Source organism: Caproicibacterium sp. XB2, from assembly GCF_044880635.1.
GTDB classification, from domain to species: domain Bacteria; phylum Bacillota; class Clostridia; order Oscillospirales; family Acutalibacteraceae; genus Caproicibacterium; species Caproicibacterium lactatifermentans.
This window is the reverse complement of record NZ_CP173227.1, coordinates 1,154,893-1,268,235: the sequence shown is the minus strand read 5'-3', so window position 1 is coordinate 1,268,235 and position 113,343 is coordinate 1,154,893. Positions and strand designations below refer to the sequence as shown.

Here is a 113,343-nt window from a genome sequence, read left to right as displayed (position 1 = left end):
TTTTCATAATCTAGTTAAAAAATAGACGGAAATTTTCTTTTTACAGTGCGGATATTGCTTTTTGGTCAAACCACTTCCTTAATAGAGCTTTTTTGTATAGCCAGACGGGATTATGCTGGTTTTGGCGGCCTGCTCTGCTTGTCCTGCAAAAGGTTTTCTGCGCTGATTGGTGTGAGCAATTTTTACCGGTATTGGCCGGTAACTATCATCTGGGAGGGAAAAATTCATGCCAAAAACCACACATAAGGTCGTTGTCATCGGTCACAAAAATCCGGATACGGACTCCATCTGTTCAGCAATCGCTTATGCAGAACTGAAAAATAAAACCAGCAATCTGGTATATGAAGCGTGCCGAGCAGGCGAGTTGAATCAGGAAACCGCCTTTGTGCTGGACAAATTCGACGTACGGCCGCCACGCATGGTGACGGATATCAACCCGAAGGTCCGTGACGTGGATTACCGTGAAGTGCCCGGATTTTCCGGCAATACCAGCCTGCGGCGCGCGTGGCAGGTTATGCGTGACCAGAAAATTGATACCCTGCCCATTGTTGACTCGGACCGTGAACTGCTGGGACTGATTACGGTTAAGGATATTGCTACGGCCAATATGGATATTTTCGACCGTACTGTGTTGGCGAAAAGCCATACAACCTATCACAATATTTTGGAAACGCTGGACGGCACCATGTTGGTGGGGAATGAGAACGCGGTCGTGGACCGCGGCCGCATTCTGCTGGGTGCAGCCAACCCCGAAACGATGGAAAGCTTGATGGAACCGGGCGATATTGTTTTGCTTTCCAACCGGTACGAAAGTCAGCTGTGCGCGATTGAAATGCACGCAAGTTTGATTATTGTGTGTCAGGGGGCTAAGGTCGGCAAGACCATTGTCAAGCTCGCCGATGAAAACGACGTTGCCATTATGAGTGTGCCGATGGATACATATGCGGCGGCAAAACTGATTAGCCAGTGCGCGCCTATTTCCTATTATATGACAACGAAAGATATTAAAAAGTTTACGCTGGTCACGCCGGTAGACGACGTGACACGCGTAATGGCAAAAGTGCGTCACCGCTATTTCCCTATTCTGGACGAAGACGGAAAATACTGCGGCATGCTCAGCCGCCGCAATATTATCAATCTGCGCAAGCCGCGGGTTATTTTGGTAGACCATAATGAGGCAATGCAGGCAGTAGAAGGCTACGACAAAGCGGAGATTCTGGAAATTATTGACCACCACCGCATTGGCAGCATTGAAACCAGCGGACCGGTCTATTTCCGCAATCAGCCGGTCGGTTGCACGGCTACCATTGTTTCGCAGATGTATGACGAACAAAATGTAGAGATTACGCCGAAGACAGCGGGTATTCTGCTGGCGGCCATTCTTTCGGATACGCTCGTTTTCCGCAGTCCGACCTGCACACCGCAGGATAAAAAAGCGGCGGAGCGTTTGGCAAAAACGGCCGGTGTGGACGTGGAGTCCTTCTCAGAAGAGATGTTCGAGGCCGGCGAAAAGCTGGACGGAAAGACCACTGAAGAAGTGTTCCTGCAGGACTTCAAGGTATTTATGTGCGGCGATATTCGCTTCGGCGTGGCACAGGGTAACTACATGACAGACAGCAACCTGCGGGCGGCACAGGCGCTTTTGACACCGTATCTGCCGGAAGCCCTGCAAAAGCAGAGTTTAGAGGATTTGTACGTGCTGCTGACAGATGTGCCGGAAGAGGCCAGCACCGTTTTGTGTGCCGGACACCATGCGGCTGATATGCTGACAGCCGCCTTCGGTGTGAAGCCGGAAAAGGACGGCACTACCGTGTTGGCTGGCGTTGTCAGCCGTAAAAAACAGTTTATTCCTAAGATTATGGGGGCCTATCAGGAACTGTGATTTCTGCAAGCTGCCCTGCAGGAAAGGGACGAAAATGTGAACAGGCTGCTTTGCTTTGATTATGATATGACATTATTGGATCACGCGACCGGCGAGGTGCCGGACAGTACGCTGCGAGCGATTGACCTGCTGCGTCCACAGTGGAAAATTGTGATTGCGACAGGGCGCGACATGGCACAGCCCGAAAGCACCTACGGCCTTACGACGGTCCATCCGGACGCTGTTGTGGAGATGAACGGTGCCCGTATCCGTGCAGAAGGAAAGATTCTGTACCGCTATTATTTGCCGCAGGCACTGCTGCAGACGGTCATTCTGTTTGGCCGTCAGCAAAAAATGTGCATCAGCTGTGTAAAGGACGGCATCTATTATACAACAGATTCGTCACTGCTGGAAAGCTTTGTTCACACCTGTGTCCGGAAAGAAAAAATTCAGGTTCGTCCGGCGGAGCAGGTGTTTGGTCAGCCTGTCAGTGCACTGACACTGGTCGGCAGTGAACCGGAAGCTCGCCTGCTGGAACAGCGCTTCCCACAGGTGAGGGTGCCGCTCTTCGGAAAAAAGCGCGGTGCAGATATTATCCCGCGCACACTTTCCAAGGCGGAGGGCGTGCGGCGGCTGCTGGATTATTATGACTCGGACTTTAGCAGCGTTATGTTTTTTGGTGACAGCGGCAATGATTTGGAACTAATCAAAGCGGCCAGCATCGGTGTAGCCATGGGCAACGCAATAGAACCTGTCAAGCGATCGGCAGACTATGTGACAAGTGCGGTAGGGGACAACGGCATTTGGAACGCACTTCGGCATTTTCATCTTCTGCCGGCAGCCGAAAAACAGGATGAAAAAGCATGAGTAGCCGGGTGGTTTCATACAATGAGAAGCAGAGCTACCGCTGTGGATGGCATCACTTGTAAAAATAAAGTGAAAGACAGAAAAAATATGCCGATTTTGGCATCATTTCTGAAATAAAGAAAGTAAAGGCGGAAAAAATCGGCCGTTTTCCGCTTTTTCCCCATTTCTGCCGTTGACTTTTCCACAAGGCGGGCATATAATAACGGTAATGACAGTAAAGGCGCTGTGGGGCGTGTTCCCTATAGCGCTTTTTCTCTGTTTACAGGTTTTAAGAAAGATAAAACTGCATGGAGGGATTTGCATGAGTACGGTTCCAGAATTGTTCGGCAGCCTGGTCTTTAATGAAACGGTCATGAAAGAGCGCCTGCCGAAAGACACGTTTCGGGCGCTGATGAAGACCCGCAAGGAGGGCCAGCCCCTTGTTCCGGACGTGGCCAACGTAGTGGCAAACGCCATGAAGGACTGGGCAGTTGAAAACGGCTGCACCCACTTTACGCACTGGTTCCAGCCAATGACAGGCATCACTGCTGAAAAGCACGACAGTTTCATCTATCCGGTGGACGGCGAAAAGGTCATTATGGAGTTTTCCGGCAAAGAGCTTATCAAGGGCGAGCCGGATGCCAGCTCTTTTCCTTCCGGCGGTCTGCGCGCTACCTTTGAGGCACGCGGCTATACCGCATGGGACCCCACCAGCGATGCTTTTATTAAGGACAATACCCTGTGCATTCCCACTGCATTCTGTTCTTATACCGGCGAAGCATTGGACAAAAAAACACCACTGCTGCGTTCCATGAACGCTATCAACAAGCAGGCACTGCGCATCCTGCGCCTGTTCGGTGATACCACAACACAGCGTGTAAACACCAATGTAGGTCCGGAGCAGGAATATTTCCTGATTGACCGTGATATGTACTGCAAGCGCCGTGATTTGGTTTACACTGGCCGTACTTTGTTCGGCGCAAAGCCGCCGAAGGGGCAGGAGATGGAGGACCACTACTTTGGTGTTCTCAAGCCGCGTGTCAAGGCCTTTATGGATGACCTGGACAACGAATTGTGGAAGCTGGGTATTCTTGCGAAGACAGAGCATAACGAAGTAGCTCCTTCTCAGCACGAATTGGCACCTATTTACACCGATACCAATGTTGCTGCCGACCACAACCAGCTGACAATGGAAATCATGAAGAAAGTGGCCGCCCGCCACAACCTGGCCTGCCTGCTGCATGAAAAGCCCTTTGAGGGTGTCAACGGTTCCGGCAAACACAACAACTGGTCCCTTTCCACTGACGGCGGCAGCAACCTGCTGGACCCGGGCGATTCGCCGCGTGAAAATGCACAGTTCCTTTTGTTCCTTGTCTCTGTCATTCAGGCGGTAGATGAGCATCAGGACCTGCTCCGCCTGTCCGTTGCCAGCGCAGGCAATGACCACCGTTTGGGCGCCAACGAAGCGCCGCCGGCAATTATCTCCATTTTCTTGGGCGATGAGCTAACCACCGTTCTGGATTCTATCGATCAGAACAAGCCCTATGCACAGAAGGATAAAGAAGTACTGGAAATCGGTGTGGACGAACTGCCGCCGCTGCCGAAGGACACAACGGACCGCAACCGTACATCTCCGTTTGCCTTTACCGGCAATAAATTTGAATTCCGTATGCTCGGTTCTACCGTTTCCATTGCCTGCCCGAACATGATGCTGAACACCATTGTGGCCGACGTGCTGGAACAGTATGCTGACCGTCTGGAAAAGGCCAAGGACTTTAACAAAGAACTGAATCACATTATCCGTGAAGCATACCATGACCATAAGCATATTGTCTTTAACGGCGATGGCTATACCGATGAATGGATTGCCGAGGCGAAAAAGCGCGGCCTGCTGAACCTGTCCTCTACTGCGGAAGCACTGCCGTACTACACGCGTCCTGAAAATGTTGCTTTGTTTGAACACCACAGCGTGCTGACAAAGAATGAAGTGTATTCCCGCTGCGAGATTCAGATGGAGAACTACACAAAGCAGATACATATCGAGGCGGAAACCATGGTCGATATGATTTATAAGGACATTTTGCCGGCGGCTAACCGCTATGTCAGTGCACTGAGCAATACCGTCAACGCAAAGGCCACTGCCTGCAGCGATGCTTCTTCCACATTTGAGAAGGACACCATCCAGACACTTTCCAAACTGAGCGATTCCCTTTATGCGGAAACGCGTGCACTGGAAAAGAATGTGGCTGGCGAAGGCAAAGGGAATATTCAGGAGCAAGCCTCCTATTCCCGCGATACGCTGTTCATGCAGATGGAGAAAACACGCAGAATTGCAGACCAGATTGAGCCTTTGGTAGCGAAAGAGTACTGGCCGTATCCCACCTATGGCGAGATGCTGTTCAGTGTGGTATAAGTATCGGCTTTGTTTCAAAGAAAAGGCGGATTCCACAAATGGTGGGAACCTGCCTTTTTTGTTTAATTACAGAAGCTCCTTTCAAACAAATCTATGGCAATCCGCAAAAGAATGTGCTATTATGATAAATGCACAGGAAAGGTGCCGTTTTCCCCGCTTTGTGCGGGGAGCAGAAATGCTGTTAAGCCCTGCTTCCCAGAAAGGAAAATGCAATGAAAGAGCAAAAAACACCTAAGAAGCAAATAATTATTTTCTACGTTGTTGCCATTCTGGTGATTGTTTTGCTGAATATGGTGATATTCCCCACCATTACACAGCCGAAAACGATTTCAGTGGATTATGCGACGTTTCTGAAAATGGTTGACAGCAACCAGGTGGCAAAAGTGAATATTGACCGTTCTAACCAAAGAATCACTTTTACCGCCAAGGGAAAAGTCCCCACAATTACAGCTTCATCATCGTCGGCAGTATCTTCTCGTACGATATTGGCAGGCGGCAGTACACAGACCGTGCAGGAACAGCCAGCGGACCCCGGCCGTGAGAATACCTATGTAACCGGCCTGATGCCGGACGAAAAATTGACAGAGCGTTTGCTGGCGAAGGGTACCATTCAGTTTACAGCGGATATTCCTCAGCAAGCATCACCGCTGCTTGCCGTCTTTATTGAAGTCGTTCTGCCGTTTGGGCTGATTGTCCTTGCTGGCTGGCTGTTCCTGCATATGATGCAGAAACGGGTCGGCGGCGCTGGCTCCATGTCATTTGGAAAGAGCAACGCAAAAATTTATGTGGAAGCACAGACGGGGAAAACCTTTGATGATGTAGCCGGTGAGGATGAGGCGAAGGAAGCACTGGTCGAAATTGTAGACTTCCTGCACAATCCGAAAAAATATGCGGATATTGGCGCAACCCTGCCAAAGGGCGCTTTGCTGGTGGGCCCTCCCGGTACCGGTAAAACTTTGCTGGCACAGGCTGTCGCCGGTGAAGCGCATGTGCCATTCTTCTCTATTTCCGGTTCGGAATTTGTAGAGATGTTTGTTGGTATGGGCGCAGCAAAGGTGCGTGACTTGTTTAAACAGGCACAGGAAAAAGCACCTTGTATTGTCTTTATTGATGAAATCGATACCATTGGCAAGGCGCGTGACAACAGCATTTCCACCAACGATGAACGGGAACAGACACTGAACCAGCTGCTTACAGAAATGGACGGATTCGACGGACGCAAGGGTGTTGTTATTCTGGCGGCAACGAACCGGCCGGACAGCCTGGATAAGGCACTGCTGCGTCCAGGGCGGTTTGACCGCCGCATTCCGGTGGAGCTGCCAGACTTGAAGGGCCGTGAGGCCATTCTGAAAGTACACGCACGCGAAATTAAAATAGGGCCGGACGTAAATTATAATGCGATTGCCCGCGCAACCGCCGGCGCTTCCGGCGCTGAACTGGCCAATATTATTAACGAAGCGGCCCTGCGCGCCGTAAAATGTGGGCGCAAAGCGGTCATTCAGGAGGACCTGGAGGAAAGCGTTGAAACGGTCATTGCCGGTTATCAGCGCAAAGGCGCAGTCATTCCAATAAATGAAAAGAAAATCATTGCCTACCATGAAACGGGCCATGCGCTGGTTGCTGCCATGCAGAAAGGCAGCGCGCCGGTCACAAAAATTACAATTATCCCGCGTACCAGCGGTGCCCTCGGTTATACCATGCAGGTGGACGAAGGCGAAAAGTGCCTGATGAGCAAAAAGGAATGTCTGGAGAAAATTGCTACTCTGTGCGGCGGCCGTGCGTCCGAGGAACTGATTTTCGGCGACTGCACCAGCGGTGCCAGCAACGATATTGAACAAGCAACAAAAATTGCGCGCGCCATGGTTACACGTTTCGGCATGAGTGATGACTTCGGGATGGTAGCCATGGAAACCGTTCAGAATCAGTATTTGGGTGGAGACGCTTCGCTTTCCTGTTCTCCAGAAACGGCAACAAAAATTGATGCGGAAGTACAAAATATCATTAAAAAGCAGCATGCAAAAGCTTTGCAGATTTTAAAGGACAATACACCGAAACTGCATGAGATTTCTAAGTATCTGCTGGAAAAAGAAACGATTACCGGTGATGAATTCATGCGTATTCTGCGCGGAGAGGAAAAACCGGAATTGGACAATGAGGATGGGGGAACCCCTATGCTTTCAGGTGTGTCCTCGGAGGAGGTTAACAAAGAAGATGGAGAGCCGAATTCCTAAGGCACTGGAACGTCACCGTACGGGATATAATTGCTGTCAGGCTGTTGCCTGTACTTACTGTGACCTGGTGGGTGTTTCAGAGGACCAGATGTTCCGTCTGGCTGAAGCATTTGGCGCCGGTATGGGCGGTATGAAAGAGACCTGCGGTGCAGTCAGCGGTGCTATGCTGCTTGCCGGCATGAAAAGCAGCGGCGGTATGCGTCAGCGCACAAAGGGCGGCACCTATGCACTTTCCCGGGAAATAGTGAATGCTTTTCTGAAGAAAAACACCACTGCCATTTGCAAAGACTTGAAAGGCACAGAGTCAGGTATTCCGCTGCGCAGTTGTGACGGCTGTATTGAGGACGCCTGCACATTGGTGGAATCCGTTTTGTTTGCGAAAGGTTAAGCGCATATCAAAATAAAATGATAATAAAAAGGCTGACAGATACAGCAGAGTAGAATAAAACTCTGTCTATGCTGTCGGCCTTTTTTAGCGGTGTGAATTTAGACAAATTGGTTGTGGTCTGCGTCATATACATAATCAATTGCGGAGAGCTTTTGCTCCAATTCTTTTCGGTCAATGGACAGACTGCTGCACAGTTCGTCCAGACTGGAATATGTATCGCGCAGCCGCGTGTTGATAACACTGAGCAGCATGGAGGCATCTTTTGGCAGGCACATAGGGCGGCATCTCCTTTCCTTATGAAACCAAGTATAGCGTGTTTGTGGGAGGGAAGCAAGTGGCCAGCCGACATTCGCTTCCCTTGCAAAAAGGATGAAAATGTCATATAATAAAGAATATTGCCTAAGGAAAAATGATTTGATAGGGGGCCGTGCTTTGCTGTATTCTTATGAATTAGATACGGATAAAGAAGGATTCTACGATATAACAGCGGATGTACAGGACGCCATACAGAAAAGTGGTGTTCGTTCCGGCAGCTGTCTGGTTTACTGCGTACATACAACAGCCGGCATTACTATCAATGAAAACGCAGATCCGGATGTAGTGAAGGACCTTCTGTTTGCGTTGGACAAAACTTTTCCAGACCGTCCAGAGTTTTGCCACAAGGAGGGAAATTCAGCAGCACACCTGAAATCTACGATTGTTGGCTGCAGCGTTTCTATACCGGTGCAGGACAGCCGTTTGGTGCTAGGCACATGGCAGGGCGTCTATTTCTGTGAGTTTGACGGCCCACGTCACCGACATTTTGCAGTGGAGATTCATGTGGATCACTGAAAAGAACGAACAATCCACAGAGGTAGAAACGCGGTTTAGCTAGTGAAAATCGGAGCAGAAAAAAGATGCGAAAAGTAAAATGCTCTACATACAAGAGCCGGTTTTCTTTGCTGTTTCCCGGGAAATGATAGATGAGAGTGAAAATAATTACCGAATAAAGGAATGTAATATGCCGGAAAATTTGACCGTTTACAACTCATTCTTTACGCCGCTTGGTTCCAAGGACCGCGCGTTTGTCCATAAAAATGGTTTGTGGCATGCGGTGGCCCACTGCTGGGTGGTTTCACAGCTAACGGCCGCTTCCGGAGAAAAGGAAACATGGGTATGGCTGCAACAGCGTGCACATAATAAGGACAACGCACCGGACTATTACGATATTTCTGTGGGCGGCCATATCCGTGCAGGGGAAAGTCCCCTGCAGGCGGTGCTTCGGGAAACGGAAGAGGAGCTTGGACTTTTGTTGCATTTAGAAGATGTAGAGCTGCTGGGCGTCACTAAAGAAAACTGCGTCAGCTCGGCGTCACCGTTTCCGGACCGGGAGTTTGGCTACGTGTTTCTGCATCGAGATGCACACCCGCTGTTTCGTCCCGGGGAAGAGGTACAGGACATTGTGCGGGTACGGGCAGAGGACCTGTGCCGCAAAGACCTGCAGGATATCAAAACAGTTCCAGCTGTTTCGCTCAGCCGCGGCAGCCTGTCCCTGCGTGCTGACCAATTCTGTATTCATCCTAATGAATTTGTCCATCTAGTATTTCCTAAATTGGAGGTATAAAAATGAGACGGCTTTATTTTTGTGGGGAACATAAGTTCCGCGTGGCGGAGCTGTTTTTTGGCAGCCGTCCACGGTTTCGCGCGGAGGACTACACGCCCTATCAGAAGCTGGAAATCGTCTGGCATGACGACGGCCGCTATTCAGTATGGGGCGATTTGGAGGACGACGCCGACCTGCTGAGGGATACCTGCCCGGACCCGCATCATTTGGTAAAGCGTACACTGCCGCTGGCAGATGAAGTTCTTACAGAAGAAGAATAAAGCGTGAATGGACGAATTTCGCTTGCCTTTTTTCGGAGGGCAGAGTATAATCGTCTGTACATAATACTGTGTACTTTAGTAATCATTCCACTGCAAAGGAGGGAGCAGTATGGCACAGGAATCAAAGGAATCAAAGAAGAAGAGCGTGCTTGAACGGTATCGGGAATTTTCCGGTATGCTTGGGAAAATGGAAGATAATTTTAAGTTGGCGGACCTTTTAACAGATGATTTTTTACAGAAGAACACGCAGTTCCAGAACCTGCCTGCGTTTGAAACCGCCTGTGGGAAGAAACTGTCGGCCGTGGAGGACCTTTCCGCGCTGGGTGACAGCGATGTGTGGAAGCGCACAAATTTCAATGACGCAGAAGAAATGCTGAACAGCGCTGTGGAAGCGTATGTGGCATCCGTTTTTGAAGAGTAAAAAACAATACAGAAAAGCAGCAGCCGAAGAATTGTTTCAAATCTTTAGGCTGCTGCTTTTTTATGCGAAAGTTTATTTCTGCTGCGGTGCGGCTGCTTTTCCTGCACGGCAGGCAGTACGGTATTCGGTTGGACTAATGCCTTTCAGCCGGTGGAAGGCACGGGAAAACGCCAATGGGTCTGGGTAGCCACAGGAACAGGCAATGTGGCTGACCGGCAAATCAGAGTGGCGGAGCAGGTCGGCAGCGTGGGAAATGCGCAGATTCACCAGATATTCACGGGGAGAGGTATGCAGTTGCCGCCGGAACAGCGAGGTCAGATAGCTGCGGTTTAGACAGACGTAATCCGCCACTTTGGCAATGGTGATATCGTTTTGATAGTTTTTTTGTAAAAACTCAATGGCTTTTTTGACGTAAATGCTTTCGGATGCTTTTTTGCTGTGGTTGGGGGAAGCGACTGCGGAAGCCAGAATGCCGAACCACCGGTACAGGAGACTCTGCAGGAAGAACTCGTTACAGTCAGAAAGCTTCATATGCTGCATCATTTGAGTGACACAGTCCTGCAATGCCGCACTTTTGCCGCAGTGAAAGGTACGCTGCTGTCGGGAAAGGCCACAGCGCGTTAAGTACTGCTCCGCGTTGGAACCGCGGAATGCAACCCAAATGTAGTGCCATGGGTCCTGCAGGTCTGCTTCATGGAAAGTCACTTCCTGCGGAAAGATGAGAAATCCATCCTGCGGGCCGGGGGAGAAGCTGCAGTTTTTGGTTTGAAAAATGCCGTGGCCGGACAGGCAGTAGTACATCAGGTAGTATTCCCGTATGGCCGGGCCCGCCGCATGGCCGGGCGGGCAGGCCCGCTCGCCGCAGAAAAGCAGTGAAAATTCATTGGAAAGCGTGGTGGAAGGTTGCGTTTCAGTCGTGTCCTGCATCTGTTCTCTGCCTCTTTTTCTCATGTCTGTACAAAAAGTGTGATAACAAAAATTATAGCATAATTGCGGGTATGCGGCAAGCATTATGTATCTTTATTGATTTTTATACGGCGTGAGGTCTATAATAATAAGAAACAGGATTCCCGACGGAAGTCCGGCGGGTGTTGCAGCAGAAAGGGGATTATCAAAAATGGAAATTGCGGTGTATTCCTGCCGTCCGGATGAGATACAGGCTATGGATAAGTTCGAGAAAGAATATGGCGTTTCCCTGCGGAGAACGGAGGAACCATTAAACGAAAAGACAGTATCAATGGCACGTGGCTGTCAAGCCATCAGCATTATTACTACACAGGTAACGGCTCCGTTGCTGGATGTCCTGCATACAGCGGGTATTGCGTATATTTCTACCCGTACCATCGGCTATGACCATATTGATGTTTCTTATGCTAAAAAACTGGGTATGCATGTAGGAAATGTTTCTTATTCCCCAAACAGTGTTGCGGACTATGCGGTTATGCTGATATTGATGTCTACACGGCGGATGAAGTCCATTTGGCGCCATGCGCTGGTGCAGAACTACTCCCTAGATGGCGTGCAGGGACGGGAGCTGCCGAACTTGACTGTCGGTGTTGTCGGTACCGGACATATCGGGCGGGCAGTCATTCGGCGTCTTGTCGGCTTTGGCTGCCGTATTCTTGCCACTGACCTGTACGAAAATGACGAGGTAAAGAAAGCCGCACAGTATGTGCCGCTGGATACACTGCTGCACGAAAGCGATGTCATTACGCTGCATATGCCGGCGACCAAAAACGACTACCACATAATGAATCAAAAAAATCTGGCAAAAATGAAGAAAGACGCGGTTCTGGTCAATACCGGCCGCGGTTCCCTCATTGATTCCGATGCACTGATTGACGCACTGGAAGCGGGCAGTATCGGCGGTGCGGCACTGGACGTCATTGAAAACGAAGCGGGACTTTACTACAATGACCTGCAGGACCAGCCGCTGAAAAACCGCGACCTTGCTCTGCTCAAATCTTTCCCGAATGTGATTGTCACGCCGCATACGGCGTTTTATACGGACCAGGCAGTCAGTGACATGGTGGAAAATTCCATTAAAAGCTGCATTGCGTATGCAAAAGGCGAAAAGAATCCATGGCAGGTTGTGTAACACAGCTGTGCATAAAAGAAGCGGCAGGAAAGCATTTGGCGTTCCTGCCGCTTCTTAGTGGTTCTACTTTTTGGGCGGCAGAGCGGAAAGTGTCCGCTCTGCCTGCTGGCGAAGGTCTTCCTGGACGCTTTCGGGAGAAATAACGCGTACTTTCCCGGCAAACTGACACAGCCATCCCAGAAACGGCGGACTGATACGCACATTTTGAATGATGCGGAACCAGCCGGGTGTGTCAGCCTGATGCAGCGAGGTTTCCATGCCAAACCGGTCCAGCACTGCTCCCGCCAGTATATTTTGAAACTCCAGTGTTACATTTTCTTCCCGCCCATTATACATACTAAATGCCTGCCGGGTAAAATCAGTTGGATGGAAGGAGTCTGGCGCAGGCTTTGCCGGAACAGACAAAAGGGTAACGTTTTCCATGCGGTCTACTCGGAAATTTCGCATTTCATCAGTACGGTCGTACCACGCCAGCAGGTAGTAAAATTCATTGTCCCAACAGAGCGCATAGGGCGAAACCGTGTAGGGAGCACCGCCGTATTTGTATTGCTTCTGTTTTTTCTCATTGTAATGGAAATATTGAAATTTGACCTTTTTTCCCTCTGCAATCGCCTGATGCAGGCAGTCTACACTGTAGTAGGACTGCTCATTTTCGGAGCGTACCCGTCCCACAACATAAACCTGCCGCTGCAGCTGTTCTGCCTCATAACGGCTGGCCATGGATTCAATTTTCTGTATCAGCCGGCGGGATTTTCCTGCTGTCAAAAATTTTGCAGAAGCGACCGCATCTGCCAGAACTTTCAAGTCAGAGATTTCCAGGGAAAACGGGCGGTTCAGCAGCCGATAACCACCGTTCGGTCCGCGTGTAGTTTCGACCTCGATGCCGCAGTCATTTAGTTTTTGCAGGTCATCGTAAATACTGCGGCGTTCAGCCGGAATTCCTTTTTCGTCCATATCCTGCAGAATTTCTTTCATGGTCAGCTGGTGCTTTTCATCTGTACCGCGCTGTAGCAGGCGGTACAGCTCAATTATGCGTTCCTTCTGCTTTTCTGTTTTCGCCATGGCAGGTTATCTCCTTTTTCTCAGTATATCAGGTATTTTCCATAAATACAACGGAAAGAGTACCGGTAAACGTACAAATAGACTGCTATACTGATACTAACAAATCAAAAAGGAGATGGCAGTGATGAGTTACCAAATCAAAAATGTGGGCGGACATGTGGAAGTGTATGACCAGTACGGAAACTTTGCATTTTCGGCGGATACCGCGCAGGAAGCGTGGCAGGATTTGCGGGCCATGGCTGCCTGACTATAAGGTGTTTTCCAAATGTTCGGCTACCATTTGCAGTTCACCTGGGGTGGAAATCTCCACATCGGAACGCAGTAGAAAATCCTGTACTCTGGGTGGCAGGCTGTCAAAGTATGCGGCCATTTCCAGGTCCAGCTGTTCCTGCGGCAGCGGCGTCACGGATAAAATCGGGGTGGCCGGCAGCGACGCTGTGCGCTGCTGTCCTCTCCGTCCTCCGTGGGCTTGTCGGTTTGGTACGGAATGTCCGGTGTGTTTGTCGGCAGCGGCGGAAAATCACTGCCGTCAGTGGGAATCCGCGGCGGCGAAACAGCGCTGCGGCAGTCATGGTAGAAGAAATCAGGTTTGTTTTCTGTCAAAAAAATCACCTCCTGCAGTAGCTTGCCCGCTGCGGGAGGTGATTTTCATTTTCCGGACTGTCGGTTTTCGGGATTTTTTCCGCTATTTTCTTTGGAATCTTTGTGCTGCGGGTCCCAGCCACACACCCATATATACCGCCGTTTTTCGGAGAATTTGGTTATGTGTCGGTTTTTCATTTCTGTATTCATTTCCATGATTACCGCGTTGATTTCTGCGCCCAAAATCAAGACAAAGCCGCTGAAATACAGCCACAGCAGCAGTACAATGGCGGCACCCAGCGTGCCATATATCAGCGAATAGTTCCCAATGTTCTCCACATAAAAAGCATAAATCAAGGAAAAAATCATCCAGGAAAACATGGCAATTAGAGTGCCTGGCAGCACCTGCTGCGGGGTATATTTGCGGTCCGGCACTAAGTAATAGGTGCTGAACAAGATGGGAAACAGAATAGCCGCCAACAGGAAAAAACGCAGCAAATTCCAGATACTGATAGAGTTTGCGCTGATGTGCAGCGCCGGCGCCAGTACACGCAGCACATTTTGACCGATGTTGATAATGCCCAGAGAGACCAGAATGCCAAACAGCATGAATAGCGTTGCAACAAACAGGTTCAGTTGCTGCCGTACCGGTGATTTGGTGGAGCGGTAGCCATAGGCGGTGCTTACATACCGCAGGACACAGTTCATGGCGCGCATGATAAAATAAAAGAGCAGAAAAATACTGGTAATAAACAGGGAAACGTGTTTGGAATCATTTTTTACCGACAGCACATGCCGCATATATCCCCACAGAACGTCCAGCACATTTTTTGGGACAATGCCCTTTAAAATGCTCATAAAGTGAGGGGAGAGGTCCAGCCATGTCAAAATCAGGGATAACAAAATCATCGTTGGGAAAAGCGTAAATAGGAAATAATAGGCAAGCGCTGCGGCACAGCGCCCGATGTCGTGGGCAAGGTAGCGGTGAATCAACCGTACGTATATGGGTTGTTCCGTATAAGGCAGCGACAGTTTTTCCTTCATGCCGCAGACGCCTCCTTTCTCCGGCGCTTTTTCGACAGTATTTTTATGCAGAAAAAGATAAAATAGAAACGGTTTACGGGTGCAGGTGCTTTTTATGGCCGATTGGAACTGTTATATTTACCAGCAGAATGCCTGCGCTGACTAGTGCCAGTGCGGCGACAGTGCGGCCGCCCGCAAGGGATTCATGCAGTAGCAGGGCGGAAAGCAGTACACCGAATACCGGTGTCAAAAAAGAATAGATGGCAACCTGCCCGGCGGGGAATTTTTGCAGCAGCATGGTCCATATGGTGAAAGCCACACTGGACAGTGCCGCCAGATACAGGAGGACGCCCCATGCAGTGGCGCCCAAAAGGGTAAAGCGTCCGCCGCCCAGCAGACCAACTGCAACCAGCACTACGCCGCCGAAAAACAGCTGCCAGCCTGTTGTGCAGAAAGGTTCCACACGGTCTGTTAAACGTTTGCTCATCAGGGTACCGACGGAAAACATTGCCGCGGCGAGGAACATCAGCCCTTCACCCTGAAAAGTAAAGGCACCGCCGGTTCCACCGATGTTTACCAGCACGACGCCGGCAAAACCGACTAGGCAGCCAAGAATGCGCCCAGCGGTCAGCCGGTCAGCCCCGCGCAGAAAAAAGTGCGCCAGAATAACGGTCATAAATGTGCCGGTTCCCTGAATGATGGAGCCGCGTACGCCAGTGGTATGGGCAAGTCCCAAATAAAACAGGAGATATTGTCCGGCAGTCATCACCAGCCCCAACCGAAAAACGGCCATACGGCTGCCATGCGGCGGGACACACAGCTGTTTCAGCCGAACCGATTGGAATAGAAGCACCAGCAGCCCTGCCATTGCAAAGCGGAACCCCGCAAACAAAATCTGTGAAAACGGTCCCTCGACACGGCACACTTGGTAGCCGATTTTAATGAACGGAAAAGCACTGCCCCACAGCAGCGTACATAAAACGGCCGGCGGCAGCACCGCCAGCGCATTTTTTTGGATAGTTGTTTGTTCCTGCATTTTCAGCGTCCTTTGGACCGACTGCGGAAAGGCAGCCAGTAGTTTTTGTATCATTTCTATTATTATACAATATTTGTACGGCTATTTCCAGCCGTGATGAGGCGAAAATTGTTTTTGAGCGGCCGAAAAAGGCGGCACAGCAGGCGAACCGATATGTAGTACAACTGAAAATGGGGAAAATTTGTACAACATTTGTCCATAAAAATGGAACATTCCATTCTTACATCTGTACCAAAAGCAGACTAAGATAAAAAAGACGAGACAGTGAAAAATACGGCAGTATTTCGGTACGGCTGCAGAGATTTCACGGCAGGAGGAGTAAAATGATGGAACTGCAGGAAGCGAAAAAAGAATTTATGCTGGGCGGACTGCATGAGAAAATCAAGCAGGTATATGGCTGCGGCGATGAGGACTGTGAGACCATTGCACAGCGGTACGCAGACGCAATGGATTGTTTTGCGTCGTTGTACGGTACGGACCGGGATATTTCCATTTTCAGTGCGCCGGGCCGTACAGAAATCGGCGGCAACCACACGGACCACCAGCACGGCCATGTGCTGGCAGCCGCGGTCAATTTAGACACGATTGCTGTAGCGGCCCGCAGCAGCAGCAGCCTTATCCGTGTAAAGTCGCAGGGATATCCGGAAGATGTCATCGATTTAACAGACCTTGCGGTAAGGGAAGAGGAAAAGGACACCAGCCGTGCACTGATTCGCGGTGTGGCGGCACGCTTTGTGCGGATGGGCTATCCCATCAACGGATTCGACGCTTATACAACTTCACAGGTCAAAAGCGGCAGCGGCCTTTCCAGCAGTGCCGCTTTTGAGGTCCTGATTGGCACGATCCTCAATGCCCTGTTCTGTGACGGCAAAGAGAGCATGATGCAGATTGCGCAGGCAGGACAGTACGCGGAGAATGTTTATTTTGGAAAGCCGAGCGGCTTGATGGACCAGGCAGCCAGCAGTATCGGCGGCTTTGTCAGCATGGACTTCGGCGACATCAAAAAGCCAAAGGCCAAACAGGTTGTCTTCGACCTCAATTCCTATGGCTATGTGCTGTGCATTATTGACACACACGCAAGCCACGCGGACTTGACACCGGACTATGCCGCTATTCCTGCGGAAATGCATCAGGTGGCCGCTTATTTTGACAAGGACGTTTTGCGCGAAGTACCGGAACCGCTGTTTTACCAAAATATCCCGCAGGTGCGGGAAGCAGTGGGGGACCGACCGGTACTGCGTGCTATGCATTTTTACGCGGACGACCGTCGCGCGCAAGCGGAAGCGTCGGCTCTGCGGCGCGGCTATTTTGAGAAGTTTAAGCGCCTGATTCGGGAATCCGGTAATTCCTCTTTCATGTACCTGCAAAACATCTACAGCGCTTCCAGCTGGGACAAGCAGGCAGTGTCCGTCACACTGGGGCTGATTGACCACTTTGCTTCGCACCTTCCGGAAAAGGACGCCCTTGCTTGGCGGGTGCACGGCGGCGGCTTTGCCGGCACAGTACAGGCATTTGTGCCGCAGAAGTATATTGAAAGTTTTGTGACAGCGATGGATGCATGGCTGGGAGAAGGCTCCTGCCGTGTGCTGCGTGTGAGGCCGGCAGGCGGAACACAAATGCTGTAAACAGGTACAGTAATAAGATAAAGCGGGCAACCGGCAGAATCGCCCGCAGAGGCCGAAAGATTACTGCCCGGAAAAAACAGTGAAGAGCTGCGTAATGCCTATCGGAAATATCTGACCAATCACCCCCGGCAGGACCGGTGAATGCTTGACCAGCTGCATTTTGCGGTGTATGATGTACAGAAAAAAGGGCACCCCTTGCGGTGCGGCCGGTTTTTCCGGCAGAAAGGATGGAACCACCATGCAGACAATTTTAGTCACCGGCGGTGCTGGATTCATCGGCAGTCATACTTGTGTAGAGCTGCTGGAAAACGGCTTTTCGATTGTTGTGATGGATAACTTCGCAAATTCCAGCATGGATGCGGTCAAAGCAATCAGTACGATTACCGGGAAGCAGTTTCCGTTTTATCAGTGCGATATGCTGGATAAAGATGCTTTTGAAAAAGTATTTACAGAAAATAAAATTGATGCCGTTATCCATTTCGCCGCTTTAAAGGCAGTGGGGGAGAGCGTGCAGAAGCCGCTGGAGTATTACACCAATAACTTGACAGGCACGCTGAACCTGCTGCAGCTGATGCACAAGTACAGCGTAAAGAAGCTGGTTTTTAGTTCCTCCGCTACTGTGTACGGCAGTAAGAACACGGTACCTTTCAAGGAAGATATGCCGATTGGCGGCACGACCAATCCTTATGGGACCACAAAAGTGATGACCGAGCAGATTTTGCAGGACATCTGTGTGGCAGACAAAGAAATGAAAGTAGCGCTGCTGCGCTATTTTAACCCAATCGGTGCGCATCCCTCCGGTCTGATTGGTGAAAATCCAAACGGAATTCCAAACAATCTGATGCCGTATATCGCACAGGTGGCGGCGGGTGTCCTTCCGTGCCTGTCTGTGTATGGTGACGACTATGACACACCGGATGGGACCGGCGTGCGTGATTATATTCATGTGTGCGATTTGGCCCGCGGCCATATCTGTGCGCTGAAGAAGCTGGACTCTGTTTCTGGCTGTGAAATTTACAATCTTGGCACCGGCCATGGCAGCAGCGTGCTGGAAGTTGTCCATGCCTTTGAAAGAGCTTCCGGCAAAAAAGTAAACTATCAGATTGCACCGCGCCGTGCCGGCGATATTGCTACCTGCTACGCGGACGCTTCCAAGGCAAAGCGGGAGCTTGACTGGGAAGCAAAGTATACGCTGGATGATATGTGCCGCGATTCGTGGAACTTCATTCAGCACGTCAAAAAGTAATCTTTACAGATATTCAAAGGGCACCGCTGTTCAGGAAAGCTGAACGACGGTGCCCTTTTTTAATGCAGTCAGAGTTTTGGCAGAATGGCACTGATAAGACGCTGTAGGTCATGACCGCGTGCGTCGGCGGTGCGGATAACCTCCTCACTGCTCAGCGGCTGGTCCAGTATGCCGGCGCCCATGTTGGTAATCAGGGAGAAACCGAGTACCTGCAGCCCGCAGTGGGCGGCGGCAATCGCTTCCGGTACTGTGGACATTCCAACGGCATCTGCACCCAGCGTACGGAACATACGAATTTCAGCGGGCGTTTCGTAGCTTGGGCCTGTTGCCGCCAAATAAACACCCTGTTGAAGGGAAATGCCGCATTCATCGGCGGCCTGCAATGCCAGCTTTCGCAGGGCCGGCGTGTACACATGGCTCAGATCCGGAAAGCGTGGGCCGGTTTCCTCGTCATTCGGTCCAATCAGCGGGTTCGTCCCCAGAAGGTTGATGTGGTCCGTCAAGAGCATGAGGTCACCGGGACGGTACGACAGATTCACCCCGCCAGCGGCGTTGGTCAGAATCAGCACCTGTACCCCCAGCGCTTTCATCACACGTACTGGAAAGATGATGTCTTCCATGCGGTAACCCTCGTAGTAGTGCAGGCGGCCCTGCATACATACAACGGGGACGGTACCAATATGCCCCAGCAAAAGCTGACCAGCATGGCCCGGCGCGGTGGAAGGCACAAATCCCGGCAGGTCCCGGTATGGCAGGACGCATGGCTGCTCTATCTGGTCGGCGAGGCCGCCCAGTCCGGAACCGAGCACAATGCCGACCTTTGGAATCAGGTCCGTTTTTTCCCGAATGGCTGCTACGGCAGCCACTGCTTTTTTCTCCATTTTCTTTGCCTCCAGTCTAAAAATCAACTCATTTAGTATAAAAGACTTTATCGTGGGATGCAAGCTGACAGGCTGTTTTTAATTTATGCAAAAAAGTGTTACAAACCATTCACAACTCATTCAAGTATCAGTCACAACCTGCCGGTATACTGAATCTTGTTCGAAGGGCACAAAGCCGACCCGCAGTATGCCGGCTGCGGGGTGTCCGGGGAACTTTCAGTTTGTTTTCATAAAAGATTTCTCCTCTCTCTTAACAGGAAAGGCGCGAGTTCTTCGGAACCCGCGCCTTTCCTGCATTTTATGGACTTTTTAAGCTTTTTAATATCACCTATTTTTGAGGATTGACTACCTTTTGACTACCTTTTGATTTTTTGAAGTAGTCATTTAGTGCATCGGCGGTGCCGATTGAGTCAGCGGCGCCGATGTGAGTATAGATGTCTGCTGTTACGCTGATAGATTCGTGGCCAAGCAAATACTGCGCTGTACGCACGTCAACACCTGCATGATACAGACTTGTCGCATATGTGTGCCTAAGCATGTGCGGTGTAGTACGATGTGGAAGGCAGCGAAGCACATAACATAGATGATTATCCTCTTTTCGGGTGTATGAGCCGCCATTGGGCGCTGTGAGGATGTATAAACCGGTTCGCGGTGCTGCATCCAGCGCATCTTGCAAATCATCAACGATTGGAACGACACGGTGAGATGCCTTACTCTTCAAAGATTGGTCAGGGTCTGGACTTCCATCTTTTAAAAAGGTGACAGATCTGTTGACCGTTAGCTGGCCGTCCATAATATCGCCCCATTGTAGTCCATAAATTTCTTCACGCCGCAGGCCCGCGTAATTTCCGAGGGCACAAAATGTGTACACTTGTGTCCCAATATCAAAAGCGGTAAATAATTCGTCTTGCTGTTCCTGCGTTAGTGCTTTTTCAGCTTCGTTTTTATGTGCACTGTGTTTGGTTATTTTAATACCGTCCGTTGGGTCGTCAATAATCAAATGGTTTTGGCGGGCAGTCTGGAACATTTGTCGCAGTGTCAGAAGTACCTTGCTCTGCCAAGATTCTGACTTATCAGCCACGGCGGATAGAATTTTTTTAATGTGAATTTGTTTGACACTTTTGACTTCCATTCCGCCAATAAAATCCATAATGTTATTGTTATACACACGCCGGTACATTTCATAGGTTCCCTGCCTGAGACCAGACTTATAGATTTTGAGCCACTGCTTAGCCCATTCGCCGACCAGTGTATGGTCACTGACAGTCAGCCCTTGGCGGTCAGCGTCGCGCAGTGCATCCTCAGCGGCCTTTAACGCCGCAATTGATTTACCGTACACGATTTTTTTCGTGCCATCTGATAAAGTGATTTTACGCTGATACCGTCCGTCTGCGCGCTTTGTTAATTTCGCCATGCTGTCCTCCTAAAAAGATTGCCCTGCCAAAGCACAGGGCAAAAAATTATTTTGCAATTTTTAATTGTGCTTTTAAAGCACTTTGAAGGGTTTGGGAAAAATTAATACCTGCTTGCATAGCGGCTTCATTGAGCCACGACGGGATGGATAAAGTCTTTTTAACAGACTTTTCAAAGTGAGCGCGCGCATAGCTGTCCACGTCCACCATTACCATATTTACAAACGCGCCGTCCGGACAGTCAGAATATTCAGATCGTACATCAACTTTTTTGAGTTCAGTAGGTTGTGGAATCTCTTCTTTATCTTTTTTGCAGGAATATAGATATCCAGCAAGGCAATCAACAGCATTATCAAAAGCTTCATTAAGTGTGTCGCCACAAGTTGAAAGGTGGTTAAGGTCTGGAAATATAACAGAATATTGTCCGTTTTCTTCAGGATAAAAACATGCTGGATAGTTTGATAACATATAAAATACCTCCTTAGCACATGACAAGTAAGGCTTATTTCAGCCCCGCTTGTTTTAATATTGAATTTAGTGTTCCCTTTGGAATGTCGCCCTTATGCTTTGGGATGGTAACTTTTCCGGGCTTTGATGGGTGAATGTATTGATTATGAGAACCGGAAGTACTTTTGTAGGTCCACCCATCATTAAGAATAATTTTTTCGATTTCTTTGAATGTCATTTCCAATTCCCCTTTTGCTACTACTATTATATGCTATTATACGTATAATGTCAATATGTATAACTAAATTAATTTAAAAAATTCCCGGCCAGTTAAGGTCGGGAAAATTTGGAATTATCATGTTTGCGGAGTAGGTGGAGTAGTTGGATTGGATGGTGTGCTAGGTTTGCTGTAGTCCTGTTTGAAAATAGAAATCAAAAATACAACAGCGAAAATCAGGCTAAGTATTCCCCAAACAAGCAAGTCCTTGTACATTCCAGTGGACGCCCCGATTGCGGACAAACCAGCGATTGCATAAATGATAGTTGCTGCAATTGCACCGCCTTTAGAGCTGCGAGCCGCAATACCAACGATACCAGCGACGATCATTAGAATCGCCACAAGCGTTCCAACACTGCCACTTGTGTCGGTTCCTCCATTCAACGCAGAACCAACATTAGCAGCGCATGACTGAAACAGCATTACTAATGATAAAACAATAGATACAATGCCAATTACAAGTTTTGACGTTTTCACTTTTTGTTTTCCTCCAAAATTTGATTATTTTAAATTCAATGTAGTTGAAATTTTGTTATTTCCTAATGAAGCAATATCAGATACATCAACTTGAATTTTATTTTCTTTGCCCGTCAAGGCAAAAGCACCGCTAAATTCCAGTGATTTCCCTGGCTGAATACTTTTGCTTTCATTGTCTGCTAATGGATCACCATCCAAAGTAGCATTTTCAAGCTGAACTCCATCCTGATAGACAGTTATCATCAGTGAACTTATGGCAGAATCAGCTTTTTTACTGTTGTTAGTCCACTTCATCTTTACAGATGCAACTTTTTTACCGTCATAGTCTTTTCCAATTTTAACAGATTCAATTGAAACATCATAACTTCCAACAGTACCGCTTACTGGGCCGGTTTTACTTGAATTTGCTGTCTTACTTACTGCTTTACTTGCCGCGGAGCTGGACGCTGCTGTGGATTTGGCGGAAGCGCTGGTAGTTGTTGATTCTGAGCAACCAGCAACAGGAATAAGCAAAGCTACCGCTGCAAGTATTGCAAGAACACCATTTTTTTCATAATTTTTTCCTCCTGATACATTGTAGATATTTTAACTATAATCTTCCAGCGGTATTCTGTCAATACTACTTTTCGACAAAGTCAACTATTTTTTGAGCAAAGTCCCAATATTGGGACACTGCTCAAAATAAAAGAACATTTTTTCGACAAGCTCTTGATTTTCAAGAACAAGCGTTCTATCATATATATAGGAATTTCGTGAACGGCGTGCGGAGATTGGAGATAAAAATGAATGAAAACATTGATGCCGAACTAAAAAATCTGATTTCCAAGCTAGACATTGAATCACGTAAGAACTTGATATCAGCAATTAATTTTCGTCTTGCCCAGCAGCATACAACTTCGCGAGTTCGAGAATTTTCTTCTCTCTCTTACAGTATGGCGCGGGCCCAGTCAGGGACCCGCGCCATTACTGCGTTTCGAGGATTTTTGCATTTTGACTACCTTGTAAATTTTTATTTTATTTTAATTTTATTATTGCAGGGAAATTTCTAAAAATAGTTAAAAAATGCCCCGCAGCAGTCTATAAAGAACCGCCGCAGGGCATTCTGGCTCATTTGGAAAGATGTGCTTCGTCTGTTTCGGTTTTGGAGCAGCTGTCGCACAAGCCGCCGGTTGTCGGGTCATTGACGACACCCAAAACGGCCAGCACTGCAAACAAAGCGTCAATAACTGCCAGCAGCTGTGTGTCCAGTGTTCCCAAATCCAGATGTACGCCAAACAGAGCGGATGCTGTCTGCACCAAAAGCAGCAGAGCGGGAATGATAGTAATCCAAAACGCTTTGTTGCGGATACGGACTTTCCAGTTAAGTTTCATTTTTTATCATCTCCAGTTCTTCATGGACTTCATCAATACGGTGATGGGCAGATTTTGTGGAATCTTCCACTTTTGCAACCCGCTCGACCAAAAGATTATGCTGTTCCACTTCGTTTTCCAGTTTTTTTAAGCGGAAATTTACCATTTGATTTGCTTTTTGAATGCCTGCACAGCTGCCCACAGCGGTTCCAGCAAAGGCAATCAGTGCGACAATTACATCCGTTGGAAGCATTTCCTATCACCTGCACAGTGCTGCGAAGGTGTTTTTGCCAGCTAGCCCATCAGCAGATAGGCCCGCGCTGCGCTGAAAGCTGCGGATGGCGAACTCTGTGTGTTCTCCAAAAATGCCGTCAATATCTTGGCAGTTCCGTCCGTGTGCCAGTAGGGCGGCCTGCAGGGACAAGACGCTTTCGTTGTTGCTGCCGTGCCGCAGGGTATGGACAGCTGCCGCTGTTTTTGGTCCCCAAATGCCATCCACGGTAAGTCCCGCGCCATAGGCTTGATTACAGCCGCGCTGAACACTCATAATCAGTGCTCTACGGGTTGCCGGACCGTAAACGCCGTCCACCGTTAGGCCAGCACCGCGGGCATTGTACCATGCCTGCGCTTGCCGCACCAAAGAGTTGCCGGTGGTCTGGGTCAGAGCAGCCGCGGTATCAGCGCTTTTTGTCCAGCCATTTAGACCCTTACGACGTACTAGCTGCGGATAATCTATGTAGGCCACGTCCGTATCGCAGCCGCATGTGCCGATGTTGGCGCCGGGGCAGCTGCCGCCGGTTTCCGGAAAATTGTTTTGCCAAATGCCGCAGGGCTTGTCCGGCTTATTGACACCTGGTCGTGCATACCAGAAAACGTAATTTTCCAATTCATTTGGGTAAATCCTTGTTTCGTACCAGTCCTCATTGACATAATAACCCGGCAGATAGTTCTTCTGCCGGAGGCCGCTGCATACGTTTTTTGTAATATCCGTCAGCATGCGGCGGCTGGGCATGCCGTGCCGTTTCCGGTAACCGTCTGCGTCTTCCATATCGAGAATAACGGGGTACAGCGGTTTCTTGTCATGCAGCAACCGCAATAGGTGTGCCAGCTCGCTTTCCGCACTGCTGAACGTCAGTGCATAGCTGTACAGGTATGCACCCCACGGGATACCCAGCCGGTCACATTCGACGACATTGCGTGCAAATTGGGTGTCGTCCTGGTCTGTGCGGTCACTGCCGTAGCCCGCACGCAGCATGGCAAACTGAATGCCAGCAGCCTTTGCCTTTGCCCAGTCAACGGTGCCATTGTGAGAACTGACATCAATGCCATTTTTCATAAAAATCCTCCTCTGTTTGGCTGCTGCCACAGGCAGGACAGCCTGCTAATATGTGGTATGCCACGGTTTTGCAGAGCTGCCTGCCGCCGCTGCCGAAGAAGTGAGAAAAACACTTCTCTGCTATTCCTGAAAAACGGATGTGCAAATTCGCTGTTTTAGGCGAATCTTTAAAAATTTTTTCAAAACAGCCTGCCACTTTCGCTTCTTCTTCATAATATAAAAGGGTATAGAAACCTTTTTCTGAACGATATGGCAGATTTTCGATACCTGAAAATTTAGGGGTTCCCATTTACAAGGAGAAAAAGGCGTATTATAATATTATTTATTAAGAGGACCATGTCTTTTAATAGTGGATTATAGCGGAAGGAGGGAGAAACAGATGCTTCAGTCAATGAATTATTTAACTATGCTGGTGACCAATGTGCTGGTAATAGCAGTTTGGCACGGGACTACTTTGTTAATGTCTACACATTTGCCAAATTCCTATTTTCAGCCGACCTCCGCACAGTTCCAACCATGGAAGTGGGAAAAGGGAGGCCGCTGGTATCGGGACCACCTGCATATTAACGACTGGAAGGACCGTGTTCCACAGTTTATCAGCCAGGGTGGCTTTTCCAAACGGCACCTGACCAATCTTTCTCCGGAATATTTAGGCACCTTTATTGTGGAGACCTGCCGGGGTGAGTGGACACATACATGGAACCTTGGGTGTGTGTTTGTCGTTTTGCTGATGAATCAATCGATAGTGGGAATTACTTTTTCAATTTTGATTTTTATGGGGAACGGTCCGTGTGCGGTCATTCAGCGCTATAATCGTTTTCGTTTAGTAGCTTTGCGTGATCGTCTGCAGCGTGAAACTGCGCGTATTCCCGCTGCCACATGAAAATGATAAAATAAAAGGCCGCAGACAACAGGATGTGTCTGCGTCCTTTTGGGGGAGCAATGCTCTATGAAACGGAAAAAGCATGGACGATGGAAATGGGTTCTATTGGCTGCGACAGCCGCAGCAGTGGTATGCTGTATTTCGGTTTATGCCAATCTGCGCAGTGGGGACGGCCCGTCTTTCCAGCTACAGACCAGTTCTGCATGGTGCCGTTCAGGCGATAAAGTGCAGGTACAGTTATCTGCTTCTCCCGGACGCACGGCACCGGGTGCTTTTCGGGCACTTCTGCAGTATGATTCTGATGCGTTTGAGTACTGTTCCAAGGAAGGTGCACCGCAGACCTACGGAGCAGATATTTATGTATGGCAGTCCAATCCTCTGGTAACGGTCTATACCTGCAATACACAGCAGAGTGCAGCGCCCCAGCTTGCCGGAAATGTAATCACCTATACATTTCGGGTGCGGCAGGGTACATCTGCCGGCCGCTATTCATTTCGGCTGTCCACGGACGAAATCTGTGACTTTGCGGGCAAGTCCCTGCCGCCATGCGCACAGACGGAAACATCTGTTTCTGTGACAAGTGCGGAAAGTTCGGCGTCGTCCGCCGTGTCATCAAACATATCGTCTGCCAGTTCCAGTCTGCCTTCTTCTGCTTCCGTTATACAGCAGCCGCATTTGTCAGCGCTGGAGCTGGAAGACCATACATTAGGGCAGCTGCGGCCGACTTTTCAACCGGACATCACCTTTTATCAGGTAACGGTGCCGCAGAGCTGTACGGACCTGTGGCTGCGTACCCAGCAGTCGGCCGGCACAGCGGTCAGCGCTGACCGGCATTCCCTGAAAGCGGCCGGTTCCGACACTGTTATACAGGTGACTGCGCAAACGGCGGGCAGCCATACTAAAACCGTTTACACCATTTTGGTGCACCGGTCACATGATGCTTCTTCGGCCGGAACGGTGGGAGCACAGACAAAGAAAAGAAAAACGGAGCGGGCACCATCAGCTGTATCTTCCAAAAAGGAAAAGCGGACTTCTTCTGCTTCCAAACAAACAACGCATAAAAAGAAGACGTCCGCCTCTTCGTCCAAAGTTTCCAAGAAAACAAAACGTTCATCCTCTTCTGCGGCGTCTGATACGGAGGCATATGCGCCTTCCGGCATTTCGCAGAAGCCCGGTGCCCAGCAGACAGGCGGGCTGCAGGCCCGGCACTCTGACGGCTTCAGCGGCTTTCAGACGGGTGTTTTGGTGACATTGCTCATTGCCTGCGCCGCCACGGCAGTCGTCTTGGTGGTGCGCGCTGTTTGCCGAAAGCGAAAAGCGGAGGGTAAAGCGGAGCAAGAAGCTAATGATACCAACAAAACCGGACCGGACGAACAAGGAAAATAACAGCAATAAAAAGGGCAGACTGCTGCCACAATGCGCAGCAGCAGTCTGCTCTTTCTTTGTTATGTGTTTATTTAGTTGCGATGCTTTCGGCGGAGAATACAGGCGGCGACACCGGTAACAGCCGCTGTTTTAATGAGGATAGAAAGCATTTGCTCGGGGGTAGCCGGTGTCTTGTCCAGAAATAGGTCCCGCGCCGGGTGGGAAGGACCATGGCCGAATAGGTCAAGGTAGGATACCAGCTTTGTTTCATAATGGCGTGGGTTTGCTTCGTGCAGTGTAAACATACGCACGGCATGGTTGGCCCCCGGACCGTATGTGTTAAAGCCACAGCAGGGGGTATAGCCGGCATCTATGCCGTGCAGAGCACCCCAGAAGGAATTGCGGTGGTCATGTCCCACGAACAGTCCCAAAACATCTCCCTTTTCTGTCAGGGCGTTCAGTTCTCCAGAGTTAAATTCCGGCACACAGGGCGGTTCTCCCAGTTCACCGCTGTACACTTTGCTCTGGTCCAGAATATAGCGGTGGCCGCGGCGGCTGCCGAATGCCTGAATGGCATGCGGCGTGCCTTTTGGTACTTCCTGCAGAAATTCATAAAATTCCGGTACTGGAATATGCTGAAACACCAAAGAGGGAAGGCAGTTTCCCCCGTTTTTTAAGGCAAGGCGGTCTCGTTTTTCCCGGTACCAGTCCAGCTGCTTTGGCAGCACGGGGGCAAAACGGTTCGCGTTGCTGTCAATCAAGTATACGGCAAAGGCAGGCCTGCCATTTTGTCCGGAGATGGTTACGCAGCTGGTGCCGCAGTCCTCCGGGTTTTCTATTGGATTGATACATTCCGGATACTGTAAATAATAGTACATTTGCTGCTGCTTGGAAAGGCCGGCTTCCGTGTCGTGATTGCCGAATGTAACCAAAAACGGAATGTGGTGCTTTATAATGGGTTCCATCACTTTATGCAGGGTGGCAGCGGCTTTTCCTTCGCTGCCCGGCATATGAAAATAGACACTGTAGCCTTTCAGCTGGTCGCCGGTCAGGACAATGAGATCCGGATTTTCCCGGTCCAGCGCAGTGTCCAAAAATTCCAATGTATCCTCACATACCATAGGACTTTCCTGTATATCGGCAATCTGCATAATGCGGAATGTTCCATCTTCATGAAAGCAAAGCGGTACGTCTTTTCTGCTCATATAAGCATTTCCTCTTTTCCTTCTTGTCCTCTAAAGCACTGAAATTTTGCGGGAAACCTGTACATATATACTATGCCATAAATGGCGGCCTCCTGCAAGCCCTGCGGCGGCTAAAAACCGCAGCATCTTTTGTGGAAAACAGGGGAAAGCGTTCCTTTGTTTTTTCTTTCGGAAGATTTGTGCTATAATAACGGCAGCAAATATTGCAGAGAGGGGTATGCCGTATGGAGAAGCCGGAGGAAAAGAAGGCATTTGGTTCTGCCTTTGGAACGGTATGGCGTTTTGAAAGCCGACAGTCCGTTTTGCTGCCGCGGCAGCAGCCGGAACGTATGGAAAAGCAGCTTGCTGTCTTTTTTCCAGGCACTGGATACAGCTGTGACCAGCCGCTGCTTTACTACGCCCGTCGGGCAGCGGAGCAGGCCGGCTGTGACGTTTTGCCGCTGACTTATCAGGTTGTGCTGGACCGGAACTGCCGGAATATGACACAGGAAATTCAGCACTGCCTTTCACAGGCACTTCATGCGGCGGGTGAAGCGCTGCGGGCTGTTTTCCGCCGTCAGCCATACCGGGAACTTTTCTTTTTCAGCAAAAGTTTCGGCACAGTGGTGGCCGGCGGACTGGAACGCCGGCTGACCGGGAAAAAGGTTCATCAATTTTTCCTGACGCCGTTGGAAGCAACACTGCCCTATATGCAGGCACATCCCTGTTTTGCCGCTTCCGGTACGGCGGATTCATGGGTAACCACGGAAATACAGCAAAAAATGCAGCATACAGCGAGCGTACAGATGTACCTGTTCCCTGGTGCAAACCATTCGCTGGAGATACCCGGCAATGTAGCGGCCAGTGTGCAGAATATGCAGCTTCTGCTGGAAGCATATACTGCATTTTTATGTGGAAATCATCGGAATAACAGAAAGGATACAGGAAATATATGAATCAGGCTGTCGAAAAATTCGGCCGTATGGTGGACAATCAGCTGCCGGACCACCCCAAAACAGCGCGGAATCTGCTGACAACCGCCTATCGGCTGAATGGCTGGGCGGGGAAGCACCTTTTCAAAAAGACCACACCGGCGCGTCTTGCGCTGGCCGATGTGTGCAACAACGCCATTTTACAGCCTTTTGACCACCCGCAGCAGAGCGCAATGGTCAGCCTGTTCACGCCGTGTGAGCTGCTGCAGATGTTTGGGCTGGCACCCATGTTTCCGGAGGCACTGGCCTGCTATATTTCCGGTGCGGGCGCGGAACGCGGTTTTATTGAAGCGGCGGAAGCTTCCGGCATTCCGGAAACATTCTGTTCCTACCATAAAATTTTGCTGGGCACCGCACAGACCGGCATTCTGCCGAAGCCGCGCTTCATTTTTAACACAACGCTTGCCTGCGATGCCAACACGCTTACGTTTCGCAGATTGGCTGAGTTTTACGGCGTGCCGCATTTGGTTTTGGACATACCCCAGACACAGGATGAGGCGGCCGTCACTTATGTAGCGGAACAGCTGAAGGATTGTGCCCGCAGTATCAGCCGACTGCTGCACCGCCCGCTGGACGAAGCAAAACTGTGCGCCAGTGTTGCCCGCGGTCGGCAGACATTGGATACTTATCAGCAGTATCTGGAAGAACGCGCCCGAAAATCCATGCCGGATGAGATGACTTCGGAAATGTACGCGGTCTTTGCGCTGCACGTGCTGCTGGGAACACCGGCGGCGCTGCAGTTTGCGCAGGGTATTTTGAAGGAAGCAAAAGCAGCGCCGTCCCGCGGAAAGGAACTGCGTCTATTGTGGGTACACACTTTGCCAAATTTGGACAATGCCATGATAGACTTGCTGGACTTTAACCCATCCTGTCAAATCCTTGCGGCGGACCTTTGCTTTGATGTACCGGAACTGCCGGAAACAGATGACCCATGGCAGACGATGGCGCGGCGGCTGGTACAAAATCACTTAAATGGACCAGCACAGCGGCGCATTGACGCTGTTTTGCAGCAGGCAAAGCGGTTGCAGCCGGACGGCATTGTCTGGTTTTGCCACTGGGGCTGCCGCCAAACCAGCGGTGCCAGCCAAATGGGGCGGGCAGAACTGGAGAAGGCGGGATTTCCCACGTTGGTGCTGGACGGTGATGCCTGTGACCGTTCCAACTGCCCGCCTGGGCAGATGACCACTCGTATGCAGGCATTTTTGGAGATGCTGGAGGAAAAAGCATGATTGCGTACACCTGTAAATATACACCGATTGAACTTTTTGCGGGCTTTGGGGAAGCACCGAAACGGCTGAACCCGACCGTCCACGCGTTTTCCGAGGCTGACCGTCTCAGCCACCGCAACCTGTGCAGTTTTGCGCGGGCCCTGCTGCAGGCCTGCCGGGAGCACGGTATCAAAAATCTGGTGCTTACTTCCTGCTGTGATTCTCTCCGGCGGGTAGGGGACGTGCTTTCAGCCGCTGCTCCGGACAGCTTTGTCTTTATGTTGGACTTGCCGCGGGCTGACGGCCCCTGCGCCCGTCAGCGCTATGCGGCCGAGCTGCACCGCTTGATTGACGCCTGCAGTGTATGGTTTGGCGTGCCGTTTGACCTGCAAAAGTGTCTGGCAGCCTTTGCTCCGGCGGAACCGACCGGTCAGACGGACCATCTTACCCTATTGGGAGCGCGATCCAATCCGGCACTGCTGCAAATGCTTCGGCAGGAGCTGCCGCTGCCGGTGGAGGACCGCACCTGTGTGGGAAACCGCGGCCTGCAGGTTCCACCTGCGGGGCAGACTTTGGACCAATTTCTTTTGTGGTATGCTGGTGCATTGCTCCAGCAGATTCCCTGTATGCGCATGACCAACGCGGCACCGCGGCGGCAGCTGCTGGAGGACCCGTATGTAAAGGGAATTCTGTACCATACCATTCAGTTTTGTGATTATTACGGTTTTGAATACGCTGATTTGCAGAAACAAACGCACCTGCCGCTTTTGAAACTGTCAACCGACGGCACCGACGGCGCGGAAGAGCAGCTGCGCACCCGAGTGCAGGCGTTTGCCGAAAGCCTGCACGCTGTCGTGCCGAAAAAGCGGACGATGACTGCCAAAACATCCACTGGATACTATGCTGCCGGAATTGACAGCGGTTCTACCAGTACGAACGTGGTTATTCTGGACGAACACCGCAAAATGATAGGCAGCTCTATTGTGCCGACCGGTGCACACGCGGCCCGCAGTGCCGATGCAGCGCTGCAGCAGGCACTGCTGCGGGCGGGCATTTCTCGCGAACAGCTGGCGGATGTGGTCACGACCGGTTATGGCCGTGCCTATATTGGTGCGGGCGGGCATGATGTGACGGAAATCACCTGCCACGCGCGGGGTGCCCATTTTTTGAACCCATCTGTGCGTACAATTATTGATATTGGCGGACAGGACAGCAAGGCGATTCGGCTGGATGAAGACGGAAATGTGCGCAGCTTTGTGATGAACGACAAGTGTGCCGCAGGTACTGGCCGTTTTCTGGAGATGATGGCGCACGCGCTGGAGCTTTCTATGGACGAAATGAGCGTCTGCGGCCTGCACTGGAAAGAGAATATTGTCATTAGCAGTATGTGCACGGTTTTTGCAGAGAGCGAGGTTGTTTCCCTTGTTGCGCAGAACAAACAGACCGCCGACATTGTGCATGGGCTAAACGTGTCCGTGGCGGTGAAGGCGGCCGCTCTAGCTGCGCGGGTGGACCCACAGCCGCGCTTTATGATGACCGGCGGCGTTGCCTCCAACCGGGGCGTAGTGAAAGCGCTGGAGGAAAAGCTGGGCGCACCGCTGCTTGTGCTGCCGGAACACCAGCTGTGCGGCGCACTGGGGGCTGCATTGATTGCTTTTGACTAAAAAAGGCCGGGCCCTGCAGCACTTTTGCCGCAGGGCCCGGATGCTTTTTAATTAAATGTATGCTTTACAGCAGGGATGCCGTGTGTGCCAGCAAATCTACGCAGCGGTTAATTCCCCAGTAGGAGCTGTTTAAGGAAATATCGTAGTTTTCCTGGTTTCCCCATGCCTTTTCGGTGTAGCAGCTGTAGTATCTGCGGCGTTCCTGATCGCTTTTGCGAATCATCAGCTGGGCGTCCTGTGCGGAAAGATTGTGCAGGCGGCGAATGCGCTGAATACGGTCCTGCAGCGGAGCATGAATAAATACCCGCAGCAGACTGACATCATCGTCCAGCAGAATCACGTCGGAACAGCGGCCAATGATAATGCAGTCTTCCTGGTGCGCAATGCGGTGAATGATTTTTGCCTGTGCAACGAACAGTGTGTCACTGTTGGAAAGGCCAAAGTAGGTTTTACGCTCATCTTCCGGAACAGCACTGTCGTAGCGTTCATCGGAAGCTTTCAGCGTGTCCACACTCAGCCCGCTTTCTTGGGCGGCGCGGGTGATGAGCTCTTTGTCATAGAAAGGCAGGCCAAGTTTTTTGGCAAGCTTTTCGCTGATTTCATGGCCGCCGCTGCCAAATTGTCTGCTGATGGAAATAACATGATGTGACATCAAGAAAACCCCTTTCATGGTCCAACTCTGGAGATAGATTGATTATACAATAAATCTGACGAAAATGCACGCATTTTATGAAATTGATATACAAAAAGCAGCTGCCGGTTTTTTACAATCAGCAACTGCTTTGTTGGTATAGGAGTTTAAAAAAAGGAAGAAAATTATGAAAGAGTGTATGAAAAGTCCCCCACTGGGGAGCTTGTAATCTTTGCCGTGCGGAAAGGCACGGCGGGGAGAGGAAAAAAGTTATGAAAAGTCCCACGCTGGGGAGCTTGTAGTTTGTCTGTGCACCTGTCGGTTCGGTATTCCGTCCATTCCGAAGGTCTGCACAGTGTATATCAGTTGGAATCTTTTATTCCTGTTCTCTTGGAACAATTCTAGTATATTGAAATTTTATGTACAGAATTTTAATCACAGCCGAAGATTCGGTCAAGTTTACGTGAAGAAAATGTGAACCCTTTCCAGAAAAGATTCAAAAAACTGTGTGCCCGTGAAGTTGTCATTTTTCTGCCTATGCGCTATAATAAAAGAAATTATGCATTGCGGCATATGCCGCACAAGCAGGGCCTTCCGGAGGGTATCATGGGGAAGAAGGATTATTCTAAAATAGGACAGGAAATCAGCCACGCAGTACGGGAAGCCATGCGTGCGGCTGATTTTGAAAATATCGGACGTACCGTAGAAGATAATGTAAAGGGTTTTGCCGATGACATCAATGAAGTTTTCGGCGGGCCTGGCAGCGCCGGACATCGTCCGCCGCACCCGTATGCGCCGCCGACACCGCCGAAGGGGACACCGGACAACTGTCCGCCAAATGGGCAGAGACCACCGCAACAGCCTATTCGGCCCTCTTATTCTTCGCCCAATCTGCACAACAGCCGAATTCCGGGTGCAATATCCGGCATGACATGGGCGATAGCTGGTCTGGTCATGGGTGTGCCGCTTTTGATTGCGGATATCGCCATGGTGGCGGCCGCGGCTACGGGCATGGTGGCTTTTTCGGAGTTCATGGTTGCCGGGGCGGTTACGTTTTCTATGACAGCGGCGGCTTTTTTTGCTGTGGGGCACGGTATCCGCAAGCGCCGTCAGGTCCGCCGTTTCCGGCGCTATCGGGATGCACTGGACGGTGCCGCGTTTGGTATGGTGGACCAGCTGGCGGACTCTGCCGGCGAAACACATGAACGCGCCGTGAAAGATTTAAAGAAAATGATTATGGACGGCGTTTATCCGCAGGGACATCTGGATAAGGACCAAACCTGCTTTATGATTGATGATGAAACATATCAGGCATATCTGGACGCGGAGAAAAACTACAACGCCCGTGAAGAGGCTGCAAAAGAAAAAGAGGAAAAGAAAAAAGAGAACCCGCAGCAGGCACAACTGGAGGAAGTTCGGCAGGAGGGAAATCGATATTTGCAGGAAATTCAGGCTGCGAATGATGCGATTCCAGGAAAAGAAGTATCCGCCAAGCTGGACAAACTGGAACAGGTCACCGGCCGTATCTTTCAGTGTGTGGAACAGCACCCGGAGAAGCTGCCGGAAATTCGCCGGTTCATGCGCTACTATCTGCCCACGACCTTAAAACTGGTGAAATCTTATCAAGAATTTGATACACAGCCGGTGCAGGGTGAGAATATCACGAAGGCAAAACAGGAAATTGAACGCTCGCTGGATACCATCAATACTGCTTTTGCAAATCTGTTGGACAGCCTTTTTGCAAATGATGTACTGGATGTTTCAGCGGATATTTCCACATTGGAAACCATGCTGAAACAGGAGGGACTGACCGGCAGCGACTTTACCCCAAAGCAGCCGAAAATGGAGTCTACGGAAGAAAAATAAGAGTCTGGCCGAACACGTCGTGAACGATGTGATAGGAACAAGGAGGTCACAATATGGATATGGAACAAAATAAAATACCTACTCCAGAACTGATACTGGACCCAACGCCGTCACCGGCTGCACCCGACCTGCAGACAGCACCGCAGGTAAACATGGCGGCCCAGCAGGTACCAAAGCCGCAGCTGAGTCCAGAAGAGCAGAAAATGGTGGACGACTTTGCAACCAAAATAGATCTGACCAACAGCAACCAAGTGCTGCAGTACGGTTCCGGTGCGCAGAAAAAAATGGCCAATTTTTCCGAAAGTGCGCTGGAAAATGTGCGCACTAAGGATTTGGGCGAGGTCGGCAAGATGCTTTCCGGCGTGGTAACGGAACTGAAAAGCTTTGAAACGGACGATAAGGATAAAGGTCTGTTTGCCCGCTTTAAACGCAGCAGCAATAAGATTACTGCCCTGAAAGCACGCTATGCCAAAGCGGAAACCAATGTGGACCAAATCTGCGACGCACTGGAAGAGCATCAGGTGAAGCTGCTAAAGGACATTTCTGTACTGGATAAAATGTATGAGGTCAATAAGACTTACTTTAAGGAACTGTCCATGTACCTGATTGCAGGCAAGAAAAAGCTGGAGCAGGTGCGTACACAGGACCTTCCCCAAATGCAGGCAAAGGCACAGGTGTCCGGTCTGCCGGAGGATGCCCAGTCTGCCAATGACCTTTCCAACATGTGTACACGCTTTGAAAAGAAGCTGCACGATTTGGAGCTGACACGCATGGTCGCCATTCAAATGGCACCGCAGCTTCGCTTGGTGCAGAACAATGACCTGCTGATGAGCGAAAAGATACAGTCTACACTGGTGAACACAATTCCTCTGTGGAAAAGTCAGATGGTTTTGGCACTGGGCGTGGAACATTCCACCCAGGCTGCCAAAGCACAGCGGGAAGTAACGGATATGACCAATGAACTGCTGCGTAAGAATGCAGATACCCTGAAGATAGCTACGGTTGAAACGCAGAAAGAATCTGAGCGCGGTGTCGTTGATATGGAGACGCTGCAGCATACCAATGAAACGCTGATTTCTACACTGGATGAAGTCATGCAGATTCAACAGCAAGGCCGCGAAAAGCGCGCACAGGCAGAACAGCAACTTGGCAAACTGGAAAGTGACCTGAAGAACAAGCTTTTGCAGCTGCGCTGACAAACGGCCGCAACCCATTTTGTATTTATCGGGAGGCGCCTTTCTTGCCCATTAAAATACCAAATTCACTGCCGGCTCGCTCCGTACTGGAAAACGAACATATCTTTGTCATGACGGAACGACGGGCTTTACATCAGGATATTCGTCCGCTGCGCATTGCGCTGGTGAACCTGATGCCAACAAAAATTACGACGGAAACGCAAATTTTGCGCTGCCTTGCCAGTACGCCCCTGCAAATAGAGGTTGATTTGGTGCAGACCGTCACACATAAGTCTAAAAATACGCCGGAGGACCATCTCCTGCGTTTTTATGAGACGTTTGACGACATTAAAGACCGTGTTTATGACGGCTGCATCATCACCGGTGCACCGGTGGAACTGATGAAATATGAAGATGTGGATTACTGGCCGGAGTTATGCCGCATTTTTGAGTGGACTAAGACCAATGTCCATTCCACTTTCCATATCTGCTGGGCGGCACAGGCCGGACTATATTACCATTATGGAATTCCCAAGTATGTTCTGCCCAAAAAGCTGTTCGGCGTTTTTCCACATTATGCACTGAAGAAAAAATCCCGTTTGTTTCGGGGCTTTGACGACGTTTATTGGGCACCGCATTCCCGCCAGACAGAGGTCCGTGCGGAGGATATTGAAAAGGTGCCGCAGCTGCGCATTATGTCCGTTTCACCGGAAGCAGGTGTGCATATTGTTAGTGACCAGGACGGCCGCCAGTATTTCGTCATGGGTCATTCGGAATATGATACGGAAACGCTGGGGCAGGAGTACCGGCGTGACTTAGAAAAAGGCGAGCCTATTGCCATGCCGAAGCACTATTATCCCGGTGATGACCCTTCCCGTGCGCCTGTTAATAATTGGCGTGCGACCGGCCAGCTGCTGTATACCAACTGGCTTAACTACTTTGTGTATCAGACAACACCGTTTGACCTGCGCACAATGGGAAATGACTCTTTGGACTGCGCTATGCTCTAAAAAACAGCACAGACGTTTTTCCTAAACTAAAAGCAAAAAGTTACAAAAAATGCTTGACAAATTGAAGAGCATCCTTTATAATATATACTTGTCAGTCAGAGATACGCTGGCGTAGCTCAGTTGGTAGAGCAGCTGATTTGTAATCAGCCGGTCGAAGGTTCGAGTCCTTTTGCCAGCTCCAATCTGACGGACAAGGCAGCTGCTGGTTGGCTGCGATATGGAGGAGTTCCCGAGTGGACAAAGGGGACAGACTGTAAATCTGCTGCTTCGGCTTCAATGGTTCGAATCCATTCTCCTCCACCAAAATGTTCCACGATAACAAGGCCAAGCAGGAAACTGCTTGGCCTTGTTATCGTTGGGGGCAGACATCATCATAAGCTTTCAAGGTTCGGATTGAAAAGTAAAAAATGAAGCGGCTCACAACCTTGTGCGAAAGGTGTGAACCGCTTAATGTATGAAGTAAATGCTATAATGAAGCATAAACTGCATTTCACAAGTCATAATGGTTCTCGTAAACCTTTATGGCGCAAGGTTGCGGGATGTCTTCCAAACATTCCGCACCTGTGAGTGTAAATTATTTTTTACTTCTTTTATTATACCATTATATGGCATGATAATTTGGTAAGAATTTACATCCTTCCCTTTTGGGAAAGCTCTTTCTTTTATATACCGCTTTTGTACACAAAAAGGAGTCCGACATTATGTCGGACTCCTCTGATTATGAAGATGGTTTTTGAATTTATTATGTCGGAATTACTTGAGAAGAAGCTAATATCCCGGCTACATTTTTTGAAGCATAATCCTTAGCATCTGCTATAAGTGATTTATCATTAGAGTTGGCTCGACCACGGCGTTCCACATATAGCCCTTCTGGTCCTTCTTCCAGATAAATTCGTTCCCATTGAGCAACGCTTTTATGGTCAGACACGTGAAACTGCCGCGCTGCTTCACTGTAACTGAGTTTCTCTGTTTGCATAGCTTCTACAACCTGCTGTTTGAATTCTCCTGTGTATCGTTTCTTTGCTTTACCTTTTGGCATAAAAACACCCCATTTGTTTTCAGTATATCATACTGCCTAACAAATGGTCTGTTCCGAGCCTTCATTCCCAAGGGCGCATCTGTTGAGGACTCCTCTCAAAAGTACATCCTGTCCGCCGCTGACGATCTGAACGGGCTGCCACGCAAAAAACTCGGCTACCGTACCCCGGAGGAACTGTTTGAAGTGTTCCTTGATTCTGTTTTCGCAACCTGACGGCTGTGGCAACCACGCCCTCGACGGAAGCCAAGGCTTCTATCTCGTCCGTGGTTCTGATTAACTAATTTTTACTGTGCGGGTGTCCAACTTGCACTTGCAATTTGCGGCATAGTTAAAGCTGAAAGTCCAGTAATTCATGGCTTTCAGCTTTTTATTATGTCAAAATAATGTCAAAATAAAATGTACCCTATTTTTGAGTCATTGGGATTCTCATTCTTTGAATGTCTTAGACACCATTCATTTTACCGGAATCCCAATGACTTTTCTATACCCTTTTTGCCATTTCAAAATTGCGAACTTTTTTATTATATGCTAGGGGGTGCGGACACAAAATTGCTTGCCATTACAAAGGCGTATAAGGCTTATCTTCTATAAAATGATGTTTTACAACAGATCAAATTCAGTTGACGTGCGGAAAAACATTTTTCGCAATCACTGAAAATCATACGGTAACAAAAAAAATGGCCTAATCTATAAATATTCATAAAAACGGTTGAACATTGTAAAAAAGCAGACTATATAATAAAAAACAGGTGGTAAAAAATGGGGGAATCAAAGATCGTTTATTTTATACTAAAGGAAAAAAGTGTATAAGGCTTGTCCCCTTTCAATGATGTTTTACGATAGAACAAGGACCCATAGAAAACAGGCGCTTTCTTTACCTATTGTTCAGTGGGCACTTATTTGTGCAGGATAAAATCCGGCAGATACTTGGAAAATGACTGATCTATACAGTTGTAATTATTGACAACAGATGGGGAATGTAGTACAATATATGAAAATAGAGATAAAACAGGGAAGAAATGCCCCCAGAAATAAACTGAATAAATAAAGAAAAAACATGAAATAAGTCGCGACATTCAAATATATTTAAATAATTTTCAACTTATTTTTTTCGCTTTATTTGGAATAAACACATGGTTGTAATGCCAGCCCAAAATCCAAGAATCATTCCAACAATGAATTTCATCTTCTACCCTCCTGTGAAATGACTATTTTTTATTATATATCGAACTTAGTTTGGACGGATATAAGCAGATTATAATAAAAAGTGTTTATATAAATCGTCGAACGACCGGTTCTCTATTTGTTAATTGGGTGTATATCATCACAATAGGAATGGCTAAGACAGAGAAAAATGGAAGGGAAGAGAAAGATGAAATCCGAAGAGGCGCTATTTAACCCTGACTTTGCAAAGGACAATGCAAAAAAAGAACGAAAGATATGTTTTGCTTCTAAAAGCCGAGTAAAACAACGACGGCTGTATTTTGCAGTTAAAAGAGTGATGGACATTGTACTAAGTTTGCTTGCCCTTATTTTACTTTCCCCATTGTTTTTAATTGTTGCCATTCTGATTAAGGCTGACAGCCCGGGACCAGCCTTTTATATTCATAATCGTGTAGGAAAAAACGGCAAAACATTTCGAATGTATAAGTTCCGAAGTATGTGCGTAGATGCGGATCGGTATCTGGGTAAACTAGCTGCACAAAATGAGCGGGAAGGCCCGGCTTTTAAAATAAGTGATGACCCTCGTATTACGAGGGTGGGACGGGTGATTCGCCGCACTTGCATAGATGAATTGCCGCAGCTGCTGAATATTTTGAAAGGTGATATGAGTATTGTAGGTCCACGCCCACCTCTGCCGGCGGAAGTAGAGCAGTATACACCTTATCAATATCAGCGGCTAGCTGCAAAGCCAGGGCTTACCTGCTATTGGCAGACACATAAAGGTAAAGTATCTACATTTAATGAATGGGTTGGGCTGGATATCAAATACATACAAAATCAAAACTTTCGAGTGGATGCAAAGCTTATTTTGCAGACGATTACTTTTGTCCTAAAAAACAAAGGAGATGAGTAAGCAGTATCGAGAGGATAAACGCTCTAAGCGAAAAACAATTGAACATAGGAGGAAAAAACATGAAGAAAACCAGCACAGGCGGGCGCATTGCAGCAGCTGTACTGTCTGCGGCCATGACGTTTAGCTGCTTCGGCGGTATGACAGGTGGTGCCTTTGCAGCAGATTCCAATACTGTTGACAATCGTTTACAAACATCTTTCACCAATTTCTTTAATAGTGAACTGAAGACGATGAAGAATGATAGTTCTAACTATGCTACACAGGGCGAAACAGCTATTGAATTGGTAGCATATAAACAACCGTTTAAAGTATCTAAGAACGGGACAACCGTATCTTCAACTGGCTTTGTTGATGGAGGCATTCAGTTAAAGCATCCCAATGGTGTAGAAACATCTGTGAGTGGTGACGGTCTCAACCAATGTATTGCAAATGCTATCAAGATAGCACCGGACTTCCCAAATGATTCTGCATGCACTTCGGAGGACATTGCCGGTATTTTGAATACTACAACATATAACAAAAAAGGCCTTCGTGCTTACATGACGGAGTCTGGACATGAGAATGAAGGTACAACAGCAAACTCTGCATGGTATGGTTATGCGCAGGAAGTTAAGAAAACACCGGCTTTCGCGGGCATGATAAACCGCTATTTTGAGTCTGCTATGCTGCCAAACCGTACACTCGGGGAAGCACTGAGTGGTGTTTCAGACATCGGCAGCAAGAATCTCAAATATTATTTAGGTGTAATAGGAAAACCAATCGCTTCTGATACAACACTTGACCATATTTTCAGCAATGAAGTTGTAGAAACCTGCGTCAAAAAGGCACTTGACAACTCTGACACCTACACGAAGTATTATGATGTCAATGCAAAGATAGCGGAAGCACTTAAAAATGCTTATAAAACGTCCTCTCATCCCGGCGGTGGCGGTGGAACGACTACTACACCGGTGCTCACAACAAAGGTCACCCTGAACGACGGCACAACCCGTACGGTAACGGAAAATGACACTTTGCAGATTCCAATTTCGGGCACCTATTACGTCGACTTTTCGTCCACAGAAAAGATGGACCAGTTCAACTACACAACCGGCAACGGTAATACGATTTATACAGGAACTAAGACGAAGTGGAACGGCACCAGCGGCCATTATAGCGTATATGCGCACGGCAATATCGGCGATAAAACTGGCGTTTATATCAATGGCAAGTGTGTCTTTAAGCTGCAGATTATTGCACGTCCACTCTTCTCTGATACGACCTGTGATGTTCATGTGGAACCTGGCAAGACATATGTATTTTATGTAAAGCCGAAAAACGCATATAAGAACTACACTTTCACCACAGCCAATGGAAATGTCCTGCAGACAAGCATAGTCAAAGGACTATATCCGGATAAAAATGGTAGATATTTCTGCCGTGTTAAGGTTACAAAGAAGTACAGCGGCATGGTTGGTGTCTATTGCCAAATTGACAATATGAATTATAAATTGTTTGCAGTTGGCTGTAAATAATTACATTCCATTACACAATCACTGTGCGGGCAGTATGAATCATGAAACTGTCTGCACAGTGATTGTGCTTTTATAAGTATTGACATTTTCAATAAAAGGAAGAAATGATACAATGAATGAAACGACAGAACTCGATCTGCACAGAATCCTGTTCATTTTTCGGCAGCGCTGGAAATGGATACTTTCTGGGTTCATCATAGGACTGGCACTTATGTTTGTCACCTCTAGTTTTTTAATACCCAAAAAATATACCTCCTCAGTTTCTCTCTATGTTAACAACAGCCAGCAGAAAGCCACATCGCAGGATACCGTTAATCAAGATGACTTGAATGCTTCACAGCAGTTAGTTAATACCTATATTGTCATTTTGGAAGACGACCGAGTCATGCAAAGCATTGCCGACAAGCTGAGCAAGCCGGTATCGGTGGGGCAGATGAAGAAAGCGGTCCACATGGAATCCGCCAATAAGACAGAGGTTTTATCTATCTCGGCTGAAACAACCAATCCGGAGTTATCCGCTGAAATCTGCAATACAATCGCAGATGTCGCCCCAGATGTACTGAAACGGGTTGTAAAGGCTGGGTCTGTGGAAGTAATCGGCAAGGCAACGCCGGCATCGTCACCGTCATCGCCAAATGTTGCAAAGCAGTCAGCGATAGGCGCTCTGATTGGTTTGATGATTATGATTATTGTATCCTTGCTGGCAGAAGTGTTGGATACAACGATTAAGGGTGAAGAAGATGTGAAAAAGCGGCTAAATATCCCTGTACTTGGCGAAATACCTCATCTAGAAAATCAAACTCGTGCAGGAGGTAAAACTGATGAAGCTAAGAAATAAAAAGCATACTTTTGAGAATGAGGTGTCCAATAGGCTAAGCAGTCATACAAATTTCCATGCTGAAGAAGCTTATAAAATCATTCGGACAAATTTACTGTTTACTTTGGCATCTGCCAAAAATAATATTATCTTGGTATCAAGCCCAGAAGCGGCCGCCGGCAAGTCTATCACCTGCGCCAATTTGGCCATTTCCATGGCACAAACAGGGAAAAATGTCGTCCTCATAGACGCGGATATGCGAAAACCTGTTCAGCACCGTATCTTTGAATTCGCCAATACGGATGGCCTTTCAACCATTTTAAGCAAAACCGCCGATGCAGATAAAATACTTCACCACTATAAAGACACATCTTTGGATGTTATTTCGGCTGGCCCAATACCACCTAATCCGGTGGAATTGCTGAGCTCAAAAAATATGCAGGATTTCCTTGACAGCATTTCTGGTGGTTATGATTACGTTTTTATTGATACACCGCCAATCAATATGCTGTCGGATGCATTGGTACTGGAACCATATGTCAGCGGCACTGTTTTAATTGCAAGACAAAATCAAACGACATATGACTCACTGCAAAAGACAATTGACAGTATAAAGAAAGTAAATGGTACGGTGCTGGGCGTTGTTATCAATGATGTCCGGGAGAAGAGTAAACCATACAGCTCCTATTACTACGGCTCTTATGGAAGCTATTATGGAAGCTATGGCGATGGCCCTTCTTCAAAATAAAGGGGATTTGACAATGTGGACAGACTTTCATCTGCACGTTCTTCCACAGATTGATGATGGTGCATCCAGCATCGAAATGTCTATAAAAATGCTTGAAGCGTTAAGCCGCCAGCAGGTCGATTCCGTCTTTGCAACTCCCCACTTTATCTTGCACAATACCGACATCCACACATTTGTACAGGCAAGGGAAAATGCTTATCAGCAGCTAACAGGCAGCCCACTATTTCGTCCAAATTTGCCGGCCGTACAGAAAGCAGCTGAGGTTGCCATTGAGCCGGATATTTCAAAACAGGATTGTCTTCCGCTCTGCTACGAGCATCTTTCAGCTATTTTGTTGGAATTGCCTAGCAGGGGATATAAAAGCTGGGTGCTGCAGGAAATTGAAAACATCCGTTATGGTTTCAAGGTACTTCCCGTTTTGGCACATCTGGAAAGGTACCTGTGGTATGAGCCGGAAGATATAAAAGAACTTTTAAAGATACCAGGCCTTGTTGTACAGATAAACGCCAGTGCATTTGGAAAGCGTGAAGGACGGAAATTGATAAAAGAACTATATGAACAGAATGCTCCGGTCATAGTTGGAACGGATTCTCATAACTGCGGCTCAAGGTGTCCAAACCTCAATATCATGGAAGCAACCATTCACAAATATCGTTTTAAGGAATGGGAACCATGGCTGCAAAAAACAAAAGAATGGTTCCTTTCGCAGAAGCGGATATGATATGAAAAAACGCATTTTCTGGGTTCTATTATTGGGAGCTTGTCTGGCCGCTATATTCTTCTTTTCAAGTCAAAATTATTATCAGACAAATAACACAAGCGGCAAAATTTCCATGGTAATCGTTCAAATTGCTAAAGACGTGGGCGCTGTACCGGCGGGAAGCAGCACAGCTTATCAAGCGGTAAACGTCTGTATTAGAAAGATTGCACATTTTACTATTTTCTTTCTGCTCGGTGTAAACATCAGCATGATTGTGTGGACCTTTGGCCACCTTTCAAACAGCAAAAGGCTTGTGATTTCTTTAGCTGCAGGATTTATATGCGCCTGTGGAGATGAATTTCATCAGCGGTTTGTTATGGCAAGAACTTCTTCATTCCGTGATGTTTGTATAGATACGGCGGGTGTGCTGTTGGCAGTCTTCATTGTCCGTTCTGTGGAACATAGAAAGCACTCCAGCTATCCTGGTAAAGGGTGATATAAGGATGAAAATGAAATTGAAAAGAATCGTTGCAGCTGCACTTGCGGCCATGGTTTTCATGAGTGCGGCAATTCCATCATATGCGGCTTCAAAAGGTGAAATTATGGCTGAAATTGAGGCCGGCGTGGTTGTGAATGGCCGAACGATATATGCTCCTAATAAGTATGTAGCTATGGCACAGAGCTATTTGAATTCTCACAACCTTACGGATGCGCAACTCACCCGCATCTTGAATGCCGTTCAGATTGTCAAGGTTAAAGTAGCAAAAAAGCTATCGGAGAAAGAAAATGCTAATTCACAGGTAAATTCGTCATCAGTAAACAGTGCTGTCAATCATAATGGAACAACCAGCGGCCAGCCAGCTGGAAGTGCATCCACTACAGCATCCAGTAAAGCATCGATGACGGGAACAGCCAGTGCAGACAGTTATGCTGGTACCCCCAAGATAAATACAGGCTCTGCGTTGCCTTCAAAAACAGATGATGCAATTATAAAAAGCTTTGACTTTGGAAACAAAAATCTCACGACACAGCAGCGGCTTGCACTTAGCAGTGCAGTGGTGGAAGTGGCAGAAGCAGCAGGTGCTACCGTAACGACAAATGGAGACAACGTTGTTATCGTCGACAAATATGGAAATACATACAATGTTGAACAAGCGAATCCTATTAAGGATACGGGAATTCATTATTCATGGATACCGGCCATTCTTGCTGCTTCCAGTATCGTTGTGGTTGTCATTGGAAGTGCGTGTGTGTTTATTTGGTTAAAGAAAAAGCGTTTGAATGCAGGTGGGGAATCAATATGAAAGAGAGTCATCATAGTCATGTTCGTTTCCGCAACATCGTGAAGTTTATCGTCACGCCGCTGCTGTTTTGTGCGATTGCGGCTTCTCTAATTATAGTTGTAGCGAATCCTATTATAAAGCCGTACACAGATTTATTTCAGGTGACGTTTTTGCAGAAGCCGCCTACGTTTAGTGGTGGAATATCTAACATTTATCAGAATAATGGCCAAAGTGAATTGACCAAATCAAGCATGAAGTCTCCCAACGATATGCCGATTCAAGGACAGCAGATAGGGACACTTACAATCCAGAGTGCAAAAATTGATACTCCCGTCATATATGGTGATGATACGCAAAACTTAAAGAAGGGCGCCTGCATTTATGTAGGCAGCGGTCTTCCGGGGCAAAGGCGCACAATCTTAATCAGTGGGCATGTTGATACCGTGTTTTCCTCTTTAAAAAGCGTCAAAACGGGCGACTTGATTAAAATTAAAACCACTTATGGTGATTATGAATATCAGGTGACAGGCCAAAAATCCGCCAAGGACACAGATAGCAAGGCTATCAATCTGCTTAAAAAAGAAGAAAACCTGGTTTTGTATACTTGTGACCGTTCCAGTAACGTCGTCGGTTTAACGTCACAGAGGTATTATGTTTATGCCAAATATGTGTCTGGAAAGCAAATTAGCTCCGCAGGATGAAAGGAATTGCCATGTCAAGAAGAATACAACATCATTCACGAGTGAAGACGGTAATGTCATACATTCTTTCATTTGTTTTGTGTCTGTTATTTATCTGTCTTTCCTTATGTGCCGTTTTTCAGGTAACTGTTCCAAATGAAAATTTTTTGCAGCGTCAAATTGTTCAAAGCAAGTACAGTCAATATGCGCTTTATGCCGTACAAAATGAGCTGACATCCTATGGACAGGCGAGTGGTTTTGACCAGAACTTCTGCAAGTCGTTGGTTAGCGAGCGCGAAATATCTTCCGATGCCAATCAGCTTGTAAAATCCATTTACGAAAATAGAACCGGACCTGACTATGATGCTAAAGAAAAAATATTTTATAGCCAGTTTGCGAAAAATGCCGAAAAGCGGAACATCCAAATGACTGAAGAAAATAAGCAGGCAATCAAGGCTTTGTCACGGGTTTGTGCAGAATCTTATCGGAAGCATGTATCTTTTTCGGCGCCGGTGGTATCAGCGATGCGTTCTCTGATACCAAAAGCAAAAAAATTACTCGTTCCGGTTGAAGCAGCGTTAGGAATATTGGCCGTTATTATTCTTGTTTTGCTTTACAATATGCATCATAAAAGGCACTTCTTCAGATATTGTATCTTTGCAACCAGTGGAGCGGCGCTGCTGTTTTTTGCTGCCGGAATAGGTGTTTTGTGTTCCGGGAAAATAGAATGTGTGGGTATTGTCGAGCAGTCCTTGTATGAGTTAGTGGTAACCTGCCTACACCAGATTGTATTCGGCACGTTGATAGCGGCAGCTGTTTTGGCGGTGTTCACGGCAGTGCTTACCATTGCCTATATTCTGCAATGGCAGAAGCATACGGGCAAGAAACATGATAGTCAGCATAGCCCAGGTGTATATGATGGAAAACTGTTAATATAATATACAATTTTAAAAGGATGACAATCAGTGAATAGCAGACCTGTACGAGTGGCGCAAGTGATGGGACGTATGATGGCTGGCGGCGTGGAATCAGTCGTAATGAATTATTACAGGCATATGGATCATAAAAAAGTACAATTTGATTTTATTGTCAACAATGATTCAACAGTCATTCCTTATGATGAGATTTCTTCTTTAGGCGGACACGTTTATGAAATTCCTTCATATAAACATATTTTTAGATATACGAAGGCTTTGAAAATATTATTTCAGAAAAACCATTATCCTATTGTACATTCCAATATGAACTCGCTGAGTTTGTTCCCCCTTTATGCTGCGAAAAAAGCAAATGTCCCTGTCCGTATTGCGCATAGTCACAGTACATCGAGTCCAGGAGAAACGAAAAAGAATATCCTCAAAAATATATTAAGATCTTTTTCAAAAGTATATCCAACGCATTACTGTGCCTGTTCAACACATGCGGCGAATTGGCTGTTTGGAGAAGATTTTTGTAAAACGAATCCTATACGGATTGTTAAAAACGCCATTGATCCGGATGATTTTACATACAACCCCGACATAAGGAAACAGAAGCGAAATGAGCTTGGAATTACGGACCAATTTGTTGTGGGGCATGCTGGCCGAATGTGCTTCCAGAAAAACCAAACGTTTTTATTGGATGTTTTCGCAAGGGTACTGGAATATCATCCGCGTTCTCTTCTGCTGTTGGTAGGGGACGGCGATATGCGGCCACAGATTGAGCAAAAGACGAACGAATTGGGAATAACCGATAAAGTCATTTTCACCGGAGTCCGAAAGGACGTCAATGAGCTTTATCAAGCAATGGACGTATTTGCTTTTCCATCCAACTATGAGGGGCTGGGCCTAGTTGCGGTTGAAGCGCAGGCGGCAGGCCTACCTGTTGTTGCCTCTGAAAAAGTCCCTGCTGAAGCAAAAATATGTGAAACAATGGAATATTGTCCTTTGCAGGAAACCACAGAAAGATGGGCACAAAGGTTACTTGTACATTCGAATGATATACGAAAAGACAGAAGGAAAGATGTGTCGGCAAGTGGATATGATATTCACTGTGAGGCAAAAAAGCTGCAGGATTTTTATCTCAGTCTATAAAATTTCTTTTATTCCATTCAACAGGGCAAGTAAAAAGAGAGTTACAAGGATGCTTGGTAAATGAATTCATTTTTATTTTTCATATCTATGGCGTTTCCTAAAGCCGGAATACAGATTGCTTCTGTACCACTCACAATTTCTACTGTATTATTGGCATTATCCGCTTTTAAAAATATAAACTATATATTTCCGGCAATGCGCAAAGTAAAGGGACTTTTAACTTGCTATGCAGTTCTATTTTTTGCGCTCATCTTTTACTGTATTTTCAATCTTGGAGATATTCCGCCCTTTGCTTTGGCTGAAGTGCTGGTCTTGCTTGGGTCACCTTTAGCGATAGCGGTGACCTATCTCATGGAACCAGAAAAAGCGTATAAGATGATATGTGTGGCAATCATGATTACCAGCTTATATGCTGCCGTACAGTGGGTGGCCGGAATTACGTCCACGGCAATTCCGGGAATTACATATACGAAAGGGCAGAATATTACAGAAAAGCCGATTGGATATGGGTTTTCGGACAATGCAGAATCAACAAAAATGATATCGACCTATCAAAACGGAAATGGATTTGGTTTGTTTTTGTCTATGGCTTTTCCGTGCTTGCTGTGCTGGAAACCGACTATGCCAAAATGGCAAAAAATCAAGATTGTATCGCTGCTTATGGCGGTTGCGGGAATCATTCTTTGCGGTTCACGTTCTGTGCAGATTCCATTCATATTAACATCGCTTTTCATGTTTGCCAGTTATCAGCAAAACAAGTCACTTAATAGTAAAATCCAATTTTGGATGATACTGTTTGAGGTGGCACTAGCCTTTGGGGCGTTCATTTACATCTTTTTCCCTAAAGTCGCAAATCAATTTTTTGACAGACTTGTAATACAAACTTCCAATGACACGACAATGGCAGGACGAACAGGGCAATGGGCTGCAATCAATGAAACCATTAAAAATTATGACACGCCTACATTTCTAAGATTTTTAGCGATTGGGAAACCTGCATTACAGGAAGGCGGGGGAGAAGGATTACCAGAATTTTTAATCCACTTTGGTCTCATTGCGACAGTCGCATTTTTTGCAAGTTTCATTACACTGCTTGTCGCCTGCTGGAAAAAGGCACGGCCAATGTCGTTTGGCATCCTATGTGTCATTATGATGTATTGTGTAGACCAGGCTTACTATTATCCGCCAACATTGATGCTTTGCTTTATGTTTACGATGCTTTCGCTCAGATACCAGGACAAAAAAGCTACAGTACGGAGTCATGCAGAGAATGAAACCAGTAAAACTTCTGAAAGGTGCAGTGATTTACTTTGAATATAGCATTCGTTACATCTGGCTATCTGCCGGTGCCTGCGGTGATCGGCGGCGCAGTTGAGTCTTTAGTCGATTATCTCATAAAGATGAATGAAAAATACCACAAAGCCAATTTTACCGTTTACAGCATGTATGATGAAAGAGCGGAGAGAGAAGCAAGCAAACAGCACAATTGCAGATATAAATTCATTAAAACTCCAGACTTTATAAAAGCAGGGGACAAGGCCATTTATCAGATAGTCAAAACATTTTTCAAGAGCAAGAATGCAAAACAATACAGATATATTTTACAGCGGCTATGGTTTTTTAAAAAAGTCAGTGCGGATTTAGCGGTCAGCAATTACGACAAGTTGATCCTTGAAAATCACCCGACTATTTTTATGGTGCTAAAAAAACATGGAAATGCGCAGAGATACCTAGGTAAGTGCTATTATCACCTACACAACGAAATAACAAACGATTTCGGCTGTAAAGAGCTGATGGGGCAGGTACATAAGATTATAACTGTCAGTAATTTTATCAGTCAGTCGATTTCAACATATCTCGGTGGGCTGCCACGGAAAAAGACAGTGGTGCTGCGTAACTGTGTGGATGAGAAACGCTTTGGAAGTGCTGCGGCACAGAAAGACGGCAAAATATGGCGTGAAAAATTCGGCATCAAATCAAATGAAATTGTTTTTCTTTTCTGCGGCCGTGTTACACCGGAAAAAGGCGCTAAGGAACTCATGACGGCTTTTTGTAAAGCGGATGTACCGAATACAAAACTGATAGTGGCAGGCGGCTATTTTTATGGAAGCGGAGTAAAAAGTGCCTATGAGCAGAAACTTTGCTATATAGCAGAGTCTTCTGGAAACAAAATCGTGCTGACAGGTTTTATCCCGTATAATGACGTACCGGGCGTTTATGCAGCAGCAGATGTGGTATGTATACCTTCTGTGTGTGATGACGCAGCCCCGTTGGCAGTGATAGAACCTTTGGCTTGTGGTCTTCCGCTAATAACGACGCTTTCTGGCGGCATACCGGAATATGCAAATGATAAATGCGCACTGCTTTTGCCGCGCGATGGGAAGATAGTCGACAATTTAGCAAAAGGCATTCAGTATCTGGCTGAAAATCCGGAGGCAAGAGAGAGAATGGGAAAAGAAAGCCTGAGAGCAGCAGAAAAACTTACTTTGGATAATTATTATCGTAATTTTATGAACATTCTTTCAGAATGAGGAAGTGACAAGCACATGAAACAGATATTGATAACCGGCATGACAACGAATACAGGCGGCGTTGAAACGTTTATACTCAATTATGTACAACGACTGTATCAGAAAATCCATTTTGATTTCTGGTGCAACAACGCGCAATGTGCTTTTGAAGATAAATTAAAAGAATTGGGCTGTGAAGTCTTTCACGGCTGTGCTTACGGCAAGGACCCACTGCAGGCACATAAAGATACAAAAGCATTTTTTAGAAGAAATGCCGGGAAGTACAGCTGCATTTGGGCCAGCAAGTGTATGCTTAGCAATATCGATGATTTGAAATTCGCCCAAAAATACGGAATACCAAAACGGATTATTCACAGCCATAACTCCGAAAATATGGAAACTGGTACGAAGGGCCGCCTCATGACCATCCTGCACAATAGGAACAAAGCACAAATCGATAAGGTGGCAACGGATTTTTGGGCCTGTTCAAAAACCGCTGGCCGTTGGTTTTATTCTTCCGAAATCATGAATAGTGAGAAATTTCGTGTAATCCCGAATGCCATTGATACCGAAAAATATAAATTCAATACACAAAAACGTGCGGAGGTTAGGAAACTTCTTGGCATCAAAGACAATGAAACAGTCATTGGCTTTGTCGGGCGTTTGCAGTATCAGAAAAATCCGCTGTTTATGCTGCAGATATTCCATGCGTATCACGAAGGCAATCCCGCAGGGAAGATGGTAGTGGTTGGTACGGGATCGCTTGCAGAAGAATGCAAAGCGTATGTAAGGCAGTCTGCACTTGAAACTTCTGTGCAATTTCTTGGTGTACGGAACGATGTAGCTGACCTATACCAGGCGATGGATGCTTTTTTACTTCCTTCTCGTTTTGAAGGCTGCCCCGTTGTATTAGTAGAGGCTCAGGCCGCAGGACTTCCTTGTGTTGCTTCAAGCAATGTGATTTCTCCAGAGGTTGATTTGACCGGACTGGTTGACTTTGTAAACCTCGATTTACCTATCAATGAATGGCGGGATGAATTGGATAAAGCTTTGAAAAAAAGCAGAAGCCCGGAAGCTATTGAAAAAGTCGTTAGTGCTGGTTATGATATAAATCATGCTGCAAAGGAATTGGAAGTATTCTTTTCAAAATGAGGAGACGGATGAATGAAACCATTAGTAAGTGTGATTGTCCCTGTTTATAAAGTGGAAAAATATCTAAATAAGTGTGTCCAAAGTATAGTCAATCAGACGTATACAAATCTTGAAATTATACTTGTAGATGACGGCTCACCGGATAACTGTCCACAGATGTGTGACGATTGGGCAGAAAAAGACTCACGCATAAAAGAAATTCACCAAAAAAATTCTGGCGTTTCTGCCGCTCGTAATGCTGCATTGGATATCGCCAACGGAGAGTGGGTGGCATTTGCTGATAGCGATGACTATGTGAATCCAGAGTGGATTGAGGTATTATTACGAAATGCCATGCAAAATGGTTGCGAATTGTCTATCTGCAGTGTTAACTTTATATATGATAAAGATTATGTTGGGATTAGGGAACGACTATCAAAGGCGGCTAAGGCTCTAACTATTTGGAGCAAAGTGGAAGCTATCCATAACGTCCTTTCATCAAATGATATTCAGGGATTTTCGTTTAATAAACTTTTTAAACTTCCAATTATTCGCAAGAATCATATTCAGTTTAATACGAAGATTACGATAGCTGAAGATTTACTTTTTGTTTGTACTTATCTGCAATATTGTACAAAAATTGTGTATACATCAGAAGAAGAATATACGTATGTTCAACATACTATGAGCGCGCTGCATAAAGAATTGTTTTCTAAAGAATACAATGCGAAATGGTTAACGGGATTTACTGTTTACCAGGAAATTGACAAAGTTATTTCTCAAGATGATACAATGTCAAAAAATATTTTGAATGCATGCAGAGTCCGGGTTGCTTCTACACAATCAAAACTTATGTTTCCATATCCCAAATGGAAGAGAAAACGTAAGGAGTTGCAGCAGTATGTCCGTGCCCACTTAAAAGCTTTTTTGAAAAGTGACCAATATTCAACTAAAACTAAGATCGGTGTTTTAATTTCCGCGTGGTTCCCAGGTTTAGGTTACTTGGAAATCAGAAGAAAGTTCCCTATTGATAAAAATGAGTGAGGGGATAATCGTGAAACCACTAATAAGTGTTGCGGTTTGTCCAAAAATAGGGCTAATGCTGTCCAATATCAAACATAAAAAGAAGGGCTGTTTATGATATCTTTGTATGCACATAGTGGAAGCGGAAATCATGGCTGTGAAGCACTAGTACGGGCAACAGCTAAAATTTTAAATCCTTTAAAATGTGATTGCTTTTCCCTTAACCCTTTAGAGGACAAAAAATATTCAGTAAACGATATTGCAAGTATTAAAGAGAGTGTAGTTAAACATGGTACACTTACATGGTTTTTTTGGTCAGTACTGTGCAAACTCAAAATATCAAATCCCGCTAAAAAAATATACTATTATTTTCTTAAAGATTCCCCAGATGTCGCCTTATCTATAGGCGGCGATAATTACTGCTATGATGGTTTTCCGGAATCACTTGCATATATGAACAGCAAGCTTAACAAAGTGGGTTGCAAAACTGTGCTGTGGGGCTGTTCAGTCGAGCCAGAGATTCTTCAAAATCCAGAAATCGTTGAGGATATGAATAGATATGCCCTCATTACAGCGCGCGAATCTATTACCTATCACGCACTTATAAATGCAGGTGTAGGGAACACAAGATTGTTTCCGGACCCGGCCTTTCAGCTGGACTGTGTAAAATTACCGTTGCTGGATGGCTTTATTGAGGGCAATACGGTTGGCATTAACCTTAGTCCTATGATAATTGACAACGAAACTGCTGACGGAGTTACATATAAAAATTATGAAAATTTGATACAGTATATTCTTGATACAACAGATATGGCGGTTGCTCTCATTCCTCACGTTGTTTGGGAAGCCAATGACGACCGTGTACCGCTCAGAGCATTGTACCATGCTTTTCAGGACACACACCGCGTTGTAATGATAGAAGACCACAACTGCATGGAACTGAAAGGCTATATCAGCCGCTGCCGGTTTTTTGTTGGCGCGCGTACGCATTCCACTATAGCAGCGTATTCAACTTGTGTGCCAACTTTGGTGGTGGGGTATTCTGTTAAAGCAAAAGGGATTGCAAAAGATATTTTCGGAACATATGACCATTATGTTTTGCCGGTACAATCGCTTAAAGACCCGGATGAGCTGATGCATGCCTTTGACTGGCTTATGCAGAACGAAGTGACCATTAGAACACATTTACAGCAGTTTATGCCGTCTTATTGTGCCAAGGCGATGGAGGCGGGAAATGAAGTAAAGCAACTGGTGCCTGGTGCTGTTGGATAAACAATAAAGGTGGGAAGATTGATGCAACAGAAGTCCAGATCAGTTAATTCGGCAAAAAATATTATTTGGGGATATGCGGGAACAGTATTAAATTTGTTACTCGCGTTTATTTCAAGAACTGTATTTATTAATGTGCTCGGTACTACATACCTTGGAATTAATGGGCTATTTACCAATGTGCTGAATATATTGTCCTTTTCCGAACTGGGCATCGGTACTGCTATGAATTACAGCTTATATAAACCAGTTGCCGAAGATGACAAAGAAAAGATCAAATCCTTAATGCATGTTTATAAGAAAGCCTATCGGATTGTAGCAGCTATTGTTGCAACGGTTGGGCTTATCTTGCTACCCTTTTTGAGATACTTTATTAAAGGTGCAGAAGGGGTAGCAAATCTACAAATTTATTATTTGATATTTCTTTTTAATACGATTTCTTCCTATTTTGTATCTTATAAATATGGACTGGTAAATGCGGAACAACAGAATTATATACTTACAAATATTGATTCTGTATGTCGTATCGTTATTACTATTGTTCAAATAATTGCGTTAGAGTTATACCACAATTTTCTTGTCTATCTTCTTGTTCAGGCCGGCTTACAACTTGTTCAAAAGATTATCACTGCGCTATATCTGGATAAAAGATATGAATATCTAAGAAGCAAAGATGTTAAACCACTTGATAAAAAGACCAAGAACAATTTGATTAAGAACATTAAAGCTCTTATTCTTCATAAAATCGGGGATATCAGTGTTTATCAAACTGATAATATTATTATATCGGCTTTTATCAACGTCGCGGTTGTTGGACTGGTATCAAACTATAATATTATTATATCAGCTGCAACAGGGTTTATAACCGTTGCTATGACAGGCATTGTTTCAAGCTGCGGAAACTTAATTGCAACTGAGAACAAAGATAAACAGTTTGAAGTTTTTAACGTTTATGATTTCTGCGGATTTTGGTTATATAGTTTTGAAACAATAGCACTGGTAATTCTGTTCCAACCGTTTATTACATTATGGATTGGTGCAGATAAAAAAATAGATAATATTTCATTGGCCCTTATTTTGTTCAATAATTATTTTGTTGGTCAAAGGGCTGCAGTATTTAATTTTAAATCTGCGGGCGGCCTTTTTGATCCTGATAAATATGCATCCATTATACAGGCAATACTTAATCTCATTATTAGTATTGTTTGCGTTATAAAAATGGGTCTCCCTGGTGTTTATGTAGGCACGATAGTGTCAGGCATAGTTATAACTATTTGGAAGCCAATCGTTCTGTATAAGTATCTTTTTCATAAAAGCTCCATTTCATATTTCATTAGGATGTTAAGAAATTTAGCGATTACTTTCGCAATGATATGTTTACTTGAACTTATTAAACACTTTGTTATGAGCACAGTAACAATTTTAAATTTCATATTAATGGCACTCATCACATTTATAGTTCCTAACGTAATTTATATTTTCATTTTTCATCGAAACAGTGAGTGCAAAGTGCTTCTAAAGACAGTGAAATTCCTTAAAGGTAGGCTTAAATCTCATGACCACTAATCCATTGGTAAGTATTATAACCCCTTGTTATAATGGTGAAAAATTCATTGGCCGTTTTTTGAATTCAGTATTGGCACAAACCTATCCCAATATAGAACTATTCGTAGTGGACGACGGATCAACAGACAATACCAAAAATATAGTTTACAGCTACATAAAACAATTCCAGATGAAAGGAATGCAGCTCCATTATATTTATCAGAAGCATTCTGGACAAGCAGCTGCAATGAATAAAGCGCTTAATTTGTTTCATGGGGACTATCTTACATGGCTGGACTCTGACGATTATTTCAAATCAAATTCAATTATTCAGCGTGTCAAATTTTTAGAAAACAACTTACAATATGGATTTTGTATTTGTCCGGCAGAAAATGTGAATGAAAGAGATATTAGGAAAGTCGTTGATATAAGATATCGTAAAAAGCCAATAGGGCAAGACAACTTATTTATAGATTTACTAACAGAAACAAATGTCGTATTTGAGAGCGGTGGAGGCATGATGATTCGCAAAGATTCGTTTTGTAAAGTATGTCCTACCAGACAAATATACCCGTCTAGAGAAGGACAGAATTGGCAGCTAATGCTTCCTGTCGCTTATTACTACAAATGTGGATATGTAGAAGAACCCCTGTATGTGGTGGTGAACAGGGGAAATAGCCATTCACATATCTTTCGTACACCGGAACAGTGGTTTGAACGATATGAAGGCTTTAAAGATCTTCTTTTTCATGTTATAAAGGACATGAAAATTCCAGAAGAGAAAGAAATTTTAGATATGCTTGAAATTAAATATGCACATCGAGAAATAAGACTGGCACCGGAACTACCCGACTTGGCATTACTGAAAAATGCATATCAATGTTTGCTTAGCCACAAAGAATTAGGACCCAAGGATAATTTGGCATACTTTGTAGGAAGGCATAAGGGACTGCGCTTCCCTTATGAAGCCGCAAAGCAGTGTTGGCATAAGATGAAGGAAAAGAAAAATGAAATTAATTAAACAAAAGCAGAACTGTTCCGGCTGTAGTGCTTGTGCCAGTATTTGTCCGAACCATTGTATTACAATGAAAGAAGATAAAGAGGGATTTTTATATCCTTTTATTGATGATACACAGTGTATCAACTGTGGCAAATGTAAAAGCCGCTGTCCTGTTTTTCAGCAGCGGAAAGTTCAGAGAAAACCGAAGGCTTTTGCAGCTTACAGCAAACATGATTCTGTACGCGAGGCGAGTTCCTCTGGAGGGTTGTTTACAGAACTTGCGCAGCAGGTTCTTCAAAGCGGCGGGGCAGTCTTCGGGGCCAGCTTTGATGATTGCTTTCATGTGGTACATACCTATGTGCAAAATACACAGGACCTTAACAAATTGCGGGGTTCGAAGTATGTTCAGAGCAGTATAGGGGATGCCTATGCAGAAACAGAGGCACTTTTAAAAGAAGGGCGAAAAGTATATTTTAGTGGAACACCTTGTCAAATAAGTGGGCTTAAAACTTATTTAGAAAAAGATTATGAAAATTTAGTTTGTCAGGATTTAATTTGTCATGGAACACCGTCACCGAAAGTTTGGCGTAACTATGTGCGATTTCGCGAAGATACTGCACAGAGTTCTGCGCATAAAATTTCCTTTAGAAACAAAACACAAGGTTGGCAAAAATGGTCACTGTTGTTTCAATTTATCAATGGCACTGAATATCGCCAGACCTTAGACTGCGACAGTTACCTTCATTTGTTTTTATCAAATGTCTGCTTGCGTCCTTCCTGCAGTAACTGTGCTTTTAAAGGGTTAGACCGGCAAAGTGATATTACATTGGCGGATTTTTGGGGAGTTAACCAGATGATGCCCTCTATGTTTGATGACAAAGGTACGTCCTTGGTGATTGTCAACACAGACAAAGGGAAAAAATTGTTCGACAGCATTTCCGATTCCGTTATTGTAAAGCCTGTGGATTTCAATCAAGCAATTCAATATAATCCGGCAATCGGCCAGTCAGTGGAAGCAAGCCCCAAACGGGAATCCTTTTTTACCGATTTAGAAAAAGAGCCATTTGAAGAAGTGCTTAAAAAATATGGGTCTGATTCCTTCTCTACTAAAATAAAAAGGAAAACGAAGGGTGCAATTAAACAGACTTTGTCCTCCCTTGGAATGCTCGATAAAGTGAAACAATGGGTGCACCGATAGTGCAGTCGATAAATTTTATTCACGATGGCGTACATTTAGTTTCCCGCGCTTGTTTCACGATTTCTAAAAACCGTTGCGCGGCAGTGAAGCGATAGGCGTCATGGCGGTCTACGGCACAAATTTCGCTTTGCAGTTCCGTTTGATGCAGAACGTTTGCCTTCGGCTAACGCTTCCTGTTACCGAGCGCATAGCGGACGTTCAACGCCAAGTTATCGCCCTTGCCGGGCACACTAGCAAAAAGGGCTTACAGAAATAACTGTAAGCCCTTTTTTACATAGCTTATTTCTGGTCCAGCATATCCGTTTGCTCCTGCAGAAATTCAATATCAGGGGAACAGTAGCGCTGCATGGTAAAGGCAACGTTCGTATGGCCGAGAATTTTAGACAGCGCTTTTACATTCATGCCATCTTCCAAAGCTCGCGTAGCGAACGTATGTCTGTAAACATGAGTCGTTAAAAAATTAATGCCAGTTTCTCTGCGCAAACGCATATACAATTCTGCAGTACAGATGCTGTAATAGGAGTTCCATACCGCTCCTAGTGAAAAATAGCATTATCACGGCTGTGTTTTTGGGTTGCATTAAAATAATTTGCAAAGCCTCATTCCGCAATGGAATGAATCGAACACCAGAGGGGGTTTTACTTTTACGGACGAAAATCATCCTCCTTTTTTCGTTAAAATCTTGCCACTTCAGATTGCACAACTCAGCTGACCGTAATCCAGTTCGCAGAAAGAAGATAGCCAGATAGCCCATATAAACGTGCTGAGCAGCCTCTTCTACCGCTTCCTGCTCTGCACGTGTCAACGCGCGAACGTGCTTTTGTGAAGCGCGATCCGGGATGCGCATCTTCCCAATTCGATTTACATGCATGGAAGGGATTTGACTGGCAGCTTCAAAGGACTGATGAAAAATGACACGCATTTCATTTAACGTGGATTTTGAGTATTTATCCGCAAGGCTGTTAATGATTCGCTGTGCATGAAAACTGTTCATTTGGCTTACCGGAACATTCTCTAACTCCGGGAAAGATCGTTCCAATATATTTGTTACGATCCGGTAAGATATATACGTTTTGTGTGCTAAATTTGGCTGTACGTGTGTATCAAGCCATTTGTTCAGCCACGCTGTTACGGTAAGATTCTTTTGAGATTTCATTAATTTGTTGTAAAATTAACAATAATGAAATAAAGAATGCTCTGTCAAATTTACAGCATATTTGCAAATATTTCGGGTCCATCCTTTTAACTTAATCTTTATTTTTAGAAGTTCTTTTTCTATTTGAGGTCATGTTCTTTAGGGTAGGTGTTCCTGGGGTGACAACCGTGATATGGCCCCCCGTGACAAATAGAGATGAAATGGGGGTGCAGCACAAAGATTGGTTTAACAAACACGCAAACAGGAGCTTTATGGAAGCCAGGCGGAAACGCTGGGAATAGTGGACGACTGTGTATAGATTACAGGCTGTACCATCGTTTCCCGCGAATTCTTTGCGAGTCTGTGCCTGAACGCACAACAGGCCCTGATTAGCTAAACACTTAATGCAGCGATATACGGTAATAGTGCTGCAGTTGCAGGCAGTGGCAATTGCTTTTTTAGACAGATAGCAGCTTCCTTGTTTCCCCGCACGTAGAGTTATATAATTGTACACTTTCAATTCGTTGCCTGTGAGAGTGGAGAAATTAGCAGTTTTAGCTGCGTACAGCCTAACGGGCTTTGTACGGCCATTAGAGAGACTTTTATTATTTACCATATTCACACCATGATTATTGATATAATCGCATGGCAGAGCCTCTTGTGGCTCATCTATGACAGTATATAGATTCTCCTTTTGCCTGATGGCATTGTCCCCAGCAAAACGTGCGAACTGAAAAGTACGCTTCAGCAGATCGGCGGCGCAAAGGTTATTTATGGATCGTACAACGCTGCGTACACTGATACCGCACTTTGCCGCAATGGTTTTGCGTTTAGGGAAGCAGGTGCGTGTCTTGTAATCCGCACATTGCTGCAAATAAGACAATACTTTATAAGCTGTGCTGCTGATGGGGACCTGATAGGCGGCGGTGGAAGCTATATAATAGTTTTGCATGATTATTCCTCCATGAGTTTTATAAAATAATATTGATAAATAAAGGAATACCGCCCATACTGAAATTGTTTAAGGATTCAGTATGGGCGGTATTTCCGTTCAGTGAACAGCAAAAAGGTGGAGGTTTTTTCCCTTCGCCTTTTTGCTATAAAAATTCAAGTCCGCTTTTTCATTTTTGTTTTCTTCCTCCTTCATCCTTCCTTTTCTGAGGGAACTCCAATGAAAAGTCCGGCCGATTGTCTTTTATTTTCATAACGAAGTAGGCGTCATATTTCCGGCCGGTTTTTCCTGTTAGATTCTTTTCCAAATAACGATGATGTGGTCCCAGCAGTGCTTTTGCCGCAGAGGGCGTTACCCTCTTGCCAAAGTGCTTGAAAAATCCGTTGTCTTTCCAGATAGCAAATTTGCAGCCTTGCTTGTAACCGGAGCAGCCAAAAGCTTTTTGATTTTCATAGACCGGCTTTCCGCAGAGAGGGCATTTTCCGATTTCCTTTTTATCATCTGCATGGTCAACATGGGCAGTGGAATAATCATCTTTCAGATGGCTGCGAATAGACGAAAGCACAGAATTTGTCATATCAGAGATTTTTGCGTTGCCAGATTTAATATCTTCCTGAATTGTCCACCAGAGAGCTGTCAGGTCTGGCTTTTTAATGTCGTCCGGCAGTAGGTCATAGAGCTGGCGTCCGTACTGCGTAGATACCAAATGCTTGCCGTCATCTTGTGCATACCCGCGTTTTATCAGCGTTTCGATAATTTTATCGCGTGTCGCTGGTGTACCGATAGAGCCATTTTCGCCCTTTTTGTCTTTATCCTTCGCCTGCAGCGCGGCCTTTGCCTGCGGATCGGTCACATACTTTGCTACCTGTGTCATATCTGTAATCAGGGTCGCTTGGGTGTACCGCTTCGGCGGTGCAGTGTATTTTTCTGCTATTCGATAATTTTCCAGCTTCACGGAATAACCGCCAGTTGGTATGCCACTCAAGGCTGTCTCTTTAAATAACTTTGCCGGATAAAAGGCTGCAAATCCTTTATCCAGAACGTGAACGGAATTGGCCTGGAAGGTTCCTTTGCCCGGAACAGAAACGGCGGCCTTTGTTTCCTCCGGCGCGATAGGAGGTAAAAACTGTATGAGATACCGTTTTGCAATTTCCGTGTAAACTGCTTTCTGGTCATCGGATAGGGAAGAAAGATCAAACTTGGCGGCGGTTGGAATAATAGCATGATGTGCTGTCACGTTTGCATCGTTAAAGCATTTTGACCGAATACCATAATTGAGCGGCAGCTGCAGACCAAGGCGTTCCATAACACCCGGCAGTACCTGCGGCGCCGCAGCGTGCTGTTCAGCGTTTAGATATTGACAGTCTGATCGGTTGTATGTAATTGCCTTGTATTTGTCGCGCAGTTCCTGTGTGATTTCCAGCGTGCGTGAAACCGGGAGATTATATTTTTCGTTCATATGTGCCTGCAATTTTACAAGGTTAAAGGGCAGGGGAGGAGCTTCTGTTTTCTGCAATTTTACAACAGTGGCAGAAGCGGGAACCGCTACATGGGCAGAAATATCTGAAAGAAAGGACCGGTCCGTTATATGTCCGGCATTGTCCAAATAGGGTTTATCTGGCTTAAAGGCAAAACTTACGCTCCTTTCGTCCAGAGAAGCATCTGCGGTCAATTCAAAGTATTCCTGCTTTATGTGATTTTCAATCTGCTGGTCGCGGTTGACAACGAGTCCCAAAGTAGGAGTCTGCACCCGGCCAACAGAAAGCCCTTTCACGCCGAGTGTAAGGCCGAAAAAGCGGCTGTAGTTAATTCCAAAGATGTAGTCGCAAATCGCCCGTGCGCGGGCAGCACGGCCGATAGAAACGAACCTATCGTTTTGCTGTAAATTCTTGAAAGCTTTTTGAACTTCAGATGGTGTGTTGTCGTTTATCAGCACATGCTCTACCGGCTTCGTATTTCGTAAAATGAAGTTCAAGGCATGGGAAGTTCGCAATTTGAAGGGAGAATCCCAATGAATTAAAAAGGATACTGTAAATCTCACAAACAAATATCTGTTCGGTTAAAAACCGAACAGCTTCGTTTTAAGCTCATTTTATTTTTGCTTTTTTAAAAATATAAAGTTGAAAACTATGGAAATCATAAACACTAAAACGAATAGATAACCGATTGGTAAAAGTGCAAACGGTTCAGCCAATCTCCCACCCGGCAAAACCTCCGCGCCGATAATATGGTAGGAAATAAAGCAAATCATTGCCGCCAAAGCTGAAACAAGCATAGAACCTCTTGCGAATGAAACTCTCTTATCCTTTTTCCATGCCGCGGAAATTCGTTTCATGACGTTTACATCTTCCTCTGACGCCGATGGCTTTTCTAAGCTCATCTTCAGTTTTTGCAATTCATCCGCGCACTGCGGGCATTGGTTTAAATGTTCCTCAACCAATGAACAGCTTTCTTTGCTGCAGACCTTATCATAATAGAGTGGCAGCAAATCTTTAATAACTTCACATGGAATTTTCATAACAATGCCTCCTTTAATTTTGCTCGCGCGCGATGATAAGTGACTCTTGCCCAGCTTTCCGTTTTTCCAAACAACTCGGCAATCTTACGAAATGACAGAGCCCCAAAAAAGCGGAGCATAAACACCTCTTTATATGGTTCCTCTAAACCATGGATGAGTTTGTGGATTTCATAAACATTTCCATCCGCGATTATTTTTTGTTCGAAATCATCGCCTGGGATATTAACCACATTATCAATATCTTCAAGCAGGTAGGGCTGCTTTTTTAAATATGAAAAATATGTGTTTTTCGCGATTTGGCAGAGCCAGACACTGATTTTACAATCTCCTTTAAAGGCATCGATTTTTTTCAGCGCCTTAAAAAACGTTTCTTGCGTGATATCCTCCGCGATGCTTTTATTTTTTGAAAGAACTAACGAATATCTGTATACATCCTTAAAATAGTTGGAGTATATTTCTTCAAATTCAGTCACATTTTCACCGCCTTTCCTATATAAGACCGTTGAGTTCGTATTTCGTTACAACATTACACAAATTTTTATTGGCTGATTGTAAAATGAAGCTGCGCCGCCGCACGCCGGAACGTAAAGGCAGCCGCGGACGAAAGACCGGATATTCGATGAAACGCGGGCAGGCAGTATATGAAGTGAACAGAAGCCATTGCCATAAATCGCATAAAATAGACAGCTGCCCAAAATTTATTAAAAGCTGGAACAGACATTCAAACCAGATGATGGTGTGTACCAAAATGCTTTACTTTGAACCAACGATTTTTTACTTTTTCATTTATCCAATTTTTTCATGGTGTCCGGGAATATTTCATAGGGAATAGTTGCCCTTCCGAGAAAAATCAACGCAAAATAAATCAGGTAAAAAATGGGAAACGGCCGCCATCAGTCCAAATTCATTTCCGTAAACGGTGATTTGGTTTCTATAATTGTAAATATTTGTGATTCCATCGATTGATTTCATATTGTTAAACATTGCCTCGTTGCTTCCAGAAGCATAGAATGTGACTTTTGTGACACTCCGGATTTTTGCTTAAGTTCATCAACGGTTCCAGTTTCAAGGATACCGCCATTTTTCAGCAAAATAACTTTATCTGCAAGATATTCAACTTCATCCATAAAGTGTGAAATCATAAAAATAGTGATGCCTTGAGAATTGATGTCCTTTATGTAACTCCACAGATTGTGCCTTGTCTCCGGGTCAAGTCCGGTTGTCAATTCGTCGAGAAACAGGATGGCAGAATTGGGTATAAGCGCAAGTATTATGGACAATTTCTGCCTTTCACCACCGGAAAGAGAAGAAACGTATTTCCGCTTTTTCCCCTCCAGATGGAATTGATTCAGCAGCAATCTGTAGTCGGCAGGGGGATCAATTTTTCGCAGCCCTTCTATACATTCTATCGTGGAAGTTTTTCCCGAACCGTTCGGGCCTATAACTGCCAGAATCTGCCCCTTTTCCACCCCAAACGAAATTCAATTAACAGCAGTAAAGTCACCGTATTTTACTACCAAATCATTTACGGCGATATCCATAACTACTCCCCAATGGATTTTGGGATGTTGATGAAATAATCCCTTGATTTTGTAATCTGTGTCCATTGCTTAGGCTTCCGAATGCTGCTTCTTTGCCTTGACGAAATGAATTGCCTCAAAAATGATAATGCAAACTACGGAAAAGATAATACTAATCACCGACATATTCTGGTTTAATGCTGTTCCAGTCATTTTTCCGCCTGTTGTCGTGATCTCATAGATTGGAAATTGGAAGAACCGAACTGTATATGCCGTCAGGTCGGCGGAATGTGTGTGGAAATAACCGATAAAAATCAAAATACAACACAGTACCATTGAAATAATGATTCCAACCACGAATTCTAGAACGATGCGTAACAGCAGATTGTTTTTTACCTGTCGTTTCATAAGAAATTCCCCTTTTTTATATTATTTAGATGTTGATGAAAGCCCGGAATCCTGAGCTGGATTCTGTGAAGCACCGTTTCTAACAATTTTCTTTGTCTTCAGTTTCTCATTACGTTTCAGAAAAATCGTTAAAGCAACGGTGAGGATAGCCATGTAGATAATCGATAAAATCAGAAAAGTCCGGTCCCAATAAATTTTTTTGGTCCAGATATCGAAAAAATCGTTCATTGCATATTTCATGGGAATATAGGAAGCAATCTTCTTGAATGCACCCGGCATTTGGTCAAATGTAATGAACACGCCGCAGAACATGCAGGCTACAAACATAACAACCAGCCCGAGTGGCATTAGGATCTGCGTATTCTGAAATAAGAGAGCAAAAACGCCGCCAAGCATCAAGGCTGTAATTATCGCTAGGATATACTGAATTAGGAAAGCTTTTCAAATCTTATTAAATTGCTATTTAAAGCAGTCATAAATTTCTTCAAACAAACTTTACCACGGCAGGGAATAGATTACAAGCATTCGGTAAAAATTCTTTATTTGATATCATAAAGCCATGTAAACAGGGAGTAAAGAACTTCCTGCGGCAATACCACAATGGCAAACTAGACCGGGATTGGGATGCTGGCGCCGGAAAGCCATCTGTAACGCTGACTGGTATCAATCCGGCTGGAGAAAGCGTTTCGCCATGGGGTCACGCATGCGACGCATCTGTTCAATGCCATAAGCGGACTTCATCACCGTAGTCTCGGCGCGTGAAATCGGTGAAGACCGAAAAATCGGAAGCATAAAAGCTGGAAAGCAGGCCGACCTTGTTGTGATGGACAAAGAGTGGAACATAGTTTCAGTTATTAGAGGTGGACAATTCGTGAGGTAAAAGCAAATTCTATCTTAAAAGATGAAACGGTGCTTAGTTTTGAAGCTGCTTATTTTGTACTTCTGTTGGTACTTCGCAGGAAGGGGCAGACAGAAATACAATACGGCAAATTGCGCTTATGTGTAAAATGACCGGAACAGATATTCATCATTTGGGCGATTCCGGATGCCTTGGCATGGCACGTTCTGTAAAGCGTTAAATAAAGCAGCATCCATTAAAGAAGGAACCATTCGGTCCATACTAATTTATATTCCAACTTTATATTCCAACAAACAATCTTACTTCACTGAATTTTTTACAGGCACAGTTCGTCACATTTTCAGCTGCCCTTTTGTCACTTCTGGCGACCGCTTGTCTGTCAATGTTCATTTCCACCAAATGCCGCACTTCAACGTCTACACTGATCCTTTCCATCGTGAGGTTTGGTGCTACCTGGATATTCCCCAAGGTAACTCCTAAATACTTAGAAGTATAAATTTGCTCTGCGTTGACTGCCATATCTAACGCTATCTAATTGTTATATTTTATCCCAACTTATCTAAAAATAGGTTGACATAATTTCAACAACATGATATATTATCGCACAAACTAACAAATATTCCCAATATTGCTTAAATTGTTTTTTGCTTAGAACTTTCTGTATCGGTACATAAGTACATGAAAGTATATAATATTTATCACAAGGAGGTGATGATTTCGAAAAAAGTTTAAAAGCTTCTTGAGTGTAACTGCTTTTTAAGTGGTTTGTTTTTTTATTCCAGTGGCTTTGCTTGTTAGGACTGAACGAGGTATAACAATTTCCCGATTTTTTATTTTCGATATACTAACAATTAAAGAAGAACCAGCACTTATAAAGACCCCGCGCAATTGGAGCGCGGCTTCCCTATAAGTAGCTGGTTCTTTTCTTTTTATAACCATGATTTGTGTATTTATTCTTTGCAAATATAGGTTCGCTGCGGGCCGGCTGCCATTTCCCAGGCGTAGAGGCCGGCTTCGTCGGCCTCCAGGCAGAGGTCCGTTCCGCAGCCGAAATCAATGCCGACGTGCCCGCACTTTTTGGCGTACACCGTCAGCACTTTCCCGGGAACACCGGCGCTGACCAGCGCCGTGCGGTATGCATATCGGCTCATCTTGGAGGCGGCTGTATCAACGGAATCCCAGTCCGGACAGTCCACCGTACCGACAATACCGCTCCAGCCGTACCGGTTTTCCAGCACCCGCCGCAGACAGCGGGCCTTTTGCCCGACCAGAAGCACACTTTGTTCCTTGAAAAAGTCGTAGAATTCCTTTTTTGTACTTAAAATATAATTATCAAAAGCGTAAAACGTGTACGGTGGGCGGATATCATAAAACTGCAGTACCATTTCAGCCAAAGGGCGGAACATCCAACTGTTTGTTTGGGAAAGAATGCCGAGAAAATCGGTCTGCCGCAGTGCTTCCACCAGCCGCAGCCGGGCGTCTTCATTGGGCAGAAGTACACCACAGTAAGAACGGTCGCGCTGTGCCACCCACGGATAGGCTTTTTGGACAAAGTCCATGGTTAGGATGGCACCGTGTGCCGCAACCGTCGCTTCTCCGTCACCAAGCCGGACGGAAGCGTGTGCGCCACCGTCCGTGATGATTTCCTCCCATTTTTTTAGGAGTTCCATTTCATTTAAGTAAACCGACAATGGGGCAACTCCTTTCAGGCAGAAGATGAGCAGTTCTGCATATCCCGCATTACCTGGAGAATGACATTTCCCAAAAAACAGCCATGCCGCAGTTTGTGTGAAAGCCGCAGGCAATTTTTGTGCAGGCCTTGATAATCCTCCTCTGACAGGCTATTGACTGCGTCCGGCAGTTCATGCAGCGAAGAAATGACAATGCCTGCGTGTTTCCGTTTGATAAAGGCAGCCGTAGGCATCTGCTCACAAAGAATGACCGGCAGTCCGAGCGCCAGATAAAAAGAGGTCTTGTGTGAATTTGTGTATTTCAGGTATTCCGCGATTTTTCCGTGGCAGCCATCCAGGCTGTTCCCTTCCCAACAAAGCCCGAAACTGTCTGTTACTGCATCCGGCAGTTCGTCCGGCGGAAACTCACCGCAAAAGCGGCAGCCTGCGGACGGCTTCCACTTTTGGGTGTTGAGATTTGGTCCGTACAGGTGCAGCACAGTACCTTTCCAGTCGATTTTATCCAGCTGATACAGAAACGCTTCATACTTTAGGTTCCCGGCAAACGCAATCGTCGGCGTTTTGTGTCGTACCCTGCGGCAGCCGCTTTTTAGGGTATAGTCGAAAAGGGACATGGAATAAATGCGGGGAAGAGCGCCGTGTCTTTCCAGCACCGTTTTCATGCTGTCGTTTACGGCAATGAGAAAATCAAATTGATTTAAGGTGGAAATTTCAGCGATTCTGCCGGTCGTAAAGAAGTCGCCGAAGCGGATAGAATCCAAGTCATGAATGAGGGCCACCAGCCGATACTGCGGAAAGTGTACCCGCATGCAGTGAAGAAACCAGTCAAAATTAAAATCCTCAAATAAAATTTTGGGGTACTGCAGGAGCAAAATGCCGTCCTCATCAGCGGGCAGCGTTTCAGCAAGACAGCTTTCCATGCCGGCAAGAAAACGCTGCACCGGAATTGGGTGAAAACCCATTTGACTCAAAAAAAATTCAACATCTTCAGCGGCTTTGCTCCAGGCGGTATTTTCGTGGGACGGATTCAGCGCGATAAAATAATTTTTCATACTGACACCTTCAGCCGGGAAAACTTTTTTACGGATTTTTTAAGACGAGAAAGAACGCGGAACCATGCTGTCACGGTACAGCTCCCCTACATAAAATAGAGTAAAATTATATTGTAAGGGAGCACCTGTCATGAGTTTGATTCCACACACCATACATTGCTGCTGGTTTGGGGGAAAGCCCCTGACCGTGCTGGCACGGAAATGTATGGACAGCTGGGAAAAGTATTTACCGGGATACCATATTATTGTTTGGAATGAACGACTGTTTGATGTGGAAAGCAGCCAATACACACGGGAAGCGTACAGCTGTGGAAAATACGCTTTTGTCAGTGACTATGTTCGTTTGTGGGCACTTTACTATTACGGCGGTGTTTACATGGATACAGACGTGGAAGTGCTGAAAGACCTCGGCGGTTTTATGAATTTCCATGCCTTCTCGGGCTTTGAGCAGGCGAACTATATTCCAACGGGCATTATGGCTGCGGTCCCGCGTCATCCGTGGATTGAGCGCATGCTCCGCTGTTACCGCCAGCGGGCTTTCCTTAAGCCGGACGGCACCATGGATCTTTCCCCGAACGTTGTGTTTATGACGGAACTTGCCGAAAAAGAGTTCGGCCTAAAGCGAGGAAACGAAACACAGGTATTAAAGGACGACGTGCATATCTTTTCCAATGACTATTTCTGTCCGATGGTGTGGGAAACACGGGAAATTAAAATGACGCCGAACACACATACCATTCATCACTTTGCTTATTCATGGAATGAGCCTGGCATCACGCCGATTCTGCCGGTTCCGCGGAAACCGGATGCATAGCTTTTTATAAAAGCACGGCGTTTTTAAGTGATGTTCTTTTTTGAAACACATAGATGGCTCTCAATCACTTGCTTCCAGCGCTGTTCCCACAGCCGCTTTGAAAAGCACTGTGCCACTTCCTGTGCATGACGGCCCATTTCCTCACGCAGTTTTGCGTTATCCGCAAGGCACAGCACCGCTTCTTTTAGAGTGTCCTTGGATACCTGAATCAGCAGGCCGTTAAAGCCATTGATTACAAGGTCGGTCAGCCCGCCCACCAAACCGGCAATGACGGGCTTGCCGCAGGCCATGGCTTCAATCAGCGAAAAAGACGTTCCCTCCGTGTAATAAGAGGGAATGAGAACAATGTCCGTATTCTGATACGCCAAATGCATATCTTCCATGCGGTACCAGCAGTATTCGATATTGGGATATTTTTGGGCAAGAATCCTCATTTGCAGTTCGGACTGCTCTAGTCCGCGGCCGACAAACGAAAAAACGATATCCGGACGTTCATCCGCCAATTCCTCCGCAATTTCTTTTGTTACGCTCCAGCCGCGGCCCGCCACCAGCCGGCGCGGGTACAGCACCCGGATTTTTCCATCCTCCTGTCGGCCGGTTTCTTCCGGTTTAAAGATGCTGAGGTCGGCATAATTTGGAATATACACTTTTTTACAGTCAATTTCCGGATTGACGGCTTTTAGCCAGTTGATGGTGTTGGTATCCACACTGACCAGCGTATCAGTTTGGCTGAGACCGGTGAACAGCCTGCTGTACCATTTTTCGGACCTCCACCACGGCCGCTCCGGTGAATCCCACCAGATGCCGTGGCTGATACATATTGAATTCGGAAAAACATACGGATAGGTGAGGTCCATGCTTAGGTAGATGTGCAGGTCATAGCTGCCGGTCAGTTCACAGAACCGCTGGTTCAGCGTTAGGAAGAAATCCTCATCAAAACCGGCATCTCCAATGCCGTAAATTGTAAATCCGTGGTACTCCTTTTTCCACTGCTGTTCACTGGAGGGCTGAAAGACGTCCGTCTGATATCCCATACTGACCAGCAGCTCTGCCAGCTCGGCAAGATAGCGTTCACCGCCGCCAAAAATGCACCTTTTGCCGTCCCACTCCAAAAACTGCGGCGTTACAATGGCTATTTTTTTCGTTCGGTTCGATTCTGCTTTCACCGGTTCGGGCAGGTCAAGCGTTATTTCCAGCCGGGGCCGTTGTTCTCCGTATGTTTTTCTGCTGCTGAGCAGGGCCAAGAGAGAATCATTTTGTGTTTCGTCTGCAGCTTTCAGCATGAGGCCATAGTTTGCTTCCGGGTGTTTTTGCCAGATACGCACAATGGAGGTCACGTCCGCACAGACCGGCTCAAAAACGGAGCAGCCCGCTTCCAGCGGCACATACTGTTTGTCACAGTTCGGCTGATGGCTGTCGGTAATGTCTATGTTGTTCCATGGTTCAGTGATGGGGTGCACCTCAAACAGGTTTTGCTGTTTCAGTTCGTCGTTTCGGGTGCAGTACAGCTTGAGAACCGCTTTGCTGATAAACGCGTTTTGGGGAATCTGGTCAAGACGGAACTGAAGAAAAACACGGTAAATAATTTTGCATCGAAAATATCCTAAAAAATAAAAATCATCCCTGCAAAAGTTGCCGTCCGGGATGGAGCTGTCTGTAAAAGTATCAGCGGTGGGGTACAGAGTCAACGATTTTTTCATGTAAAAATACCTTTCTGTTTAGTGTTGCCGGTATGGGGTTTCAGCAAAGCAGGCGGACGATTTCATCGGCAATGCGCTGACTGGCGCGGCCGTCACCGTATGGATTTACGGCGCCGCTCATACGGCGGTACGCTTCTGTGTCCGACAGCAGTTTGTCGGCGGCACAGAAAATGGAATCTTCTGCAGTGCCAGCTAGGCGAAGGGTACCGGCGGCAATGCCTTCCGGCCGTTCCGTTGTGTCTCGCAGCACCAGCACAGGTTTCCCTAGGTGAGGTGCCTCCTCCTGTATGCCGCCGCTGTCTGTTAAAATGAGGTATGCACGGCTCATCAGGTTGTGAAAGGTCACAACGTCCAGCGGCTCCGTCAGCAAAACATTTTTACAGCCCGCAAAGGCTTCTTTTGCGGCGCCGGAAATGGCCGGGTTCGGGTGCACTGGATATACGGCTTTTACATCGTCATACTTTTCTACAATGCGCCGGACAGCATGAAAAATATGCTGCATATTTGTCCCTAGATTTTCGCGGCGGTGGGCGGTCAGCAGCAGCAGCCGGCTGCCCGCGGCCCAATCCAGCACCGGATTGGAAAAGTTCGGCTGCACGGTCGTCTTCAGGGCATCTATGGCGGTATTGCCGGTTACAAAAATGTGGCTGTCTGGTTTGTGTTCCTGCAAAAGATTCTGCCGGGACTGCTCGGTCGGTGCGAAAAACAGGTCCGTAACGGTATCGACAAACTGCCGGTTTGCTTCCTCCGGGAAAGGGGAGTCCTTATGGTAGGTCCGCAGACCTGCTTCCACGTGTCCTATGGGAATGTGGCGGTAAAACGCGGACAGTGCCGCGGCGAAGGAAGTGGTTGTGTCGCCGTGCACAAGGACCAGCGCGGGCTTTGCGTCCTCTAAAACAGCGGGAAGGCCCAGTAGGACATGGGTGGTAATGTCCGAAAGCGTCTGCCCTTTCTGCATGATATTCATATCGTAATCTGGCTTTATGCGGAAGATGTGCAGTACCTGGTCCAGCATTTCACGGTGCTGTGCCGTTACGCAGACCATTGTTTTTAGAGAGTCCCTTGTTTTTAGTTCCTGTACCAGCGGAGCCATTTTAATGGCCTCCGGTCTGGTGCCGAAAATAGCCAGAACACTCTGTTTCATGTGCACCCCCGAAAATAAAAAGTGGAATGATTCATTCGAGTTCATTATATGTTTCTTATGCGGAATGGTGTTTTACAGCCCCAGCCGGTGCAGGCATGGCAGGAGCGGCTGCAGGCAGTTTTCCCATAGAAAAAAGCTGCGGATATGCTGCTGCAGGGCAGGCTGCGAAGGGCGGGAAAGTGCCGCAGCCAAAGTATTGGAAAGGCTGTCTTTTTGGTATGGATTACAATAAACAGCCAAGTCCTGAAAGTACTCGTGTGCACTTCCTATCTTTGTCGTCAGGACCTTTGTGCCGGCCAATCCGGCCTCTAGGCTTGCGAGTCCGGGCGTTTCCACAAAACTGCACAGTACATGCAGTGCGGCATTTTCAAAAACCGGCCAAAGCGCTGTTTCCCGCAGGAAACCGAGATAAAAAACATGGGGCAGTGCAAGGCACTGCTGTAGATACGGCAGGTCCTCCGCTTTTCCGGCAAGAAGCACATTCCAGCCGACGGCAGCGGCAGCTTGGCACAGGACAAGCTGATTTTTTCGTCTGCAGATACGGGCAGAACAGAACACATATGGCTTTCGGGCGGCAATTTCCCGGGGAAGGGGGAGCTTCTGCACTGGTTCCGAAGCGCCGCTGTACACAATGGTACAGGGAAAGTCCGTTTGGCAGTCGGTTTTCAGGCATGCGTATTCGGCAGTACTGGCTGGAAAGACCATGCTGCAGCTGGACAGAATCTCTCGGCGGAACTGTCGGTCATATTCCCACTGTGCCAGTTTTTCGGTATCCCCGCTGTACTGGTAGTAGCGGCTGAGGTCCCAGAAAATTGGTGTCAGCAAAAGCGGTTTTTTCAGCTTTTGTGATGCCGTAAAAAAGGCATACGTTTCCGTTAGGCGGGTGAGATTAAAAAGCCAGACTGCGTCACAGCGGCTGAGGTCCTCGTCCACGGAACGACAGATATGTACAGAAAAGCCGTTCCGGCTTAAAAAATCCGCCGTTTTCAGCAGAAACTTTGAGTCGCCCGCAAAGTTTGTAAGAAAATCGCTTCTGATGCAGAGAAAAAGGATTTTGCCTATCTTTCCTTCACCGCTTTTCATTTATTTCATATTGTGTAGTAAATATTTCCGAAAAAAATATTAGGAAGGAGATAGGCGGAACCATGAATGCAGACAATTTTTCCATCTGGATGCTGCAGGACAGCTGCCGGCTGAAACTGTGTGAAGAACTGGGGCCTGCTGTTTCAAAGGAATCCTGTAAATGCCTGTTTCTCACTGCAGACAGCGGCTGCGGGCAGTTTGGCCGGATTTTGCTGCCGGACCATCCAGTGGCAGTACCCATCTGTACCTCACGGGCAGAAATTAGGAAGGGCAGCTTTCATGTCAGCCGCATAGAGGTTCTGAATACGCTTCCATCGCCGCTCTGTCAGGGATACTGGCAGGCTGAACTTCTTTTTTCTTTTGAATTTTTTCTGCAGTTTTTTGACTTTAATGGCAAGCCATTTAAAATTGTATGCTTTTCAAACGCGTTTGATGAACCAAAGCCCCATCAAATAGAAAAAATGTATCTTCAGGCAGGCATACAGTACCGCCGGACGGTGATGCTTTACGGTGGAAAAGAACCGCCAATCCGCATTTTTACGGCGCCTATGGGTGCCCGGTTCGGTGAAAAAAGTCCACGATTTGCGGTGGAGGCGGCCGCACTGCCGCTTCGTTTGCGGTTAAAGCCTGCGTGCTGTGCCTGCGGCGCCTATGAAGAACCGTGTTTACATGTATATGTAACAGCCGGACTGCTTAGTTCCGTCCGATTGCTGCGCAGTACCTGCTGTCGGCTGTCGTACAAATGTACCGTGCCACGGACGTGCAGCAGTCTGCCGGCGGATAGCTGTGCATACTTCCGCAAAATAGAATTCCCGCGGGCGGATTTTTATCCAAAGTAAACAAGGAACGGTATCTGTGATTTATATCTGGTCCGTGAATACTGCATATCATGGGTTGTTGACGAAAACCGACGATATAGTTCCATGAAAACAGGGAGTGATGATGTGGACTTCACAAATAAAGTAATCGATTTTCTGGGTGACAGCATTACCGCCGGGGACGGTGTCACAGATGAAAAGAATATTTATCCGAACGTATTAAAGAGAAACATTCCCCTTGCTAAGGCAAATAATTACTCGGTGAGCGGTACACGCATTGCTGGCCAGCTGCATCCCTCCATGTATCCGGACTGGGACGTCCAGTATTTTGCTGAGCGGGCGAACGCGATGGACAACAGCGCGGATGCCGTTGTGGTCTTTGGTGGGACCAACGACTTTGGGCATGGCGATGCTCCTTTGGGCTCGCTGAGGGACCGTACCATGTTTACATTTTCTGGTGCATGCCGTCTGCTGATGGAACAGCTTATCCGCAAGTTCCCGCTGGCGACGATTGTATTCATGACACCGCTGCACCGAATGGACGAGGACAATCCGAGGGGAGAAGGCTATAAAAAGACGGACTATGGGCCGCTTTCCGCTTATGTGCGTATCATTCAGGAGGTGGCGCAGGATTATGCCATTCCGGTACTGAACCTGTATGCTGTCAGCGGCATTCAGCCGAAAAACAGCGTGCTGCGGGAAAACTATTGCCCGGACGGCCTGCACCCGAATGACGCAGGACATTGTCTCATTGCCCGGCGGCTGCAGGGATTTTTAGGTACGCTTTAATTTTCATTTCGGCGGCACTGACGCCTCGGCGTACAGTGCTGTTTTGCTGTTCCATTGCTTTTTAACGGAGGGAAAGGTATACTGATTGTTGTACGACAGCAAACGGCATTTTTTACACTGCCGCATATTTTCAGATGAAAGAGGAAATTTCACACCATGTATGAACATATGACAACAGAACTACTGGATTTTTTGCAGAAAAGCCCGACCTGCTATCATGTAATAGCAAATCTGCGAACAGTGCTTATGAAGGCTGGCTACACGGAACTTTCCGAGGGGGCACATTGGTCCCTTGCGGAGGGAGGCAAATACTTTGTTGCACGCAATGAATCGTCACTCATTGCGTTCCGTGTTCCGAAAAAGGACTTTATTGGTTACCAAATAGCCGCTTCACACAGTGATTCTCCCAGTTTTAAAATCAAAGAAAACCCAGAGATGGGGGTTGAAAACGCATATGTCAGGCTGAACGTCGAAAAATATGGCGGTATGCTGTGTGCGCCGTGGTTTGACCGGCCTCTGTCTGTTGCGGGCAAGCTTATCCTGCGGAAAGGAAACCAATTTGTCAGCCGGCTTGTCAATGTCGACCGCGACTTTGTCATGATTCCGAGTTTGGCAATTCACATGGACCGCAATGCGAACAGTGGCCATGCCTATAATCCACAGAAAGATATGCTGCCGGTTTTGGGCGATTTCAGTGCTAAGGGGACGTTTATGGATTTTATCGCTGAAAGTGCCGAAGTGGACAAAAGCGCGATTGTGGGCAGCGACTTGTTCCTGTACAGCCGGACCCCCGGCACCATATGGGGTGCGCATCGGGAATTCCTTTCGGCGGGCCATTTAGATGACCTAGAGTGCGGCTACGCGGATTTTCGTGGCTTTTTGGACGCAAAGGAGAATCCAAACAGCGTTCCTGTCTTTACGATATTCGACAACGAGGAGGTCGGAAGCGGCACCAAACAGGGGGCCGATTCCACGTTCCTGTCGGATACGCTGGAGCGCATCGGTATTGCCTGCGGCCGTACAGCGGAGCAGAACCGCACGGCCATTGCTTCCAGCTTTATGATTTCCGCGGACAATGCACATGCGATGCACCCCAATTATCCGGATAGGGCAGACCCGGTCAACCGTCCCCGTATGAACGGCGGCATTGTCATCAAATACAATGCAAATCAAAAGTATACAACGGATTCCGTATCCGCCGCCATTTTTAAGGCTGTATGTGAGAAGGCAGATGTGCCATGGCAGGAGTTCCTCAACCGTTCCGATATGGCCGGCGGTTCGACGCTGGGCAATATCTCAAACGCGCATGTTTCCTTGAATACAGTTGATATCGGTCTGGCACAGCTGGCCATGCATTCCCCATATGAAACGGCCGGCAGCCAAGACCCGGCTTATCTGGCGCAGGCCATGCGCACCTTTTTCTCCATGGCTCTTCGCGAGGAGGGCCACGGTTCCTACGCACTCTGCTGAGAAGCATCAGAAAATACATAAAAAATCCCCGGCACAGCGGCCGGGGAAACAAAAACAGTGGAAAGCGCTATTCTTCAGCGCATATTTTCTGCTGCTTTTTCTTTTTGTAAGGATTTTTCTTTAGATAATCAAAGAAATGATCCGTTTCCTTTTTTACAACATCGGAAAGAGAGAACAGTGCAATCAGGTTTGGGAAAGCCATTAGGCCGTTTACAATGTCTGCCAATGTCCAGATGGAATTTAGGGCGAGGAAAGGACCTGCTGCAAGCGCAATAATGTACAGCCAGTTGTAGGCAATGATGGCCTTTTTGCTGCCGGAGGACAGGTAAGAAATGCAGCGGGTACCGTAATAGTTCCAGCCAAGAATCGTTGTAAAAGCAAACAGTGTCAGGCAAATCATCAGTAGGAAAGAGCCGACGTCCGGTGCAAAGAAAAAGGCTTTCCGGAAAGCGTTGTCGGTAACGAAGAAGCCTTCCAGTCCCTTCACTTTGTAGGCACCAGAGGAAACAATGCACAGGCCCGTGAGGTTGCAGATGATAATGGTATCAAAGAAAGTACCAAGCATGGAAACCAGTCCCTGCTGTGCAGGGAAAGCCACTTTGCCGGCGGCCGCTGCAATGGGGGAGCTGCCAAGGCCGGATTCGTTGGAAAAGATTCCGCGTGCAATGCCGTTGCGGATAGCTTCTGCCACCACAGCACCGGCAAACCCGCCGGCTGCGGCTGTTCCGCTGAAGGCACCGTGGAAGATTTGATCAAATGCGCTGCCGATGTTTGCGCCATTGTAACAAATGACATACACAGCACTAATGATATAAATCGCAAACATAGTGGGAATGATTTTAGTCGCCACAGCGGAAATACGCTTCAGACCGCCGATGATGACAAGCGCGGCCAGCAGCGTGATGACTACTGCCGCGATAACGATTGTCCAGGAATAATTGCTGCCGAAAAGGGAAACAGTGTTGGCCTTTTTCGGGTCGAAAAAGTTCTGTATACCGCTGGTAATACTGTTCATCTGCGTCATGGTGCCGATACCCATCAGACCGACCAGGCAGCCGAAAACGGCAAACAAAGCTGCCAGCCATTTGAAGCTGCCCCCGAATTTTTCTTTCATGCCGCGTTCAATGTAGTAAAATGGCCCGCCAAGGACGTGGTTGTCCTTGTCAATGCTGCGGTACCGCACCGCAAGCGTAGCCTCAGCGTATTTGGTGGCCATACCGAGACAGGCGGCCAGGACCATCCAAAACAGTGCGCCCGGTCCGCCGGCCGTAATAGCCGTGGCAACACCGACAATGTTGCCCGTGCCTACAGTTGCCGAAAGAGCCGTGCATAATGCACCGAAACTGGAAACTTCCCCTTTTCCTTTGCCTTTCCACATCATGAAATGGAACGCTTCCGGCAGATGCCGGAACTGAATCCCTTTCAGCTGAATGGTCAAGATAGCGCCGACCAGAAGAATTAGCACGATGAGTGGAATTCCCCAGATACAACTGTCAATTTTCGAAAGCCATGCGTTTAGTTCGTTTTCCATCATTCTTCCCTCCGTCAATGAAGTGCAAAATCCGCAATTTGGAATTTATTATAGCATGTTCCACACTTTATAGCAATGAAGCATGAAAGAAGAAGAACAATCTTCACGAAAAAAGTGCGCCTTTTGCCACTTTTAGGAGAAAAAGCAGCTGAAATAAACCGCGGACCGCACCAAAAGCAGGCTGTGATGCAATCGGTTTTTTCGGAGGAGAATCTGTGCTTTTTCGTTCCATACCATTCATATACTGGAAGGAGAAAGGACAACCGAACAAAGGAATGGGCCGTGCGGCCCGGAAAAAAGATACGGGAGATGGGAAGATGGTCATTTCACTTTTTCACAGACACAGGCAGGGACTGGCCGTGCTCATGCTGGCAGCGGCGGTTTTGGTAACGATGGCCGTAAAACGGGCGGATATATCGTCTGCCGGAAAAAGTTCGCCTGTTTCCAGTACGGCGGAAAGCGCACCGCTGGCATCTTCTGCGTCAGGCGCAGCCGCCAGCGGAAAAACAGCTGCGGCGGCGGCAACCGGAGGTCAGGAAATGCGCGCGGTGTGGGTGCCATATTACACGCTGGATATGTCTGGACAACAGCAGAAGGGAAAAGACGTTTTTCTGAAACACTATACGGAGATTGTACAGAATGCAAAGGCACGCGGCATGAATGCACTGGTGGTGCATGTGCGTGCTTTCAGTGACGCTATGTATCCCTCTAAGCTGTACCCGTGGTCACACTTGACTGGTTGTACACAGGGCACTGCGCCCGGATATGACCCCCTGAAAGAGATGGTGCGTATTACACACGGCGCGGGACTGCAGTTTCACGCGTGGATTAACCCGCTGCGGGTGCAGCTGGGCGCGGCGCCCTCCATTTTGGCGGAAGGCAACCCGTGGAACCGCTTTTCCAAAGATTCGGCGAAGGCCGGCTGGGCGGCCAGCTGCAAAAGCGGAAAATATTTGGACCCCGGCTGGGAGGGTGTACGGCAGTATATCGCGGACGGCGCCGCCGAGGTGGCGGCAAATTACGATGTGGACGGCATTCAGTTTGACGACTATTTTTATCCGGAGGATAGCGATGACTCGTTTGACGCTGCTTCCTACCGCGCATATTGTGCCGGAAAAAAAGCTGGGGAGGTACTTTCCCGGCAGGATTGGCGCTGTGCCAATATCAACGACCTGATTTCCCGCACATATCGCGCCATAAAAAAAAGCCGCCCGCAGGCGGTTTTTGGTGTTTCACCGCAGGGCAACTTAGAAAATGACCGAAAAATCGGCGCGGATGCGGCAGCATGGTGTCAGGCAGAGGGGTATGTGGATTATGTCTGCCCGCAGGTCTATTATAATTATAACAACCCCATTTTGCCGTATGAAAAGGCCGTGCATTCCTGGCGCAGCCTGGTTACGGCAAAAGGTGTGAAGCTTTACTTTGGTCTGGGAATGTACAAGGCGGACACCAGTGCGGACAGCGGTTCCTGGAGCGGCAGCACGGACATTATTGCGCGCCAAATAAAAACCGCGCGCGCGCAGCACTGTGATGGGTTTATGCTGTTTGCGTATGATGATATGATGGCGCCCGGCCGTCAGCAGGAGGTGCAGAATGTGATGAAGATGTTCTCTTAAAGCTGACCTGTCAGTGTGCCGCGGCAGCTGTCCTCCAGCGCTTCGGTGACCTTAACCGGCAGAATTTTTCCGGTCAGCTCTTCGGCAGAGGAAACCAGTACGGACGTGTAGTTCGGCGTATAGCCTTCCAAGGCGCCGTTTTCCCGGCGGCGCTCAAACAGGACCGGCTCAGTTCGGCCGACTTGCTGCTGTAGGAACGCGCGGCGCGTTTCCTGTGTGACGGCAATCATCTGGTGACAGCGGTTTTCTTTTTCCGACTTTTGTATTTGTCCCGGGAAATCTGCCGCGCGGGTGCCAGGACGCTGGGAGTAGGGGAAAACGTGTACTTTTGCAAAGGCTATTTCCCGGGCAAAAGCAAGACTTTGCTGGAACTCCTCCTCCGTTTCACCGGCAAACCCCACCATAATATCGGTCGTAATCGCAGCATTGGGGAACACCCGGCGCAGGTTTTGCACAATGGTCCGGTACTCGTCCGCTGTATAATGGCGATTCATGCGTCTTAGGGTAGCGTCACAGCCGCTTTGCAGGGACAGGTGGAATTGCGGACACAGCTTTTCCTGGGCGGCCAAGCGGGCGATTACTTCCGGTGAAAGCTGTTCCGGCTCCAGCGAGCCGAGCCGGACACGCTGAATTTCCGGGACAGCACAGGCGGCGTCCACGGCATCACACAGCGTCAGGCCCAAGTCCTGCCCGTAAGCCGGCAGGTTAATGCCCGTCAGCACAACTTCCCGATAACCATGTTTTCCTAACTGCGCCAGTTCCGACCGCAGGTCTTCCAGCGGTTTGGAGCGCACACGGCCGCGGGCATAGGGAATAATGCAGTAGGTGCAGAAACGGTTGCAGCCGTCCTCAATTTTTACAAAAGCACGGGTGCGCTCATAAAAATCAGTAACCTGCATTTTTTCAAAAGTTTTACCGTGCGGCTCAATATCCACAATGCGCTGGTGCGTGGAGAGGTAATTAAGGATATGCTGTGTCAGTCCGGACCGGTTGGCGTTTCCCAACACAATATCGGCATCCGCAAGGGACGCCGCCCGCTCCGGAAAAGCCTGTGGCATACAGCCGGTCAGTACCAGCACGGCGTCTGGATTTTCCCGACGGGCACGGTGCAGGGCCTGCCGAACCTTGTGGTCGCTTTGAGCGGTTACGGTGCAGGAGTTGATTAGAATGACGTCGGCTGGACCATCACATATGGTAAAACCGGCCTGTGCCAGCTGCGCCAGCATGGCTTGTGTTTCGTATTGGTTGACTTTGCAGCCAAGTGTTATGGCGGATACTTTCAAAATGAGAAACCTTCTTCTTTATATAACGTATCAATAAAAACACAGTTATCCCTGTGCGGCTTCGGCGTCCTCCACCTGCTGTGTCAGAGTTTCCCACTCCTGAAGCAGGTGGTCGTTCTCCGCCTTGGCTTCTTCCAGCCGTTTTGTCAGGTCCATAGCCTTTTCATAGTCGCTGGCGGTTGCCGGGCTGGAAAGCTGCCCGTTCAGTATTTCCATTTGCTTTTCCACTTCATCAATGTGGTCTTCCAGCCGCCGCAGCTGTGCCTTCTGTTTGCGCAGGACGGACTGCCGTGCCTTGCGCTGCTGATAGTCGTTTGTCTTTGGCTGTCCCGCTTTCTGCACTTTTTCTTCCTGCTCCTGCTGTTCTTTGCGCTGCTGCAGAAAACTGTCATAGCTGCCGGTATAGGGAATGACGCCCTCCGATGTCAGCCAGTAAATGCGGTCAGCCAGCTGATTGATAAGGTATCGGTCATGGGAGATAATAAACAGAGTCCCCTCGTACTGCTGCAAGGCACTTTCCAATGCCTCCGTTGAGGTGATGTCCAAATGGTTGGTCGGTTCGTCCAGCAGCAGAAAGTTTGCTTTTCCCAGCATCAGATGCAGCAGCAGCACACGGGCGCGTTCGCCGCCGGAAAGGGCGGAAACGGGCTTGAATACATCCTCGCCGTGAAATAGAAAAATAGCCAGAGCAGAGCGGACCTTGGTTTCCGTCATCTGCGGGTACAGATCCCATATTTCATCAATGACACGGTTCTGCATATTCAGGCCGGTCTGCAGCTGGTCATAGTAGCCAATATGTACATTGGCACCGAAACGAATCGTTCCGCTGTCCGGTTTGTATTTTCCCAACAGTGTTTTTAATAAAGAAGTCTTGCCGCAGCCGTTTGGCCCCAGCAGGAACACGCGCTCACAGCGGTGCAGATTCATGGAAACGTTGCGGAAAAGGGGACGCTTATGAAAGGACAGGGAAAGATTTTCCGCGGTCAGCACATCGTTGCCACTGCGTTCCGGCGTAGGGAAAGAGAACTGCAGGTGTTCTGCCTTTGCCTCCGGTGTAACCAGCGTACTTTCCAGACGGGCAATGGCTTTTTCTTTGCTTTCCGCTGTTTTAATGCTCTTTTCGCGGTTCCAGCGGCGCAGCTGGGTGACAACGCCCTCCAGCCGGTGAATCTCCCGCTGAGTATTTTCATACTGCCGTTCTTCCGAAAGGTCATTTAAATCTTTCTGTTCCTGAAAGGCAGTGTAGTTGCCTTTATAGGTAGTTAGGTGCCCACTGTGCATTTCAAAAATGCGTCCGCACAGCCGGTCAAGGAAATAACGGTCATGAGAAATGACGATGAAGGCACCGTTCCAGCTGCGCAGAAAGTCCTCCAGCCACTCGACGCTGGTGATGTCCAGGTGGTTGGTCGGTTCGTCCAACAGCAGCAGATTCGCACCGGAGAGCAGCATTTTTGCCAGCTGCAGCTTTGCCCGCTGACCGCCGCTGAGCACCCGAACCGGCTGCCCCATTTGCTGGTCAGTAAAGCCCAGCCCCAGCAGGGCGCTGCGTGCCCGTGCACGGCAGGTAAGTCCGCCGCCCTGTACGAAACGGTCATTCAGCGTGGTTTGCCGCTCAATCAGCTTCTCGGTGGGGTGGGCGGTTACGGCGTTGTTTAGTTCATTTAGTTCGGCTTCCATTTTCAGCAGGTTGGAAAATACGGTTAATACCTCGGCGTAGGCGGTGTGGTCCAGGTCGCGGCAGACGTGCTGTTCCATATAGCCGAGAACCGTATTTTTCGCCTTGTAAAAGTTGCCCGCGTCGGGTGTATATTCACCGGTCAGTGTTTTAAACAGCGTTGTTTTGCCGGAGCCGTTGACGCCGACCAGCCCAATATGGTCACTCTGCTGTACCTCAAAGGATACATCCTGAAAGATGACATTTGTTCCAAAGCTTTTTTCAAGGTTGCTTACGCCAAGTAGTGCCATGCTTTTTTCGCTCCAATATGTATTTTGAATCTGTTTTTCAAATGATAAAAGAGAACAATATGTACAGGCCCAATAGGGCCTATCTTTGTTATTATACTGAAACCTGTCGGCAAAAGCAAGTTTACAGCATTCCTTTCAGCTGTTCTATCGTTTGTTCTTCTTTCCGGATAAGGTTCTCGGCCAGCGTGCGTGCGTTGCTGCTTGATTTTGGCATATCGTTCAGGCACTGCTGCAGGCTGATAATACCCATTCCCGTACCCTGCACCATCATTTCTGCAATGTGTTCGGCGGAGCTGTCCGCCAGCGTGTTCATCTGCACGCCGCTCCACAGCATGGCTTTCTTCATAGGGCCGGTTTCATTTTTCGGCTCTTCACCATTTTCCTCCAGCATCTGCCGGGCTTTGTAGCCGGTCTGTTCATAGGTTTTGCGCTGTGAAAAAAGCTGTGTGCGCATTTGGTCGTCATGCACTTTTGGCAGCAGCAGATTTACGGCTTCCTGTCCCATAGAGCATACTTTGCAGATTTCATCTAGTATTTCTGTGTTTTCTTCCGGCAAAATAATCGCCTCCCGTGTTTATTCTGCCCGCTGCGGGGCAGTTTAATCTGGACGGAAGACCTTTTCCTGTGGTATAATAAACAATGTCTAAATATAGGTAAAAGAGCTTTGCAAAAATCATTTATGAAAAAAATATTGCTAATCGCCACGGGGGGCACCATAGCTTCCCACAAAACAAAAGATGGGCTGACACCGTCCCTTACATCGGAGGAACTGCTTCACTATGTACCCAAAACGGCGGAATTTTGTCAGGTGGATACCCAGCAGATTCTCAGCCTGGACAGCACCAATATCCAGCCGCGGCACTGGCTGCTGATGGCTCGCACTGTGCAGAAATACTATCGGGAATACGACGGATTTGTCATCTGTCACGGTACCGATACCATGGCTTATACAGCGGCGGCGCTGTCTTATCTAATTCGTGACCCGGACAAACCGGTGGTCATTACCGGCTCTCAAAAGCCCATTGATGTGGATGTAACCGATGCCAAAACAAATTTGGAGGACAGCCTGCTGTGGGCCTGCAGGGGAAGCGGCGGTGTGTGCATTGTGTTCGGTGGAAAGGTCATTGCCGGAACCAGAGCGCGCAAAAGCCGCACCAAAAGCTACAATGCCTTTTCCAGCATCAATTTTCCGGACCTCGCGGTTATTCGGGACAGAAACATCATCCGGTATATTTGTCCACAGCCGGCCAAAGGACCGTTCTTTTCCAGCCAGCTGGACAGCAGTGTTTCTGTGCTGAAACTGACGCCGGGCCTTTCGGAGGAAACGTTTGCGGCGGTTGGAAACCTGTGTGACGGGCTGATTGTGGAAAGCTACGGTGTCGGCGGTATTCCGGACCTGTATTCCTGCGCACTGGAACGCCTTACCCGTGATGGAAAAATCGTCGTTGTAGCCACACAGGTTGCACATGAGGGCAGCGACATGGCGGTGTATCGTGTCGGCCATGTTGCCAAGAAACGCTTTGGCCTGCTGGAAACGTATGATATGACGATAGAGTCCACCGTGACCAAACTGATGTGGGTGCTTGCCCAAACGCATGACCTGCAGGAAGTACAGCGGCTGTTCTACCAAACCATCAATTATGACGTCCTCTGGGTGCAGTGATTTTTTCTGTACCTGCTTCAACATAGAAAACCAGCACTTGCTTTGATTTGACAAGAAAAAACAGGGGGTGCTCTTTTGCAAGTAGGAATTTCGACTGCGTGCCTGTATCCGGCTTTGCTGGAAAAAAGTTTGGCGGCACTATTGGAGATGGGGTTTCGGCATTTCGAGTTTTTTTTCAATACATTTAGTGAGCTGCAGCCAGCGTATGTGCGCAGATTGTCCCATATGATGCAGCAGTACGGTGCAACCGCGAAAAGCGTGCATCCGTTTACTTCCGGATACGAAAGTTTTTTGCTGTTTTCCGGGTATGAAAGACGCTTCGATGACACACTGGAGTTTTACAAGTCTTATTTTGAGGCGGCTAATCTTTTGGGTGCGGACCTGCTGGTTCTGCATGGTCAGCGGCTGGAACGGCAAAGTGATATGACACAGGAAGCGTATTTCGAGCATTACCATAAACTGCTGGAAACCGGCCGCTCGTTCGGTGTGACCGTTGCGCAGGAAAATGTGAACCGCTTCCGCAGCAGTGACCCGGCATTTTTAACGCAGATGCGGCAGTATCTGCACGATGACTGTGCCTTTGTGCTGGACATCAAACAATCCGTGCGGGCAGGGTACAGCCCGTTTCAAACCTGTGCGGCCATGGGGGAGCAGCTGGTACACGTACACATCAATGATAACTGTCCCGGCAGGACTTGCCTGCTGCCCGGATTTGGCCAAATGGATTATCACAGGCTGCTGCATCAGATGGCACGCCAGAATTTCCAGGGTGATTGTATGATGGAGGTTTATCGGTCCAGCTTTCACCGAAAAGAGGACCTGCTGCAGGCAAAGCAGACAACGGAGCAGCTGCAGAAGGAATATGAGCAGCTGACGGCTGTACCGTGCGCCTGCAGTTCGGAGAAAACGGCGGATACCCCCGCGGCGGGGGCGTGTTCCTACTGACAGAGAGGGAGAAAGAAACATGAAATGCCCGTACTGCGGTTATGATGAAAGCAAAGTAATTGATTCCCGCCCAACGGACGAGGGAGAGCGCATTCGCCGGCGTCGGGAGTGTATGAAGTGCGGTAAGCGTTTCACAACCTATGAAGTCATTGAAACGGTGCCACTGATTGTCATTAAAAAAGATAAATCCCGTGAAGTATTTGACCGTAGCAAACTGCTGCGCGGGCTGCTGCGTGCCTGCGAGAAGCGTCCGGTTTCTCTGGCAACACTGGAGCATCTGGTGGATGAAATTGAAGCAAAGCTGCAGAATTCTTTGGACAGGGAAGTGGAGTCCTCCCAGATTGGCGAATATGCCATGGAAAAGCTTAAGGATATTGATGAAGTGGCCTATGTGCGGTTTGCTTCTGTTTACCGTCAGTTTCAGGATATCAACACGTTCATGGACGAATTAAACGACATCCTTCGTACCCGTCAAAAAAAGCGGAAAACGGACAATAATAAAAAACAGTAAAAAAGAACTGCCGCAAGCATTCCATTTTTGAAATGGATGCCGCAGAGCAGCTTTTTTATTGCTTGATTTTGATGGATAATTATAAGATGTTCTGCAGCAGTGGAAATTCGCTTTCCTGCAGATTTCGTGCCAGTGTTTCTCCCCGTGCGCATTCGCTTTCAAACTGGCCGGGGTTGTCACACTTTGACAGGTCCGGCAGGGTGGCAAGCGTTTGGTCAATTACCTCCAGACGGGAGTGCGGCTGAAATGTGCATAAAATCTGGTGGTCTTTTTCCCATTCTTCAAAGGCTTTTTTGCTGAGTGTATATGCCTTTTGTGTGTCGCCGGTTTGGGCTGCATGATCCGCTTCCTGCAGTGTTTTCGTCAAGTCGTTGGTCAATGTCTGTGTTGTTCTCCGTCCGGCGGAGCACAAAGCAAGGGATACGGCAAACAGTACGGCGCCAACTACCATCCGCTTCATACGCATTTCTCCTTTGGTATGATTTGATAATCACCTTTTGTATTGGCCGTCATAATGAAAATATCTTCTGCACGCACATTCTGGTGCCGCAGGGTTTCCTCCAGCCATTTTTCGCTTTTTCCGCACACCTGCAGGGAAGTGTTGCTGACTACGCCATCACTGACGACAACGGTTTCAATGCTGGGGTTCGGTACGGCAATACCCAGCATTCCTGCCGTGGGCTGCTCCTTGTCCGGCTTTTTAATAATACTTATGCGTCCGTCTGTTTCCACGATGGCATAGGCAACATCTTTCAGGGAAAAAACGTTTTTTTCACGCAGTTGTTCAAACAGGTCTTCTGTTGTCAGGCGCAGCTTGCGCATTTCGGACTGCTGAACAGTGCCATCATCAATAATCACAATGGGTTTGCCGCAGATGAGTTTTCGGAATTTTCCGCTTTTCATCATAGACCAAGAAGTAAAAAGTTCGCATACAACCAGAACCATAATGGGCAGAACACCGCTGACCAGTGGCTGTCCGCTGTCCTGCATAGGAATGGCGGCAATATTGGAAATCAACAGTGTTACCACCAGCTCGCTGGTTTGCAGTTCACTTATCTGCCGCTTGCCCATCAGCCGAACGGCCGCAATAATCAGGATATACAATAAAAGAGTGCGGATGAACGAAATCGTCATGTTTTATCACCGGCAGTAGTATGCGCAGAAATGTGTGCGGCCATACACCAAGCCGAAACAGAAAAGAATCCGGTACCCGATTTTCATCGGATACCGGATTCTGTATTCTTCTAAAAGCCGAACTCAGTCACTGCTGAACGGCAGCAGTGCGAGATGACGGGCACGCTTGATGGCAATGGTCAGCTCACGCTGATGACGGGCACAGGTGCCGGTCACACGACGAGGCAGAATCTTTGCACGCTCGGAAATGAAGCGGCGCAGCTTTGCGACATCTTTGTAGTCGATATGCTCGACCTTATCAATGCAGAAGCTGCAAACTTTGCGGCGGCCCTTGCGTCCACCGCGGCGATTATCTCTATCAGCCATAATACTGGTAACCTCCTTAAGTTAAAGTAAAAGAACAGTCAAATTTCCTTAGAACGGCAGGTCGTCGTCATCAGGAAGCGGCTGAAAGTCGCCGGTGTCGCCGCTGGAATAGGCCGGAGAGGCCGGTGCGGCGGCAGGGGCTGGTGCTGCAGGTGTGCTGGCAGCCGGTGCAGGCTGCTGATAAGAGCTTTGTCTGGGTGCAGGGGCAGCGGCACCGCCATAGGTACCGGATTCCCGCTTGCCGCCGCAGAACTGGACGTTATCAGCAACGACCTCGTACCGGGTGCGCTTGTTGCCGTCACGGTCCGTATAATTGTCCACATGCAGGGAGCCCTGAATGGCAATCATGGAACCTTTGCTGAAGTAGCGGCAGATAAATTCCGCCGTCTGTCTCCACGCAGTCACGTCGATAAAGTCCGTCTGCTTTTCTGCACCGGACCGGGAGTAGTTGCGGTCTACCGCAATGCGGATGCTGGTTACAGCAACATCATTCGGTGTGTGGCGCAGCTCCGGGTCTGCCACCAGACGGCCCATTAAAACAACAACGTTTAGCAATTCACGCACATCCTTTCTTTACAGCGGCTCAGTCTTCCTTGCGGATGATGAGGGAACGCAGCACGCCGTCCGTGATTTTATAAACACGGTCCAGCTCAGCTGTAAAGGCCGGTGCGCTGGTGAAGTTAATCAGCACATAATAGCCTTCTGTTTCCTTGTCGATTTCATAAGCAAGTCTGCGCTTGCCCCATTCGTCAACTCCATCAACCGTGCCGTTCGCGGCAATCAGGTCCTTGAACTTTGTTACCAGTGCAGCGGTGTGCTGCTCGTCCAGCTTGCTGGAAAGGATAAATACGGTTTCATAGGCTTTGGTTTTGTTTTCCATTGATAAAAGCACCTCCTTTTGGACTTATGGCCCCGGAAATATCCCGGGGCAAGGATATGTCAGTCAAAACAGACTAACAAAACTAGTATAGCAGAAACGGCTTGTCCCGTCAAGATGAATCTTATGGGACAAGCCGTTTCTTGTTTAGAAAATATAATCTTTATAGGTCCTTGGCAATGCCTTTCAGATAAGCGCGAAAATCCTCGCCGATTTCCGGATGCTGCAGGCCAACTTCCACCTGTGCTTTCAGAATTCCCAGTTTATTGCCCATGTCATAACGCTTGCCGGTGAATTCCACAGCAACCATACCCTGAGAACGTGCCAGGGTACGCATGGCGTCCGTCAGCTGAATCTCACCGCCCGCTCCGGGAGGTGTCTGGTCAAGGATATCAAAAATTTCCGGCGGCAGGACACAGCGGCCCAAAATGGAGTACAGGCTCAGCACTTTGTCAGGGGTGGGCTTTTCAATCATATCGGTACAGGAGAAATAGTTGTCATGCAGCGGCTCTACCTTCAGGGAAGAGTACTTGGAGATATCCGCCGGTGACACTTTGTTTACGCCCAGCACGCCCTTGCCAAATTCCTCATAGGCACGAATCAGCTGGCCGCAGGCGGGGTCTTTGCCGATAATCACATCGTCCCCGTACAGCACGGCAAACGGCTCGTTCCCGACGAAGGAACGTGCACGGCTGATGGCGTGTCCCAGACCGCGGGTCTCTTTCTGGCGGACGAAATAAAAGTTTGCCAGATGCGCGATGTCTGTTACTTCCTTCAGAATGGCTTCCTTCTGCGGTCCGCCATTCTTCAGCTTTTCCTCCAGTTCCGGTACACGGTCGAAATGGTCCTCAATCAGGCCCTTGCCACGGTTTGTCACAATGAGAATGTCGGTAATGCCAGACCGGACCGCCTCTTCTACAATATATTGGATAGCGGGCTTGTCTACGATCGGAAGCATCTCTTTGGGCATACTTTTGGTTGCGGGCAGAACACGGGTTCCCAGACCAGCCGCAGGAATAACTGCTTTGGTGATTTTCATATATTTCAACTCCTGTTAAAAAAAATAGAAAAGAATCCACAATATAAAAAGTATCTTTTGCCGCTGAATTTCCACTACATCAAGAAATAGATGGAATTGGAGGCAATCAGGGAACAGACCAGCGCGATGGTTAGCCAGACGATGCTGACGCCGCCCTTTTCCTGATACTGAATCATAGCTTCATTTTCGTCGGTGGCGGATGCGTCAATTTCCTTGACAATGCCAACACAGTGTTTTCGATACATCTTATTGGCGGTACAGCCGATAATAATGTGAATGACCAAAACGGCAATCGGCATGATTTCTGGCAGGAAGAACAGGGCCTGTTGTCCGGCAGGAAGCTGCATCACCTTACCGGCTACCTGATACATTTGCTGCATGGACAGGGATGTGGTGCTGGAAAAGCCCAGACTGTTCATAATCTGAAGCAGAAGTGGATTGGAAAAGCGGGCAGTCAGGAATTGGCCTGTTATCTCCAGTGCCAAAACAATGACAGTCAGAATGGCACCCAGCCGGTACAGTTTGCGGTACAGCATCCATGCACCGCCCAGCAGGAAAGCGGCAAAATTGAAACGCCGTTTGTGGAATTTCACCGCGTTGACAAATACAGGAAGATAGTAGCTGGTGTTGCTCTGTACAACCTTCGCTACTTCTCCGGCTTTTGCGCCGTTGATTGATTCATCCGGACTGACGCCGGCCATGGGGTCAAAGACAAAGGGCATTTGCCCATAAGGCCAGCCGTTCGGCGGTGTCTGCCCATAGGGTGTCTGCCCCGGCCGCTGACCGGTCGGTCCCTGCCCATACGGCGGCACAGCGCTGTTGTCTGTGCCGCCGTTTTCCACTGCACGGGGCAGCGGTGTGCCGCAGTGCTCACAAAACAGAGCGCCTGCTGCATTGCTGTGACCGCAGTGCGGGCAGCGGAGTGCTTCTCCGTCAGTCTGCTGGTCCTGCGGCGGCTCCCAGGACCAGTCGCTGCCGTGTTTGTCTTCAAAAAGGCAGTGACCGACCTTTTGGTAACAGGCGCGGTGGTAGGGAGCACCGCATTCCGGGCAGACAACAATATCATCTTTTGGAAGAAAAGGCTTGCCGCATACGGGGCATTTTGTTCCACTCAAGTCGGTCATGTTTATATCCTCCCATATCATAATGGTACCATTTACCTACTGCAACTATCGCAGTATCCATATTATTGTATCGGTTTTTGTGACATACTGCAAGTTTTTACGGTGAAGTTTTAATTTCTATTCACAATTTCTTTCTGCTTCTTCAGTTCGTGAATTCTGCGGCCAGCTGCGCATTCCCAAAAGACACTGCGGCGTTTCCTTTACAATTACGGGGGAATCGCTTATAATAATACCATTATTAAAGTAAAAAAATGTTACGGCTGTATGATGGTCCTGTGAAAAGCGGCGACAGCCCTGCGGCGGGGCAGACAAAATGCTGCGACAATTATAACGCATTCTTTTAGAAAGTAGGATGGAAACGGTATGCTGCAATATGAAGAACTCAGACAAAAGTTAAACGATATGCTTCCAGCGCTGAATGACCTGGAGGACGCCCTGGGCCTCAAAGCCATGCACAACGAAATTGAGGAGCTGGACATGAAGGCGAGCGAACCGGGTTTCTGGGACGACATGGAAAGGTCACAGAAAATTCTGCAGCGTTCCGCACACCTGAAAGATAAAATCAATTCCTATGAAAAGCTGCGCAGCAAATGGGACGACGCCATGGCACTGTGTGATTTGGCTGATGAGGAAAACGACCTTTCTCTTCTGCCGGAAGCGGAGAATACGGTCAAAGAGCTGGAGGATGCTTTGGAGCAGCAGCGTCTGCAAACATTGCTGACCGGCGAGTATGACACTAAGAATGCAATCCTTACGTTCCACGCGGGCGCAGGAGGTACGGAAGCACAGGACTGGGCGGAAATGCTGTACCGAATGTATACACGCTGGAGTGAGCGCCACAGCTTTAAGGTTAAGCTATTGGATTATCTGGACGGCGAAGAAGCCGGCTTGAAGAGTGCCAGTATTCTGATTGAGGGCGAAAATGCGTACGGATTCCTGAAAGGGGAGAACGGCGTTCATCGTTTGGTGCGTGTTTCTCCATTTGACGCTTCCGGCAGACGGCACACATCGTTTGCATCTGTAGAGGTTATGCCGGAAATTGATGACACCATCAAAGTGGATATTGACCCTGCGGATATTAAAATGGACGTTTATCGTGCCAGCGGTGCCGGCGGACAGAAGGTCAACAAGACCAGCTCCGCTGTCCGTCTGACGCATATTCCCACGGGTATTGTGGTTGCGTGTCAGGTGGAACGCAGCCAGTACCAAAACCGTGATGTGGCTATGCGTATGCTGAAAAGTAAGCTGATGGAAATTAAAGAGCGTGAGCACCTGGAAAAGATTGACGATATTAAAGGTGTGCAGAAAGAAATTGCATGGGGTTCCCAGATACGCTCCTATGTCTTTATGCCGTATACGATGGTAAAAGACCACCGCACCAATTACGAAACCGCCAACGTGAATGATGTCATGGACGGCAATCTGGATGGATTCATCAATGCTTATCTGAAGGCATTGAGCCAGAATGAACTGAACGCTGCGGCAGGCAGTGAATCCTAAGTACCTATTTTATAAATAAAAAAAGGCTGCTGGAAGGGTAAAACTTCCGGCAGCCTTTTTGCGGTTTTCAGCGGTGCTTCATTTGTCTTACATCGTTTCCTACGAAAGGAATACAGGTATAGCTGCCAATGACACGGGAGGAGAACCGCTCGGTGTAATATTCAGTTAATTCTTTTAAAGAAAGGTTTGTGCTGATGATAACGGGCTTTTCCGTCAGCTGGCGGGAATTGATGATATTATAGATAGCGGCAACGGTAAAACTGCTCCGGAACTCTGTGCCCAAATCATCCAGAATCAGCAAGTCACAGTTTAAAAGGCTGTTCATGGTGTCACCTCTGCTGCGGCCAAAGTGTTCGTCCTGCAGCTTTTTCAGCAAGTTCTCGGCGGAACCGTATACCACGCCAAAGCCCCGCTCGGTTACCCGGCCGGCAATGGCAAGGGATAGGTGTGTTTTGCCAAGGCCGGTTTTGCCGGTCATCAATAGACTTTCTGTGGTGTGCGCATTGAAAGTTTCGGCGTATTTTCGGCAGTATAAAAAAATGCGTTCCATCATTTGCTGGGGGGAGCTGCCGTTTATTTGGGGCGTTTCCGGATAATAAGAAACGTCAAAGCTTTCAAAGCTGCACAGTTTCAGCGGGGTGTCCGCGTTCAGTCGGCGCAGCGCTTCTTCTTTTAGCAGTGATTTCATGCAGCGGCACATTCGTCCGTCTATATTGCCGCGGTCCTGGCACAGGGGACAGTGATAGTGCGGCTCCAAATCCGCCTCTGTCATGTTTTGCTGTGCCAGCAGCGCCCGCAGTTCTTCCCGCAGCGCATGGCTGCGGCGGCGCAGCTGCTCCAGATTCTGACGAACATCTCCGCCGTGCAGAACAGCTCGTGCGGCGGCGGTGCCCGCGCGGCTCAGTTTCCGGTCGATTTCCTGTGCACGCGGCTGTACCCGATACAAGTCTGCCCGGCGGCGCTCCGCTTCCTGTTCTGCGTGCAGGCGGCGTGCTGCCAGAATTTCATTTGCAGCATCATAAACGGCACGATCATATCCCATCAGCGTCCGCCTCCTGTAAATTTCAGCATGCTTTCTTTTTCGTAGGCGTCAAGGTCAAAAGAGGGCTTGTTTGCATCCTGCCGGTTTTGGCGGTGCTGGCTAGTTTCGGCTGCGGCCTGCTCGGCAGTGGAAATTCCTTCCCGGTGCCAGCGTTCCAGAATTTTGTTGACATAGCCGGGCCGGAACGCACCAATGGCATCTACACAGCGGTCATACGCCAGCTTCAACATTGGTGCGGGGAAGTGCCACTGCAGTACCCAGCTTTCCGCGTATTTCTTTTCCCGCTCGGTCGGGGCACGTTCCGGCAGGCCCATTGCCTGCTGTACGGTGCGCCATGCACGACTGAGGTCCGTCATTTTTTGCAGGCGCTGTTCTGCCTGCAGATGTGTCGTAATGCCTTCATCGGCCCAGTTCAGCGCGACCTTATCAATATAGTGCATATTGCCCTTGCCGCTGCTGGCGGCGTACTGCACCAGCATTAGGATAACATCGCACGGCAGTCCGTAATTGTCGTGGATAAGCAGCAGGCTGCCCATGTCAGAAGCGGACAGCGTATGTCCTAAAATTTGTTCAGTGTCCAGCATCAGGCATTGCAGTGCCTTGTTTTCTTCCAGCCGTTTGCTGACGAAGGCAGGGCCGGGACGTTCCGGACGAGGCAGCGGTGAAAAGTGTACCACCGGTGCGGAAGCGGGCGCTTTCTGCGGGACAGGGGAGGGAGCGGGCTTTTCTTTTTCCGTCTGCTGTTTCATGCCGGATGCCTGCAGCTGCAGCACACCGGTTTCCTGCCAATAGGAGAGTGCGTCGCGGGCATCCGCGGGGCTTACCCCCAGTGCCTGGGACAGGTCTTTATCGGAAAAAGAGGCGCCGCCCTGCCGCAGAACCCAAAGAAGTGCTTTCAGCTGTACACTGCCGGCAAGCTTTAGGTTCTGGTCCACCACGGCCGTCGGCACAGCAAACACACTGTCCCAAATCCCGCTTTTTGTCTGATACTGCATGGAATCAAGCCTCCATTAACAAAGTCATTTCTTGTAGCATTATTATAACATAACATTTCCCCGTGGCAAATACCCCGTGGCAAATACAATGAAAAGCGGCGGGCAGCATATCCGTGAAAAATCTTTGAATTTTTTAAAAAAATTGATAGAAAGATGTTGACAAATTCAAATTGCTGTAGTATTATACTACTTGTTCAGTGCGAATGTAGCTCATTTGGTAGAGCGCCACCTTGCCAAGGTGGAGGTAGCGAGTTCGATCCTCGTCGTTCGCTCCAGGCTTTTGCCGCGTATCTGGTTGGTACGCGGCTTCTTTTTGCCCGGTTTTCATTTTCCGCCAAGTGTGCTATAATAAATTTTACCTGTAGAAAAAGGCGGATTTTCGGGCACCCGGACACTTTTTTCTGTAGTCCCTACTATCCCGGCTGCTGCGGGGTAGATAAAAGTAAAATGAGGTATGACAAATGGATACAAGAAATGACATTCGCAATGTTGCAATTATCGCCCATGTTGACCACGGCAAAACGACGCTGGTCGACCAGCTGCTGCGGCAGAGCGGTGTTTTTCGAAGCAACGAAGAGGTCGAAGAACGTGTCATGGACTGCAACGACTTGGAAAGAGAACGCGGCATTACAATCCTTTCTAAGAACACGTCCGTCATGTATAAAGATATAAAAATCAATATCGTGGATACTCCCGGCCATGCCGACTTCGGCGGCGAAGTGGAACGTATTCTGACGATGGTCGACGGTGTTCTGCTGCTGGTAGATGCCTTTGAAGGCTGTATGCCGCAGACTCGCTTTGTTCTGAAAAAGGCACTGGCTCTTGGCAAAAAGCCAATCGTTGTTGTCAACAAGATTGACCGTCCCGGCGCCCGCCCTGCAGAAGTAGTAGATGAAGTGCTGGATCTGTTCATTGAACTGGGTGCCAACGACAACCAGCTGGACTTTCCGGTGGTTTACACTTCTGGCCGTGACGGCTATGCAGTTAATGACCCGGAGGAAAAGGGCGTCGATATGAAGCCGCTGTTCGACGCAATCCTTAAGTATATTCCTGTACCGAAGGGTGAACTAAATGGCCCGGCACAGGTTCTGTTTAGCAATATTGACTATGATGATTATGTGGGCCGTATCGGCATTGGCCGTGTGGAACGCGGACAGATTAATGTAGGTCAGATGATGACGCTGTGCCACCGCGACGGCACAACACACACCGAACGTATTACCAAACTGTATCAGTTTGAGGGCCTGAAGCGAGTAGATGCAGAAACCGCGAAGATGGGTGATATTGTTGCCGTCTCCGGTATGCCGGACCTAAACATCGGAGAAACAGCCTGTGACCCGGAGCATTTGGATATGCTGCCGTTCGTCAAGATTGATGAGCCGACCGTTTCTATGATGTTCATGGTCAACAATAGCCCCTTCGCCGGCCGGGAGGGCAAATTTGTCACTTCCCGAAACCTGCGCGACCGTCTGGCCCGTGAAATACAGACCAACGTGGCTTTGCGCGTAGAAGAAACTGATTCTGCGGATACCTTTAAAGTTTCCGGCCGTGGGGAGCTGCACCTGTCCATTCTCATTGAGGAAATGCGCCGTCAAGGTTATGAGTTCCAGGTTTCCAGCCCAACGGTTATCTATAAAGAAATAAACGGCAAGCGCTGTGAGCCTATGGAACTTTTGATGATTGAAGTACCGGACGATTATGTCGGCCCTGTTATGGAAAAGCTCGGTTCCCGCAAGGCAGAACTAGTGAACATGGGCACACGTGACACCGGCATTACACACATGGAGTTCCGTATTCCGGCCCGTGGCTTGATGGGCTATCGGCAGGAGTTCCTGACCGATACCAACGGCAACGGCATTATGAATAGTGTGTTCGACAGCTATGAGCCGTACAAGGGCGAAATCGTTGTGCGCAACACCGGCAGTTTGGTTGCCTTTGAAAACGGCACTACCACCGGCTATGGCCTCTGGTATGCACAGGACCGCGGCCGTCTGTTCATCGGACCTGGCGTGGAAGTATATGAGGGTATGATTGTCGGTTCCAACCCAAAAAATGAGGACATTGCCGTTAACGTCTGCAAAAAGAAGCACGTTACCAACACCCGTGCCGCTGGTTCTGATGAAGCACTGAAGCTGACACCGCCGGACAACCTCAGCCTGGAACAGTGCCTGGAATTCATCCAGGACGATGAACTGCTGGAAGTCACTCCCAAGTCCCTGCGTATGCGCAAAAAGATTTTGAACAAAGAACAGCGCATGAAGAACCTGAGCAAGAAGAAATAACGCCTGCGCAGAAGGAAATCTTATGAAACCAATCGTCATTTTGGACTTGGAGTGGAACGGCACTTACAGCAGGCGACTGAAAGGCTTCATCAATGAAATCATTGAGTTTGGTGCGGTCAAGGTGGACGATAGCCTGCAGAGGATGGACACATTTTCTATGTTGGTTCGTCCGCAGGTCGGCAAGAAAATCAGCGAGAAAATTGCGGAACTTACCAGCATTACGGACGAGGACCTGGAGCACGGCGGCCGTTTTATGCAGGTGGTCAGCCGATTCCGCCGCTGGGCAGGTGACTGCCTGCTCATGACGTGGGGCACCTCCGATATTCAGGCGCTTATTGAAAACTGCCGTTACTTTAATGGCAGTGACCGCATTCCGTTTCTGGAAGAATATGTGGACCTGCAGGCGTACTGTGAAAAGTGCCTTTCCTATAAAAAAGGACAGCAGATAGGCCTTTCCACTGCGGCGGAGATGCTGAACATCAGCGAGGAAACGTTTGACCACCACCGTGCACTGGACGACAGTCTGCTTTCTCTGCAGTGCCTGCGGAAGCTGTATCGGCCTGACCGTATGCGGCCTTTTGTGCAGAATGCCCGCACAAAAGATTTTTATGACCGTATGGAATTCCGCACGGTTATTCTGTGCGATTTGGATAACCCGCTTGTGAAACAGACAAATATGGATTTTGATTGTCCGGTTTGTGGGGCGGCTGCCCAGCGGCAGACGGCATGGTCGCTGCACAACAAAAGTTTTCACGCAGTGTTTCACTGCTCTGTATGCGGCAGAGCTTTTCACGCCCGTATGCAGTTTAAGCTGAAATATGAGGGACTTTCTGTGCGTAGGACTACGCATTTGCTGCAGCTGAAAGAGAATGCAGAACATACGGAGAAATCCAATGACCTGAACGGTACGGAATCATTATAAGATAATATCTGCCCCCAAAAAAGCTGCCATATGGCAGCTTTTTTACTGCCTTGCTTTTCTTGGGGTAGAATGGTAAACTGACAGGCATAGAAAATGAATACAGGAGGAAACGATGAAAACTGCCGGTAATATGCTTTTGTCCAAAGTAAATGGCGTTCCATTTTTACAACTGTCTTCCTTTCGGGAACAGCCATGGCTGCACCATGCCTTTGCCACACGGCAGGGCGGCATCAGCAGCGGCATTTACGCTACCATGAATCTCGGCTTTGGTCGCGGCGACACAGATGCAAACGTACTGGAAAATTACCGCCGGTTCTGTGCGGTGGCCGGTTTTTGTGTGGAGGACCTTGTGGCTACTGCACAGACACATAAAACCGAGGTCCTGCGGGTAGGCCAAAAAGACCGCGGGGCGGGTATCTTGCGGTCCAAACCATGGCATGACATTGACGCACTGATTACCAACGAACCGCATGTTGCGCTGTGCGTTTATGGCGCGGACTGTGTACCGCTTATGCTGGCGGACCCGGTGCACCATGCCATTGGTGTAGCACACGCCGGTTGGCGCGGTACCGCAGCCAACATGGCGGGCACTGTGGTGGCTGCGATGCAGCAGGCCTTTGGCACGAATCCCATTGACCTGCTGGTTGGCATTGGTCCCTCTATCGGTCCCTGCTGCTTTGAAGTAGACGAGCCGGTTGTAAAGGCATTTCTGGCGAACCCGCTGCTGCTCCCACAAGACTGCATGACGGAAAAGGGCGGCGGCAAATGGAACATTGACCTGTGGGAGGCGAATGCCCAGCTGCTGCGCAGTGCGGGCGTACAGAAAATAGAAAAGGGAATGCTCTGCACCCATTGTCATCCGGATTTGCTGTGGTCCCATCGGGCAACCAATGGGAAGCGCGGCGGTATGTGCGGTATTCTTTGTATTACGGAGGCGCTTTCCTAATGGCACAAAAGAACGGCTGTGATCTTTGCCCGCGGCACTGCGGTGCGGAACGTACGGAAAGCGCTGGAAACGGATACTGCGGCATGGGAACGCTGCCGGTGGTGGCACGTGCGGCACTGCATTATTGGGAAGAACCGTGCATCAGCGGAAAGAAGGGGAGCGGTGCTGTCTTCTTTACCGGCTGTTCGCTGCAGTGTATTTTCTGCCAAAATCATCAAATCAGTACCGAACGCGCTGTTGGAAAGCAGCTGACGCCGCGGCAGCTGTCTGATGTATTTTTCCGGTTGATTGACGCGGGGGCACTTAACATCAATCTAGTCAGTGCCGCGCATTTCGTACCGGCCATTGTGGAGGCGCTGTCTATTCGGCCGCTGCCAGTGCCGGTTGTGTACAATTCCGGCGGCTATGAAACGCTGGAAACATTGAAAATGCTGGATGGGCTGGTGCAGATTTATCTGCCGGACTATAAATACGATGATGTGGAGTTGGCACGATGCTTTTCCGGTGCATCGGACTATGTGGATACGGCCCGTGCCGCCATTTTGGAAATGGCCCGTCAGACCGGTCCCTGTCAATTTGACGGCAATGGCATTTTGCAGCGAGGGACGATTGTCCGGCATTTGCTGCTGCCGGGGCATACCCGGGATTCTCTCGCGGCGCTGGATTGGCTGGCGAAAAACCTGCCGGATGGCACACGGGTCAGCCTGATGGGACAATATACGCCCTGCGGCAAAATTGCCGATTATCCGGAACTGAACCGCCGTGTGACTGCCCGCGAGTACAATAAAGTACAGCAGCATTTGTTCGACCTCAATTTAAACGGCTATGTGCAGGAACTATCTTCTGCCCAAAAAGAGTATATCCCGCAGTTTGACTTAACGGGTGTGTAAAATATCTTTTAGAAACAGCATAAAGTAAAAGTTTCCCCCGTATGTAAGAAAGAGGGGGGGATTGCGACATGAATTTTATTCGGTACCGGATACACCGTGCGGCCACTACACTTGTGGCGGTTGCCGTTGTGCTGGCAGCGGCGGGCTGCCTGCATACTTCCGGCACAGTGCAGACGTCAGCGGTACCGACAAAGCTGACGGCGTCCGGTGTGCAGCTGCCGATTTTAATGTATCACAGTATGCTGCCGCCGTCTGTTCTGCGCGGCAAGTATATTGTTTCGCCATCCCTTTTTGAGAAAGATTTGCAGTATCTACAAAAAGAGAAATACACGACGGTTACCATGCAGAACCTGCTGGACTATGTTCATGGGAAAGGGGATCTGCCACAGAAGCCGATTATCATCAGCTTTGATGACGGCTACTATAACAACTACAAATATGCTTATCCGCTGCTGAAAAAGTATCATATGAAAATGATTTTTTCGCCTATTGGCATCTGTACGGAACAGTACAGCAAAGGGGACAGTGACCATTGGACATATTCCCATGTGACGTGGAAAGAATTGGACGAGATGCTGAAAAGCGGCACGACTGAAGTGCAGAACCATACTTATAACCTGCACCATGACCGCAAAAGCGGCCGGCTGGGTGTCAGTAAGCGCCGCAGTGAAAGTGTTGCTGACTATCAGAAAATGCTGCGCGGTGACCTTTCCTATATGCAGGACCTGATGTATCAGCATACAGGCGTGCATATGAACACCTTTGTCTATCCGTTTGGCGCCATGAGTGAGGCCACCGGGGACGTGATCCGTTCGCTCGGCTTCCAGGCGACCATGACCTGCACGGAGCATATTAATGTTATTACACGGGACCCGGAGTGCCTATATGGTTTGGGCCGTTATCTGCGCCCGCCGGACATCACGCCGGAACAGTTTTTTGCCAAAAAGATTCTTCCGGCGGGGCAAAAGCTGAAATAAAAAAGGTACTCTTCCTACAGTGCAGTTGTGGGAAGAGTACCTTTTTCTATATCATCGGTTAATTTACACGACGCATTAAAATGCGTTCAATCAGGTGTAGGAACATCATAAACATACTGACCGAAGCGAAAATCAGCGGAAGCAGAATCAGCAGCATGGGTGCGTTCAGCGGTGTCAAGCTGAACATATTTCCCATAAAGATATAAGCCAGCACAAAGGCTACACACATTGTGACAAACAACAGAACGTGCTTGCCGTTAAAGGGCATACATACGCGGAATAGAATCATAAACATAGTGAAAGCCATGAGAACCACCGCCGCGGTTGAAAGCTGCTCATAGGGAAGTTTAACGTAGAAGTTGACGGCTTCCAACAGAAGCACGCTGAACACCATCGTCAATGTGCCGGGAATGGCCTTTTTAATGATATTTAACATAAATCGGCCGTGCAGCCGTTCTCGGTTTGGTTCCAGGGAAAGGACGAAGGACGGGAAGCCAATCGCCAGCGCATTCAAAAGCGTAAACTGAATGGGCTGGAACGGATAACGGCTTTGGATAAAGATAAAACAAACAGCCAAAATGGTGCTGAAAAATGCTTTGATGAGGAACAGCGACGAGGAGCGCTGCAGGTTGTTGATGGAACGCCGGCCTTCTGCCACAATATGCGGCATGGAAGCAAAATCAGAATCCAGCAGCACAATCTGGGAAACCGTGCGGGCAGCGTCACTGCCCGAGGCCATGGCGATGCTGCAGTCGCTTTCTTTCAGTGCGAGCACATCGTTGACGCCGTCACCGGTCATTGCTACTGTGTGACCGTCCGCTTTTAATGCCTTAACAATCTGCAGTTTCTGCTGTGGTGTCACACGCCCAAACACCGTGTATTTTCGTACAGCGGCTTGAATTTCTTCGTTGGTATGCAGCGTTGTGGCGTCTACCCAGCGGTCAGCATGTTCTAAGCCGGCCTTTTTGGCAATATTGGCGACCGTGACGGCACTGTCACCGGAGATGACTTTCAGGTCCACGTTTTGGTCCGCAAAGTATTGCAGCGTTTCGCGTGCACTTTTGCGGATACGGTCGCTGAGATACAGCAGGGCAATGGGCTGAATGTCCGTTGGCAGTTCCCTGCCGTCCGCTTCAAATGGCAGGGAACTGTGTGCCAGCAGCAAAACACGCTGGCCCTTTGCGGCTGCTTTGTCCTCTTTTTCATGCAGCGATGCAAACCGTTCACCCATAATAAACTCACCGGCACCGATAACGAATGTCCCATGGTCCGCAAAATTGACGCCGCTCCATTTGCGTGCGGAGGAAAACGGAACAGTGGACAGGCTTTCCCAGCCGGGGTTATCCGGATACTTTTCCCGCATGGCTTGCGCGGTCGGGTTTTGGTCCTGTAGGGTGAATGTGACCGCGGCGACCGCAGCCCCCATCTGTTCTGGTGTCAGTGTATTGATCAGTGGCTCCATCTCGTCCACTTGCATGGTGCCTTCTGTGATGGTGCCGGTTTTATCCAGACAAATTGTGTCCACCCGTGCCAGCATTTCTATAGAATACAGCTCCTGTACGAGGGCATTATGGAACGAAAGGCGTACCACACTGCTTGCCAGCACGATACTAGTCAGCAGTACCAGTCCTTCCGGAACCATGCCGACCAGAGCGGCTACCGTACTGACGATTGCCTGTGCATAGCTGGAATTTGACACGACCATTTCTTTGTAAAAAAGCACCAGCCCTACCGGGATTAGGGCGAAGCCGATAATGCGGATAATGAGATTGATACTTTTCATAATCTCGCTGTTTGTCTTTTTTACATATTTTGCGCTGCCGGTAATTTTGGCGGCGTAATTTTCTTTGCCAACGTGTTCTACCTGTGCACGGCAGGTACCGGAAACGATGAAGCTTCCGGAAAGCAGGTGGTCACCAACCTGCTTTACAATAGGGTCGCTTTCGCCGGTAATCAAGGATTCGTTGACTTCACAGCTACCGGATGCCACCACACAGTCGGAACAAATTTGGTTGCCGGTTGTCAGCTGTAAAATATCATCCAGAACGATATGAGAAACCGATATATCCCACAGCTTGCCGTCACGCAGAACATGGGCTTTGGGGGAGGAAATGAGGGAAAGTTTGTCAATCGTTTTCTTGGCGCGTATCTCCTGAAAGCAGCCCACAATGGTATTGCACACCGCCACGCCGATAAACAGCATATTTTTATAGGAACCAACGGAAAAAACCAGCGCACCTAAAATGAGGTTTAATATATTAAAAGGGGTAATAATATTTTTGCGGACAATTTGCCCGACACTTTGCGTCTTCATTTCCTCTTCGCCGTTGATGAGTCCCTGCTGGGTGCGCGTGCGCACTTCTTCACGCGACAGCCCTGTTTGGGTGTCGGTCGGTAAACGTTCCATATCTTGCACTCCTTATCCGACAGAAAATCTATACTGAAAGTTATTATACTATATTCCGCAAGGCAGGGTACAGGAAAAAAGGTTTTTTTTGCAAAGCTTTTCTGAAAATTCACAAATTGATGCTGATTGACGCTGAAAAGAAAATAATTCACAAAAGGAGAAATAAAAAATTGACATTTTCAGCACTTTCTTTCTTGCCTTTCTGCGAGGGAATGTTATAATTAGGTTACATCATTGAGAGATTTGCATGTATGCGTCGGCGCTTTTTCCTTTTTGGCAGGATTATTTCTGCCAGAAAGGCTTTTTATCGCCCGGATACAGGAAAGGAGCTGGTCCATATCGCACAGGTAAAGGACCTGGTGGCGGCGGCAAAACGGGGCCTGCAAAAATTGCAGACAAACGCGGCTTTTGCCGACAAATGCCTTGCACTGGTGGTCATCGGTTCATTATATCTGCCCAGTACGGTCAGCGGTTTCACTATTATTGCAGCTTCATTTTATGTCATGGCAAACTATCAGCGCCGGGGAAAGGTGTTTGGCGCGCCATATTTTAAGCTGTTGTTTGGTTCTTTTGTTTTTTCATTTTTTATATCGGCTTCTTATCGGAACTATATGGGTATGGCTATGACGCTGATGCTGCTGGCCATGATGGTATACGGCATGTATCTGCGCAGCGTGATGACGCGCGGCCTGCTGGACGAAATGCTGGATCTTGCGTGCCTGATGAGTGTGCCCGCAGTGCTGGCGGCTGTCTTGCAGAAAGCAGTGACTTTTGCCGCCGATCCCAGTTACCGCCCGGTGTCCTTCTTTAATAACGCAAACTATTTCGGCATGATGATTGAGTTTACGGTGGCAATCATTCTGTACCGTGCCCTGCGCAACCGCCGTGCGTTGTCCATGTACACGGTCCTGTTGGGTGTAAACATGCTGGGACTGTATCTGTGTGGTTCCATGTCGGCGCTGGCGGCTGTGTCCTGTGGTATTTTTGTCTTTCTGCTGTGCAAGCACCGCCGCAAATTGGCTGGCCTGTACGGTATCGTGCTGGTGGCTTTCTTTGCAGTCAACAAGGTGGTGCCGGCACTGTTCCCCCGCACAGAGGCAATCTCTTATACAACGGATCAGCGCCTGTCTATTTGGCACGGAGCTGTTTCCGGCATTCTGCAGACACCTCTGTTTGGCCGCGGAATGCGTGCCTATAGCATAGTGCATGATTTATTTGGTACCTATCCCACATATCACTGCCATAACCTGTACCTTGACTGTCTGCTGGATTTTGGTATTCTGGGCAGTGCAGTGATGCTGATTTTCGGCTGGTATTATCTGCGTGGCATTATCCGCCGTATTCGTGGCCGTCGGGCCTGCAATGCAGACCTGCTGTTTTTGACTGTACTCATTATGACATTAGTACACGGCTGCACAGATGTGACAATTTCCTGGACGCAGACAGGTATGCTGTTCTTTATTTTGTTCTCTGCCACGGGCGTTTCGCTGCAGAGGAACCGTCAGACTTCGCTGTCCGTATCCCACAGCTATTACCACCAGTCACCGCGGACCGTAAAGTATTATCAGTAAAGAAGACGGGTCTTCAGACCTGCCTGCAGCTAATAAAAAGCGATGTATCTGCTTTCTAAAACAGATGCATCGCTTTTTTGCTGTTTTTTGGAAGTTAGGCTTTCAGTTCCCGAATCAGGTTAACCATCTCAATGGCACCGCTGGCGCACTCAAAGCCCTTGTTGCCGGCCTTGGAACCGGCACGCTCCAGCGCCTGCTCCAGGTTTTCCGTTGTCAGCACACCAAACATTACCGGAATACCGCTGGAAAGGGATACCTGCGCGATTCCTTTGGACATCTCACTGCAGACATAATCATAGTGGCTGGTGCTGCCGCGGATAACGGCGCCCAAACAGATAACGGCTTCATAGCGGCCGCTGGTTGCCATTTTGGAAGCAATCAGCGGAATTTCAAATGCGCCGGGTACCCACGCAAGGTCAATATCATTGTCATTTACATTGTGACGTTTCAGACCATCCAGTGCGCCGCCAATCAGCTTGTTGGTAATTAGTTCATTGAAACGGGAAGCGACAATACCGACCTTGATGTGTTCCGATACCAGTTTTCCTTCTAAAGTACGCATGATGCAGATCTCCTTTTATATCTTTACTTTATCGCACCGTTCTTTTCATAAAGTTCAGTAGTTGAGAATATGGCCCATCTTTTTTTCTTTCGTCTGCAGGTAGAATAGGTCATAGTGGTTTGCAGGAATCTGTATTGGCACTCGTTCGATGATTTTCATACCGTAGTCTTCCAGCTGATAAACCTTGTCCGGGTTGTTGGTCAGCAGGCGCAACGTCTTTGCGCCGAGGTCCTGCAGGATTTGCGCGCCGATATAGTATTCACGCAGGTCACTGGCAAAACCGAGGGCGAGGTTTGCCTCCACAGTATCCATACCTTGGTCCTGCAGTTCGTAGGCACGCAGCTTGTTGATAAGGCCAATACCGCGTCCTTCCTGCCGCATATACAGAAGAATACCGCGGCCTTCCTGCTCAATCATCTGCATGGCGGCGGCCAGCTGCTGGCCACAGTCACAGCGGGCCGAACCAAAGGCATCTCCGGTCAGGCACTCGGAATGAACGCGGCACAGCAGGTTCTTGCCGTCGCCAATGTCACCCTTTACCAGCGCCACATGATGTTCTCCATTTAATTCATTGACATAGCCGTAGGCTACAAAGTTGCCGTACTTAGTGGGCAGTTTTGCCTTTGCAACGCACTCAACCAACTTATCGTGCTTTTTGCGGTAGTCCTGCAGTGCTTTAATGGTAATAAATTTAATGCCCCATTTTTGTGCCATTTTCTTCAGTTCGGCGGTACGCATCATGGTGCCGTCCTCACGCATAATTTCACAGCACAAGCCGCACTGTTTCAGGCCAGCAAGGCGCAGCAGGTCTACGGTTGCTTCCGTGTGACCGCTGCGTTCCAGCACGCCGCCTTTTTTGGCACGCAGCGGGAACATATGGCCTGGGCGGCGGAAGTCTTCCGGATGAACATCGTCTTCCACACATTTGCGGGCAGTTATGCCACGCTCCTCGGCAGAAATACCGGTGGTGGTGCTGACATGGTCAATGGACACTGTGAAAGCGGTTTCATGGTTGTCGGTGTTGTTGCTGACCATCTGCGGCAGCAGCAGTTTATCGCATATCTCGTTGCTCATGGGCATACAGATGAGCCCTTTGGCATGAGAAGCCATAAAATTCACGTTTTCAGTTGTCGCAAACTGGGCTGCACAAATTAGATCACCCTCGTTTTCCCGGTCCGGGTCGTCTGTGGCTAAGATAAGCTTTCCCTGTTTCAAATCTTCCAGTGCTTCTTCAATCGTGCTGAACTCAAACATACGTTAATCCTCCATTCTGTATTTCAAATCCTGGTAAACTATATTTTTGTGGGAGTGGTTGGGTGGGGAAAGGTTCAAAAATTTTTCTGTATACTTCCCGATGATATCGGTTTCCAAATTAACGGTACTGCCGCGCCGCAGGTACTGCAGCGTCGTATGTGCCGTTGTAAAAGGAATGACGGAAATGGAAAAATCAGTGCCTGTCACATTGGCTACGGTCAGGCTGATACCGTCCACGGTGATGGAACCTTTCTCCACAATATACCGCAGAAGCTCGTTCCCAGCACGAATGGTGTACCAGACAGCGTTGTCGTCACGGGATACAGAAGTTACTGTTCCGGTGCCATCCACATGGCCTGTCACCAAGTGCCCGCCGAAGCGTCCGTTTGCAGCCATGGCACGTTCCAGATTAACTGGACTGCCGTGATGCAGCAGATGGAAAGAAGTGCGGTTCATGGTTTCATGTACAGCGTCTGCCGTAAAGGTGGTAGGGGACAGGGCGGTTACGGTCAGACAAACGCCGTTTACTGCAATGCTGTCGCCCAGATGGCTGCCCTGCAGCACTTTGTCTGCACGGATTGTCAGGGATGCGGAAGCGGCACCCTGTCGGATAGCCTGTACAGTACCCACTTCTTCAATGATTCCTGTAAACATCACAGCACCCGGCTTTCCAGCAGCAGGTCATCACCCAGACGGGTAATCGTGGGCGGGGAGAGACGGACGGCGTCCTGCGGTGAAGCAGCGCCCGTACCGCCAATGGGGGATTTTGCGGCGGCACCGCCGAAAAGCTTTGGCGCGATATATGCCTGTACTTTCTCTATGATGCCGCTTTGCAGGGCGGACCAATTTAGTTCCGCACCGCCCTCTACAATAACGCTGTCCAATTTTCGTCGACCCAGCTCCTGCATCAGCTGGGCAAGGTCCACATGACTGTTTTTTTTCGGTATCTGTAAGATTTCACACCCGGCTTTGCGATAGGGCTCCTGTCGTTGCGTGTCCGCACAGCAGGTTGCCAGCAGTGTGGGGACCCGACCGGCTGTTGTCACCACCTTTGCGGTGAGCGGTGTGCGCAGATGTGTATCACAGATGACGCGCACTGGATTTTGTCCGCCCTCCGGCAGTCGGCAGGTCAGCAGTGGGTCGTCCGCCAGCACAGTGCCGACACCCACTAAAATGACCGTATAGCGGTTCCGGTCCCGATGAACCTGCTCGCGGGCTTCTTCTCCAGTAATCCACTTGGAAAGGCTGGTCGCAGTTGCTATTTTTCCGTCCATAGTCATGGCATACTTTAAAATACCATAAGGAACATGATGTTGAATGAAATAGAAAAATGGTTCGTTGAGCTGGTTACATTCTTCCCGAAGGACGCCTTCCGTTACCGAAATGCCGTGTTCCCGCAGAATGCGCACACCCTTTCCGCCTACCAACGGGTTCGGGTCAGGGGAGCCGACCACCACGCGGCGAATGCCGTTTTGAATAACCGCGTCCGTACAGGGTGGTGTTTTGCCCCAGTGACAGCAGGGTTCCAGTGTGACATAAAGGGTTGCGCCGCTGGCCGATTCTGTGCAGTCAGCCAGCGCGTTGCGCTCGGCGTGCAGCCCGCCGTACTTTTGGTGGAATCCCTGCCCAATGATGCGCCCGTCTTTTACAATAACGGCGCCGACCATTGGGTTCGGGTCCACTTTTCCACTGCCTTTTTTGGCAAGGGAAAGGGCCAAACGCATATACGCTTCATCCGTCATGAAAAATCACCTCATGTATAAAAATGCCCTGAATAGAATTGACCATTCAGGGTATGACAGTTTTTGACGGCGTGCAAGGATATCCTGCTGCGGCACATACAAAAAAGTCCTGGAATGACAGCGCATTCCAGGACAAATAAACGTATGAAATACAGGCAGACCTATTTTCACACAGCTTTACTCTTCTTTTATTCAGACTTTTACTGCCGGCTTTGGAATTTCACCAAATCATGCCTTGCGGCTCGTGGGCTTTACCACCGATAGGGAATTGCACCCTGCCCTGAAGATTTTACCTATTCAGTTTGTTGAACTATGTTATAGTATAGACAATCTTTGTGAAAATGTCAATATAATTTTTTGAAAAAAGAATATAATTCCATAGGAATGTGCAAAAAGCGCCCCGAAAGCCACACAAAATCCGGCCGGGGCGCCAAAAGGATTTTATTTTTTACGCGGCTTAAAGCTGTCCTTCAAAGAAACAGAACGGTTAAAGACCATGTGCTGCGGGGTGGAATCCTTATCAAAGCAGAAATATCCCTCCCGCATAAACTGGAACGGTGTCTTTGCGTCTGCCTGCTGCAGGGTGGGTTCCACTTTGCAGTTCGGCAGTACTTCCAGAGAAGACGGATTCAAAACTTTTAAGAAGTCGTCCTCCTGTTCCGGCTCCGGTACTGTAAACAGGCTGCCGTACAGGTGGATTTCCGCATCGGCACAGTTTTTAGCATCTACCCAGTGGATTGTGCCGCGCACCTTGCGGCCGTCCGGCGTATCTCCGCCGCGGGTAGCAGGGTCATACTCAGCATATACGGTTGTAACGCTGCCGTCTTCCGCCTTTTCACAGCCGGTGCAGCGCACAATGTAGGCGGCCTTCAAACGAACTTCATTCCCAGGGAAAAGCCGGCGATAACCTTTAACCGGCATTTCCAGAAAATCGCCCGCTTCTATCCACAACTCACGGGAAAACGTAACAGTATGGGAGCCATCCTGCGGACGCTCCGGGTTATTTTCCATCTCAAAGGTTTCCGTTTTGTCGGCAGGGTAGTTAGTCAGCACCAGCTTAATCGGGTGCAGAACCGCCATGGTGCGCTGTGCCGTTTGGTTCAGGTCTTCACGCAGGCAGTGTTCCAGGAAACCATACTCTACAGTGGAATTTACCTTAGAAACGCCGATGCGTTCGCAGAAAGTGCGAATAGAGGCCGGCGTAAAGCCACGGCGGCGCAGGCCGCACAGGGTGGGCATACGGGGGTCGTCCCAGCCGGTTACATAGTTGCCCTCCACTAGCTTGCGCAGTTTACGCTTGCTCATAACGGTATTATTAATGCCCAGACGGGCAAACTCAATCTGACGCGGTTTTGCCGGCAGGTCGATGTTGTTAATCACCCATTCGTACAATGGACGGTGGTCCTCAAACTCCAGTGTGCACAGGGAGTGGGTGATGCCCTCAATGGCGTCCTCAATCGGGTGGGCAAAGTCATACATGGGGTAAATGCACCACTTGCCGCCGGTGCGGTGGTGGGGCATATGGTTGATGCGGTACAGCACAGGATCACGCAGGTTAAAGTTGCCGGAGGTGAGGTCGATTTTTGCGCGCAGTGTCATACGGCCGTCCTCAAACTCGCCGGCCTTCATGCGGGCAAACAGGTCCAGATTCTCCGCTGTTGGGCGGTCCCGGTATGGGCTGACTGCTGGATGTGTCAAGTCACCGCGGTTTTCGTGCATCTGCTCCGGTGTCAGTTCACACACATAGGCGAGACTCTTTTGAATCAGCTTAACGGCCAGTTCATACATCGTGTCAAAGTAGTCGGAAGCATAATGGAAGCGGCTGCCCCAATCAAAGCCAAGCCAGTGGATATCCTCCTGAATAGCGTTGACATATTCGGTGCCCTCTTTGGTCGGGTTGGTGTCATCCATGCGCAGGTTGCACAGACCGCAAAATTTTTCTGCGGTGCCGAAATCCACGCAAATCGCTTTGGCATGACCAATATGCAGATAGCCGTTCGGTTCCGGCGGAAAGCGGGTGTGTACACGCTGTCCGGCAAAGCGGCCGTTTTTTGCAATGTCTTCTGTAATAAAGGTATGAATGAAATTGCCGCTGCCTGTTTCTTCGGCAGGGCGGGTTTCATTGGTTTCACTCATGAAAGTTCCTCCTGTATTTTGCCCGCCTGTCCATTATTTTTATATACTTATATAGGATAGGCAGTTTGCTGTAAAATCAAGCAGTCGTTTTTGCCGCTTCTGCTTTTTCAAAGCCGGCCTGCAGCCGCCGCAAAGATTCTTCCTTTCCCAGCAGGGAGAGAATCTCCATGGCACCGCCGGGGGTTACCTTTTGACCGGCCGCCGCGATGCGCACAGGCCACAGCAGAGTACCATTCTTTACACCCAGTGTTTTGGCAAGCTTCAGCAGGTTGCTGTGCAGGGAATCCACACTCCAGTCAGAAAGGGCCGTCAGGTCCTCCAGTGCGGCCTTCAGCATAACGGGGGCGTTGTCCATGGTTGCTTTGCTCTTTTTGTTGATGAACAGGTCAGCATCATACTGCGGCAGTTCTTTGAAGAAAGCAAGCATTCCTGGAATCTCCGGCAGCCGAGTCACACGCGGCTGCAGCATATCCGCCAGAATGGTCCAGTCCTTTTCAGCATCTCCGAATACCTCGCGGAAGTAAGGCATGGATTTCTGAATAAAGGTTTCTTTTGGCATTTTCTTAATATACTCGCCGTTCATCCACGCAAGCTTGTCATAATCAAAGATAGCCGGACTTTTGCTGATACCGTCAATGCAGAACGCTTTTTCCAGTTCGGGAAGGGTAAACAGTTCCTGCGTGTCCTTTGGAGCCCAGCCGAGCAGAGCAATATAATTGATGATTGCCTTCGGCAAGTAGCCTTCTTTGACCAAATCGGCAAAACCGGTGGAGCCATGGCGCTTAGAAAGCTTGCTGGTGCTACCGTCCGGGTTGTGGCCCATAATCAGCGGCAGATGGATATATGTTGGCACCTGCCAGCCAAAGGCTTCATACAGCAGATTGTACTTTGGTGTACTAGTCAGGTATTCACAGCCGCGCACCACATGCGTAATGTGCATCAGGTGGTCGTCAATGACATTGGCAAAGTTGTAGGTCGGGTATCCGTCTGACTTAATTAGAATCTGGTCCTCCAGCTCGCTGTTCTCAATGGTGATGGTGCCAAACACGCTGTCCGTAAAGGAGGTGCTGCCTTCCAGCGGCATTTTCTGTCGAATGACCCATGGCTTGCCGGACTGCAGGAGCTGCTGCACTTCTGCCTGGGGCAGGTTGCGGCAGTGGCGGTCATAGCCGCCCAGACCGTTTTCATCATGCAGGGTAGCCAGACGTTCTTTGCTGCAGAAACAGTAGTATGCTTTTCCTTCTTTTACTAGCTGCTGCGCATAGGGCAGGTAGATGTTTTTGCGCTGGCTTTGCACATAGGGACCGTAAGGGCCGCCGACGTCTGGGCCCTCGTCGTGCTGCAGGCCTACCTGCTGCAGTGTATGATAAATAACGTCCGTGGCACCTTCCACGAAACGTTCCTGGTCCGTGTCTTCTATCCGAAGAACGAAGGTGCCACCCTGTGACTTTGCAATCAGATATTCAAACAGGGCAGTGCGCAGGTTTCCCACGTGCATAAAACCAGTGGGGCTTGGTGCAAAGCGGGTCCTGACAGTCTGTTTTTCCATAAAAAATTACCCCTTTTCATGTACGTCTTTCTATTATACCGAAAAAGGACACACAGTGCAATCTTATATTTCAGCTATTTCGGCAGCTCTCAGGTACTTTTTCCTCTGGCAGATGCGGCATAGGAGAAAACACAAAACTTAGTCTGTTTACCGCAGAAAAATGCGGATATTTTCATTTTTGTAATCAGGAAGTGGTCCTGCCTATAACCTGCCTATAAAAAGGTAGGACCTTTACGTATTCCAAAACAAGGGACAGGCGGCTTTCTGTGCCAGCCGGCAAAAAAACAATGCCAAAAAGGCAAAAGAGCACGAAATCCAACTTCTCATACAGATAAATTGTGTAAATGCCTAAAAATAAATCGTTCTTATAGAAAAATTACACAAGTGGTCGGACTTTCTCTTAAAAAAAGCAAATAAAAAGATATTGTTTCTGATTATTTATTAAAAATTTTAGAACTTTTTTAAAAATACGGGACAGAATGAAGAAAATATGATATAGTAAGCAATAAGCATTTAGACGAAAGCCGGGGGACCGAATGCGTAATTTTCGTGAAAACTTTGTAAAAAGTTTGCTAAAACTTTAACAAAATCCTTGCATTCGGCATCCGTTTGTGATATATTTAACTTGTGTTAAGAAGCTGCGTTGCCGAACCCGTAAATCGGGCGGCCAAACCAGCCTATTATAAAGCAAAGCCATATAAATGAATGGAGGAAACAAAGATGTCTAGAAAAATCGTATTAGCAGGTGCCTGCCGTACGCCTATCGGAAAAATGGGCGGCATGTTCGTGAATACCTACACCCCTGAACTGGCTACTATCGTAGTTAAGGAAGCTCTGAAGCGTTCCGGTGTTCCAGCAGAGGCTGTTGATGAAGTTATCCTGGGCTGCGTGTTCCAGGGCGGCATCGGCCAGAACGTTGCCCGTCAGGCTGCTGTTTATGCAGGTATCCCGATTAGCACTCCTGCTTTCACACTGAACAACCTGTGCGGCTCCGGTCTGAAGAGCATCAACGTTGCTGCAGGCCTCATTCAGGCTGGCCAGGCTGACATTATTGTCGCCGGCGGCGCTGAGAACATGTCCAACGCTCCTTATCTGCTGAAAAAAGCACGTTTTGGCTATCGCCTGAACGACGGTGTTCTCATTGACTCCATGCAGAACGATGGTCTGTGGGATACTTTCCATCATTATCCTATGGGCATCACTGCTGAAAATGTTGCTGAGAAGTATGGTATCACCCGTGAGATGCAGGATGAATTCTCCGCAAACAGCCAGCAGAAGTGCCAGAAGGCTCTTGCTGCCGGCAAGTTCAACGATGAAATCGTTCCGGTCGAAGTCAAGCAGAGAAAGAAGACCGTTCTGATTGACAAGGATGAAGCCCCGCGTGCTGGCATTACTGCTGAAAGCATTTCCGGTTTGAAACCTTGCTTCAAAGAGGGCGGCACTGTTACCGCTGCTAACTCCTCCGGCATCAACGATGCAGCTTCCGCTGTTGTCGTAATGACAGAAGAAAAGGCCAAAGAGCTGGGCGTCAAGCCATTGGCTTTTTGGATTGACGGTGCTTCTGCTGGTGTTGATCCGGCTTACATGGGCTTGGGCCCGATCGACGCAACCAAGAAAGTTATGAAACACAGTGGCATGTCCGTAAAGGATATGGACCTCGTCGAAGCAAACGAAGCATTTGCTGCACAGTCCATCGAAGTCTGCCGCGAACTGAACTTCGATATGGACAAGGTCAACGTCAACGGCGGCGCTATCGCATTGGGCCATCCGGTTGGCTGCTCTGGCTGCCGTATCTTGACAACCCTGATGTACGAAATGCAGAGAAGACAGAGCGAGTATGGTCTGGCTACTCTGTGTGTTGGCGGCGGCATGGGTGTTGCTACAATCGTTAAGAGATACGAATAATCTCTTTCTGGAATTGTATTGTAAAGAGGGCTGTTAATAATGAGCTATGTAAAATATGAACAGAAAGACTTTGTCGGCATTATCACCATCGACCGCGAGAAATCCCTCAACGCCTTAAATCCTGAAGTGCTGGCTGACTTGGAAGCTGTCGTTGACGCTATTGATGCGGACAAGACCCGCTGCGTAATCGTTACAGGTGCTGGTAAAAAGGCATTTGTTGCTGGCGCAGATATTGGTGCCATGAGCACCATGGGCCCTGCAGAGGGCCGCGCATTCAGCGCAAACGGCAACGATGTTTTCCGTAAAATTGAAAAGTTGCCGATGCCTGTTATCGCTGCAATCAACGGTTATGCACTCGGCGGCGGCTGCGAGCTGTCCCTGAGCTGCGACATCCGCATTGCTGCTGACAACGCTGTTTTCGGACAGCCTGAAGCTGGTCTGGGCATTACCCCCGGCTTTGGCGGCACACAGCGTCTTGCCCGTACCATTGGTGTAGGCAAGGCCAAGGAAATGATTTATACTGCCCGCAATATTAAGGCTGACGATGCTTATCGTGTGGGTCTGGTCAATGCCGTTTACCCGTTAGACCAGCTTATGGATGAGGCCATGAAGATGGCTCAGCGTATTGCCGGCAATGCACCTATCGCTGTCCGTCAGTGCAAGAAGGCCATTAACATGGGCCTGCAGATGGATATTGATACGGCAGCTTCTTTTGAGCCGGAAATGTTTGCTGCATGCTGTGGCACACAGGACCAGCACAACGCGATGACTGCTTTCTGCGAGAAGCGGAAGCACGATCCGTTTATCAACAAGTAATTGTTGCACATTTCTAAAAAATTTGAATCTTGATTGGAGGATTTTCTCATGATCGTTGGCATTATTGGTGCCGGAACCATGGGCTCCGGAATTGCACAGGCTTTTGCTCAGACAGATGGTTATGAAGTTCGTCTTTGCGACGTGAAACCCGAATGGGCTGCAGGCGGCAAGGGCAAGATCCAGAAGAGCCTGGATCATCTGGTAAAGAAGGGCAAAATGGATCAGGCACGCGAGGATGCTATCCTTGCAAAAGTCACAACCGGCACAAATGAAATTGCTGCTGACTGTGATCTGATTGTTGAAGCTGCTCTGGAAAAGATGGACATTAAGCAGGGTATCTTCAAACAGTTGGACGAACTCTGCAAACCCGAGTGCATCTTCTCT

At 48.1% G+C, this 113,343-nt stretch carries 114 protein-coding genes, 3 tRNA genes and 1 riboswitch (1 of these 118 only partly in view); of the genes, 62 read left to right on the top strand and 55 right to left on the bottom strand.

Translation table 11 applies throughout. The features are described from left to right. The first annotated feature begins 226 nt into the window (after window positions 1–226). From ACIHKT_RS06380 to ACIHKT_RS06360, 5 genes are all read left to right on the top strand, one after another. Window positions 227–1,882, top strand: coding sequence for a putative manganese-dependent inorganic diphosphatase (locus tag ACIHKT_RS06380; protein WP_174402985.1), 1,656 nt, complete (start codon window positions 227–229; stop codon window positions 1,880–1,882). 36 nt (window positions 1,883–1,918) lie between these two features. After that, window positions 1,919–2,728: an HAD-IIB family hydrolase gene (locus tag ACIHKT_RS06375; protein WP_086036009.1), complete on the top strand. Its 810-nt coding sequence runs from the start codon at window positions 1,919–1,921 to the stop codon at window positions 2,726–2,728. A 301-nt stretch (window positions 2,729–3,029) separates the two neighbouring features. Further along, window positions 3,030–5,120 (top strand): glutamine synthetase III, encoded by a 2,091-nt coding sequence (locus tag ACIHKT_RS06370; RefSeq protein WP_086036008.1) that lies wholly within the window; start codon window positions 3,030–3,032, stop codon window positions 5,118–5,120. 212 nt (window positions 5,121–5,332) lie between these two features. Further along, on the top strand, window positions 5,333–7,351 hold the full coding sequence (ftsH, locus tag ACIHKT_RS06365; RefSeq protein ID WP_086036006.1) for an ATP-dependent zinc metalloprotease FtsH: 2,019 nt from the start codon (window positions 5,333–5,335) through the stop codon (window positions 7,349–7,351). Then, window positions 7,332–7,739: a C-GCAxxG-C-C family protein gene (locus tag ACIHKT_RS06360; RefSeq protein WP_086036005.1), complete on the top strand. Its 408-nt coding sequence runs from the start codon at window positions 7,332–7,334 to the stop codon at window positions 7,737–7,739. The genes ftsH and ACIHKT_RS06360 overlap by 20 nt, the downstream gene beginning before the upstream one ends. A gap of 98 nt (window positions 7,740–7,837) precedes the next feature. Here ACIHKT_RS06360 and ACIHKT_RS06355 read toward each other — a convergent pair whose 3' ends face one another. Next, on the bottom strand, window positions 7,838–8,014 hold the full coding sequence (locus tag ACIHKT_RS06355; RefSeq protein WP_086036004.1) for a DUF4250 domain-containing protein: 177 nt from the start codon (window positions 8,012–8,014) through the stop codon (window positions 7,838–7,840). Between the two features lie 157 nt (window positions 8,015–8,171). On the opposite strand from ACIHKT_RS06355, the gene ACIHKT_RS06350 reads away from it, so the two are divergent. From ACIHKT_RS06350 to ACIHKT_RS06335, 4 genes are all read left to right on the top strand, one after another. Then, complete coding sequence (locus ACIHKT_RS06350; protein WP_086036003.1) at window positions 8,172–8,570, top strand: secondary thiamine-phosphate synthase enzyme YjbQ; 399 nt, start codon at window positions 8,172–8,174, stop codon at window positions 8,568–8,570. A 169-nt stretch (window positions 8,571–8,739) separates the two neighbouring features. Beyond that, window positions 8,740–9,342 carry an NUDIX domain-containing protein gene (locus ACIHKT_RS06345; RefSeq protein ID WP_157658952.1) on the top strand — a complete coding sequence of 201 codons (603 nt, stop codon included), beginning with the start codon at window positions 8,740–8,742 and terminating at the stop codon, window positions 9,340–9,342. A gap of 2 nt (window positions 9,343–9,344) precedes the next feature. Next, window positions 9,345–9,602 (top strand): hypothetical protein, encoded by a 258-nt coding sequence (locus ACIHKT_RS06340; RefSeq protein ID WP_086036001.1) that lies wholly within the window; start codon window positions 9,345–9,347, stop codon window positions 9,600–9,602. A gap of 109 nt (window positions 9,603–9,711) precedes the next feature. Then, on the top strand, window positions 9,712–10,023 hold the full coding sequence (locus tag ACIHKT_RS06335) for a hypothetical protein (RefSeq protein ID WP_086036000.1): 312 nt from the start codon (window positions 9,712–9,714) through the stop codon (window positions 10,021–10,023). Between the two features lie 72 nt (window positions 10,024–10,095). Here the strand turns inward: ACIHKT_RS06335 and ACIHKT_RS06330 are convergent, their stop codons facing one another. Next, window positions 10,096–10,950, bottom strand: a complete 855-nt coding sequence (locus ACIHKT_RS06330) for an AraC family transcriptional regulator (protein WP_174192966.1) — start codon at window positions 10,948–10,950, stop codon at window positions 10,096–10,098. A gap of 190 nt (window positions 10,951–11,140) precedes the next feature. Here ACIHKT_RS06330 and ACIHKT_RS06325 point away from each other — a divergent pair, with 190 nt between their 5' ends. Further along, entirely contained in the window at window positions 11,141–12,121 is a 981-nt protein-coding gene (locus ACIHKT_RS06325) for a D-isomer specific 2-hydroxyacid dehydrogenase family protein (protein ID WP_086035998.1), read from the top strand. A gap of 63 nt (window positions 12,122–12,184) precedes the next feature. On the opposite strand, the gene ACIHKT_RS06320 is transcribed toward ACIHKT_RS06325, so the two are convergent. Continuing rightward, window positions 12,185–13,183, bottom strand: a complete 999-nt coding sequence (locus tag ACIHKT_RS06320) for a YafY family protein (RefSeq protein WP_086035997.1) — start codon at window positions 13,181–13,183, stop codon at window positions 12,185–12,187. 124 nt (window positions 13,184–13,307) lie between these two features. Here ACIHKT_RS06320 and ACIHKT_RS06315 point away from each other — a divergent pair, with 124 nt between their 5' ends. Then, window positions 13,308–13,430, top strand: coding sequence for a hypothetical protein (locus tag ACIHKT_RS06315; protein WP_274379845.1), 123 nt, complete (start codon window positions 13,308–13,310; stop codon window positions 13,428–13,430). A gap of 155 nt (window positions 13,431–13,585) precedes the next feature. Here the strand turns inward: ACIHKT_RS06315 and ACIHKT_RS06310 are convergent, their stop codons facing one another. From ACIHKT_RS06310 to ACIHKT_RS06300, 3 genes are all read right to left on the bottom strand, one after another. Beyond that, window positions 13,586–13,786, bottom strand: a complete 201-nt coding sequence (locus tag ACIHKT_RS06310; RefSeq protein ID WP_086035996.1) for a hypothetical protein — start codon at window positions 13,784–13,786, stop codon at window positions 13,586–13,588. A gap of 45 nt (window positions 13,787–13,831) precedes the next feature. After that, complete coding sequence (locus tag ACIHKT_RS06305) at window positions 13,832–14,809, bottom strand: YihY/virulence factor BrkB family protein (RefSeq protein WP_086035995.1); 978 nt, start codon at window positions 14,807–14,809, stop codon at window positions 13,832–13,834. A 73-nt stretch (window positions 14,810–14,882) separates the two neighbouring features. Continuing rightward, the gene (locus ACIHKT_RS06300; protein ID WP_174192968.1) at window positions 14,883–15,824 is read right to left on the bottom strand and encodes a DMT family transporter; all 942 of its coding nucleotides are present in this window, start codon (window positions 15,822–15,824) and stop codon (window positions 14,883–14,885) included. A gap of 323 nt (window positions 15,825–16,147) precedes the next feature. Here ACIHKT_RS06300 and ACIHKT_RS06295 point away from each other — a divergent pair, with 323 nt between their 5' ends. Both ACIHKT_RS06295 and galE read left to right on the top strand, forming a co-directional pair. Next, window positions 16,148–17,449: a galactokinase family protein gene (locus tag ACIHKT_RS06295; protein WP_236849732.1), complete on the top strand. Its 1,302-nt coding sequence runs from the start codon at window positions 16,148–16,150 to the stop codon at window positions 17,447–17,449. A gap of 238 nt (window positions 17,450–17,687) precedes the next feature. Beyond that, window positions 17,688–18,695 carry a UDP-glucose 4-epimerase GalE gene (gene galE, locus ACIHKT_RS06290; RefSeq protein ID WP_086035992.1) on the top strand — a complete coding sequence of 336 codons (1,008 nt, stop codon included), beginning with the start codon at window positions 17,688–17,690 and terminating at the stop codon, window positions 18,693–18,695. Window positions 18,696–18,763: 68 nt separating this feature from the next. On the opposite strand, the gene ACIHKT_RS06285 is transcribed toward galE, so the two are convergent. From ACIHKT_RS06285 to ACIHKT_RS06260, 6 genes are all read right to left on the bottom strand, one after another. Continuing rightward, window positions 18,764–19,576, bottom strand: coding sequence for a purine-nucleoside phosphorylase (locus ACIHKT_RS06285; protein ID WP_086035991.1), 813 nt, complete (start codon window positions 19,574–19,576; stop codon window positions 18,764–18,766). A gap of 328 nt (window positions 19,577–19,904) precedes the next feature. Then, window positions 19,905–20,990 (bottom strand): site-specific integrase, encoded by a 1,086-nt coding sequence (locus ACIHKT_RS06280; protein WP_086035990.1) that lies wholly within the window; start codon window positions 20,988–20,990, stop codon window positions 19,905–19,907. A 46-nt stretch (window positions 20,991–21,036) separates the two neighbouring features. Beyond that, entirely contained in the window at window positions 21,037–21,456 is a 420-nt protein-coding gene (locus ACIHKT_RS06275; protein ID WP_086035989.1) for a type II toxin-antitoxin system HicB family antitoxin, read from the bottom strand. Window positions 21,457–21,490: 34 nt separating this feature from the next. After that, window positions 21,491–21,673: a type II toxin-antitoxin system HicA family toxin gene (locus ACIHKT_RS06270; protein WP_086035988.1), complete on the bottom strand. Its 183-nt coding sequence runs from the start codon at window positions 21,671–21,673 to the stop codon at window positions 21,491–21,493. 117 nt (window positions 21,674–21,790) lie between these two features. Continuing rightward, on the bottom strand, window positions 21,791–22,189 hold the full coding sequence (locus tag ACIHKT_RS06265; protein ID WP_177345008.1) for a hypothetical protein: 399 nt from the start codon (window positions 22,187–22,189) through the stop codon (window positions 21,791–21,793). 24 nt (window positions 22,190–22,213) lie between these two features. Then, window positions 22,214–22,702, bottom strand: coding sequence for a DUF5067 domain-containing protein (locus ACIHKT_RS06260; RefSeq protein ID WP_157658951.1), 489 nt, complete (start codon window positions 22,700–22,702; stop codon window positions 22,214–22,216). Window positions 22,703–22,971: 269 nt separating this feature from the next. Between ACIHKT_RS06260 and ACIHKT_RS06255 the strand changes: the two genes are divergently transcribed. Next, a complete protein-coding gene (locus ACIHKT_RS06255) occupies window positions 22,972–23,238 on the top strand; it encodes a hypothetical protein (RefSeq protein ID WP_086035986.1) in 267 nt (88 codons plus the stop codon). Between the two features lie 58 nt (window positions 23,239–23,296). Here the strand turns inward: ACIHKT_RS06255 and ACIHKT_RS06250 are convergent, their stop codons facing one another. From ACIHKT_RS06250 to ACIHKT_RS06235, 4 genes are read right to left on the bottom strand one after another with little or no spacing between them, the layout of a single operon-like run. Beyond that, window positions 23,297–23,560: a phage holin gene (locus ACIHKT_RS06250; RefSeq protein ID WP_086035985.1), complete on the bottom strand. Its 264-nt coding sequence runs from the start codon at window positions 23,558–23,560 to the stop codon at window positions 23,297–23,299. Then, complete coding sequence (locus tag ACIHKT_RS06245) at window positions 23,550–23,792, bottom strand: hypothetical protein (protein ID WP_086035984.1); 243 nt, start codon at window positions 23,790–23,792, stop codon at window positions 23,550–23,552. Before ACIHKT_RS06245 ends, ACIHKT_RS06250 begins: the two co-directional genes overlap by 11 nt. A 6-nt stretch (window positions 23,793–23,798) precedes the next feature. Then, window positions 23,799–24,875 carry a peptidoglycan-binding protein gene (locus ACIHKT_RS06240; RefSeq protein WP_086035983.1) on the bottom strand — a complete coding sequence of 359 codons (1,077 nt, stop codon included), beginning with the start codon at window positions 24,873–24,875 and terminating at the stop codon, window positions 23,799–23,801. Continuing rightward, complete coding sequence (locus ACIHKT_RS06235; RefSeq protein ID WP_157658950.1) at window positions 24,859–25,164, bottom strand: hypothetical protein; 306 nt, start codon at window positions 25,162–25,164, stop codon at window positions 24,859–24,861. Before ACIHKT_RS06235 ends, ACIHKT_RS06240 begins: the two co-directional genes overlap by 17 nt. A gap of 90 nt (window positions 25,165–25,254) precedes the next feature. On the opposite strand from ACIHKT_RS06235, the gene ACIHKT_RS06230 reads away from it, so the two are divergent. Further along, the gene (locus ACIHKT_RS06230; RefSeq protein ID WP_086035981.1) at window positions 25,255–25,758 is read left to right on the top strand and encodes a hypothetical protein; all 504 of its coding nucleotides are present in this window, start codon (window positions 25,255–25,257) and stop codon (window positions 25,756–25,758) included. 66 nt (window positions 25,759–25,824) lie between these two features. Then, window positions 25,825–27,144: a hypothetical protein gene (locus ACIHKT_RS06225; protein WP_086035980.1), complete on the top strand. Its 1,320-nt coding sequence runs from the start codon at window positions 25,825–25,827 to the stop codon at window positions 27,142–27,144. 71 nt (window positions 27,145–27,215) lie between these two features. Here the strand turns inward: ACIHKT_RS06225 and ACIHKT_RS06220 are convergent, their stop codons facing one another. Further along, a complete protein-coding gene (locus ACIHKT_RS06220; RefSeq protein WP_086035979.1) occupies window positions 27,216–28,328 on the bottom strand; it encodes a metallophosphoesterase family protein in 1,113 nt (370 codons plus the stop codon). A 224-nt stretch (window positions 28,329–28,552) separates the two neighbouring features. On the opposite strand from ACIHKT_RS06220, the gene ACIHKT_RS06215 reads away from it, so the two are divergent. The 3 genes from ACIHKT_RS06215 to ACIHKT_RS06205 are packed head-to-tail and all read left to right on the top strand — an operon-like array spanning window position 28,553 to window position 32,171. After that, window positions 28,553–29,263 (top strand): hypothetical protein, encoded by a 711-nt coding sequence (locus tag ACIHKT_RS06215; RefSeq protein ID WP_086035978.1) that lies wholly within the window; start codon window positions 28,553–28,555, stop codon window positions 29,261–29,263. Then, the gene (locus tag ACIHKT_RS06210) at window positions 29,260–30,528 is read left to right on the top strand and encodes a 2-hydroxyacyl-CoA dehydratase subunit D (protein WP_174192978.1); all 1,269 of its coding nucleotides are present in this window, start codon (window positions 29,260–29,262) and stop codon (window positions 30,526–30,528) included. Before ACIHKT_RS06215 ends, ACIHKT_RS06210 begins: the two co-directional genes overlap by 4 nt. Continuing rightward, a complete protein-coding gene (locus ACIHKT_RS06205) occupies window positions 30,525–32,171 on the top strand; it encodes an acyl-CoA dehydratase activase (RefSeq protein WP_086035976.1) in 1,647 nt (548 codons plus the stop codon). The genes ACIHKT_RS06210 and ACIHKT_RS06205 overlap by 4 nt, the downstream gene beginning before the upstream one ends. Before the next feature lie 64 nt (window positions 32,172–32,235). On the opposite strand, the gene ACIHKT_RS06200 is transcribed toward ACIHKT_RS06205, so the two are convergent. Next, entirely contained in the window at window positions 32,236–32,823 is a 588-nt protein-coding gene (locus ACIHKT_RS06200; RefSeq protein ID WP_174402981.1) for an AAA family ATPase, read from the bottom strand. Window positions 32,824–33,408: 585 nt separating this feature from the next. Here ACIHKT_RS06200 and ACIHKT_RS06195 point away from each other — a divergent pair. From ACIHKT_RS06195 to ACIHKT_RS06175, 5 genes are all read left to right on the top strand, one after another. After that, window positions 33,409–34,668, top strand: a complete 1,260-nt coding sequence (locus tag ACIHKT_RS06195; RefSeq protein WP_157658948.1) for a 5-bromo-4-chloroindolyl phosphate hydrolysis family protein — start codon at window positions 33,409–33,411, stop codon at window positions 34,666–34,668. Window positions 34,669–34,727: 59 nt separating this feature from the next. Further along, a complete protein-coding gene (locus tag ACIHKT_RS06190; RefSeq protein WP_404352886.1) occupies window positions 34,728–35,864 on the top strand; it encodes a toxic anion resistance protein in 1,137 nt (378 codons plus the stop codon). A gap of 44 nt (window positions 35,865–35,908) precedes the next feature. Continuing rightward, window positions 35,909–36,853 (top strand): homoserine O-succinyltransferase, encoded by a 945-nt coding sequence (gene metA / locus ACIHKT_RS06185; protein ID WP_086035972.1) that lies wholly within the window; start codon window positions 35,909–35,911, stop codon window positions 36,851–36,853. 105 nt (window positions 36,854–36,958) lie between these two features. Then, a tRNA-Thr gene (locus ACIHKT_RS06180) sits at window positions 36,959–37,034 on the top strand. A 38-nt stretch (window positions 37,035–37,072) separates the two neighbouring features. Continuing rightward, a tRNA-Tyr gene (locus ACIHKT_RS06175) sits at window positions 37,073–37,156 on the top strand. A 439-nt stretch (window positions 37,157–37,595) separates the two neighbouring features. Here the strand turns inward: ACIHKT_RS06175 and ACIHKT_RS06170 are convergent. Both ACIHKT_RS06170 and ACIHKT_RS06165 read right to left on the bottom strand, forming a co-directional pair. Then, a complete protein-coding gene (locus ACIHKT_RS06170) occupies window positions 37,596–37,892 on the bottom strand; it encodes a helix-turn-helix domain-containing protein (protein WP_174192984.1) in 297 nt (98 codons plus the stop codon). 1,102 nt (window positions 37,893–38,994) lie between these two features. Beyond that, complete coding sequence (locus tag ACIHKT_RS06165; protein WP_174193657.1) at window positions 38,995–39,078, bottom strand: DUF3789 domain-containing protein; 84 nt, start codon at window positions 39,076–39,078, stop codon at window positions 38,995–38,997. 186 nt (window positions 39,079–39,264) lie between these two features. Here ACIHKT_RS06165 and ACIHKT_RS06160 point away from each other — a divergent pair, with 186 nt between their 5' ends. From ACIHKT_RS06160 to ACIHKT_RS06075, 18 genes are all read left to right on the top strand, one after another. Then, window positions 39,265–39,969 (top strand): sugar transferase, encoded by a 705-nt coding sequence (locus ACIHKT_RS06160; protein ID WP_174192986.1) that lies wholly within the window; start codon window positions 39,265–39,267, stop codon window positions 39,967–39,969. A gap of 59 nt (window positions 39,970–40,028) precedes the next feature. Continuing rightward, window positions 40,029–41,483 (top strand): hypothetical protein, encoded by a 1,455-nt coding sequence (locus tag ACIHKT_RS06155; RefSeq protein WP_404352104.1) that lies wholly within the window; start codon window positions 40,029–40,031, stop codon window positions 41,481–41,483. Window positions 41,484–41,595: 112 nt separating this feature from the next. Continuing rightward, window positions 41,596–42,321: a YveK family protein gene (locus ACIHKT_RS06150; RefSeq protein ID WP_174192990.1), complete on the top strand. Its 726-nt coding sequence runs from the start codon at window positions 41,596–41,598 to the stop codon at window positions 42,319–42,321. After that, window positions 42,305–43,048 carry a CpsD/CapB family tyrosine-protein kinase gene (locus tag ACIHKT_RS06145; RefSeq protein ID WP_404352101.1) on the top strand — a complete coding sequence of 248 codons (744 nt, stop codon included), beginning with the start codon at window positions 42,305–42,307 and terminating at the stop codon, window positions 43,046–43,048. Before ACIHKT_RS06150 ends, ACIHKT_RS06145 begins: the two co-directional genes overlap by 17 nt. 13 nt (window positions 43,049–43,061) lie before the next feature. After that, window positions 43,062–43,769, top strand: a complete 708-nt coding sequence (locus ACIHKT_RS06140; RefSeq protein ID WP_174192993.1) for a CpsB/CapC family capsule biosynthesis tyrosine phosphatase — start codon at window positions 43,062–43,064, stop codon at window positions 43,767–43,769. 1 nt (window position 43,770) lies between these two features. After that, window positions 43,771–44,244, top strand: a complete 474-nt coding sequence (locus tag ACIHKT_RS06135) for a VanZ family protein (RefSeq protein WP_174192995.1) — start codon at window positions 43,771–43,773, stop codon at window positions 44,242–44,244. A 19-nt stretch (window positions 44,245–44,263) separates the two neighbouring features. Next, window positions 44,264–45,052, top strand: a complete 789-nt coding sequence (locus ACIHKT_RS06130) for a hypothetical protein (RefSeq protein WP_404352097.1) — start codon at window positions 44,264–44,266, stop codon at window positions 45,050–45,052. Further along, window positions 45,049–45,732, top strand: coding sequence for a class D sortase (locus ACIHKT_RS06125; RefSeq protein WP_174192999.1), 684 nt, complete (start codon window positions 45,049–45,051; stop codon window positions 45,730–45,732). Before ACIHKT_RS06130 ends, ACIHKT_RS06125 begins: the two co-directional genes overlap by 4 nt. Before the next feature lie 11 nt (window positions 45,733–45,743). Beyond that, complete coding sequence (locus tag ACIHKT_RS06120) at window positions 45,744–46,649, top strand: hypothetical protein (RefSeq protein WP_174193001.1); 906 nt, start codon at window positions 45,744–45,746, stop codon at window positions 46,647–46,649. A 48-nt stretch (window positions 46,650–46,697) separates the two neighbouring features. Further along, the gene (locus ACIHKT_RS06115; protein ID WP_404352093.1) at window positions 46,698–47,780 is read left to right on the top strand and encodes a glycosyltransferase family 1 protein; all 1,083 of its coding nucleotides are present in this window, start codon (window positions 46,698–46,700) and stop codon (window positions 47,778–47,780) included. Between the two features lie 60 nt (window positions 47,781–47,840). Beyond that, on the top strand, window positions 47,841–49,094 hold the full coding sequence (locus ACIHKT_RS06110; RefSeq protein WP_174193003.1) for an O-antigen ligase: 1,254 nt from the start codon (window positions 47,841–47,843) through the stop codon (window positions 49,092–49,094). Continuing rightward, window positions 49,091–50,311, top strand: coding sequence for a glycosyltransferase family 4 protein (locus ACIHKT_RS06105; RefSeq protein ID WP_404352090.1), 1,221 nt, complete (start codon window positions 49,091–49,093; stop codon window positions 50,309–50,311). The genes ACIHKT_RS06110 and ACIHKT_RS06105 overlap by 4 nt, the downstream gene beginning before the upstream one ends. Before the next feature lie 15 nt (window positions 50,312–50,326). Next, window positions 50,327–51,442, top strand: a complete 1,116-nt coding sequence (locus ACIHKT_RS06100) for a glycosyltransferase family 1 protein (protein WP_404352087.1) — start codon at window positions 50,327–50,329, stop codon at window positions 51,440–51,442. A 12-nt stretch (window positions 51,443–51,454) separates the two neighbouring features. Further along, entirely contained in the window at window positions 51,455–52,465 is a 1,011-nt protein-coding gene (locus ACIHKT_RS06095; protein WP_404352084.1) for a glycosyltransferase family 2 protein, read from the top strand. Window positions 52,466–52,558: 93 nt separating this feature from the next. Further along, a complete protein-coding gene (locus ACIHKT_RS06090) occupies window positions 52,559–53,716 on the top strand; it encodes a polysaccharide pyruvyl transferase family protein (protein WP_404352082.1) in 1,158 nt (385 codons plus the stop codon). A 21-nt stretch (window positions 53,717–53,737) separates the two neighbouring features. Further along, window positions 53,738–55,279, top strand: a complete 1,542-nt coding sequence (locus ACIHKT_RS06085) for a lipopolysaccharide biosynthesis protein (protein ID WP_174193013.1) — start codon at window positions 53,738–53,740, stop codon at window positions 55,277–55,279. Beyond that, window positions 55,269–56,279, top strand: a complete 1,011-nt coding sequence (locus ACIHKT_RS06080; RefSeq protein WP_174193015.1) for a glycosyltransferase family 2 protein — start codon at window positions 55,269–55,271, stop codon at window positions 56,277–56,279. Before ACIHKT_RS06085 ends, ACIHKT_RS06080 begins: the two co-directional genes overlap by 11 nt. Continuing rightward, complete coding sequence (locus ACIHKT_RS06075) at window positions 56,266–57,456, top strand: Coenzyme F420 hydrogenase/dehydrogenase, beta subunit C-terminal domain (RefSeq protein ID WP_404352078.1); 1,191 nt, start codon at window positions 56,266–56,268, stop codon at window positions 57,454–57,456. Before ACIHKT_RS06080 ends, ACIHKT_RS06075 begins: the two co-directional genes overlap by 14 nt. 279 nt (window positions 57,457–57,735) lie before the next feature. Here the strand turns inward: ACIHKT_RS06075 and ACIHKT_RS06070 are convergent, their stop codons facing one another. The 10 genes from ACIHKT_RS06070 to ACIHKT_RS06025 form a co-directional block, all read right to left on the bottom strand. Next, window positions 57,736–57,945 (bottom strand): tyrosine-type recombinase/integrase, encoded by a 210-nt coding sequence (locus ACIHKT_RS06070; protein ID WP_174193019.1) that lies wholly within the window; start codon window positions 57,943–57,945, stop codon window positions 57,736–57,738. Continuing rightward, entirely contained in the window at window positions 57,917–58,450 is a 534-nt protein-coding gene (locus tag ACIHKT_RS06065; protein ID WP_274379846.1) for a site-specific integrase, read from the bottom strand. The genes ACIHKT_RS06070 and ACIHKT_RS06065 overlap by 29 nt, the downstream gene beginning before the upstream one ends. Window positions 58,451–58,703: 253 nt before the next feature. After that, complete coding sequence (locus tag ACIHKT_RS06060) at window positions 58,704–59,543, bottom strand: helix-turn-helix domain-containing protein (RefSeq protein WP_174193022.1); 840 nt, start codon at window positions 59,541–59,543, stop codon at window positions 58,704–58,706. Window positions 59,544–59,712: 169 nt separating this feature from the next. Further along, window positions 59,713–61,518: a DNA topoisomerase gene (locus ACIHKT_RS06055; protein ID WP_404352074.1), complete on the bottom strand. Its 1,806-nt coding sequence runs from the start codon at window positions 61,516–61,518 to the stop codon at window positions 59,713–59,715. 117 nt (window positions 61,519–61,635) lie between these two features. Then, on the bottom strand, window positions 61,636–62,061 hold the full coding sequence (locus ACIHKT_RS06050; protein ID WP_174193026.1) for a DUF3955 domain-containing protein: 426 nt from the start codon (window positions 62,059–62,061) through the stop codon (window positions 61,636–61,638). Further along, window positions 62,058–62,534 carry an RNA polymerase sigma factor gene (locus ACIHKT_RS06045; RefSeq protein ID WP_086035969.1) on the bottom strand — a complete coding sequence of 159 codons (477 nt, stop codon included), beginning with the start codon at window positions 62,532–62,534 and terminating at the stop codon, window positions 62,058–62,060. The genes ACIHKT_RS06050 and ACIHKT_RS06045 overlap by 4 nt, the downstream gene beginning before the upstream one ends. A 495-nt stretch (window positions 62,535–63,029) precedes the next feature. Further along, window positions 63,030–63,530, bottom strand: a complete 501-nt coding sequence (locus tag ACIHKT_RS06040; protein ID WP_404352066.1) for an ATP-binding cassette domain-containing protein — start codon at window positions 63,528–63,530, stop codon at window positions 63,030–63,032. A 12-nt stretch (window positions 63,531–63,542) separates the two neighbouring features. Continuing rightward, a complete protein-coding gene (locus ACIHKT_RS06035) occupies window positions 63,543–63,668 on the bottom strand; it encodes a hypothetical protein (RefSeq protein ID WP_404352063.1) in 126 nt (41 codons plus the stop codon). Window positions 63,669–63,671: 3 nt separating this feature from the next. Further along, the gene (locus ACIHKT_RS06030; RefSeq protein ID WP_086035966.1) at window positions 63,672–63,989 is read right to left on the bottom strand and encodes a DUF5963 family protein; all 318 of its coding nucleotides are present in this window, start codon (window positions 63,987–63,989) and stop codon (window positions 63,672–63,674) included. 21 nt (window positions 63,990–64,010) lie between these two features. Next, window positions 64,011–64,418, bottom strand: coding sequence for an ABC transporter permease (locus ACIHKT_RS06025; protein WP_274379847.1), 408 nt, complete (start codon window positions 64,416–64,418; stop codon window positions 64,011–64,013). 310 nt (window positions 64,419–64,728) lie between these two features. On the opposite strand from ACIHKT_RS06025, the gene ACIHKT_RS06020 reads away from it, so the two are divergent. Continuing rightward, window positions 64,729–64,869: an amidohydrolase family protein gene (locus ACIHKT_RS06020; protein WP_157659008.1), complete on the top strand. Its 141-nt coding sequence runs from the start codon at window positions 64,729–64,731 to the stop codon at window positions 64,867–64,869. A gap of 929 nt (window positions 64,870–65,798) precedes the next feature. Here ACIHKT_RS06020 and ACIHKT_RS06015 read toward each other — a convergent pair. After that, window positions 65,799–66,539 carry a GT-D fold domain-containing glycosyltransferase gene (locus ACIHKT_RS06015; RefSeq protein WP_086035963.1) on the bottom strand — a complete coding sequence of 247 codons (741 nt, stop codon included), beginning with the start codon at window positions 66,537–66,539 and terminating at the stop codon, window positions 65,799–65,801. Window positions 66,540–66,553: 14 nt separating this feature from the next. Beyond that, on the bottom strand, window positions 66,554–67,591 hold the full coding sequence (locus tag ACIHKT_RS06010; RefSeq protein WP_404352058.1) for a hypothetical protein: 1,038 nt from the start codon (window positions 67,589–67,591) through the stop codon (window positions 66,554–66,556). Window positions 67,592–67,721: 130 nt separating this feature from the next. Between ACIHKT_RS06010 and ACIHKT_RS06005 the strand changes: the two genes are divergently transcribed. Next, window positions 67,722–68,405 carry a glycosyltransferase family 32 protein gene (locus ACIHKT_RS06005; protein ID WP_086035961.1) on the top strand — a complete coding sequence of 228 codons (684 nt, stop codon included), beginning with the start codon at window positions 67,722–67,724 and terminating at the stop codon, window positions 68,403–68,405. A gap of 23 nt (window positions 68,406–68,428) precedes the next feature. Here the strand turns inward: ACIHKT_RS06005 and ACIHKT_RS06000 are convergent, their stop codons facing one another. The 3 genes from ACIHKT_RS06000 to ACIHKT_RS05990 all read right to left on the bottom strand — a co-directional run bounded on the left by ACIHKT_RS06000 (window position 68,429) and on the right by ACIHKT_RS05990 (window position 72,332). Then, complete coding sequence (locus ACIHKT_RS06000; RefSeq protein ID WP_404352055.1) at window positions 68,429–70,105, bottom strand: glycosyltransferase; 1,677 nt, start codon at window positions 70,103–70,105, stop codon at window positions 68,429–68,431. Between the two features lie 40 nt (window positions 70,106–70,145). Beyond that, window positions 70,146–71,249, bottom strand: a complete 1,104-nt coding sequence (gene wecB, locus ACIHKT_RS05995) for a non-hydrolyzing UDP-N-acetylglucosamine 2-epimerase (RefSeq protein WP_086035959.1) — start codon at window positions 71,247–71,249, stop codon at window positions 70,146–70,148. Between the two features lie 72 nt (window positions 71,250–71,321). After that, the gene (locus ACIHKT_RS05990) at window positions 71,322–72,332 is read right to left on the bottom strand and encodes a glycosyltransferase family 4 protein (protein WP_086035958.1); all 1,011 of its coding nucleotides are present in this window, start codon (window positions 72,330–72,332) and stop codon (window positions 71,322–71,324) included. Between the two features lie 62 nt (window positions 72,333–72,394). Here ACIHKT_RS05990 and ACIHKT_RS05985 point away from each other — a divergent pair, with 62 nt between their 5' ends. From ACIHKT_RS05985 to ACIHKT_RS05975, 3 genes are all read left to right on the top strand, one after another. Next, complete coding sequence (locus ACIHKT_RS05985) at window positions 72,395–73,171, top strand: hypothetical protein (protein ID WP_086035957.1); 777 nt, start codon at window positions 72,395–72,397, stop codon at window positions 73,169–73,171. A 105-nt stretch (window positions 73,172–73,276) separates the two neighbouring features. Continuing rightward, window positions 73,277–73,939, top strand: a complete 663-nt coding sequence (locus ACIHKT_RS05980; RefSeq protein ID WP_404352050.1) for an SGNH/GDSL hydrolase family protein — start codon at window positions 73,277–73,279, stop codon at window positions 73,937–73,939. Between the two features lie 156 nt (window positions 73,940–74,095). Beyond that, window positions 74,096–75,409, top strand: coding sequence for a M18 family aminopeptidase (locus ACIHKT_RS05975; protein ID WP_086035955.1), 1,314 nt, complete (start codon window positions 74,096–74,098; stop codon window positions 75,407–75,409). A 67-nt stretch (window positions 75,410–75,476) separates the two neighbouring features. Here the strand turns inward: ACIHKT_RS05975 and ACIHKT_RS05970 are convergent, their stop codons facing one another. Then, window positions 75,477–76,940, bottom strand: coding sequence for a sodium:alanine symporter family protein (locus ACIHKT_RS05970; RefSeq protein ID WP_174193030.1), 1,464 nt, complete (start codon window positions 76,938–76,940; stop codon window positions 75,477–75,479). Between the two features lie 317 nt (window positions 76,941–77,257). On the opposite strand from ACIHKT_RS05970, the gene ACIHKT_RS05965 reads away from it, so the two are divergent. Next, a complete protein-coding gene (locus ACIHKT_RS05965; RefSeq protein ID WP_404352047.1) occupies window positions 77,258–78,556 on the top strand; it encodes a glycoside hydrolase family 10 protein in 1,299 nt (432 codons plus the stop codon). On the opposite strand, the gene mtaB is transcribed toward ACIHKT_RS05965, so the two are convergent. From mtaB to ACIHKT_RS05950, 3 genes are all read right to left on the bottom strand, one after another. Beyond that, on the bottom strand, window positions 78,553–79,839 hold the full coding sequence (gene mtaB / locus ACIHKT_RS05960) for a tRNA (N(6)-L-threonylcarbamoyladenosine(37)-C(2))-methylthiotransferase MtaB (RefSeq protein ID WP_086035953.1): 1,287 nt from the start codon (window positions 79,837–79,839) through the stop codon (window positions 78,553–78,555). The two genes, ACIHKT_RS05965 and mtaB, sit on opposite strands and share 4 nt — an antisense overlap. Before the next feature lie 45 nt (window positions 79,840–79,884). Then, window positions 79,885–81,804, bottom strand: coding sequence for an ABC-F family ATP-binding cassette domain-containing protein (locus ACIHKT_RS05955; RefSeq protein ID WP_086035952.1), 1,920 nt, complete (start codon window positions 81,802–81,804; stop codon window positions 79,885–79,887). 121 nt (window positions 81,805–81,925) lie between these two features. After that, window positions 81,926–82,360, bottom strand: a complete 435-nt coding sequence (locus ACIHKT_RS05950) for a hypothetical protein (RefSeq protein WP_086035951.1) — start codon at window positions 82,358–82,360, stop codon at window positions 81,926–81,928. Between the two features lie 123 nt (window positions 82,361–82,483). On the opposite strand from ACIHKT_RS05950, the gene ACIHKT_RS05945 reads away from it, so the two are divergent. The 3 genes from ACIHKT_RS05945 (at window position 82,484) to nrdR (ending at window position 84,923) form a co-directional block, all read left to right on the top strand. After that, window positions 82,484–83,467: an asparaginase gene (locus ACIHKT_RS05945; protein WP_086035950.1), complete on the top strand. Its 984-nt coding sequence runs from the start codon at window positions 82,484–82,486 to the stop codon at window positions 83,465–83,467. Window positions 83,468–83,542: 75 nt separating this feature from the next. Continuing rightward, window positions 83,543–84,412 (top strand): sugar phosphate isomerase/epimerase, encoded by an 870-nt coding sequence (locus tag ACIHKT_RS05940; protein WP_236849735.1) that lies wholly within the window; start codon window positions 83,543–83,545, stop codon window positions 84,410–84,412. A 19-nt stretch (window positions 84,413–84,431) separates the two neighbouring features. Further along, window positions 84,432–84,923: a transcriptional regulator NrdR gene (gene nrdR / locus ACIHKT_RS05935; RefSeq protein WP_086035949.1), complete on the top strand. Its 492-nt coding sequence runs from the start codon at window positions 84,432–84,434 to the stop codon at window positions 84,921–84,923. A gap of 79 nt (window positions 84,924–85,002) precedes the next feature. Here the strand turns inward: nrdR and ACIHKT_RS05930 are convergent, their stop codons facing one another. From ACIHKT_RS05930 to ACIHKT_RS05900, 7 genes are all read right to left on the bottom strand, one after another. Continuing rightward, the gene (locus ACIHKT_RS05930; protein ID WP_157658943.1) at window positions 85,003–85,383 is read right to left on the bottom strand and encodes a DUF4363 family protein; all 381 of its coding nucleotides are present in this window, start codon (window positions 85,381–85,383) and stop codon (window positions 85,003–85,005) included. After that, window positions 85,380–86,057, bottom strand: a complete 678-nt coding sequence (locus ACIHKT_RS05925) for a DUF421 domain-containing protein (protein WP_086035947.1) — start codon at window positions 86,055–86,057, stop codon at window positions 85,380–85,382. The genes ACIHKT_RS05930 and ACIHKT_RS05925 overlap by 4 nt, the downstream gene beginning before the upstream one ends. 123 nt (window positions 86,058–86,180) lie before the next feature. Continuing rightward, a complete protein-coding gene (gene rpsR / locus ACIHKT_RS05920; RefSeq protein ID WP_086035946.1) occupies window positions 86,181–86,423 on the bottom strand; it encodes a 30S ribosomal protein S18 in 243 nt (80 codons plus the stop codon). Window positions 86,424–86,471: 48 nt separating this feature from the next. Then, complete coding sequence (locus ACIHKT_RS05915; RefSeq protein ID WP_086035945.1) at window positions 86,472–86,978, bottom strand: single-stranded DNA-binding protein; 507 nt, start codon at window positions 86,976–86,978, stop codon at window positions 86,472–86,474. Window positions 86,979–87,006: 28 nt separating this feature from the next. Next, window positions 87,007–87,303, bottom strand: coding sequence for a 30S ribosomal protein S6 (gene rpsF / locus ACIHKT_RS05910; RefSeq protein WP_086035944.1), 297 nt, complete (start codon window positions 87,301–87,303; stop codon window positions 87,007–87,009). A gap of 160 nt (window positions 87,304–87,463) precedes the next feature. Then, window positions 87,464–88,339 carry a UTP--glucose-1-phosphate uridylyltransferase gene (locus ACIHKT_RS05905; RefSeq protein WP_086035943.1) on the bottom strand — a complete coding sequence of 292 codons (876 nt, stop codon included), beginning with the start codon at window positions 88,337–88,339 and terminating at the stop codon, window positions 87,464–87,466. Between the two features lie 74 nt (window positions 88,340–88,413). Further along, window positions 88,414–89,463 (bottom strand): RING finger protein, encoded by a 1,050-nt coding sequence (locus ACIHKT_RS05900; RefSeq protein ID WP_404352037.1) that lies wholly within the window; start codon window positions 89,461–89,463, stop codon window positions 88,414–88,416. Window positions 89,464–89,826: 363 nt separating this feature from the next. Between ACIHKT_RS05900 and prfB the strand changes: the two genes are divergently transcribed. Next, complete coding sequence (gene prfB, locus ACIHKT_RS05895) at window positions 89,827–90,963, top strand: peptide chain release factor 2 (protein WP_086035940.1); 1,137 nt, start codon at window positions 89,827–89,829, stop codon at window positions 90,961–90,963. 67 nt (window positions 90,964–91,030) lie between these two features. On the opposite strand, the gene ACIHKT_RS05890 is transcribed toward prfB, so the two are convergent. Both ACIHKT_RS05890 and ACIHKT_RS05885 read right to left on the bottom strand, forming a co-directional pair. Beyond that, entirely contained in the window at window positions 91,031–92,005 is a 975-nt protein-coding gene (locus ACIHKT_RS05890; RefSeq protein ID WP_174193038.1) for an ATP-binding protein, read from the bottom strand. Next, window positions 92,005–93,000: a DnaD domain protein gene (locus ACIHKT_RS05885; protein ID WP_174402977.1), complete on the bottom strand. Its 996-nt coding sequence runs from the start codon at window positions 92,998–93,000 to the stop codon at window positions 92,005–92,007. The genes ACIHKT_RS05890 and ACIHKT_RS05885 overlap by 1 nt, the downstream gene beginning before the upstream one ends. Window positions 93,001–93,199: 199 nt before the next feature. Between ACIHKT_RS05885 and ACIHKT_RS05880 the strand changes: the two genes are divergently transcribed. The 6 genes from ACIHKT_RS05880 to ACIHKT_RS05855 all read left to right on the top strand — a co-directional run bounded on the left by ACIHKT_RS05880 (window position 93,200) and on the right by ACIHKT_RS05855 (window position 99,017). Further along, window positions 93,200–93,275 (top strand) — tRNA-Gly (locus ACIHKT_RS05880). Between the two features lie 186 nt (window positions 93,276–93,461). After that, on the top strand, window positions 93,462–95,282 hold the full coding sequence (gene typA, locus ACIHKT_RS05875; RefSeq protein WP_404352032.1) for a translational GTPase TypA: 1,821 nt from the start codon (window positions 93,462–93,464) through the stop codon (window positions 95,280–95,282). A gap of 22 nt (window positions 95,283–95,304) precedes the next feature. Next, the gene (locus ACIHKT_RS05870; protein WP_086035936.1) at window positions 95,305–96,204 is read left to right on the top strand and encodes a 3'-5' exonuclease; all 900 of its coding nucleotides are present in this window, start codon (window positions 95,305–95,307) and stop codon (window positions 96,202–96,204) included. A gap of 112 nt (window positions 96,205–96,316) precedes the next feature. After that, window positions 96,317–97,150 (top strand): peptidoglycan editing factor PgeF, encoded by an 834-nt coding sequence (gene pgeF / locus ACIHKT_RS05865; protein WP_086035935.1) that lies wholly within the window; start codon window positions 96,317–96,319, stop codon window positions 97,148–97,150. Then, window positions 97,150–98,040, top strand: a complete 891-nt coding sequence (locus tag ACIHKT_RS05860) for a radical SAM protein (RefSeq protein WP_086035934.1) — start codon at window positions 97,150–97,152, stop codon at window positions 98,038–98,040. The genes pgeF and ACIHKT_RS05860 overlap by 1 nt, the downstream gene beginning before the upstream one ends. Window positions 98,041–98,108: 68 nt before the next feature. Further along, entirely contained in the window at window positions 98,109–99,017 is a 909-nt protein-coding gene (locus ACIHKT_RS05855; RefSeq protein ID WP_086035933.1) for a polysaccharide deacetylase family protein, read from the top strand. 58 nt (window positions 99,018–99,075) lie between these two features. On the opposite strand, the gene ACIHKT_RS05850 is transcribed toward ACIHKT_RS05855, so the two are convergent. Beyond that, window positions 99,076–101,424, bottom strand: a complete 2,349-nt coding sequence (locus ACIHKT_RS05850) for a cation-translocating P-type ATPase (RefSeq protein ID WP_086035932.1) — start codon at window positions 101,422–101,424, stop codon at window positions 99,076–99,078. Between the two features lie 251 nt (window positions 101,425–101,675). Between ACIHKT_RS05850 and ACIHKT_RS05845 the strand changes: the two genes are divergently transcribed. Next, entirely contained in the window at window positions 101,676–102,995 is a 1,320-nt protein-coding gene (locus ACIHKT_RS05845) for an O-antigen ligase (protein ID WP_174193044.1), read from the top strand. Window positions 102,996–103,089: 94 nt separating this feature from the next. Here the strand turns inward: ACIHKT_RS05845 and ribE are convergent, their stop codons facing one another. The 6 genes from ribE to gltX form a co-directional block, all read right to left on the bottom strand. Continuing rightward, window positions 103,090–103,557, bottom strand: coding sequence for a 6,7-dimethyl-8-ribityllumazine synthase (gene ribE / locus ACIHKT_RS05840; RefSeq protein ID WP_086035930.1), 468 nt, complete (start codon window positions 103,555–103,557; stop codon window positions 103,090–103,092). 54 nt (window positions 103,558–103,611) lie between these two features. After that, window positions 103,612–104,811 carry a bifunctional 3,4-dihydroxy-2-butanone-4-phosphate synthase/GTP cyclohydrolase II gene (locus tag ACIHKT_RS05835; protein WP_086035929.1) on the bottom strand — a complete coding sequence of 400 codons (1,200 nt, stop codon included), beginning with the start codon at window positions 104,809–104,811 and terminating at the stop codon, window positions 103,612–103,614. A gap of 3 nt (window positions 104,812–104,814) precedes the next feature. Continuing rightward, window positions 104,815–105,465 (bottom strand): riboflavin synthase, encoded by a 651-nt coding sequence (locus tag ACIHKT_RS05830; protein ID WP_086035928.1) that lies wholly within the window; start codon window positions 105,463–105,465, stop codon window positions 104,815–104,817. After that, window positions 105,465–106,553, bottom strand: coding sequence for a bifunctional diaminohydroxyphosphoribosylaminopyrimidine deaminase/5-amino-6-(5-phosphoribosylamino)uracil reductase RibD (ribD, locus tag ACIHKT_RS05825; protein WP_174402975.1), 1,089 nt, complete (start codon window positions 106,551–106,553; stop codon window positions 105,465–105,467). Before ribD ends, ACIHKT_RS05830 begins: the two co-directional genes overlap by 1 nt. Before the next feature lie 176 nt (window positions 106,554–106,729). Next, a riboswitch (FMN riboswitch) is annotated at window positions 106,730–106,845 on the bottom strand. Between the two features lie 149 nt (window positions 106,846–106,994). After that, window positions 106,995–108,689, bottom strand: coding sequence for a glutamine--tRNA ligase/YqeY domain fusion protein (locus tag ACIHKT_RS05820; protein WP_086035926.1), 1,695 nt, complete (start codon window positions 108,687–108,689; stop codon window positions 106,995–106,997). 76 nt (window positions 108,690–108,765) lie between these two features. Beyond that, a complete protein-coding gene (gltX, locus tag ACIHKT_RS05815; RefSeq protein ID WP_086035925.1) occupies window positions 108,766–110,238 on the bottom strand; it encodes a glutamate--tRNA ligase in 1,473 nt (490 codons plus the stop codon). Window positions 110,239–110,958: 720 nt separating this feature from the next. Between gltX and ACIHKT_RS05810 the strand changes: the two genes are divergently transcribed. The 3 genes in view from ACIHKT_RS05810 to ACIHKT_RS05800 are tightly spaced (at most 48 nt apart) and all read left to right on the top strand, a layout consistent with a single transcriptional unit that may run on beyond the window. Then, on the top strand, window positions 110,959–112,143 hold the full coding sequence (locus tag ACIHKT_RS05810; RefSeq protein WP_086035924.1) for an acetyl-CoA C-acetyltransferase: 1,185 nt from the start codon (window positions 110,959–110,961) through the stop codon (window positions 112,141–112,143). A 39-nt stretch (window positions 112,144–112,182) separates the two neighbouring features. Continuing rightward, entirely contained in the window at window positions 112,183–112,959 is a 777-nt protein-coding gene (locus tag ACIHKT_RS05805; protein WP_086035923.1) for an enoyl-CoA hydratase-related protein, read from the top strand. A 48-nt stretch (window positions 112,960–113,007) separates the two neighbouring features. After that, window positions 113,008–113,343, top strand: the start of a protein-coding gene (locus tag ACIHKT_RS05800; protein WP_174193045.1) for a 3-hydroxybutyryl-CoA dehydrogenase. 504 nt of this gene lie beyond the right edge of the window; the window shows 336 of its 840 coding nt (coding positions 1–336); its start codon is at window positions 113,008–113,010; the stop codon falls past the right edge of the window.

Coding starts and splice junctions, on each gene's coding strand:
- ACIHKT_RS06275 (WP_086035989.1), bottom strand. CDS start 21,456: ATGTTATCAAACTATCCAGCATGTTTTTATCCTGAAGAAAACGGACAA.
- ACIHKT_RS05820 (WP_086035926.1), bottom strand. CDS start 108,689: ATGAGTGAAACCAATGAAACCCGCCCTGCCGAAGAAACAGGCAGCGGC.
- ACIHKT_RS06235 (WP_157658950.1), bottom strand. CDS start 25,164: ATGGGAACCCCTAAATTTTCAGGTATCGAAAATCTGCCATATCGTTCA.
- ACIHKT_RS05805 (WP_086035923.1), top strand. CDS start 112,183: ATGAGCTATGTAAAATATGAACAGAAAGACTTTGTCGGCATTATCACC.
- ACIHKT_RS06225 (WP_086035980.1), top strand. CDS start 25,825: ATGAAACGGAAAAAGCATGGACGATGGAAATGGGTTCTATTGGCTGCG.
- ACIHKT_RS06280 (WP_086035990.1), bottom strand. CDS start 20,990: ATGGCGAAATTAACAAAGCGCGCAGACGGACGGTATCAGCGTAAAATC.
- ACIHKT_RS05990 (WP_086035958.1), bottom strand. CDS start 72,332: ATGAAAAGCGGTGAAGGAAAGATAGGCAAAATCCTTTTTCTCTGCATC.
- ACIHKT_RS06000 (WP_404352055.1), bottom strand. CDS start 70,105: ATGAAAAAATCGTTGACTCTGTACCCCACCGCTGATACTTTTACAGAC.
- ACIHKT_RS06135 (WP_174192995.1), top strand. CDS start 43,771: ATGAAAAAACGCATTTTCTGGGTTCTATTATTGGGAGCTTGTCTGGCC.
- ACIHKT_RS06250 (WP_086035985.1), bottom strand. CDS start 23,560: ATGAAACTTAACTGGAAAGTCCGTATCCGCAACAAAGCGTTTTGGATT.
- ACIHKT_RS06255 (WP_086035986.1), top strand. CDS start 22,972: ATGAATGAAAACATTGATGCCGAACTAAAAAATCTGATTTCCAAGCTA.
- ACIHKT_RS06220 (WP_086035979.1), bottom strand. CDS start 28,328: ATGAGCAGAAAAGACGTACCGCTTTGCTTTCATGAAGATGGAACATTC.
- ACIHKT_RS05810 (WP_086035924.1), top strand. CDS start 110,959: ATGTCTAGAAAAATCGTATTAGCAGGTGCCTGCCGTACGCCTATCGGA.
- ACIHKT_RS05970 (WP_174193030.1), bottom strand. CDS start 76,940: ATGGAAAACGAACTAAACGCATGGCTTTCGAAAATTGACAGTTGTATC.
- ACIHKT_RS06295 (WP_236849732.1), top strand. CDS start 16,148: ATGATGGAACTGCAGGAAGCGAAAAAAGAATTTATGCTGGGCGGACTG.
- ACIHKT_RS06380 (WP_174402985.1), top strand. CDS start 227: ATGCCAAAAACCACACATAAGGTCGTTGTCATCGGTCACAAAAATCCG.
- ACIHKT_RS06035 (WP_404352063.1), bottom strand. CDS start 63,668: ATGGACACAGATTACAAAATCAAGGGATTATTTCATCAACATCCCAAA.
- ACIHKT_RS05890 (WP_174193038.1), bottom strand. CDS start 92,005: ATGGGATATGATCGTGCCGTTTATGATGCTGCAAATGAAATTCTGGCA.
- ACIHKT_RS05930 (WP_157658943.1), bottom strand. CDS start 85,383: ATGAAGCGGATGGTAGTTGGCGCCGTACTGTTTGCCGTATCCCTTGCT.
- ACIHKT_RS06005 (WP_086035961.1), top strand. CDS start 67,722: ATGAGTTTGATTCCACACACCATACATTGCTGCTGGTTTGGGGGAAAG.
- ACIHKT_RS06050 (WP_174193026.1), bottom strand. CDS start 62,061: ATGAAAATTCCATGTGAAGTTATTAAAGATTTGCTGCCACTCTATTAT.
- ACIHKT_RS06125 (WP_174192999.1), top strand. CDS start 45,049: ATGAAAGAGAGTCATCATAGTCATGTTCGTTTCCGCAACATCGTGAAG.
- ACIHKT_RS06215 (WP_086035978.1), top strand. CDS start 28,553: ATGGAGAAGCCGGAGGAAAAGAAGGCATTTGGTTCTGCCTTTGGAACG.
- ACIHKT_RS06065 (WP_274379846.1), bottom strand. CDS start 58,450: ATGAACAGTTTTCATGCACAGCGAATCATTAACAGCCTTGCGGATAAA.
- wecB (WP_086035959.1), bottom strand. CDS start 71,249: ATGAAACAGAGTGTTCTGGCTATTTTCGGCACCAGACCGGAGGCCATT.
- ACIHKT_RS06305 (WP_086035995.1), bottom strand. CDS start 14,809: ATGAAGGAAAAACTGTCGCTGCCTTATACGGAACAACCCATATACGTA.
- ACIHKT_RS06145 (WP_404352101.1), top strand. CDS start 42,305: ATGAAGCTAAGAAATAAAAAGCATACTTTTGAGAATGAGGTGTCCAAT.
- ACIHKT_RS06075 (WP_404352078.1), top strand. CDS start 56,266: ATGAAATTAATTAAACAAAAGCAGAACTGTTCCGGCTGTAGTGCTTGT.
- ACIHKT_RS06200 (WP_174402981.1), bottom strand. CDS start 32,823: ATGTCACATCATGTTATTTCCATCAGCAGACAATTTGGCAGCGGCGGC.
- ACIHKT_RS06120 (WP_174193001.1), top strand. CDS start 45,744: ATGTCAAGAAGAATACAACATCATTCACGAGTGAAGACGGTAATGTCA.
- ACIHKT_RS06155 (WP_404352104.1), top strand. CDS start 40,029: ATGAAGAAAACCAGCACAGGCGGGCGCATTGCAGCAGCTGTACTGTCT.
- rpsR (WP_086035946.1), bottom strand. CDS start 86,423: ATGGCTGATAGAGATAATCGCCGCGGTGGACGCAAGGGCCGCCGCAAA.
- ACIHKT_RS06210 (WP_174192978.1), top strand. CDS start 29,260: ATGAATCAGGCTGTCGAAAAATTCGGCCGTATGGTGGACAATCAGCTG.
- ACIHKT_RS06170 (WP_174192984.1), bottom strand. CDS start 37,892: ATGCCAAAAGGTAAAGCAAAGAAACGATACACAGGAGAATTCAAACAG.
- typA (WP_404352032.1), top strand. CDS start 93,462: ATGGATACAAGAAATGACATTCGCAATGTTGCAATTATCGCCCATGTT.
- ACIHKT_RS05855 (WP_086035933.1), top strand. CDS start 98,109: ATGAATTTTATTCGGTACCGGATACACCGTGCGGCCACTACACTTGTG.
- ACIHKT_RS06165 (WP_174193657.1), bottom strand. CDS start 39,078: ATGAAATTCATTGTTGGAATGATTCTTGGATTTTGGGCTGGCATTACA.
- ACIHKT_RS05945 (WP_086035950.1), top strand. CDS start 82,484: ATGAAAAAAATATTGCTAATCGCCACGGGGGGCACCATAGCTTCCCAC.
- ACIHKT_RS06195 (WP_157658948.1), top strand. CDS start 33,409: ATGGGGAAGAAGGATTATTCTAAAATAGGACAGGAAATCAGCCACGCA.
- ACIHKT_RS06230 (WP_086035981.1), top strand. CDS start 25,255: ATGCTTCAGTCAATGAATTATTTAACTATGCTGGTGACCAATGTGCTG.
- ACIHKT_RS06060 (WP_174193022.1), bottom strand. CDS start 59,543: ATGCAAAACTATTATATAGCTTCCACCGCCGCCTATCAGGTCCCCATC.
- ACIHKT_RS06150 (WP_174192990.1), top strand. CDS start 41,596: ATGAATGAAACGACAGAACTCGATCTGCACAGAATCCTGTTCATTTTT.
- pgeF (WP_086035935.1), top strand. CDS start 96,317: ATGAAAACTGCCGGTAATATGCTTTTGTCCAAAGTAAATGGCGTTCCA.
- ACIHKT_RS06030 (WP_086035966.1), bottom strand. CDS start 63,989: ATGAAACGACAGGTAAAAAACAATCTGCTGTTACGCATCGTTCTAGAA.
- ACIHKT_RS06100 (WP_404352087.1), top strand. CDS start 50,327: ATGAAACAGATATTGATAACCGGCATGACAACGAATACAGGCGGCGTT.
- ACIHKT_RS06340 (WP_086036001.1), top strand. CDS start 9,345: ATGAGACGGCTTTATTTTTGTGGGGAACATAAGTTCCGCGTGGCGGAG.
- ACIHKT_RS06370 (WP_086036008.1), top strand. CDS start 3,030: ATGAGTACGGTTCCAGAATTGTTCGGCAGCCTGGTCTTTAATGAAACG.
- ACIHKT_RS06085 (WP_174193013.1), top strand. CDS start 53,738: ATGCAACAGAAGTCCAGATCAGTTAATTCGGCAAAAAATATTATTTGG.
- ribD (WP_174402975.1), bottom strand. CDS start 106,553: ATGACGGATGAAGCGTATATGCGTTTGGCCCTTTCCCTTGCCAAAAAA.
- ACIHKT_RS05850 (WP_086035932.1), bottom strand. CDS start 101,424: ATGGAACGTTTACCGACCGACACCCAAACAGGGCTGTCGCGTGAAGAA.
- ACIHKT_RS06300 (WP_174192968.1), bottom strand. CDS start 15,824: ATGCAGGAACAAACAACTATCCAAAAAAATGCGCTGGCGGTGCTGCCG.
- ACIHKT_RS05975 (WP_086035955.1), top strand. CDS start 74,096: ATGTATGAACATATGACAACAGAACTACTGGATTTTTTGCAGAAAAGC.
- ACIHKT_RS06285 (WP_086035991.1), bottom strand. CDS start 19,576: ATGGAGAAAAAAGCAGTGGCTGCCGTAGCAGCCATTCGGGAAAAAACG.
- ftsH (WP_086036006.1), top strand. CDS start 5,333: ATGAAAGAGCAAAAAACACCTAAGAAGCAAATAATTATTTTCTACGTT.
- ACIHKT_RS06320 (WP_086035997.1), bottom strand. CDS start 13,183: ATGGCGAAAACAGAAAAGCAGAAGGAACGCATAATTGAGCTGTACCGC.
- ACIHKT_RS05860 (WP_086035934.1), top strand. CDS start 97,150: ATGGCACAAAAGAACGGCTGTGATCTTTGCCCGCGGCACTGCGGTGCG.
- ACIHKT_RS05905 (WP_086035943.1), bottom strand. CDS start 88,339: ATGAAAATCACCAAAGCAGTTATTCCTGCGGCTGGTCTGGGAACCCGT.
- ACIHKT_RS06205 (WP_086035976.1), top strand. CDS start 30,525: ATGATTGCGTACACCTGTAAATATACACCGATTGAACTTTTTGCGGGC.
- ACIHKT_RS05925 (WP_086035947.1), bottom strand. CDS start 86,057: ATGACGATTTCGTTCATCCGCACTCTTTTATTGTATATCCTGATTATT.
- ACIHKT_RS06325 (WP_086035998.1), top strand. CDS start 11,141: ATGGAAATTGCGGTGTATTCCTGCCGTCCGGATGAGATACAGGCTATG.
- ACIHKT_RS05955 (WP_086035952.1), bottom strand. CDS start 81,804: ATGGCACTACTTGGCGTAAGCAACCTTGAAAAAAGCTTTGGAACAAAT.
- ACIHKT_RS05885 (WP_174402977.1), bottom strand. CDS start 93,000: ATGCAGTATCAGACAAAAAGCGGGATTTGGGACAGTGTGTTTGCTGTG.
- ACIHKT_RS06090 (WP_404352082.1), top strand. CDS start 52,559: ATGATATCTTTGTATGCACATAGTGGAAGCGGAAATCATGGCTGTGAA.
- ACIHKT_RS06010 (WP_404352058.1), bottom strand. CDS start 67,591: ATGAAAAATTATTTTATCGCGCTGAATCCGTCCCACGAAAATACCGCC.
- nrdR (WP_086035949.1), top strand. CDS start 84,432: ATGAAATGCCCGTACTGCGGTTATGATGAAAGCAAAGTAATTGATTCC.
- ACIHKT_RS05900 (WP_404352037.1), bottom strand. CDS start 89,463: ATGACCGACTTGAGTGGAACAAAATGCCCCGTATGCGGCAAGCCTTTT.
- ACIHKT_RS05985 (WP_086035957.1), top strand. CDS start 72,395: ATGAATGCAGACAATTTTTCCATCTGGATGCTGCAGGACAGCTGCCGG.
- galE (WP_086035992.1), top strand. CDS start 17,688: ATGCAGACAATTTTAGTCACCGGCGGTGCTGGATTCATCGGCAGTCAT.
- ACIHKT_RS06335 (WP_086036000.1), top strand. CDS start 9,712: ATGGCACAGGAATCAAAGGAATCAAAGAAGAAGAGCGTGCTTGAACGG.
- ACIHKT_RS06345 (WP_157658952.1), top strand. CDS start 8,740: ATGCCGGAAAATTTGACCGTTTACAACTCATTCTTTACGCCGCTTGGT.
- ACIHKT_RS06190 (WP_404352886.1), top strand. CDS start 34,728: ATGGAACAAAATAAAATACCTACTCCAGAACTGATACTGGACCCAACG.
- ACIHKT_RS06360 (WP_086036005.1), top strand. CDS start 7,332: ATGGAGAGCCGAATTCCTAAGGCACTGGAACGTCACCGTACGGGATAT.
- ACIHKT_RS06070 (WP_174193019.1), bottom strand. CDS start 57,945: ATGCGTTTGCGCAGAGAAACTGGCATTAATTTTTTAACGACTCATGTT.
- ACIHKT_RS06095 (WP_404352084.1), top strand. CDS start 51,455: ATGAAACCATTAGTAAGTGTGATTGTCCCTGTTTATAAAGTGGAAAAA.
- ACIHKT_RS05830 (WP_086035928.1), bottom strand. CDS start 105,465: ATGTTTACAGGAATCATTGAAGAAGTGGGTACTGTACAGGCTATCCGA.
- ACIHKT_RS06270 (WP_086035988.1), bottom strand. CDS start 21,673: ATGACATTCAAAGAAATCGAAAAAATTATTCTTAATGATGGGTGGACC.
- ACIHKT_RS06245 (WP_086035984.1), bottom strand. CDS start 23,792: ATGCTTCCAACGGATGTAATTGTCGCACTGATTGCCTTTGCTGGAACC.
- ACIHKT_RS06160 (WP_174192986.1), top strand. CDS start 39,265: ATGAAATCCGAAGAGGCGCTATTTAACCCTGACTTTGCAAAGGACAAT.
- ACIHKT_RS06330 (WP_174192966.1), bottom strand. CDS start 10,950: ATGCAGGACACGACTGAAACGCAACCTTCCACCACGCTTTCCAATGAA.
- ACIHKT_RS05845 (WP_174193044.1), top strand. CDS start 101,676: ATGCGTCGGCGCTTTTTCCTTTTTGGCAGGATTATTTCTGCCAGAAAG.
- ACIHKT_RS06355 (WP_086036004.1), bottom strand. CDS start 8,014: ATGTGCCTGCCAAAAGATGCCTCCATGCTGCTCAGTGTTATCAACACG.
- ACIHKT_RS05870 (WP_086035936.1), top strand. CDS start 95,305: ATGAAACCAATCGTCATTTTGGACTTGGAGTGGAACGGCACTTACAGC.
- ACIHKT_RS06315 (WP_274379845.1), top strand. CDS start 13,308: ATGAGTTACCAAATCAAAAATGTGGGCGGACATGTGGAAGTGTATGAC.
- ACIHKT_RS06080 (WP_174193015.1), top strand. CDS start 55,269: ATGACCACTAATCCATTGGTAAGTATTATAACCCCTTGTTATAATGGT.
- gltX (WP_086035925.1), bottom strand. CDS start 110,238: ATGGAAAAACAGACTGTCAGGACCCGCTTTGCACCAAGCCCCACTGGT.
- ACIHKT_RS05835 (WP_086035929.1), bottom strand. CDS start 104,811: ATGTTTGAGTTCAGCACGATTGAAGAAGCACTGGAAGATTTGAAACAG.
- rpsF (WP_086035944.1), bottom strand. CDS start 87,303: ATGGAAAACAAAACCAAAGCCTATGAAACCGTATTTATCCTTTCCAGC.
- ACIHKT_RS06140 (WP_174192993.1), top strand. CDS start 43,062: ATGTGGACAGACTTTCATCTGCACGTTCTTCCACAGATTGATGATGGT.
- ribE (WP_086035930.1), bottom strand. CDS start 103,557: ATGCGTACTTTAGAAGGAAAACTGGTATCGGAACACATCAAGGTCGGT.
- ACIHKT_RS05965 (WP_404352047.1), top strand. CDS start 77,258: ATGGTCATTTCACTTTTTCACAGACACAGGCAGGGACTGGCCGTGCTC.
- ACIHKT_RS06110 (WP_174193003.1), top strand. CDS start 47,841: ATGAATTCATTTTTATTTTTCATATCTATGGCGTTTCCTAAAGCCGGA.
- prfB (WP_086035940.1), top strand. CDS start 89,827: ATGCTGCAATATGAAGAACTCAGACAAAAGTTAAACGATATGCTTCCA.
- ACIHKT_RS06240 (WP_086035983.1), bottom strand. CDS start 24,875: ATGAAAAATGGCATTGATGTCAGTTCTCACAATGGCACCGTTGACTGG.